Origin of the sequence: Novosphingobium rhizosphaerae, from assembly GCF_050920675.1 — a bacterium.
GTDB lineage: Bacteria > Pseudomonadota > Alphaproteobacteria > Sphingomonadales > Sphingomonadaceae > Novosphingobium > Novosphingobium rhizosphaerae.
Map to the genome: position 1 here is coordinate 632501 of NZ_CP137861.1, position 115343 is coordinate 747843.

The 115343-nt window shown below is 66.9% G+C and carries 94 protein-coding genes, 2 tRNA genes and 2 pseudogenes (2 of these 98 running past the window's edge); 48 read left to right on the plus strand and 50 right to left on the minus strand.

What is annotated here, in order from left to right; all coding sequences use genetic code 11:
* A protein-coding gene (locus R9J51_RS02940) for a surface lipoprotein assembly modifier (RefSeq protein ID WP_179505827.1) crosses the window boundary here: on the plus strand, window positions 1–1283 show its 3' portion. The gene continues 19 nt to the left of window position 1, outside the view; 1283 of the gene's 1302 nt are visible here — the last part of the coding sequence; its start codon lies off the left edge, out of view; it ends in the stop codon at window positions 1281–1283.
* 3 nt (window positions 1284–1286) lie between these two features.
* On the opposite strand, the gene R9J51_RS02945 is transcribed toward R9J51_RS02940, so the two are convergent.
* Both R9J51_RS02945 and R9J51_RS02950 read right to left on the minus strand, forming a co-directional pair.
* Window positions 1287–1868 (minus strand): YqgE/AlgH family protein, encoded by a 582-nt coding sequence (locus R9J51_RS02945; protein ID WP_246866048.1) that lies wholly within the window; start codon window positions 1866–1868, stop codon window positions 1287–1289.
* A gap of 11 nt (window positions 1869–1879) precedes the next feature.
* Window positions 1880–4672 (minus strand): [protein-PII] uridylyltransferase, encoded by a 2793-nt coding sequence (locus R9J51_RS02950; RefSeq protein WP_179505828.1) that lies wholly within the window; start codon window positions 4670–4672, stop codon window positions 1880–1882.
* 344 nt (window positions 4673–5016) lie between these two features.
* Between R9J51_RS02950 and lgt the strand changes: the two genes are divergently transcribed.
* The 6 genes from lgt to R9J51_RS02980 all read left to right on the plus strand — a co-directional run bounded on the left by lgt (window position 5017) and on the right by R9J51_RS02980 (window position 10548).
* Window positions 5017–5853, plus strand: a complete 837-nt coding sequence (gene lgt / locus R9J51_RS02955) for a prolipoprotein diacylglyceryl transferase (RefSeq protein WP_168555599.1) — start codon at window positions 5017–5019, stop codon at window positions 5851–5853.
* 20 nt (window positions 5854–5873) lie between these two features.
* Complete coding sequence (locus tag R9J51_RS02960; protein ID WP_179505829.1) at window positions 5874–6941, plus strand: SAM-dependent methyltransferase; 1068 nt, start codon at window positions 5874–5876, stop codon at window positions 6939–6941.
* Window positions 6942–7178: 237 nt separating this feature from the next.
* Window positions 7179–7772, plus strand: coding sequence for a ubiquinol-cytochrome c reductase iron-sulfur subunit (petA, locus tag R9J51_RS02965; protein ID WP_168555601.1), 594 nt, complete (start codon window positions 7179–7181; stop codon window positions 7770–7772).
* An 11-nt stretch (window positions 7773–7783) separates the two neighbouring features.
* Window positions 7784–9058: a cytochrome b gene (locus R9J51_RS02970; RefSeq protein ID WP_168555602.1), complete on the plus strand. Its 1275-nt coding sequence runs from the start codon at window positions 7784–7786 to the stop codon at window positions 9056–9058.
* A 30-nt stretch (window positions 9059–9088) separates the two neighbouring features.
* Entirely contained in the window at window positions 9089–9907 is an 819-nt protein-coding gene (locus R9J51_RS02975) for a cytochrome c1 (RefSeq protein WP_168555603.1), read from the plus strand.
* 104 nt (window positions 9908–10011) lie between these two features.
* Window positions 10012–10548 (plus strand): adenine phosphoribosyltransferase, encoded by a 537-nt coding sequence (locus tag R9J51_RS02980; protein WP_179505830.1) that lies wholly within the window; start codon window positions 10012–10014, stop codon window positions 10546–10548.
* A 121-nt stretch (window positions 10549–10669) separates the two neighbouring features.
* On the opposite strand, the gene R9J51_RS02985 is transcribed toward R9J51_RS02980, so the two are convergent.
* Window positions 10670–12790, minus strand: a complete 2121-nt coding sequence (locus R9J51_RS02985) for an acetate--CoA ligase family protein (RefSeq protein WP_179505831.1) — start codon at window positions 12788–12790, stop codon at window positions 10670–10672.
* A 165-nt stretch (window positions 12791–12955) separates the two neighbouring features.
* On the opposite strand from R9J51_RS02985, the gene R9J51_RS02990 reads away from it, so the two are divergent.
* A tRNA-Gly gene (locus R9J51_RS02990) sits at window positions 12956–13029 on the plus strand.
* 135 nt (window positions 13030–13164) lie between these two features.
* Here the strand turns inward: R9J51_RS02990 and R9J51_RS02995 are convergent.
* From R9J51_RS02995 to R9J51_RS03020, 6 genes are read right to left on the minus strand one after another with little or no spacing between them, the layout of a single operon-like run.
* A complete protein-coding gene (locus R9J51_RS02995) occupies window positions 13165–14340 on the minus strand; it encodes a VWA domain-containing protein (protein ID WP_179505832.1) in 1176 nt (391 codons plus the stop codon).
* Entirely contained in the window at window positions 14337–16553 is a 2217-nt protein-coding gene (locus tag R9J51_RS03000) for a DUF5682 family protein (RefSeq protein WP_179505833.1), read from the minus strand. The genes R9J51_RS02995 and R9J51_RS03000 overlap by 4 nt, the downstream gene beginning before the upstream one ends.
* 4 nt (window positions 16554–16557) lie before the next feature.
* A complete protein-coding gene (locus R9J51_RS03005) occupies window positions 16558–17637 on the minus strand; it encodes an ATP-binding protein (RefSeq protein ID WP_168555609.1) in 1080 nt (359 codons plus the stop codon).
* Window positions 17634–19037 carry a DUF5691 domain-containing protein gene (locus tag R9J51_RS03010; protein ID WP_179505834.1) on the minus strand — a complete coding sequence of 468 codons (1404 nt, stop codon included), beginning with the start codon at window positions 19035–19037 and terminating at the stop codon, window positions 17634–17636. The genes R9J51_RS03005 and R9J51_RS03010 overlap by 4 nt, the downstream gene beginning before the upstream one ends.
* Entirely contained in the window at window positions 19030–19275 is a 246-nt protein-coding gene (locus R9J51_RS03015; RefSeq protein ID WP_432787800.1) for a hypothetical protein, read from the minus strand. The genes R9J51_RS03010 and R9J51_RS03015 overlap by 8 nt, the downstream gene beginning before the upstream one ends.
* Window positions 19272–20507: an SWIM zinc finger family protein gene (locus R9J51_RS03020; protein WP_432787801.1), complete on the minus strand. Its 1236-nt coding sequence runs from the start codon at window positions 20505–20507 to the stop codon at window positions 19272–19274. The genes R9J51_RS03015 and R9J51_RS03020 overlap by 4 nt, the downstream gene beginning before the upstream one ends.
* A gap of 465 nt (window positions 20508–20972) precedes the next feature.
* Between R9J51_RS03020 and R9J51_RS03025 the strand changes: the two genes are divergently transcribed.
* Window positions 20973–22934 (plus strand): AAA family ATPase, encoded by a 1962-nt coding sequence (locus R9J51_RS03025; protein WP_179505836.1) that lies wholly within the window; start codon window positions 20973–20975, stop codon window positions 22932–22934.
* 210 nt (window positions 22935–23144) lie between these two features.
* On the opposite strand, the gene R9J51_RS03030 is transcribed toward R9J51_RS03025, so the two are convergent.
* Together R9J51_RS03030 and mutM are read right to left on the minus strand one after the other, a co-directional pair.
* Window positions 23145–24929: a diguanylate cyclase gene (locus tag R9J51_RS03030; RefSeq protein ID WP_179505837.1), complete on the minus strand. Its 1785-nt coding sequence runs from the start codon at window positions 24927–24929 to the stop codon at window positions 23145–23147.
* A 133-nt stretch (window positions 24930–25062) separates the two neighbouring features.
* Window positions 25063–25875, minus strand: coding sequence for a bifunctional DNA-formamidopyrimidine glycosylase/DNA-(apurinic or apyrimidinic site) lyase (gene mutM, locus R9J51_RS03035; protein ID WP_179505838.1), 813 nt, complete (start codon window positions 25873–25875; stop codon window positions 25063–25065).
* Window positions 25876–25935: 60 nt separating this feature from the next.
* Between mutM and R9J51_RS03040 the strand changes: the two genes are divergently transcribed.
* From R9J51_RS03040 to R9J51_RS03050, 3 genes are read left to right on the plus strand one after another with little or no spacing between them, the layout of a single operon-like run.
* The gene (locus tag R9J51_RS03040) at window positions 25936–26673 is read left to right on the plus strand and encodes a class I SAM-dependent methyltransferase (protein WP_168555613.1); all 738 of its coding nucleotides are present in this window, start codon (window positions 25936–25938) and stop codon (window positions 26671–26673) included.
* 13 nt (window positions 26674–26686) lie between these two features.
* Window positions 26687–28291: a 2-polyprenylphenol 6-hydroxylase gene (gene ubiB / locus R9J51_RS03045; RefSeq protein WP_179505839.1), complete on the plus strand. Its 1605-nt coding sequence runs from the start codon at window positions 26687–26689 to the stop codon at window positions 28289–28291.
* On the plus strand, window positions 28288–29412 hold the full coding sequence (locus tag R9J51_RS03050; protein WP_349237484.1) for an acyltransferase family protein: 1125 nt from the start codon (window positions 28288–28290) through the stop codon (window positions 29410–29412). Before ubiB ends, R9J51_RS03050 begins: the two co-directional genes overlap by 4 nt.
* A 144-nt stretch (window positions 29413–29556) precedes the next feature.
* Here R9J51_RS03050 and R9J51_RS03055 read toward each other — a convergent pair whose 3' ends face one another.
* Both R9J51_RS03055 and R9J51_RS03060 read right to left on the minus strand, forming a co-directional pair.
* Window positions 29557–29859: a hypothetical protein gene (locus R9J51_RS03055; RefSeq protein WP_432787802.1), complete on the minus strand. Its 303-nt coding sequence runs from the start codon at window positions 29857–29859 to the stop codon at window positions 29557–29559.
* A gap of 107 nt (window positions 29860–29966) precedes the next feature.
* Window positions 29967–30383 (minus strand): hypothetical protein, encoded by a 417-nt coding sequence (locus R9J51_RS03060; RefSeq protein ID WP_169475755.1) that lies wholly within the window; start codon window positions 30381–30383, stop codon window positions 29967–29969.
* Window positions 30384–30534: 151 nt separating this feature from the next.
* On the opposite strand from R9J51_RS03060, the gene coaBC reads away from it, so the two are divergent.
* The 5 genes from coaBC to R9J51_RS03085 all read left to right on the plus strand — a co-directional run bounded on the left by coaBC (window position 30535) and on the right by R9J51_RS03085 (window position 36037).
* Window positions 30535–31791, plus strand: a complete 1257-nt coding sequence (coaBC, locus tag R9J51_RS03065; protein ID WP_179505840.1) for a bifunctional phosphopantothenoylcysteine decarboxylase/phosphopantothenate--cysteine ligase CoaBC — start codon at window positions 30535–30537, stop codon at window positions 31789–31791.
* A complete protein-coding gene (gene dut / locus R9J51_RS03070) occupies window positions 31788–32267 on the plus strand; it encodes a dUTP diphosphatase (RefSeq protein ID WP_179505841.1) in 480 nt (159 codons plus the stop codon). The genes coaBC and dut overlap by 4 nt, the downstream gene beginning before the upstream one ends.
* Before the next feature lie 9 nt (window positions 32268–32276).
* Complete coding sequence (locus R9J51_RS03075) at window positions 32277–33410, plus strand: aminotransferase class I/II-fold pyridoxal phosphate-dependent enzyme (protein ID WP_179505842.1); 1134 nt, start codon at window positions 32277–32279, stop codon at window positions 33408–33410.
* Between the two features lie 147 nt (window positions 33411–33557).
* Window positions 33558–34862, plus strand: a complete 1305-nt coding sequence (locus tag R9J51_RS03080; protein WP_179505843.1) for an ammonium transporter — start codon at window positions 33558–33560, stop codon at window positions 34860–34862.
* Window positions 34863–34948: 86 nt separating this feature from the next.
* Window positions 34949–36037 (plus strand): helix-turn-helix transcriptional regulator, encoded by a 1089-nt coding sequence (locus R9J51_RS03085; RefSeq protein WP_179505844.1) that lies wholly within the window; start codon window positions 34949–34951, stop codon window positions 36035–36037.
* A 468-nt stretch (window positions 36038–36505) separates the two neighbouring features.
* On the opposite strand, the gene rpsI is transcribed toward R9J51_RS03085, so the two are convergent.
* From rpsI to R9J51_RS03100, 3 genes are all read right to left on the minus strand, one after another.
* Window positions 36506–37051 (minus strand): 30S ribosomal protein S9, encoded by a 546-nt coding sequence (rpsI, locus tag R9J51_RS03090; protein WP_179505845.1) that lies wholly within the window; start codon window positions 37049–37051, stop codon window positions 36506–36508.
* Between the two features lie 2 nt (window positions 37052–37053).
* Window positions 37054–37533, minus strand: coding sequence for a 50S ribosomal protein L13 (gene rplM / locus R9J51_RS03095; RefSeq protein WP_168555623.1), 480 nt, complete (start codon window positions 37531–37533; stop codon window positions 37054–37056).
* Between the two features lie 149 nt (window positions 37534–37682).
* Window positions 37683–38732 (minus strand): COX15/CtaA family protein, encoded by a 1050-nt coding sequence (locus tag R9J51_RS03100; protein ID WP_179505846.1) that lies wholly within the window; start codon window positions 38730–38732, stop codon window positions 37683–37685.
* A 120-nt stretch (window positions 38733–38852) separates the two neighbouring features.
* Between R9J51_RS03100 and R9J51_RS03105 the strand changes: the two genes are divergently transcribed.
* Together R9J51_RS03105 and thiS are read left to right on the plus strand one after the other, a co-directional pair.
* Entirely contained in the window at window positions 38853–39227 is a 375-nt protein-coding gene (locus R9J51_RS03105) for a MerC domain-containing protein (protein ID WP_168555625.1), read from the plus strand.
* A 40-nt stretch (window positions 39228–39267) separates the two neighbouring features.
* A pseudogene (thiS, locus tag R9J51_RS03110) lies at window positions 39268–40277 on the plus strand (sulfur carrier protein ThiS).
* 4 nt (window positions 40278–40281) lie between these two features.
* Here thiS and R9J51_RS03115 read toward each other — a convergent pair.
* The 7 genes from R9J51_RS03115 to R9J51_RS03145 all read right to left on the minus strand — a co-directional run bounded on the left by R9J51_RS03115 (window position 40282) and on the right by R9J51_RS03145 (window position 45395).
* Complete coding sequence (locus tag R9J51_RS03115; RefSeq protein ID WP_168555627.1) at window positions 40282–40902, minus strand: MarC family protein; 621 nt, start codon at window positions 40900–40902, stop codon at window positions 40282–40284.
* A gap of 1 nt (window position 40903) precedes the next feature.
* Entirely contained in the window at window positions 40904–41668 is a 765-nt protein-coding gene (locus tag R9J51_RS03120; RefSeq protein ID WP_179505847.1) for a hypothetical protein, read from the minus strand.
* A 63-nt stretch (window positions 41669–41731) separates the two neighbouring features.
* On the minus strand, window positions 41732–42625 hold the full coding sequence (folD, locus tag R9J51_RS03125) for a bifunctional methylenetetrahydrofolate dehydrogenase/methenyltetrahydrofolate cyclohydrolase FolD (RefSeq protein WP_179505848.1): 894 nt from the start codon (window positions 42623–42625) through the stop codon (window positions 41732–41734).
* 4 nt (window positions 42626–42629) lie between these two features.
* Window positions 42630–42923, minus strand: coding sequence for a YggT family protein (locus R9J51_RS03130; RefSeq protein WP_168555630.1), 294 nt, complete (start codon window positions 42921–42923; stop codon window positions 42630–42632).
* A 140-nt stretch (window positions 42924–43063) separates the two neighbouring features.
* Window positions 43064–43672: a hypothetical protein gene (locus R9J51_RS03135; RefSeq protein WP_179505849.1), complete on the minus strand. Its 609-nt coding sequence runs from the start codon at window positions 43670–43672 to the stop codon at window positions 43064–43066.
* Between the two features lie 56 nt (window positions 43673–43728).
* Complete coding sequence (gene argB, locus R9J51_RS03140; protein WP_168555632.1) at window positions 43729–44643, minus strand: acetylglutamate kinase; 915 nt, start codon at window positions 44641–44643, stop codon at window positions 43729–43731.
* A gap of 50 nt (window positions 44644–44693) precedes the next feature.
* Window positions 44694–45395, minus strand: coding sequence for a queuosine precursor transporter (locus R9J51_RS03145; RefSeq protein WP_246866050.1), 702 nt, complete (start codon window positions 45393–45395; stop codon window positions 44694–44696).
* Between the two features lie 102 nt (window positions 45396–45497).
* On the opposite strand from R9J51_RS03145, the gene R9J51_RS03150 reads away from it, so the two are divergent.
* On the plus strand, window positions 45498–46760 hold the full coding sequence (locus R9J51_RS03150; protein ID WP_168555633.1) for a NupC/NupG family nucleoside CNT transporter: 1263 nt from the start codon (window positions 45498–45500) through the stop codon (window positions 46758–46760).
* 106 nt (window positions 46761–46866) lie between these two features.
* Here the strand turns inward: R9J51_RS03150 and mutS are convergent, their stop codons facing one another.
* Window positions 46867–49443, minus strand: coding sequence for a DNA mismatch repair protein MutS (mutS, locus tag R9J51_RS03155; protein ID WP_179506640.1), 2577 nt, complete (start codon window positions 49441–49443; stop codon window positions 46867–46869).
* A 193-nt stretch (window positions 49444–49636) separates the two neighbouring features.
* On the opposite strand from mutS, the gene R9J51_RS03160 reads away from it, so the two are divergent.
* Both R9J51_RS03160 and R9J51_RS03165 read left to right on the plus strand, forming a co-directional pair.
* Window positions 49637–51265, plus strand: coding sequence for a hypothetical protein (locus R9J51_RS03160; RefSeq protein ID WP_179505850.1), 1629 nt, complete (start codon window positions 49637–49639; stop codon window positions 51263–51265).
* 88 nt (window positions 51266–51353) lie between these two features.
* Window positions 51354–53618 (plus strand): NADP-dependent malic enzyme, encoded by a 2265-nt coding sequence (locus R9J51_RS03165; RefSeq protein WP_168555635.1) that lies wholly within the window; start codon window positions 51354–51356, stop codon window positions 53616–53618.
* Window positions 53619–53844: 226 nt separating this feature from the next.
* Here R9J51_RS03165 and R9J51_RS03170 read toward each other — a convergent pair whose 3' ends face one another.
* Complete coding sequence (locus tag R9J51_RS03170; RefSeq protein WP_168555636.1) at window positions 53845–54432, minus strand: TMEM165/GDT1 family protein; 588 nt, start codon at window positions 54430–54432, stop codon at window positions 53845–53847.
* 212 nt (window positions 54433–54644) lie between these two features.
* Window positions 54645–54827 carry a DUF1289 domain-containing protein gene (locus R9J51_RS03175; RefSeq protein ID WP_169475745.1) on the minus strand — a complete coding sequence of 61 codons (183 nt, stop codon included), beginning with the start codon at window positions 54825–54827 and terminating at the stop codon, window positions 54645–54647.
* A 312-nt stretch (window positions 54828–55139) separates the two neighbouring features.
* Between R9J51_RS03175 and R9J51_RS03180 the strand changes: the two genes are divergently transcribed.
* The 5 genes from R9J51_RS03180 to R9J51_RS03200 all read left to right on the plus strand — a co-directional run bounded on the left by R9J51_RS03180 (window position 55140) and on the right by R9J51_RS03200 (window position 60481).
* Window positions 55140–56732 (plus strand): DEAD/DEAH box helicase, encoded by a 1593-nt coding sequence (locus R9J51_RS03180; RefSeq protein ID WP_179505851.1) that lies wholly within the window; start codon window positions 55140–55142, stop codon window positions 56730–56732.
* 172 nt (window positions 56733–56904) lie between these two features.
* Window positions 56905–58410 (plus strand): sensor histidine kinase, encoded by a 1506-nt coding sequence (locus R9J51_RS03185; protein WP_169475743.1) that lies wholly within the window; start codon window positions 56905–56907, stop codon window positions 58408–58410.
* Window positions 58403–58849 (plus strand): response regulator, encoded by a 447-nt coding sequence (locus tag R9J51_RS03190; protein WP_169475742.1) that lies wholly within the window; start codon window positions 58403–58405, stop codon window positions 58847–58849. The genes R9J51_RS03185 and R9J51_RS03190 overlap by 8 nt, the downstream gene beginning before the upstream one ends.
* The gene (locus R9J51_RS03195) at window positions 58846–59961 is read left to right on the plus strand and encodes a sensor histidine kinase (protein ID WP_168555641.1); all 1116 of its coding nucleotides are present in this window, start codon (window positions 58846–58848) and stop codon (window positions 59959–59961) included. Before R9J51_RS03190 ends, R9J51_RS03195 begins: the two co-directional genes overlap by 4 nt.
* Window positions 59962–60043: 82 nt before the next feature.
* On the plus strand, window positions 60044–60481 hold the full coding sequence (locus tag R9J51_RS03200; RefSeq protein WP_169475740.1) for a hypothetical protein: 438 nt from the start codon (window positions 60044–60046) through the stop codon (window positions 60479–60481).
* On the opposite strand, the gene R9J51_RS03205 is transcribed toward R9J51_RS03200, so the two are convergent.
* Both R9J51_RS03205 and R9J51_RS03210 read right to left on the minus strand, forming a co-directional pair.
* A complete protein-coding gene (locus R9J51_RS03205; RefSeq protein ID WP_169475739.1) occupies window positions 60475–60999 on the minus strand; it encodes an MmcB family DNA repair protein in 525 nt (174 codons plus the stop codon). The genes R9J51_RS03200 and R9J51_RS03205 overlap by 7 nt on opposite strands.
* A 45-nt stretch (window positions 61000–61044) precedes the next feature.
* On the minus strand, window positions 61045–61515 hold the full coding sequence (locus tag R9J51_RS03210) for a hypothetical protein (protein ID WP_432787806.1): 471 nt from the start codon (window positions 61513–61515) through the stop codon (window positions 61045–61047).
* A 123-nt stretch (window positions 61516–61638) separates the two neighbouring features.
* Between R9J51_RS03210 and R9J51_RS03215 the strand changes: the two genes are divergently transcribed.
* The 3 genes from R9J51_RS03215 (at window position 61639) to lldD (ending at window position 71709) form a co-directional block, all read left to right on the plus strand.
* Window positions 61639–61715 (plus strand) — tRNA-Arg (locus R9J51_RS03215).
* A 380-nt stretch (window positions 61716–62095) separates the two neighbouring features.
* A complete protein-coding gene (locus R9J51_RS03220) occupies window positions 62096–70423 on the plus strand; it encodes a hypothetical protein (protein ID WP_179504176.1) in 8328 nt (2775 codons plus the stop codon).
* A gap of 155 nt (window positions 70424–70578) precedes the next feature.
* Window positions 70579–71709, plus strand: a complete 1131-nt coding sequence (gene lldD, locus R9J51_RS03225; RefSeq protein WP_169475738.1) for an FMN-dependent L-lactate dehydrogenase LldD — start codon at window positions 70579–70581, stop codon at window positions 71707–71709.
* 9 nt (window positions 71710–71718) lie between these two features.
* Here lldD and R9J51_RS03230 read toward each other — a convergent pair whose 3' ends face one another.
* Window positions 71719–72657, minus strand: a complete 939-nt coding sequence (locus R9J51_RS03230) for a helix-turn-helix domain-containing protein (RefSeq protein ID WP_218847433.1) — start codon at window positions 72655–72657, stop codon at window positions 71719–71721.
* Between the two features lie 441 nt (window positions 72658–73098).
* Here R9J51_RS03230 and R9J51_RS03235 point away from each other — a divergent pair, with 441 nt between their 5' ends.
* The 4 genes from R9J51_RS03235 to R9J51_RS03250 all read left to right on the plus strand — a co-directional run bounded on the left by R9J51_RS03235 (window position 73099) and on the right by R9J51_RS03250 (window position 78806).
* The gene (locus R9J51_RS03235; RefSeq protein WP_168555646.1) at window positions 73099–74133 is read left to right on the plus strand and encodes a quinone-dependent dihydroorotate dehydrogenase; all 1035 of its coding nucleotides are present in this window, start codon (window positions 73099–73101) and stop codon (window positions 74131–74133) included.
* 11 nt (window positions 74134–74144) lie between these two features.
* Window positions 74145–75926, plus strand: coding sequence for a gamma-glutamyltransferase (ggt, locus tag R9J51_RS03240; protein WP_246866052.1), 1782 nt, complete (start codon window positions 74145–74147; stop codon window positions 75924–75926).
* 177 nt (window positions 75927–76103) lie between these two features.
* On the plus strand, window positions 76104–77903 hold the full coding sequence (locus tag R9J51_RS03245; protein ID WP_168556070.1) for an AMP-binding protein: 1800 nt from the start codon (window positions 76104–76106) through the stop codon (window positions 77901–77903).
* Window positions 77904–77924: 21 nt separating this feature from the next.
* Window positions 77925–78806, plus strand: coding sequence for an EamA family transporter (locus R9J51_RS03250; RefSeq protein ID WP_179505853.1), 882 nt, complete (start codon window positions 77925–77927; stop codon window positions 78804–78806).
* Here the strand turns inward: R9J51_RS03250 and R9J51_RS03255 are convergent.
* Entirely contained in the window at window positions 78803–79333 is a 531-nt protein-coding gene (locus tag R9J51_RS03255; RefSeq protein ID WP_168555648.1) for a hypothetical protein, read from the minus strand. The genes R9J51_RS03250 and R9J51_RS03255 overlap by 4 nt on opposite strands.
* A 162-nt stretch (window positions 79334–79495) precedes the next feature.
* Window positions 79496–80209: a tRNA (guanine(46)-N(7))-methyltransferase TrmB gene (trmB, locus tag R9J51_RS03260; protein WP_179505854.1), complete on the minus strand. Its 714-nt coding sequence runs from the start codon at window positions 80207–80209 to the stop codon at window positions 79496–79498.
* A 100-nt stretch (window positions 80210–80309) separates the two neighbouring features.
* On the opposite strand from trmB, the gene R9J51_RS03265 reads away from it, so the two are divergent.
* Entirely contained in the window at window positions 80310–81608 is a 1299-nt protein-coding gene (locus R9J51_RS03265) for an NAD(P)/FAD-dependent oxidoreductase (RefSeq protein ID WP_179505855.1), read from the plus strand.
* 223 nt (window positions 81609–81831) lie between these two features.
* Here R9J51_RS03265 and R9J51_RS03270 read toward each other — a convergent pair whose 3' ends face one another.
* The 5 genes from R9J51_RS03270 to lptB form a co-directional block, all read right to left on the minus strand.
* On the minus strand, window positions 81832–82245 hold the full coding sequence (locus R9J51_RS03270; protein WP_179505856.1) for a hypothetical protein: 414 nt from the start codon (window positions 82243–82245) through the stop codon (window positions 81832–81834).
* 199 nt (window positions 82246–82444) lie between these two features.
* A complete protein-coding gene (ctrA, locus tag R9J51_RS03275; RefSeq protein ID WP_110764144.1) occupies window positions 82445–83146 on the minus strand; it encodes a response regulator transcription factor CtrA in 702 nt (233 codons plus the stop codon).
* Between the two features lie 318 nt (window positions 83147–83464).
* A complete protein-coding gene (locus R9J51_RS03280; protein ID WP_221240686.1) occupies window positions 83465–84622 on the minus strand; it encodes a TPR domain-containing protein in 1158 nt (385 codons plus the stop codon).
* A gap of 71 nt (window positions 84623–84693) precedes the next feature.
* A complete protein-coding gene (rpoN, locus tag R9J51_RS03285) occupies window positions 84694–86211 on the minus strand; it encodes an RNA polymerase factor sigma-54 (protein ID WP_179505857.1) in 1518 nt (505 codons plus the stop codon).
* A gap of 52 nt (window positions 86212–86263) precedes the next feature.
* Entirely contained in the window at window positions 86264–87052 is a 789-nt protein-coding gene (gene lptB / locus R9J51_RS03290; RefSeq protein WP_168555692.1) for an LPS export ABC transporter ATP-binding protein, read from the minus strand.
* A 246-nt stretch (window positions 87053–87298) separates the two neighbouring features.
* On the opposite strand from lptB, the gene R9J51_RS03295 reads away from it, so the two are divergent.
* Window positions 87299–87694, plus strand: coding sequence for a hypothetical protein (locus R9J51_RS03295; RefSeq protein WP_168555693.1), 396 nt, complete (start codon window positions 87299–87301; stop codon window positions 87692–87694).
* A gap of 85 nt (window positions 87695–87779) precedes the next feature.
* A complete protein-coding gene (locus R9J51_RS03300; RefSeq protein WP_179505858.1) occupies window positions 87780–89126 on the plus strand; it encodes a TldD/PmbA family protein in 1347 nt (448 codons plus the stop codon).
* A gap of 7 nt (window positions 89127–89133) precedes the next feature.
* Here R9J51_RS03300 and R9J51_RS03305 read toward each other — a convergent pair whose 3' ends face one another.
* Window positions 89134–89547, minus strand: coding sequence for a group II truncated hemoglobin (locus R9J51_RS03305; protein WP_179505859.1), 414 nt, complete (start codon window positions 89545–89547; stop codon window positions 89134–89136).
* Between the two features lie 71 nt (window positions 89548–89618).
* Window positions 89619–91226 (minus strand): cisplatin damage response ATP-dependent DNA ligase, encoded by a 1608-nt coding sequence (locus R9J51_RS03310; protein ID WP_179505860.1) that lies wholly within the window; start codon window positions 91224–91226, stop codon window positions 89619–89621.
* Window positions 91227–91320: 94 nt separating this feature from the next.
* On the opposite strand from R9J51_RS03310, the gene R9J51_RS03315 reads away from it, so the two are divergent.
* Window positions 91321–91665 carry a hypothetical protein gene (locus tag R9J51_RS03315; protein WP_179505861.1) on the plus strand — a complete coding sequence of 115 codons (345 nt, stop codon included), beginning with the start codon at window positions 91321–91323 and terminating at the stop codon, window positions 91663–91665.
* A gap of 30 nt (window positions 91666–91695) precedes the next feature.
* Here the strand turns inward: R9J51_RS03315 and R9J51_RS03320 are convergent, their stop codons facing one another.
* From R9J51_RS03320 to R9J51_RS03350, 7 genes are all read right to left on the minus strand, one after another.
* On the minus strand, window positions 91696–92703 hold the full coding sequence (locus R9J51_RS03320) for a ligase-associated DNA damage response exonuclease (RefSeq protein ID WP_179505862.1): 1008 nt from the start codon (window positions 92701–92703) through the stop codon (window positions 91696–91698).
* A gap of 196 nt (window positions 92704–92899) precedes the next feature.
* Entirely contained in the window at window positions 92900–94852 is a 1953-nt protein-coding gene (ftsH, locus tag R9J51_RS03325) for an ATP-dependent zinc metalloprotease FtsH (RefSeq protein ID WP_168555699.1), read from the minus strand.
* A 112-nt stretch (window positions 94853–94964) separates the two neighbouring features.
* A complete protein-coding gene (gene tilS / locus R9J51_RS03330; RefSeq protein ID WP_179506643.1) occupies window positions 94965–95942 on the minus strand; it encodes a tRNA lysidine(34) synthetase TilS in 978 nt (325 codons plus the stop codon).
* Window positions 95938–96993: a tetratricopeptide repeat protein gene (locus R9J51_RS03335; RefSeq protein ID WP_179505863.1), complete on the minus strand. Its 1056-nt coding sequence runs from the start codon at window positions 96991–96993 to the stop codon at window positions 95938–95940. Before R9J51_RS03335 ends, tilS begins: the two co-directional genes overlap by 5 nt.
* 197 nt (window positions 96994–97190) lie before the next feature.
* Window positions 97191–98204, minus strand: a complete 1014-nt coding sequence (locus R9J51_RS03340) for a helix-turn-helix domain-containing protein (protein ID WP_179505864.1) — start codon at window positions 98202–98204, stop codon at window positions 97191–97193.
* 139 nt (window positions 98205–98343) lie between these two features.
* Entirely contained in the window at window positions 98344–100617 is a 2274-nt protein-coding gene (gene ptsP, locus R9J51_RS03345; RefSeq protein ID WP_179505865.1) for a phosphoenolpyruvate--protein phosphotransferase, read from the minus strand.
* Window positions 100618–100840: 223 nt separating this feature from the next.
* Complete coding sequence (locus tag R9J51_RS03350) at window positions 100841–100999, minus strand: YdcH family protein (protein WP_168555703.1); 159 nt, start codon at window positions 100997–100999, stop codon at window positions 100841–100843.
* A gap of 353 nt (window positions 101000–101352) precedes the next feature.
* Between R9J51_RS03350 and R9J51_RS03355 the strand changes: the two genes are divergently transcribed.
* The 6 genes and pseudogenes from R9J51_RS03355 to R9J51_RS03380 all read left to right on the plus strand — a co-directional run bounded on the left by R9J51_RS03355 (window position 101353) and on the right by R9J51_RS03380 (window position 106306).
* The gene (locus R9J51_RS03355) at window positions 101353–101550 is read left to right on the plus strand and encodes a DUF465 domain-containing protein (RefSeq protein ID WP_168556075.1); all 198 of its coding nucleotides are present in this window, start codon (window positions 101353–101355) and stop codon (window positions 101548–101550) included.
* A gap of 185 nt (window positions 101551–101735) precedes the next feature.
* A pseudogene (locus R9J51_RS03360) lies at window positions 101736–102194 on the plus strand (DUF1465 family protein); the annotation flags it as partial.
* Window positions 102195–102221: 27 nt separating this feature from the next.
* Window positions 102222–103142, plus strand: a complete 921-nt coding sequence (locus R9J51_RS03365; protein ID WP_218843728.1) for an MBL fold metallo-hydrolase — start codon at window positions 102222–102224, stop codon at window positions 103140–103142.
* The gene (locus R9J51_RS03370) at window positions 103124–103786 is read left to right on the plus strand and encodes a DUF4230 domain-containing protein (RefSeq protein WP_179505867.1); all 663 of its coding nucleotides are present in this window, start codon (window positions 103124–103126) and stop codon (window positions 103784–103786) included. Before R9J51_RS03365 ends, R9J51_RS03370 begins: the two co-directional genes overlap by 19 nt.
* A 232-nt stretch (window positions 103787–104018) precedes the next feature.
* The gene (gene nadA / locus R9J51_RS03375; RefSeq protein WP_169475722.1) at window positions 104019–105005 is read left to right on the plus strand and encodes a quinolinate synthase NadA; all 987 of its coding nucleotides are present in this window, start codon (window positions 104019–104021) and stop codon (window positions 105003–105005) included.
* A gap of 179 nt (window positions 105006–105184) precedes the next feature.
* On the plus strand, window positions 105185–106306 hold the full coding sequence (locus R9J51_RS03380) for an alkene reductase (RefSeq protein WP_168555707.1): 1122 nt from the start codon (window positions 105185–105187) through the stop codon (window positions 106304–106306).
* 136 nt (window positions 106307–106442) lie between these two features.
* Here R9J51_RS03380 and R9J51_RS03385 read toward each other — a convergent pair whose 3' ends face one another.
* Together R9J51_RS03385 and lipB are read right to left on the minus strand one after the other, a co-directional pair.
* Window positions 106443–106742 (minus strand): hypothetical protein, encoded by a 300-nt coding sequence (locus R9J51_RS03385; RefSeq protein WP_179505868.1) that lies wholly within the window; start codon window positions 106740–106742, stop codon window positions 106443–106445.
* Entirely contained in the window at window positions 106739–107428 is a 690-nt protein-coding gene (gene lipB / locus R9J51_RS03390; RefSeq protein ID WP_179505869.1) for a lipoyl(octanoyl) transferase LipB, read from the minus strand. The genes R9J51_RS03385 and lipB overlap by 4 nt, the downstream gene beginning before the upstream one ends.
* Before the next feature lie 120 nt (window positions 107429–107548).
* On the opposite strand from lipB, the gene R9J51_RS03395 reads away from it, so the two are divergent.
* Window positions 107549–108376, plus strand: coding sequence for a hypothetical protein (locus R9J51_RS03395; RefSeq protein ID WP_168555710.1), 828 nt, complete (start codon window positions 107549–107551; stop codon window positions 108374–108376).
* A gap of 199 nt (window positions 108377–108575) precedes the next feature.
* Here R9J51_RS03395 and R9J51_RS03400 read toward each other — a convergent pair whose 3' ends face one another.
* From R9J51_RS03400 to R9J51_RS03410, 3 genes are all read right to left on the minus strand, one after another.
* Window positions 108576–109202 carry a class I SAM-dependent methyltransferase gene (locus R9J51_RS03400; RefSeq protein ID WP_168555711.1) on the minus strand — a complete coding sequence of 209 codons (627 nt, stop codon included), beginning with the start codon at window positions 109200–109202 and terminating at the stop codon, window positions 108576–108578.
* Between the two features lie 135 nt (window positions 109203–109337).
* Window positions 109338–110288, minus strand: coding sequence for a 2-hydroxyacid dehydrogenase (locus tag R9J51_RS03405; RefSeq protein ID WP_179505870.1), 951 nt, complete (start codon window positions 110286–110288; stop codon window positions 109338–109340).
* 53 nt (window positions 110289–110341) lie between these two features.
* Window positions 110342–110896 (minus strand): DUF2141 domain-containing protein, encoded by a 555-nt coding sequence (locus R9J51_RS03410; protein WP_349237487.1) that lies wholly within the window; start codon window positions 110894–110896, stop codon window positions 110342–110344.
* Window positions 110897–111173: 277 nt separating this feature from the next.
* Between R9J51_RS03410 and rpe the strand changes: the two genes are divergently transcribed.
* The 3 genes in view from rpe to purH are tightly spaced (at most 11 nt apart) and all read left to right on the plus strand, a layout consistent with a single transcriptional unit that may run on beyond the window.
* Complete coding sequence (rpe, locus tag R9J51_RS03415) at window positions 111174–111836, plus strand: ribulose-phosphate 3-epimerase (protein ID WP_179505871.1); 663 nt, start codon at window positions 111174–111176, stop codon at window positions 111834–111836.
* Window positions 111837–111840: 4 nt separating this feature from the next.
* Entirely contained in the window at window positions 111841–113823 is a 1983-nt protein-coding gene (locus R9J51_RS03420) for a heparinase II/III family protein (RefSeq protein WP_432787808.1), read from the plus strand.
* Between the two features lie 11 nt (window positions 113824–113834).
* Window positions 113835–115343 carry the 5' portion of a bifunctional phosphoribosylaminoimidazolecarboxamide formyltransferase/IMP cyclohydrolase gene (purH, locus tag R9J51_RS03425; RefSeq protein ID WP_179505873.1) on the plus strand. The gene runs 81 nt beyond the window's last position, so only the first 1509 of its 1590 coding nucleotides appear in the window; the start codon lies at window positions 113835–113837; the stop codon falls past the right edge of the window.

Here is a 115343-nt window from a genome sequence, read left to right on the forward strand (position 1 = left end):
TCTTGGCGGCCCTGGTTTGTCCAGTCGTGGCCGAGGCCGACACCATTTCGCTATCGGCGCCGCAGTTGTTCGAACTGGCGGACCAGGCCCGTGACCGTGGTGACTATACCATGGCTGAAACCGCCTATCGTGCGCTGGCGGGCAATCCCGACATCGACGTGCGGAACGAAGCCCGCTTTCGCCTGGCACTGATGCTGGCGGATCGTGAGCACAAGCTGAAGGACGCAGCGCTCATGCTGCGCCGCATTCTCGACGAGCGGCCCAAGGCGCAGCGCGTGCGCCTGGAATTGGCCCGCGTGCAGGCGATGATGGGTGACCTTGGCGCCGCCCGGCGGGAAATGCGCGCGGCCCAGGCCGGCGGCCTGCCGCCCGACGTGGAGCGCATGGTGCGTTTCTATGCGGCGGCGCTCAAGGCGCGCAAACCGTTCGGCGGCAGCCTGGACGTGGCCCTCGCCCCAGACAGCAATATCAATCGCGCCACGCGATCCAACACGCTGGGCACCGTGATCGGCGATTTCACGCTGGACCAGGATGCCAAGGCCAAATCGGGCCTGGGCCTGGCGCTGCGCGGACAGACCTATTTCCGCGCGCCACTGGAAAATGACGTCAACCTGCTGGTGCGGGCCAATGGCTCGGCCGATCTTTACCGCGATTCACGATTCGATGACATCCTGGTGGGAATTCAGGCTGGCCCCGAATACGTGCTGGGCGCCGACCGGCTGACTCTGGCCGCTGGGCCGACCTGGCGCTGGTATGGCCTCGATCCCTACAGCACGTCGCTGGGGGTGAGCGCCGATTTCCTGCATCCCATGGGCAAGACCATGCAAGGCCGTGCCGGGCTGGGCGTGACGCATACGGCCAACCGCCGCAACGCGCTGCAGACCGGGGATGTGTTTTCCCTTTCTGCCGGGCTGGACCGCGCCCTCTCCGCGCGCCTGGGCGGCGGGATCCAGGCCTTCGTCAATCGCACCAAGGCGAACGATCCCGGCTGGTCCGACGTGACCGGCGGCGGCGCGCTCTATGCCTTTCGCGAGATCGGCCGGACAACGGTGGTGATCAGCGCCAGTTACAGCCATCTGGAGGCCGATGCCCGGCTTTTCCTCTATCCCCGGCGCCGGGTGGACGACCGCTTTTCGATCGTCGGCAATGCCACCTGGCGCGCGCTGCAATGGCAAGGCCTGGCCCCGATCACCCGGCTGCGCTGGGAGCGCAACCGATCGACCGTGGGCATCTACGACTATCGCCGCGTGGCCGCCGAAGTGGGCGTGACCGCGGCGTTCTGACTGTCAGGCGTGGCCGGTATCAGCGGCCAGGTGCGCCGGATCGATGCCGGCCGCGCGCCAGGTGGCGGACCAGCGCTGTTCGCGCGGCGTGTCGAACAGGATCGCTGGCGAACCTTCGGCCGCGTGCCAGCCGTGATGATGCAGTTCTTCCTCAAGCTGCCCCGGTCCCCAGCCGGCATAGCCCAAAGCAATCAGCCAGCGCGAAGGCCCGCGCCCTTCGGCAATGGCGCGCAGCACGTCCATCGAGGCTGAAAGCGTGCACAGCGGGTTGACCGTAACCGAGCCTTCCCCGCCCCAATCGGGCGTGTGCAGCACGAAACCGCGCCCGGTCTCCACCGGGCCGCCGTGCAGCACGGGAACATCGGGCGAATCGCCGGGATCGATGCCGACATCCTCGAGCAGGGCATGGAACGTGATACCCGCGCGCACTTCGCCCAAGCCGATGCCCAGCGCGCCATTGGCATCGTGGAGGCAGAGCGCGATCACGGCATGATCGAAGCGCGGGTCCATCATGCCCGGCAGCGCGAGGAGCAGGCGCCCGGCAAGATACTGCGGGGCATGGTCGGAATAGGAGGCAGCGGTCATGGGGGGCAGATTCAAGCCGCGGCCGCCGTGGCCGAAGGGTCCGCCACCGATCCGCTGCTGCCGGTTGGCCCACGGTCCTCCGCCGCATCGAGCAGCCGCTTTTCCAGATTGCGCAAGCGCGTTTCGCTGGTGACCTTTTCGCCCAGGATGTCGGTGACATAGAACGTGTCGACCGCGCGCTCGCCATAGGTGGCGATGTGGGCAGAGTGGACCACCAGCCGCGAATCGAACAGCGCGTGGGCCAGCCGGCCCAGCAGAGCAGGGCGATCGCGCGCGCCCACTTCCACCACGGTGAAACGGTTCGAGGCCTTGTTGTCGTAGATGACGATGGGCTGCACGTCGAACGCCTCGGCCCGTGGGCGCGCCAGCGGGCGCGCGGCCAATTGCGGCATCAGCTTGACCCGGTTGGACAGCGCATCGGCAATGCTGGCTTTCAGCCGCTCGATATGGCGCGCTTCGTTCAAGGGGCGGCCCAGCGGGTCCTGGACCAGGAAATTGTCCACCGCCAGGCCATTGCGCGTGGTGTGGATGCGCGCGTCGATGATGTTGCCCCCGGCCAGGTGAATCGCCCCGGCCAGGCGATAGAACAGCCCGGCATGGTCGGCCGCCAGCACGGTGACGAGCGTGGCACCGCGCGCCGAATAGTAGTGCGCTTCCACCGACAGTGGCTCGCCCAGGGCGGCATCCATCTGTTGCAGGTTGAGCGCGATGATGTCTTCGGGCTCGGCAATCCAATAGGCATCGCTGAGCTGGCGGCCCACCGTGCCGATCAGCGCGGCGCGCTCCTTGAGCAGTTCGCCCACCGCCTTCTTCTTGGCGGCGATACGTTCGGGGCGGCCGTGCTGCTTGTGGCCCAGGCGCAGCATTTCCTCGGTCTGGATGAACAGGTCGCCCAGCAACTGGCGCTTCCACGAATTCCAGATGCCCGGCCCCACTGCGCGGATATCGACGATGGTCAGGATCAGCAAAAGGCGCAGCCGCTCGGCGCTCTGCACTTGCGCGGCAAAATCGGCGATCGTCTTGTAATCGGCCAGGTCGCGCTTGAACGCGGTGGCGCTCATCAGCAGGTGCCAGCGCACCAGCCACGAAACCAGCTCGGTCTCTGCCGCGGAAAGTCCCAGCCGCGGGCACAGCTTGCGCGCCACTTCGGCGCCCAGGATCGAATGATCGCCGCGCCGGCCCTTGGCAATATCGTGCAGCAGGGTGGCGACATAGAGCACGCGGCGCGAAGCGACCTTCTGCACCACGTTGCTGGCCAGCGGATGCGGCTCGCGCTCCTCGCCCTTTTCGATGCGGGCGAGCAGGCCGATGGCGCGGATGGTGTGCTCGTCCACCGTATAGTGGTGGTACATGTCGAACTGCATCTGCGCCACGACGCGGCCGAAATCGGGAATGAAGCGGCCGAAAACGCCGGCCTCGTTCATCCAGCGCAGCACGGTTTCCGGGTCATGCCGGCTGGTCAGCAATTCCAGGAACAGCGCGTTGGCGCGCGGATCCTTGCGCACGCTGCCATCGATCAACCCGGCATCGCGCCGCGCCAGGCGCATGGCTTCGGGGTGGATTTCCAGTCCGTGCTTGTCGGCCACCACGAAGATTTCCAGCAGGCGCGCGGGATCCTGGGCAAAGAAATCGTCGCCCGGCACCGAAACCTTGTCTGCCACCAGGGGAAAGCCCGAAACCGTGCGCTTGCGGCGCTGGCGCAGCGCAGCAAAGAAGCCCGGCTTGGTCCGCGCGAACTGTTCATCCAGCTGCGCCATGAACACGCCCGTCAGCGAGCCCACCTGCTTGGCCTGGAGGAAGAAGAACTGCATGAACCGTTCGACCGAGCTTTTGCCCGGCCGATCGGCAAAGGCCATGCGCGCGGCCACTTCGCGTTGCAGGTCGAAGGTCAGGCGATCTTCGGCCCGGCGCGTGATCATGTGAAGGTGGCAACGCACCGCCCAGAAGAAGTTCTCGGCGCGGTGGAACGCGCGGTACTCCGCCGCCGTCAGCAGGCCGACATCGACGAGTTCGGACGGATCGCGCACTTTGTGCACATACTTGCCGATCCAGTAGAGCGTGTGCAGGTCGCGCAGGCCGCCCTTGCCCTCTTTCACGTTGGGTTCCACCACATAGCGGCTGTCACCCAGCCGCTTGTGCCGCTCGTTGCGCTCGGCCAGCTTCTCGGCGACGAACTGCCGCTCGGTGCCGGCGCCCACTTCGGCCCAGAACCGGCGCGAGCATTCCTCGTAGACCGCGCGATCACCCCAGACATAGCGACCTTCGAGCAGCGCGGTGCGAATCGTCAAGTCGCCCTTGGCCATGCGCACCGTCTCGTCCAGCGAGCGGCTGGAGTGGCCGACCTTGAGCCCCAAGTCCCACAGGAAATAGAGCATTGCCTCGATCACCTGCTCGCACCACGCAGTGGGCTTGTTGGGCGTGACAAAGGCGATGTCCACGTCGGAATGCGGCGCCATCTCGCCGCGGCCATAGCCGCCCACGGCCAGCACGGCGATGCGCTCGCCGGTGGTGCGGTTGCTGGCGCGATAGACATGGCCGATCACGTAATCGTGGATCACGCGCACCAGCTGGTCCACCAGGAACGCCTGGCCTTGCGCGCATTCATAGCCGGCCGACGGCTTGCCGCGCAGGCGGCGGGCCAGCTCATCGCGACCATGGGCCAGCGCCGCGCGCAAATGCTCCACCACCGTAGGGCGCGCGCGTGACGGATCGCCGCCGGCATCGACGACGGCACGGGTCACGGCTTCGGCAAGGGTGCGGCGGTCGATTATGGCGCGCTGGTGGGCGATGCGGGGCAAGGTCATGACCCTGCAATAAACGAGGTGGCGTTAAGGGGAAACAGCGCAGACATCGAAGTTTTCACGATAAGCCCGATCGAACATGCGCCCCTTGGGACAGGAACCGGTATCGGCGAAAGCCGCATGCCGGGTTAAAGTTCCCGCTCCATGACACGGCATGGCGCAAAAACGCCTGTGCGCTTTGGGGGTTTGCCAACCACTTGGCCCCTGTGCCAGAAGGCGCGCGATCCCGGCCTTGCCTTGGCCATCCGGCCGTGCCTGGCCCACTCTGCCACGGAGCTTCGCGCTTGTTCGTTTCCCCGGCCCCTGTCCTTTCGGTCCTTTCTGCCGCCGCGGCTGCATCCACGCGCATGCCTCTGCACTGGGACCAGCTGGGCCTGTCGCCCATCGCCTGGGATTTCGGCTTCTTTGCGCTGCGCTGGTATTCGCTGGCCTATCTGGCCGGCATTCTCATCGGCTATTGGCACCTGTCGCGCATGATCCGCCAGCCCGGCGCACCCATGGCGCAACGCCATGCCGATGACCTGTTCTTCTATGCCACGCTGGGCATCATCCTGGGCGGGCGCCTGGGCTACGCCACGTTCTATGCCCCGGAATTGTGGTCCCACCCTTCGGAACTGGTGAAGCTGTGGCAGGGGGGGATGAGCTTCCATGGCGGGCTGATCGGCACCGTGCTGGCCATCGCCTTCGTGTGCTGGCGCAACCGCCTCAGCTTCATCCGGGTGTGCGACTATATTGCCCCATGCGCGCCGATCGGGCTGTTCTTCGGGCGCTGCGCCAATTTCGTGAATGGCGAACTGTGGGGCCGCGTGACCACGGCCGACGTTCCCTGGGCCATGGTGTTTCCCGGCGCCGGGCCCAATCCGCGCCATCCCAGCCAGCTTTACGAAGCCCTGCTGGAAGGCGTGATCCTGGCCACGGTGCTGATCACGCTGTTCTGGAAAACCCGCGCGCGCTGGCGGCCGGGCCTGCTGATGGGCACCTTTGCCACCGGCTATGCCCTCTCGCGCTTCATCGTCGAATTCTATCGCGAACCCGATGCCCAGCTCGAAGACTTTGCCCTGCGCACCGGGCTTTCGATGGGCCAGTGGCTGACCCTGCCAATGCTGGCGATCGGCCTGACTTTGCTGGTCCGCGCCCTGGCCCGGCCGCAACTGGGTACCGTGCCACCGCCGCCGGCGGACTGAGCGCAAGCGGCAGACCCACGATGCCCGGCGAATCGCGGCCCCCTGAAACGCTCAAGCAGGTCTTTGCCCGGCTGATCCGGGCGGCCGGCCCGATCAGCGTGGCCCACTTCATGGCCGAATCCAACGCCCGCTATTACGCGGCGCGCGACCCGCTGGGAACGGCGGGCGATTTCATCACCGCGCCGGAAGTGAGCCAGATGTTTGGCGAGATGATCGGCCTGTGGCTGGCCGATATCTGGATTCGCGCCGGCCGTCCCACCCCGGTTGCCTATGTCGAAGCGGGCCCCGGGCGCGGCACGCTGGCGCAGGACGCGTTGCGCGCGGCCGCACGCCAGGGCCTGGTGCCCGATGTGCACTTCGTGGAAACCAGCCCCACGCTGCGCGCCGTGCAACGCGCGCGCTTTCCGCAGGCCACCTGGCACGACGATTTTTCCACCCTGCCCCAAGACCGCCCGCTCATGGTGGTGGGCAACGAATTCCTCGATGCCCTGCCGGTGCGGCAACTGGTGCGCATGGCCGATGGCTGGCGCGAACGGATGATCGGCTGGGACGCGGCGAAAGACCGCCTGCTGCCCGTGGCCGGCGATCGCCCGATGGACGCCGCCGTACCGGCAGAACGCGCCGCGGCCCGCGAAGGCACGATCATCGAAACCTGCCCCGCCGCGGCTGCCGTGACCGGGGACGTGGCGCTGCGCCTCGCGGCCCAGGGAGGCGTGGCGCTATGGATCGATTACGGCCATGCCCAGCCCCGCGACGGCAGCACGCTCCAGGCGGTGCGGGCCCATGCCAAGGTCGATCCCTTTGCCGATCCGGGCGAGGCGGACCTCACCGCCCTGGTCGATTTCGCCGCACTGGTGCCAGCCGTCGCCAGCGCTGGCGCAAGGTGCGATGGCGTGGTCACGCAAGGCGAATTCCTCAGGTGTCTCGGGATCGAGGCGCGCGCGGCCGGGCTTGCCCGCCACGCCCCCGACCAGGCTGCCGTCCTGGCGCGCGCCCTGCATCGGCTGGTTCATCCCGATGAAATGGGCAACTTGTTCAAGGCCATGGTCTTTTCCGCAGTGCACTGGCCAAAGGGCGCTGCGTTCTAAACGCTTTGTCGATTGCATTGCGGCAGCGCAAAACGTCCGCATTTGCCCCAATAAAATGCTTGTTGGCAAAGCCGCAATTCTGTGGCTATCACGCTTTATAACTGTTTGGGCCTGGCACGTGCATATCACGGCGGCCCAGCGCGCATGATACCCGGCGATGTTCGCCGCCGCGCGCAAGGAGGGGGAAATACCGTGCCCGGCCGTTCCAGGCGGGGTGGCAGCAGGCAGGGATTATCAATGGCTGATGAGGCAATTGTGAACGCAAGCGGCACAGATTCGCCCGCCGTCCACGACGGTGCGGGCGTCGATGAAGGCGTGCGTCGGCGCGATTTCATCAATATCGCGGCAGTGAGTTTTGCCGGAGTGGGTGGACTGGCGGTGCTGGTGCCGCTGGTTTCGCAGATGGCGCCGTCGGCCGACGTGCTCGCCGAAAGCTCTACCGAGATCGACATCTCGCAAATCGCGCCCGGCCAGGCGATCAAGGCGGTGTTCCGCAAGCAGCCGGTCTTCGTGCGCAACCTGACGCCGGTCGAAATCGGCGAGGCCGACAAGGTGCCAACCTCGAGCCTGCGCGATCCGCAGACGCTGGAAGAGCGCACCAAGGCGGGCAAGAAGAACTGGCTGATCACCATGGGCGTGTGCACCCACCTGGGCTGCGTGCCGCTGGGCGCCGGCGAAGGTGAAGTGAAGGGCGAGTTCGGCGGGTATTTCTGCCCGTGCCACGGCTCGGTCTATGATACCGCCGCGCGCATCCGCAAGGGCCCGGCGCCCAAGAACCTGGAAGTGCCGCCTTATGAATTCACGTCCGACACTGTCGTGAAGATCGGCTGAGGATAGACACGATGAGCTTTCCCTGGGCGAAAGAATACAAGCCAAGCCACCCGCTGATGCAGTGGCTGGACGAGAAGCTGCCGCTGCCGCGCTTCGTCTACAACGCCGTCGGCGCCGGTTATCCGGTGCCACGCAATCTCAACTATTTCTGGAACTTCGGCATTCTTGCCGGGGTCTGCCTGATGTTGCAGATCGTCACCGGCGTGGTCCTGGCGATGCACTATGCCGCCAATTCGGGCGTGGCGTTCGACAGCGTCGAACACATCATGCGCGACGTGAACTGGGGCTGGATGCTGCGCTATGCGCATGCCAACGGCGCCTCGGCGTTCTTCGTGGTGGTCTATATCCACATTTTCCGCGGGTTCTTCTTCTCCTCGTACAAGGCCCCGCGCGAGATGATCTGGCTTTTGGGCGTGACCATCTTCCTGTTGATGATGGCCACGGCGTTCATGGGCTACGTGCTCCCCTGGGGGCAGATGAGCTTCTGGGGCGCCAAGGTCATCACCGGCCTGTTCTCGGCCATTCCCGTGGTCGGCGAACCGCTGCAACAGTGGCTGCTGGGCGGCTTTGCGCCCGATAACGCCGCGCTCAACCGCTTCTTCAGCTTGCACTTCCTGCTGCCCTTCGTGATCCTGGGCGTGGTGATCCTGCACATCTGGGCGCTGCATATCCCCGGCTCTTCCAACCCCACCGGCGTGGAAGTGAAGACCGAATCCGACACGGTGCCCTTCCACCCCTATTACACGGCGAAGGATGGCTTCGGGCTGGGGGTCTTCGCGATCCTCTATTGCACCATGCTGTTCTTCCTCCCCAACGCGCTGGGTCACCCGGACAACTACATCCAAGCCAACCCGCTTTCCACGCCCGCGCATATCGTGCCCGAATGGTATTTCTGGCCGTTCTACGCGATCCTGCGCGCCTTCACCGCCGATTTCCTGTTCATCCCGGCCAAGCTGATGGGCGTGCTGGCGATGTTCTCGGCGATCCTGGTGTGGTTCTTCCTGCCCTGGCTGGATACCTCGCCGGTGCGTTCGGGCCACTATCGCCCGCTGTTCCGCAAGTTCTTCTACCTGCTCGTCATCGACGTGCTGGTGCTGGGCTATTGCGGTGGCTCGCCGGCCGAAACCAAGTACGTGCTGATCTCGCAGATCGCCGCCACGTACTATTTCCTCCACTTCCTCGTGATCCTGCCGATCGTCGCCTCGATCGAGAAGCCGGCCCCGCTGCCGTTCTCGATCACCGAAGCGGTGCTGGGCAAGGATGACCAGACCGCCCCGGCCGCCTGAGCCAGCGAAGCGCAAAAGAGAGAGAACCCCATGGTCCGTCTTTTTGGTCCTCTTGTCGGCCTCTTCTTCGCCGTCGCGCTGCTCTGGTCGTTCGGCGTTGGCGCGATCCAGGCGATCCGCGAGCCCGAACCCACCACGGCGGTGCAGGAATTCCACCTTGCCCCCAAGGAGCCGGAACCCGGCTTCTCGTTCAATGGCCCGTTCGGCAAGTTCAACCAGGCGCAGTTGCAGCGCGGCTTCCAGGTCTACAAGGAAGTCTGCTCCAACTGCCACTCGCTGCACTTCGTCGCGTTCCGCGATCTGGCCGCGCTGGGCTATACCGAAGCGGAAGTGAAAGCGATCGCCAAGGAATGGGGCACCAAGGCCAAGGTCCAGGATCCCAAGACCGGTGACGAAACCGAGCGCGACAACGTGCCCGCCGATCACTTCCCCAAGGTCTATTACGCCGGCACCGGCAACCCGCCAGATCTGTCGCTGGTCACCAAGGCCCGACACGAAGGCCCGGAATACGTCTATTCGCTGCTGACCGGCTATCAGGAACAGCCTGCAGAGCTGCTCAAGAAGTATCCTGATGCCAAGACACCCGATGGCCTCTATTACAACCCCTACTTCGCCAACCTGAATATCGCCATGCCGGCACCCCTGGCCGACGATCAGGTGACCTATGGCGACGGGACCAAGGCCACCAAGGAACAGATGGCTGCCGACGTGGCCGCCTTCCTGACCTGGACCGCCGAACCCAAGATGGAAAAGCGCAAGCAGACCGGCTGGGCCGTGCTGGGTTTCCTCCTCGCCGCAACCGCGCTGGCTTACCTTGCCAAGCGGAACGTGTGGTCGAAGGTCCACTAAGAACCGCCCCTGTGCGAAAACGAAAAGGCCACCGGAAACGGTGGCCTTTTTCATGGGTTGACGGCACAGCGCCGCCACGCCCCTCCCCTCCGCGAAAGCATGTCATGACGCCCGACGATCTCAAGGCCCTGGTCCGCGCCGTGCCCGATTTCCCACAGCCCGGCATCCTGTTCCGTGACGTGACCACGCTGATTGCGCATGGGCCTGGCTTTGCCGCGACAATCGATCATCTGGCGCGGCGGGTGCAGGACAGCGGTGCGGGCCTGATCGCCGGAATGGAAGCGCGCGGCTTCATCTTCGGCGCAGCGGCCGCCGCCCATGCGAGCCTGGGCTTCGTGCCCGTGCGCAAGCCGGGCAAACTGCCCGTCGCCACGCTCGGCGTGGACTATGACCTGGAATATGGCACCGACCGGCTGGAAATAGACCCCACGGCAATCGCGCCGGGGACGCGGGTGGCCATCGTCGACGATCTGATCGCCACCGGCGGCACGGCGCTCGCCGCCACCCACCTGTTGCGCCAGGCCGGCGCGATCGTGACCCACGCCTTTTTCGTCATCGACCTGTGCGATCTGCCCGGCGCGCGGCGCCTGCGCGAGGCGGGCGTGACCGTTGATGCCCTGATGGATTTTCCGGGTCACTGACCACGGCCGGCGGGAGGGGCTTTCAGGCGATCTCCCTCTCCACTTGCGCGGGAGGGCACCGCAAACTCCCCCTCCCGTTCGCGGGAGGGGGTCGGGGGGGCCTGTTACACCCCCACCCTCATCAATCCACCAGCATCAGCGCATCCAGCGCCACCACGCCCTCGCCCTTGGGATGCAGGATCACCGGGTTGAGGTCGATCTCGCGAATCGAAGGCTCCGCCCGCAGGACCTGGCCCACCTTGACGATCAGCGCGGCCAGCGCCGGCACATCGAGCACGGGCGACCCGCGATAGCCGGCCAGCAGTGCCGCACTCTTCAGTTGCATGAGTTCGGCTTCCACCGCCTCTTGCGTCAGGTCTGCGGTCAGCAGGCGCACATCCTGCAGGATCTCGGCGGTCACCCCACCAAACCCGGCCAGCACCACCGGCCCCCATTCAGGATCGTTCTTGGCGCCCACGATCATTTCCAGACCACGCTTGCCCATCGCCTCGATCAGCACGCCGTCCAGCTTGATCGTGGCATCATAGGCCGCCACGTTGGCGAACATGCGGGTCCAGGCTTCGTGGACGGCCGCATCGTCGGCCAGGTTCAGGATCACCCCGCCGGCATCGCTCTTGTGGCCCAGCGCGGCCGCCTGCGCCTTCATCGCCACTGGATAGCCCACGGCCTGCGCGGCTGCCACGGCATCATCGGCACTGGCGGCAAACTGCCCCTTGGGAAAGGCCACGCCGGCCGGGGCCAGCAGTTGCTTGGCCTTGTATTCGGGAATCACGCCGGTCACATCGGCAAGGCCGGGCACTGCCAGCGCCGGGGCATCGGTGACCGAAAGATCGCGGGCAGACCAGTGCGTGAGGCGGGTGATCGCCCGCAGCGCGCGTTCGGTGGTGGGGAACCAGGGAATGCCGGCTGCACGCAGGGCGGCAATGCGCTCCGCCGGAACGTCTGCGCCTTCGTCCAGCCCGGCAAAGATCAGCGGCTTGGTCAGCGTCTTGCCTTCCACTGCGGCCAGGATCGCGGGGAACTTGATCGCGCAAGTGATCGCCTCGGCCTGGATGATGCCGGCCAGCACCGTGCCCACCCGGTCATCGGCCAGCAGCGCATCGAGCGTGCGGGTATAGATCGCCGGTTCAGACAGGCCCTGCGCCGTGATGTCGAGCGGGTTGGACACCGGCACGAAAGGCGGCAGGGCGGCCCGCAACGCGGGTGAATCCTCGTCATGCAGCGCCGCCAGCGCCAGGCCGAGTTCTTCGGCCAGATCGAGCGTCAATGCCTTGAACGCACCGGATTCGCCCAACACGGCGGCCGCACCGGAAGGCGCGATCGGGCAACGCGCGGCAATCTCGGCAATGTCGCCAAGTTCCTCCAGCGTTTCGGCAAAGATCACCCCGGCGCGGGCCACCATCGCGCGCATCAGCTTGTAATCGCCCGCCATCGCGCCGGTGTGCGTCGCCGCCGATTCGCGTGCCGCGCTCGATTTGCCCGGATGCAGCAGCACCACCGGCTTGCCAGCGGCCCGCGCACGGCGCGCCGCCGCCAGGAAGCGCTGCGGCTTGCGGAACTGCTCCACGATCATGGCAATGGCGTGGGTGTCCGGATCGTCGACCAGCCAACCGACAAAGTCTTCAACCCCGCTGGCCGCTTCGTTGCCGGTGGAAACCGAATAGGAAACCCCGCATTCGCGCGCCAGCAGCATGGTGCCCAGCACCGCCGCCATGGCCCCGGATTGCGAAACGATGCCCACCGCGCGCTTGCCTGCGGGCGGCACGGCGTTGGTTTCCACGAAAGTCAGCGGAATGCGATCGACATAGTTGACCAGGCCCAGGCAGTTCGGCCCTTCCACCACCATGCCCGCTTCGGCAGCCAACCGCGCGATCTCGCGCTGTTCGGCCAGCCCTTCCTCGCCTCCCTCGGCAAAGCCGGCCGAAAAGATCACCACGCCTCCAGCTTTGCGCGCGGCCAGGCTGCGCACGGCATCAAGCACACCCACGCGCGGAATGGCCAGCACGGCCACGTCCACGCCTTCGGGCAGCGCGTCGACGCTGGGATAGCATTTGCGCCCGCCGATCTCTTCGCGCTTGGGATTTACCGGATAGATCGCCCCAGCATAGCCATTGCGCTCCAGGTTGCTGAGCAGCGTCGCGCCGAGCGCTCCGGGCTTGTCCGATGCACCGACCACGGCCACCGATTGCGGGCGCAGGAAACGGGCGATCGCCTGATGCGACAGAACGGGTTCAACAGCCATGACATCCTCCGAATTTCGCTATGACATATAACAATCAGCGAAACGCGGCAAGCGGCGAGTGACCAGCATGCCCCAATGGCCTGCCTCCCCTGGCATCCACCACAAACATGACGACAATGGTTGACGAGACACGATCGCCCATGGCAAGCGCTTTGGCCTAAGCGGGCGGGTATAGCTTAGTGGTAAAGCCCTAGCCTTCCAAGCTAGTTATGCGGGTTCGATTCCCGCTACCCGCTCCAATTCTCGGTCTCGAGACATCCCTAACAGCTTTACAAGCCGCTGAAATCTAAGGCATTTTTTAGGCCATCCGGCTCGGGAAGTCTCGCCTCATGCCATGGCTCGGGTTCGTGAATGCCGGTCGATCCGGGCATGCCTTATCCGTCAGGCCTGATCAGCCTGATATCCCGATCGGCCGCCCAGCTATGGATATCCTCGCGGCGCAGCGCGGTGCCCATGAGATCGGGGAACTCATCGGGGGTGCAGGCGAAGACCGGAATGTCCAGCGCGGCAACTTTTGCGGATAGCGCGGGATCATAGGAAGGGCGTCCGCTGTCAGTGAGTGCCAGCAGCACGATGACATTGACGCCCGAAAGCACCAGGCGCGCCAGCCGGTCGAGCAAGGCCGCCGCATCGCCGCCTTCATAGAGGTCGGTAATCAAAACGAGATGCGACTTGGCCGGACGCTCGATGCGCTCTTCGCAATAGGCCACCGCGCGGTTGATATCGGTGCCCCCGCCCAGTTGGACGCCGAACAGCACTTCAACCGGGTCAGCCAGTTCTTCAGTCAGATCGACGATAGCGGTATCGAAGCAGACGAGCTTGGTCGCCACCACGGGGAGCGACGCCATGACTGCAGCAAAGATCGAGGCATAGACCACCGACGTCGCCATCGAGCCCGACTGGTCGACACAGAGCACGACTTCATCAAGGTCGGCAATACGGCGCTGCTGGCGCAGAAAGCCGACCATCCTTTCGGGGACGATTGTGCCATGCTCGGCTTGATAATGCCGCAGATTGGCGCGGATCGTGCGCGGCCAGTCAATATCGGCAAAGCGCGGGCGATTGGTGCGGCGCGACCGATCAAGCGCGCCGCGGATCGCATCACCCGTGCGCCGTTCCAACCGCTCCATCAATTCCGCCACGACTTTGGCAATGACAATGCGCGCGGTTTCCTTGGTCTTTTCCGGCATCACCGAGCGCAGCGCGACGAGATCGGCGACAAGGCTGACATCGGCCTCCACGGTGGCGAGGAATTCCGGTTCGAGCAGCATCTGGCGCAGGCCCTTGCGCTCGAAGGCGTCTTTCTGGATGACCTGAACCACCGGCGTGGGGAAGAACTCGCGAATGTCGCCCAGCCAGCGGGCAACGCGTGGGGCCGATGCACCGAGGCCTCCGCTGCCTTTCTTCCCGCCATCCTCCCCATCGCCATAAAGCGCGGAAAGCGCCTGCGCCATGCGCAGGTCGGATGCCGAGAGGGCCGATCGCTCGCTCTCGCTTTCCTCGACGCCCAAGGCCAGAGTCCAGCGGCGGATACGTTCGTCTTGGCTCATGCGGGTGCTCCCGCCTGCAAGAGAGCAAGAACGCGTGCCTCGTGCGCGGGCCAAAGCGTAGCGGCAGCAGGCAGCAGGCGATAGCGGCGCCCACCTCCCACATCGTCACGCCCCAGCGCGGCATCGGCCAGCCGCCGCCGCTCTGCCTTGTCGAGCCGCGAGAAGACGCGGCGCAACAGCGGCAGGCTCGCCACAAATGCTTCTTCCTCCAGCGCGCTGATCCAGGCATCGACAGCATCGCGCAGCGGGTCATCGTGGATCAGTCGCTGGCCCATGCCGTCAAAGAAACCTTCAAAGAAGCCCGCCGCCTCGGCCACTGGCGTGCCGGGAGAGAGCATCCGCGAAAGCAAGGTGGCAGCCTCGTCGGCGGGAAGCCGATCCGCTTCAAAAAGCAGTCTTGCGGCAGCGCCGGACACCAGCCTTGTCGCCTGCTGATCGGCAATGACGGCCGCAAGCGCGGTATACCAGCTTTCCGCAACATCGCCGCCAAGCTCTGCCAGCGTGATAGCTCCATCGGCGGCAAGGATCGCCTCGCGCAGCGCCGCGGCCGCCTCGGCGTCAAGATTGCGCGCGGCATAGGCCAGCGCCAGCGATGCCTGCACCACGATGCGCGGCATCAGTGCGGCCAGATGTTCAACCGTGCCCGCGCGCGCCTCGCCATAGCGCAGGACATCGGCCATGGGTGGCAGCGCGGCCAGCAGGCCCGGGCAATCGCTGGTCAGCGCTGCCTTTTCTTCCATCAGCGCGATGCCTGCATCCGTGGCGCGTGGCAGATCGGCAATCATCGCGTCGCGAACCAGCCGCGCCAGCATGCCGAGATTGCCCTCGTCACGCATGGTTTCGAGCAGGCGATTGGCGGCCGCCTCGGCGATGGTCGAGCCATGGACAAGGTTCTCGACCAGCCGCACCGCATATTCGGGCTCCCAGCGCAAAAGCCAGTTCTCGCGGAACGTCCCGCGGCTACGCCCGGCGTCGGTCAGTCGCCCCCAGGGAATGCCCAGCGCCGTCAGGCGGTGGAGCAAGGCGGATCGGGCAAGGCCGCTTTCGCTGCGCAAGTCGAGCGTCAGAGCGCGTTCGAGCGCCTCGGGCTTGAGCCGCGTCGCCTTTTGCTGGCGAGCAAGATCTTCGAGCAATGGGGCAAGCGGGGTGCCACTGGGGATCACGCCAACGCCCGAACCGACCAGCAACTGAGCGGCAATGTCGTCCCACACCGCACGTTCGCCATGGCAAAGGCAGGCAATCGTGGCCTCGCGCATTTCCTCGAACCCCGGCGTGGGCCGGCCGCGCATTGCGGCCAGCGCAGTGCCAAGCCGCTGCGCTTCGATCAAGGCGGCAGTCGAAACGAAATGCCCCCTCTCGCGCAAGGTATGGGCGATCTTGGCGAGCCAGACCGCATTGCTATCCGCCGCGCCGCCGCTGTGCCACACATGCGCGCACCAGCCAGGCGCTGCCACACCAGCGCCATAGCCACTGGCATAGGCAAGACGCGGCGTGGTCCAAGGCGCCCACGTGGCTTTGATCTTCACCTTGGCGCGGCCCTTGAGCAGAGCGCGGTCGGCCGCAAGACTGTGCTTTTCTGCCAGAGCAGGCACATGCCAGGCGCCGCAAACCACCGCCACCGGACCAGGGCTGTCCTTGGCGACGCGGGCAATCTCGATCCGCATATGCGCCTCGCGCGCAGCCTCGTAGGCCGGGAGCGGGCCGGATTCGCGTCGAAGCGCAGTCATGGCATCGGCAACGGCGGCAAAGACCGGGCCGGGAGAAGGGTTCTGCTCGATGACATCGGCCCACCATGATTCGCCATCATCATAGCCAGCAGCCTGTGCCAGCGAGCCGATTGGATCTTGGGCGATAGGGTTGGGCGGTATCTCTGGTGCGGCATTGTCCTCCTCGGCCAGGCGGTCGGCGGCGGGGAGGTCGATAAAGAGCAAATCGGCGCCATGGGCCAGCGACCAGCGGGCCGCCTGGAACTCGGGCGAATATTCGGCGAATGGGAAGAAGCTCGCGCGGGAGGGATCGTCCTGCGCATAGGTCAGCAGCGCGACCGGTGTTTCCAGCGCCGGATCGGCCAGCATCGAAAGCAGGTGCGTGGCGTCGGCCGGCCCCTCGATCAGCACCGCGCAGGGGCGTAGATCATCCAGCGCCTCGACCAGCCGCCGGGCCGAGCCCGGGCCATGGTGGCGGATGCCGAAATAGGAGACCGGCGCGACCACAGGCTCACAGCATCTCGGTCAGCGAGGCATAATAGCCTTCAAAGCCGCGTCGCTTCTTGAGCACGGTTTCGAGATATTCGCCCAGCACCGCGCGGTCCTGCACCGGGTCTTTCACCACCGCACCGATCATGTTGCTGGCCAGTGTTTCCGGCGTCAGCCTGCCATCGTTGAAGAAGGTTGCCTGACTGATGCCGCCCACCATCACGCCGATAGCTTCGGCCGTGGAAAGCCCGCCTGATGGCACTTTGAGCGCGACTTTGCCGTCTTCGGTCGAGCCTGCGCGCAGTTCGCGGAAGATCGCCACCACCCGGGCCACTTCCTCGGCCACATTTTTCGGCTCGGGCAGATCGAGGCTCTGCGCCATTTCGCCCACGCGCTTGACGATGATCGCCACTTCTTGCTGCGCGTTATCGGGCAAGGGCAGGACGACGACATTGAACCGCCGTTTAAGCGCCGAGGACAGCTCGTTCACCCCCTTGTCGCGGTTGTTGGCAGTGGCAATGACGTTGAAGCCGCGCGCAGCATAGACGGTGTCGTTCAGCTCGGGGATCGGCATCATCTTTTCCGAAAGCACGGTGATGAGCGTGTCCTGCACATCACTGCCCATGCGGGTCAGTTCCTCGAACCGGCAGAGCTTGCCGCGCTCCATCGCGCGCAGTAGCGGGGTGGGCACCAGCGCCTCGCGGCTGGGACCGTGGGCGAGCAACTGTGCATAGTTCCAGCCATAGCGAACCTGGTTTTCATCGGTGCCCGAGGTGCACTGGATCACCATCGTCGAATCGCCGGTGATCGCCGCAGCAAGATGTTCGGAAACCCATGACTTGGCGGTGCCGGGCACGCCGAGCAGCAACAGCGCGCGATCGGTGGCAAGAGTGGCGACAGCGGTTTCGATCAAGCGCTTGTCACCGACATATTTGGGGGAAATGACGACGCCATCCGCCGCCTTGCCGCCCATCAGATAAGTGACGACCGCCTGGGGCGAGAGCGCCCAGCCGGCCGGGCGGCGGCCAAGATCGCCTGCTGCCAGCGCGGCCAGTTCGGCGGCGTGGGCCTGTTCGGCGGGCATCCGCAGCATCTCGCTCATGGATTGCTTCCTTCGTCGTTGAGCGCGGCGTTGAGCCGCAACAAATCAAGCCTTGGGTCCGATGCGATCAGCCCCGCATCCGTCAGCCGGCCCAGCGCCTCCGACGCTGCGGCGCGGGCGGACAGCAAGCCGAGCGCGGCCAATTCAGGCGCATGGTCGGCAGGCTTGGCATCCTCCTTGACCAGCGATGCCAGCAGCGCCTTGCCCGCAGCGGTGCGGATCGTGCCGGCGATCTCACCATCGCCTCCGGCCAAAGGCAGCGCGCGAAGGAAATTGCCCTCTTTTGCTTCCAGCATGCGCAGCGCCACTTGCTGTCGCCACGTTGCGGACATGCGGGGCAGCAGCGGAATAAACGCCAGGATGTCGCTGCCTGGCTGCGACGCCAGCGCTTCGGCAACAAGGACGACCACCTCATCGGCAGCGCTGCGCTCCGCCATTGCCGCAAGGGCATGGTCGGCATGGGTGTCCTCGCCCCAAGGCCAGGCTGCGATCAGTTCTTCCGGGCTCAACGCGAGGGCTTGCGCCATGGCCGTCAGCGTCAGCGCCTCCATCAGCGCGCCGCGGCGGTTACGCTGCGCGGGGGTCTTCAATTCCTGCGGGACGATCCGCAGCGATTTGCGCAGCCATCCGGTGGTTTTCGTGGAGAAGAACCCGGCGATCTCGCGGGCATCCTCGTCCACCGCACCGCCCTTTCCCAGCCGGGCCAGCAAGGCCATCGCCCGCGCCTTGACGCGCGGCGCGCGATCGCTGGCCAAGGTTTCGAGCAGCGGGACGTCGGTGGCCGACAGCCCGGTCAGCAGGTCGAGAAAGAGCAGCCGCCGGTCTGGCGTCTCGCTGGCAATCTTGGCGGCGAGCAACGCCGATGCGCGCGCCGGATCGCGCCGCCGCAATTCGGCAAAGGCAACCCGCCTTGCGGCCGGACCGAAACGATCCCAGTTTTCCGGAGAGATTTCGTCCGTATCGGCGCAAGCGGCAGCCTGCGCCACCCAATCCTGCCACGCCGCATAAGTGGCGGGAAGATCGTGCTCATTGGCGCCCGGCAACCAATCGGCCGGATGCATGGTCCAACCGCGCCGGTCGAGCAGGGCCAGCAGGGCGCGGCGCTGATCCGCATCGCGCAGCGCGGCCAAGATGCGCCGGCAGCGCGGACGCAATGCTTCGGGCAGCGGCGGCTTGGCAAGGCGCGGAAGGTCGCCCAGCACCTGCAGATCACCCGCCGGTTCGGCCACGGCCATCGTGCCCAGCAATTGGCCGGTCAGCGCCAGCAGGCGCAGTTCCGCCTCGCCCGCATCATGGCCCAGCCCGCCGCGCCAGCCAGCGGGCGCTGCATGTGCAGCGCTGCCGCCCATCGTCCAACGGGTGATGACCGGGGCCAGTCCATCCAACAGCGCTTCAGCCACCGATCCGCCCCCAAGGCGTGCGCGCGGCCAGCAGGTCGAGCCGGTTGCCCGACCACAACCCGACGCTGCGCGTCAATTCGGTGCCTGTCGCCAGCCCCGTCACCTCGCCGCCCAGCGGCAGTGCCCCGTGGCTGCCGCGCCACCATATCGCACCAGAGCGGTCAAAGCCGATCCGGCCAGCGGGCAGCAGCACGGGCCAGGCCACAGCCCAAGGTTCGTCGAGCCATGGTGTGGTCAACGCCTGCTCCAGCGGCTCGTCGTGCTCCGGCCATGCCCGCAGCGCCTCGCCCGCCGCCTCACGCCCCAGCAGCACCGCCCGCAATGGCGCGCGCGCTGGATAGAAGGCCATTTCACCCACGAATTGTTCCCCGGGTACAAAGACTGATCCCCGCCGTCCTGCGCTGGCCGGGAAGAAATCGAGCAGCATGGCAAAGCGCGGCTGATCCGGGCCAAGGTTGAGCAGCCATGTCGTCTGCGAAACCAGCCCGTCCCGCCGCGTCCGCACCTGCTCGCCCAGCACTTCCCAAACGCCCGCCACACGGATCGTCCGGGATCAGCGAGCAGGGCCTCGCGGTTTTCCGTTGTTGCCACCGCGCGGCGCAGTTCGGGCGCGCGCGGCTCGGCACGATAGGCACGCGCCAGCAGCACCAGGCGCCCCAGTTCCACGGTGGCAGCGCGGATGCGATCAGCAGCGGGTTGTTCAAGCAGCCGCGCGGGCAGTTCGTCGATGTGGCCAGCCAGCGCCGCCGCCTTGCCATCGACCAGCCGCGCCGCGATCCGGCGACAGCGCGCCGTGACATCGCCGACAAAGCCGCCGAGGCCAAGCCGCAACTGGTCACCAATCCACTGTTCAAGCGCGTCGAGCGCATCGAGGATCGCGCGCTCGGTATCTTCGGCGCGTTTGGCACTGGCTGCCGCGCGCCGCGCTGCTGCCTTCTCGTCCGTGGCCGGTTCGGGCGCTTCGCTCAGCGCTGCCGCAAGGCTCTTTTCCTCGCCGCTTTCCGCCTTGACCACGGGCCTCGCCGCCGCCCCCGTCCGCCGCCTGCCCAGCCAGTCGCTGACCCAGTCCGGCGTTTCGGCGGCGGGAAAGGGCGCAATCGCCTCGACATTGATCCACAGCAGCGCCAGCGCATGTTTGCAAGGGAACTTGCGCGAAGGGCAGGTACACTTGCTGCCCATATCGCGCAGATCGGCCATGACCCGATAGGGATTCGCGCCCGACCCGGCGCATTCGCCCCAGATCAGCGTGGCATCATGGCTGGCGCCAAGGCCGGACCATTTTGTGGGTTTGGTCAGCCCGGCGGCGGCCTTGAGCGATGCCTGATCGCTTGCAAGTTGCTCAACCGCCTTCAGATCGCCCCCCACACGCCCTCCAACTTCGCCGTGAAAGCCATGGTAGATTGCGGTTGTTAAATAACAATTGTGTTTCGATGTCGGGCCGCAGTTTAAGAATGGCCGGACCCGAAGCACCCCGGGGGCCCAGCTTGCAAATGGCCGTCATTGCAGATGACAAAGTTTTGACAGGTGTGGATCAGCGGGGAAATGCCGTATGCTCACGCTCAGGCAGCGAATTTCATTGCCCAGCCCGCCGCTTGCATATTTTTTAAATATAACCACGCTTACAAGCGTGAGCATAAATTGCGAATTGCACAAATCCCTGGCCGGCTTTTGAACAAATGCTTGTCGCCGGGGTGCCGCATGTTTTATGGTCCACTGGCAGACGGCGTCTATTGCCCGTCTTCTCGGAGAAAGACCGTGTTGGAACACTATAGCCTTGTGGGCGCTGCGCCCGTGCTGTTCCAGCCCTTCTCGTAAGCGTCGCGTGGCGCTGCGATAGGGCGGTGGAACCGCCTGTCGCGCCCTTTCAAGCCTTCTTGAAAATGGACCTGATCGACCGCGCCTTGTCGCGTGGCCAGGCCGCACGTGAGATGCTTTATGGACGAGTTTTCGATCGTCCGCAGCCTGGCGCTGCGGATTGGCCAGGATATTCCGGCCAAGGGCGCACTGGCGCTCGCTTTGGGTGAATGGGCAGGGCCAAACCTGCCGTGGTTGCTGGATAAAACGGCACAGGAAGATCCCGCGTGGGCTGAAATCTGCCCCAAGCTGGCTGTATCCCAGCGGCAGGGCGTGCCAGCCCATGTCCTGGTGCTAGGCGCAAGGTTGGCCCGGCTGCTCGGTTTTTCGCCCTTCGATGCACAACTGATGGCCGTGATGATCGCGGCAGAACGGCTGCCCCGGTTCCGCGAACTGGTGCGTATCGCCGCGCGGTGTGGGCATGATCTGCCATCATTGCTGGGTGAACTGGCCGGCGCAGACAGCGCCATGGCCGAAGGAGCCGTACGCCAAAGCCCGGTCCTGCGTCTTGGCTTGATCGGCTTTGAGCTGGGACATCAAGGGCATTTGCAGGTGGACCTGCGCTGGCCGCTGGAGCGTTTGCTCAACCGTGCGCCGGCGGCCGATGGCGATCTGCTTTCTTTGCTGGTTGGCGCGCGCCAAGACGCGCGGCTGACGTTGGAGGATTTCAGCCACGTGGGTGACGCCGACATGCTGCGCCGCTTGCTGGCCGGGGCGCTGACGCATCGTGCGGCAGGCATCAACATCCTGATCCACGGCCCGCCAGGCACAGGAAAGACCGAAATGGCGCTGGCCCTTGCCGCTGCCGTAGGCGCCCCGCTGCACGCGATTGGCGAAGCTGACGACGACGGGGATGAGCCGACCCGCTGGGAACGCGTCCGCGCCCTGCAACTGGCGCAGCGTGCCCTGTCTGGCCAACCCCGCCCGGCGATCCTGCTGTTCGACGAGATGGAGGACCTGATCGGCGACACCCAGCGCAGCGAGGGTGACTGGATGAACCGGCGCGAAGGCAGCAAGGTTTTCATCAACCGCATGCTGGAAACCAACCCGCTGCCGGTGATCTGGACCACCAATGCGCTGGGCAATGTGGACGATGCCATCCTGCGCCGCATGAGCTTTGTGCTGCGCATGGCGCACCCGCCCCGCAGCGCGGCCTTGCGCATGGCGGACCGCATCGCGCGCGAGGAAGGCGTTGTCCGTGGCGGCGCCATCACGGCGCTGATCGATGCCGCACCCGAGGCGGCCAGCGTGTTGCGGGTGTCGGCGCGGGTGGCGCGTTTGGCAGGAGAACAGGATGGTGGTGCCAAGGCGGCTGGATCGCTGGTGCGCGCACTGCGTGATGAGCCTCTGCCAGTGGGGCACGAGGACGCGCTCGACCTTGACCTGTTCGAGACCGATCGTCCGCTGGCCAGCTTGCTGGAGGCAGTCTCAGCGGGCGGGGCCAGCGATGTCTCGTTGCTGCTCTCCGGGCCGCCCGGCACGGGCAAGACCGCGCTGGCGCATCACTTCGCCCGTGCGCTGGATCGTCCCCTCCTGGTCAAACGCGCTTCGGATCTGCTGTCCAAATGGGTCGGCGGCACCGAACGCGCCATTGCCGATGCCTTTGAGGAAGCGCGTCGCCGCGATGGTGTCCTGTTGTTCGACGAGGCGGACTCCCTCTTGTTCGATCGCCGGCACGCGCGCACCAGTTGGGAGATTGGCCAGGTCAATGAATTGCTGACCTGGCTCGACCGGCATCCGCTGCCGGTCGTGGCCGCCACGAACCACCCCGACAATCTGGACCCGGCAACACTTCGGCGCTTTGTTTTCAAACTGAAGTTGAAGCCGCTGGGCCCCGAACGGCTGATACGGGCCTTTCGCCAGCGCTTCGGCATGGAGCCGCCAGAAGGCATCGCCGCCCTTAGCAACCTGACGCCGGGGGATTTTGCCGTGGTGGCGCGCCAGCTTCGCCACGCCCCGGCGCACGATGCCGCCGACATCCTCGCCCGTCTGCGCGACGAAAGCGCAGCCAAGGGAGGCGGCAGCGTGCGCATGGGTTTTTAACGCCGCGTCCGGCCGGGGATTGCACCTCGGCCGGACGGTGCGCCTGCTCGATGCAGCATCCCATCAACACCGAGAGCGCGAGTTGAACCGGTTTTGGAGCGATCCGGGTCACCACTCCGGCGCCACGCTCGGAAGCAAGATTGATCCGCCACTCGGCGCCATCGAGCTATTGCATTCCGCTCCTGAAAACCGAACCTCGCGCCGCTACCCTCACGCCGCCAGCGCTTGCGGGTCGATCATCACGCGGTTGCGGCCTTCGCGCTTGGCGGCGTAGAGCGCGGCGTCGGCCGCCTTGAGCAGGGCGGTGCCTTCGCGGTCCATGCCTGGGGCCCAACTGGCCAGACCGAACGACATCGTCACCGAGCCCAGCGCCCGCTCGCCCTGACGCACGGTCAACAGGCTGACCGCCACGCGCACTTCTTCCACGCGGGCGCGCAGGACCGAAACTTCGGTGGCCGGCGCGATCACCACGAACTCCTCTCCGCCAAAGCGGCAGACCACGTCGCCATCGCGGAACCGGCGGCGCAATTCGCCGGCCACGGTTTGCAGCACCTGGTCGCCGGCATCATGGCCGAATTCGTCGTTGAAGCGCTTGAAGTGGTCGATATCGCACATCACCACGGTCAGTGGCGCGCTCGACCGCGAGGCGCGGGCCATTTCCAGGGCCAGCGTCTCTTCCAGATAGCGACGGTTGAACAGGCCGGTCAGCGGATCGCGGATGGTCTGTTCGCGCAGGCCGCGCTGCAGGCGGTGGTTGACCAATGCCGAGGCGATGTTTTCGCTCAGCACGGCCAGGCGAAACCGGCTTTCGGTGCCGATCGTGCCCATGAGATAGAGCACGCCGATCACTTCACCACCGGCGAGCAGAGGCTCGCAATGGTAGTGATCGGATTGCTGGCCCACGTGGGGGCAAACGATGTCCGAGCCCGGCTCGTCCACGTAATGGCTTTGCCCGCGGCGCAGGGCCCAGCATTCCTCTGGCGCAAAGCCGGCTTGCCCGAATGCCTGCCCGGCCTCCACCCCGCCCCAGGTGGCCGTGGGAATCAGCAGGTTGCGCGAATTGTTGTGCACGAACAGCACGCCGGGAATATGCGGCAGCACACGCGGCACGAAGACGCGGATGATCGCCGCCAATTCCTCGTCGGTGCGGGCGGCCTGCATGCGGTGCGCCATGCCGCCCAGAATCTCGATCACTTCGCCCCGTTCGCGCAGGGTTTCAGCGTTGTGGCTCAGCGCCGCGTTGGCGGCCTTGAGATTTTCGCCAGCCTCGGCTTGGCTGGCCACCGCGCGTTGCAGTTCGTCGGCCATGGCGTTGTAGCCGCCGGCCAGGCGCGTGAACTCGCTCGATCCCATTTCCCCGGTAATGCGCGCCTCGCGGTGGCCCGCGCCGAGTTCGCCCATCACCGCCAGCATTTCCCCCACGGGCCGCCGGATGCGCAGGATCAGCGAGCGCGCAACCAGCGCCAGCATCATGAGGGTAAGCGGCGTGCCCAGCACGACCAGCCAGCGAATCGTGCGCAGCAGGCTTTCCACCTCGGCCATGCGATCGGCAGCAAGCGCTCGCTCGTCGAGCAGCAGGTCGTTCACCTTGGCTTCTACCAGTTGCATCATGGCCAGCCCGCGGCCGCTGGCCGTAGAATCCAAAGCTCGATCGAACGCGCCGCTGCGAGCCAGGCGATAGACCGTTGCCAGCGTATCGGCGCGTGCGTTGACCAGCACCTGCAACTGGCGCGCCCGCTCGTGCTGCTCGAAATTGTCGGTGGTCAGCGCCACCAGGTCGGCCGCATCGCGGCGCGCCGTGTCGATCGCTGGCAGCACGGCGCTGGCGAATTCGGGATTGTGGGTGAGCGTATAGCCGCGTTGGCCGGATTCTGCGGCGCGCAGGCTGGCCAGCGCATGGTTGGCCGTACGCAGCACGCGCGACGAATGATCCACCCACCGCAGGTTGTCATGCATCTGCAGCGTCACGGCCAGCAGCGCGCCAGCCAGAATCATGATCAACCCGGCCAGCGCGGCGCAAAGCAGCGAAATGCGATGAGAAAGCGACCCGACCAATAGAACCTACCCGTGCGACCCCGATCGCCTGCTTAACAGATTAGGCGCTAAAGAGAAATCGCTCTGTGCGGGTTCACTTTTGACATACCGGGCAGAAAAACGTGGAGCGCCCGCCCTGCACCACGCGCGCCACCGGCCGGCCGCAGGCGCAGGGATCGCCCTCGCGGCCGTAGACCCGCCAGTCCTTGGCGAAATAGCCCAGCTCGCCATCGGGCCGGGCATAGTCGCGCAAGGTGGAACCGCCCGCGGCAATCGATTCTTCCAGCACGGCGCGAATCTCGGGCACCAGCCGCTTGAGCGCGGCCAGCGAAACGGTGCCGGCTTCCCGCTCGGGATGGATGCGCGCGCGGTGCAGCGCTTCGCACACATAGATGTTGCCAAGGCCCGCCACGATCCGCTGGTCGAGCAGCATGAGCTTGATCGCGGCGATGCGGCCGGCAAAGGCGCGCGCCAGGTGCTGCGCCGTGAGCCCCGGCCCCAGCGGTTCGGGCCCGAGCGCGGCGAACGGCGGCCAGGCATCGAGCGCATCGTCGTCAACCAGATCGACCGAACCGAAGCGGCGCGCATCGTTGAGCGCCAGCACATGCCCGTTGCCGGTTTCCAGCACGAGGTGATCGTGCTTGGCGATCTCTTCGGGATCGATTCGCCAGCGGCCCGACATGCCCAGGTGAAACACCATGGTTCGGGCACGGTCGGTGTGGATCAGGCCATACTTGGCGCGGCGCGACAGGCCCGTCACGTGTGCACCGGTCAGCGCCTGGCCCAGGTCTGGCGGGAACGGGCGGCGCAAGTCGGCGCGGCGCACGGCCACGCGGGTGATCGTCTGGCCCTCGAGTATGCTCGCCAGGCCGCGAACGGTGGTTTCAACCTCTGGTAGTTCGGGCATCGTGCCGCTCTGCTATCATGCTTTGCGCCTGCGGCAATTCCTCTTTAAAGGCCCTGAACCATGACCAGCCCGGAAAGCGTGTCCTTCGGTTACGAGGACGTCACCCCTGAGGAAAAGACTGCCCGCGTCGGCGCGGTGTTTTCCAGCGTCGCCAAAAAGTACGACGTGATGAACGACGCGATGTCGGTGGGCATGCACCGCCTGTGGAAGGATCGCTTCGTCGCCCGCGTCAAGCCGCGCGAAGGCGAGCAGATTCTCGACATGGCCGGCGGCACCGGCGACATCGCGTTCCGCATGGCGCGCGAAGGCGCGTCGATCACGGTGAGCGACATCAATCAGGACATGCTGGACGTGGGCATCGAGCGCGCCATCGAGCGCGGCATCGATGGCCTGGTCTGGTCGCGCCAGAATGCCGAGGAGCTTTCTTTCGGCGATCGCTTCTTTGATGCCTACACCATCGCCTTTGGCATCCGCAACGTGACCCGGATCGACGCGGCCCTGGCCGAGGCGCACCGCGTGCTCAAGTTCGGGGGGCGGTTCTTCTGCCTGGAATTCTCGACCACGCAATGGCCCGGCTTTGCCGAAGTCTATGATGCCTATTCGCACAAGCTGGTGCCCAAGATCGGCCAGGCGATTGCCGGTGACGCCGAATCCTATCGCTACCTGATCGAATCGATCCGCCGCTTTCCCAAGATGGACGAATTCGAAGGCATGATCAAAGCCGCCGGTTTCCGCCACACCAAGGTGGAGCCGATCCTGGGTGGCCTGGTGGCGATCCACTCCGGCTGGAAGGTCTGAGAGTACACATTCGTTGACCCGTCCTGCCACCCATATTCGCCGCCTGCTGGGCTGGGGCCGCATTCTGGCGCGCCATGGCGCGCTGCGCCTGCTGGAAGAAAGCCCGCAGACCCCGGCGCCCGTGCGCCGGCTGTGCCGCATCGCCCGCTTCGGCACGCGCCAGCCCGCCGTGCCCGATTATGCCGGCGCGTTTCGCGCGATCGGCCCGGCCGCGATCAAGCTGGGGCAGACACTGGCCACCCGGCCCGATCTGGTGGGCGAGGAAGCGGCGCGCAATCTGCTGGCGCTGCAGGACAAGCTGCCCCCGGTCGATTTCGCGCTGATCCGCCGCGAAATCGAAACCAGCTTCGAACGGCCGCTCGAAAGCCTGTTCGCCCGCTTCGATGAAGAGCCGGTGGGCGCCGCCTCCATCGCGCAAGTGCACCAGGCCTGGACGGCCGACGGGCGCAAGGTGGCGGTCAAAGTGCTGCGCCCCGGCGTGCGGGAAAAGCTGGCGCGCGATATCGAGACCTATGAATGGGCCGCCGCGCACCTGGAAGCGCTGGGCGGGGAAGCCGGGCGCCTGCGCCCACGCCTGGTCATCGCCAATTTCAAGCGCTGGACCGCGCGCGAGGTGGACTTGCGCCGCGAAGCCGCCAGCGCTTCGGAACTGGCCGATGCCATGCACGCCTTTCCGCGCTATCGCGTGCCCGGTATCGATTGGGACCGCACCAACGGCCGGGTGATGACGCTCGACTGGGTCGATGGCGTCAAGATCAGCAACCTGGACGCGATCGACGCGGCAGGCCACGATCGCAAGGAAATGGCCAGCCGGCTGGTGCTGGCCTTCCTGACCCAGGCGATCAGCGGCGGCTATTTCCATGCCGACATGCACCAGGGCAACTTGTTCGTGGAAGCCGATGGCACGATCACCGCGATCGATTTCGGCATCATGGGCAGGATCGACCGCCAGGCGCGGCAATGGCTGGCCGAAATCCTCTATGGCCTGACCACGGGCGACTACAAGCGCGTGGCCGAGATCCATTTCGAGGCGCAATACGTGCCGAGCTATCACTCGGTGGATGAATTCGCCACGGCCCTGCGCGCAGTGGGCGAGCCGATGCGCGGCCGCCCGGTGAAAGACCTGTCGGTCGGGCAGATGCTCGACGGGCTGTTTGCCATCACCCGCGATTTCGACATGCAGACCCAGCCGCACCTGCTGCTGCTGCAAAAGACCATGGTGATGGTCGAAGGGATCGCCCAACAGCTCGATCCCGACATCAACATGTGGGAAACCGCCGCGCCCTTCGTGCGCAACTGGATCCGCGACGAGCTGGGCCCCGAAGCCGCGATTGCCGAGCGGCTGCAAGAAGACACCGCCACGCTGCTGCGCGTGCCCGCGCTGATCCGCCGGATCGAGGAACGCTTTCCGCCCAAGGGCGGCGCACCTGAAGCCCCGCCGCTGCCGCATGTCGACCTGATGTGGGAGCGCAAGCGGCGTGACGACGATCCGCGTGGCACAAGCTGGACCGGGCTGCTGCTCGCGGCCGTGCTGGGCGGCGCTGCGGTGCTGGGGCTCCAGGCCTGGGGCCATCATGACGGGCCCCCGCCCGAATCCGAATGGCATCGCCATCCGTGAACGCGCCCGCCCGTCCCGCTCCTTTACCCGGCCTGCGGCTGGCCAAGCGCCATTTCAACGCGCTTGACCTGTCGCGGGTCATCGCCGCGTTCTTCGTGCTGTTCTGGCATTACCAGCACTTCTTCGTGCCGCCGGTGGGCTATGGTTTCCAGGTCGATCGCGCAGCGGTGATCCCGCTCTATCGGCCGCTGCGCTGGCTGTTCGACTATGGACACATGGCGGTGCAATACTTCTGGGCCGTCTCGGGCTTTGTCTTTGCCCATGTCTATTTTGCCGACAGCACGGCGATGCGCCGGTTCTGGCTGGCCCGGGTGGCGCGGCTCTGGCCGCTGCACCTGCTGACGCTGGTGATCGTGGCGGGCCTGCAGGCGGCCTATACCCGCATCAACGGCACCGCGTTCATCTATCACGAGCAGGACTGGAAGCATTTCCTCCTGTCGATTCCCTTGGCGCACTATTGGGGCTGGCAGCACAACCAGTCGTTCAACGGGCCAAGCTGGTCGCTCTCCACCGAAATCCTGGCCTATGCGGCGTTCTGGGTCTTGCTGCCGGCCATGCGCCGCGCGCCACTGCTGGTGTCGCTGCCGGTGGCGGTCGGCGTGCTGCGCCTGTTCTTCCTGGGCTGGCCGAACGAGCCGGTGCTGACCTGCATCGGCTATTTCTTCCTGGGCGTGGCAATCTATGCCGCCGCGTTGAAAGGCTGGCTGCCGCTGCCCGTGCTGGCCGGCGGCGCACTGGCTTGCGCGGTGGCAGGCTGGGTCGCGGCCACGCGCTATCACGCCGAAGACGCCACGATCCTGGCCGGCACGTTTGCCGTGCTCTTCGCCACCCTGACAGTAGACGTGGCCGACAAGACCGATGCCCTCGCGTTCGGGCGGCAGTGGGGAGAAGCGTCCTACGGCATCTATCTCTGGCATTTTCCGATGCAGGTGGCGCTGGTCCTGCTGATCGACGCCACGCTGGGCAGCCGGGCCATTGCGCGCGAGCCGGCGTTCCTCATCTTCTTCCTGGCCGCCGCGGTCGCCGCCGGCTTTGCCTCCCACCGCTGGATCGAACGCCCTGCCCAGCGCGCGATCCTGCGCTTTGCCGGCCGCTGGGGTAGCAGGGGCGCGCAGGCCTAACGGCTCAGCACTTGCCTGCGGGGGCTTAGAAAGGCTCAGCCCGAACGGGGAATAGGGCTGAAAGCGCCGTTTCTCCTCCGATTGTCCCACCCCCGTTCGCCCTGAGCTTGTCGAAGGGCGTGGGCGCTGCGGTTTGCCAGCAGCCTACCCCGCCAAGTCCCCCACGCGGTGGTGCGGCAGGATGCGCCAGGCAGCCGCCAGCACGATCACGTGCAGCGCTTCGACTACCATGGGTTGCGCCCAGCCGGGATAGGCACCGGCCAGCGCCAGGTCCAGTGCGCGGCCGGCTAGCGCCACGCCGAACAAAAGGCCCGGCACCAAAAGCAGATCGCCGTTGCGGCGCCAGGCGCCAATCATCATGCACAGCGCGGCAACGCCAAAGAACGCGGTGAAATCGGCACGAATGGTGGCCCAGCCCGCCGCGCCCGGCGCCCCCACGCCCAGCATCGCGGCACCGGCCGGGGCGTGAACAGGAACGCGGCGGCCATCATCAGGTCGAACAGGCCAAGCAGGAAAACCAGCGCCGTGAGGATCAGGCGGATCGGCACCGCGGATCAGGCCAGGTTCGCGCGGTGGGGCGTGGCGGGCGCGGCTGCTTCATCCTCGTTCGCCTGGCGAAAGGCGCGGCGCGCGGCCAACAGCAAGGCGATGTGCGCCACGTCCAGCGCCATGGGCAGCAACCATTCGGGATAGGGGCCAAAAGCGACGAAATTGACCAGCCGTTCCACCAGCGCGCCGATGAAGATGAAGGTCGGCACCAGCAGCAGATCGCCATTGCGCCACAGGACGCCCGCAATCATCGCCAGCGCCGCGACGCTGAAGAACGACGTGCAATGCGCGCGGATGATCGAAAGCCCGTGCGCCGCGCGCGCGAGTTCGGCGCTGTCGTGCGGCGTCACGAGGAACGAGCCGACAATGATCAGATCCACGAGCCCGGCCATCAGCACGAGCGCGGCCAACACCACACGCATCGAGTCTCTCCATCGACCTTGTTCTATTTGTCGCAAGTCTGACAAACTTTCGGACAGCTTGCAAAGAAATTGAACGACGCAATTCCGCCGTTTTGAACCATCGCCGGCGGGAAAACTTGCGCCGCATCGGCCAAGGCGGCACAAGCCGCCCATGCTACAAAAGCGCATCCTGTTGATCGTGGGCGGCGGCATCGCCGCCTACAAGGCCTGCGAACTCGTCCGCCTGATCCGCAAGGGCGGCGGCGATGTCACCTGCGTGCTGACCGAGGGCGGCGCCCATTTCGTAACCGCGATGACGCTCGCCGCGCTCAGCGAAAATCCCGTGCACACAACGCTGTGGGATCTGAAGAACGAAGTGGAAATGGGCCATATCCAGCTGTCCCGCCAGGCAGACCTGGTGGTGGTGTGCCCGGCCACGGCTGACCTGATGGCGCGCATGGCCGCCGGCATCGCCGATGACCTGGCCACCACCTTGCTGCTCGCAACCGACAAGCCGGTCATGGCCGTGCCGGCGATGAACGTGCGCATGTGGCAGCATGCCGCCACCGTGCGCAACGTTGCCACCTTGCGCGCGTCGGGCGTCACCGTGCTGGAACCCGATGAAGGCGCGATGGCCTGCGGCGAATTCGGCCCCGGCCGCCTGCCCGAACCTGCGGCGGTGTGGACAGCGATCGAGGCCGCGCTGGCGCCGCGGCAGCCCCTGCCGGCCGCTGCAGCCCTGCCGCTTGCGGGCCGCCATGTGCTGGTCACGGCCGGCCCCACGCACGAACCGATCGATCCGGTGCGCTATATCGCCAACCGGTCGAGCGGCCGGCAGGGCTTTGCCATTGCCGAGGCTGCCGCCCGCGCCGGCGCGCGGGTGACGCTGGTGGCCGGCCCCGTCGCCCTGCCCACGCCACCGCGTGTTGTTCGGGTGAACGTGGAAACCGCACGCGAGATGGCCGCAGCCGTAGAGGCGGCGCTGCCGGCCGACGTGGCGGTGATGGTCGCCGCCGTGGCCGACTGGCGCACGGCCGATGCCGGCCCGCACAAGCTGAAGAAGGACGGCAGCGGCACGCCGCCCCCGCTCGCCCTGGTCGAAAATCCCGATATCCTGGCCAATCTGTGCCGCAATCCGCGGCGCCCTGCACTCGTCGTGGGCTTTGCCGCGGAAACCGATGACGTCATCGCCCATGCCGTGGCAAAGCGGGCGCGCAAGGGGGCGGATTGGATCGTGGCCAACGACGTTTCCGGCGATGTCATGGGCGGGGCCACCAACGCTGTCCACATCGTTGCCGCCGACGGCGTGGACAGCCTGCCCGAAATGCCCAAGGAACACGTGGCCGAGGCGCTTGTCGCGCGCATCGCGCAAACGCTTTCGCCCATGGCACCTGCCCCATCAACCCCGCCAACGGAATTCCCAGCATGACCGCCCATTCCCATTCTGCCCCGGTGCCTATCCTGTTCAAGCGCTTGCCCCATGGCGAAGGGCTGCCCCTGCCCGCCTATGCCACCGATGGCGCCGCCGGCATGGACGTGGTGGCCGCGCAGGATCTCGACCTGGCGCCGGGCGCGCGCCATGCCGTGGCCACCGGTTTGGCGCTCGCCATTCCGCCGGGCTTCGAAATCCAGGTGCGGCCGCGTTCGGGTCTGGCGCTCAAGCACGGCATTTCCGTGCCCAATGCCCCTGGTACGATCGACAGCGACTATCGCGGCGAATTGAAGATCATCCTGATCAACCACGGCAGCGAAAGCTTTTCGATCCGTCGCGGCGATCGCGTGGCGCAGCTGGTGCTGGCGCCGGTGGTGCACGGCACCTGGCTCGAGGTTGACGAACTCGACGATACCGCGCGGGGCCAGGGTGGCTTCGGCTCGACCGGCGGCGTCGTCGCGCTGGGCAGCTGAGCGGCGAGGATGGCTCTGCCTGACTTCCGTCTGGAGGCGTATTTCTCGAAGTGGGAATTCGCCGCCCGGCATCACCTGACGGCGTCCGACGCGCAGAGCATGACCTTGCGCGAACTGCTCGCCATGGCCGATCCTGCCGATGCCGCCGCGTTCGATGCGCAATGGCTGGGCTATACCCAGACTTTCGGCGCCCCGGCTTTGCGCGCCGAGATTGCCAGCACCTATGACGCGATGATCCCCGATAACGTGCTGTGCTTTGCCGGCGCGGAAGAAGGGATCTACGTCGCCTACCACGTGCTGCTGGGCAAGGACGATCACGCCATCGTGATCACGCCCAATTACCAGGCGGCCGAAACCGTGCCGCTCTCGCTCTGTGCGGTCACCGGCGTGCCGCTCGATCCCGAAAACGGCTGGCGGCTCGATCTCGATCGCGTGGCTGCGGCGATCCAGCCCAATACCAAGCTGGTCTCGATCAACTTTCCCCACAATCCCACCGGCTCCATCCCCGATCGCGCCACGCTCGATGGATTGGTGAACTTGTGCCGGCGCCATGGCATCTGGATCTTCAGCGACGAGGTCTATCGCCTGCTCGGCCCCGATCCGGCACGGCACCTGCCACAAGTGGCCGATATCTATGAGCGCGGCCTATCGCTCAATGTGCTGTCCAAGGCCTATGGCCTGCCCGGCCTGCGCATCGGCTGGATCGCTTGCCAGGACGCGGGCGTGCTTTCGCGCATGGAGCGGATGAAGCACTACCTGTCGATCTGCAATTCCGCGCCCAGCGAGGCGCTGGGGATCATCGCCCTGCGCGCCGCCGATCGCATCATCGGGCGCAACAATGCTCTCGTGCGCGCCAATCTCGACGTGCTCGATGCATTCTTTGCCGATTATCCGCACTTGTTCGAATGGACACGATCGGACGGTGGCTGCGTGGGCTATCCGCGCTGGCTTGGGCCGGGCACGGTGGATGCCTTCTGCGAAGACCTGGTCGACAAGGCCGGGGTGCTGTTGCTGCCCTCGGGCATCTATCATTCCGATCTGGGCCCCGTGCCCGCCGATCGGTTCCGCATCGGTTTTGGCCGCAGCGACGTGCCGGAAAGCATCGCTGCCTTGCGCGCCTATCTGGAACAACGAACGTTCTGATCTGGTGCTTGTTAGACACCATTTGTTGCGCGTGATGCACCACTAACGCTTGCCTTTCCCGCCTGGCCTGCCCTAGGGGCCTGCCCCAGGGATCAGGGTGTGGCGGCCGCCTTCTTGCGTGGGCGCCGCACAACGGGAGAGAATGTCATGCGCGCTCGTGCCGCGTGGCCGCTGGCGCTTGCCGGCTTGGCCGCACCAACCATCGTCCACGCCGCCGCCGGCCCGGTCCCGGGGACGAACGGCGCCGACACGGTGTGGATCATGGTTTCCTCGGCGCTCGTGCTGCTGATGTGCATGCCGGGCCTCGGCCTGTTCTACGGCGGCCTGGTGCGCACCAGGAACTTCCTTTCGGTGCTGGTCCAGGTGGGCGCGATCGCGGCTGTCGCCTCGCTGCTGTGGCTGGTCTGCGGCTATGCCCTGGCGTTCGGCCCGGTGGGTAGCGGCCTGGTGGGTGGTCTCGGACCGGTCATGCTCGGCCATCTGGCACCCCTGCGTGCCGGCCTTGCCATTCCCGAAAACACATTTGCGCTGTTCCAGATGTGCTTTGCCGCAATCACGCCCGCGCTGATGGTCGGCGCCTGGGTGGATCGTGCAAGGTTTTCGTGGGTCCTGGCATTCTGCGCGGCCTGGGGCCTTATGGTCTATGCCCCCGCGGCGCACTGGATCTGGGGCGGCGGCTGGCTTGCCACGCGGCTCGGCACGCTGGATTTTGCCGGCGGCATCGTGGTGCACACCACCGCCGGGGTTTCCGCGCTGGTCGTGGCGATCCTGCTGGGCGCGCGGCAGGGTTTTCCCAAGACGCTGATGCTGCCCCACGCGCCCGCACTGACCATGGCTGGCGCGGCGCTGCTGTGGGTGGGCTGGTTCGGCTTCAACGGCGGGTCGGCACTGGCCGGCAATGCCGGGGCCACGGCGGCCATTCTCAACACCCATATCGCCGCCTGCGCCGCGGCGATGGCCTGGCTGCTGATCGAGCGGCTGACGGTGGGCAAGCCCACCAGCGTGGGCTTTGCCACCGGCGCGGTGGGCGGCCTTGCCACGGTGACGCCCGCGGCGGGAATGATCGCGCCGGGCGCAGCGCTGCTGTTCGGCCTGGCCGCAGCCTGCGTGTGCTATCCCATGATCCTGCTGGTCAAGCACCGCTGCAAGGTGGACGATTCGCTCGATGTCTTTGCCGTCCACGGCGTGGGTGGCATGATCGGCTCGCTGCTGCTGGCGCCATTTTTGGCCCCGAGCCTTGGCGGCGCCGGCTATGCCCCCGGCATGGACATGGGGCGCCAGATCCTCGCCCAGGCGCTCGGCGTGGGCGTGGTGGCGCTGTGGTCGGCGCTGGCCACGCTGGTGCTGGCGCTTGGCCTTGCCCGGATCTGGCCGATGCGGGTGAACGAGGATGACGAGCGCGAAGGACTCGACCTTGCATCCCACGGCGAGCGTGCGTGGGAATTTGACTGAATCGCGTCAACACGGCGCCACATCCGCTTGTTCGTCCGCGACAAAGTGCGATAGCATTGGCGTGGGGAACAGGTGGGCAGGCGGGCATGTTCGATGCGGGACTGATAGGCGACATCTATGAGGCGGCCGCCGTGCCCGAGCGCTGGGCTGGGGTATTGCAGACCCTGGCGGACCAGGCGGGCGCGCGCGGCAGCAACCTGATCCGCTTTGGCCCGCAAGGCCTGGCGATGACTTCCACCGAAAGCGTGCAGGCGCTCACCGTGGAATTCGATCGGCTGGGTTACAATGCGCAGAACACCCGGGTGAGCCGGTTGCTGGCGCGCGGCGACCACCCCGGCTTTCTCACCGACAGCGACGTGCACAGCGCCGACGAGCTCGTGTCCTTGCCGATCTACAGCGAATTCCTCGTTCCCCATGGCATGGATGCAGGCGCAGCCACCGTGATCCAGGGTGCGGGAGAAGATGGCCTGATCCTGGCCCTGGAAGGGTTTGCCGGCCACGAGGCGTCGCGCCAGGCGGCGCGCCGGCTCGACGCCTTGCGCCCGCACCTTGCCCGCGCCTTGGCCTTGAGCGCGCAATTGCGCATGCAGCGGGTAGAAGCGGCGGTGAACGCGCTGGACCTGGTCAGCGTGGCCGCCGGCGTGATCGACCCAGCCGGCCGGATCGAGGCAATGAACCCGCGCTTTGCCGCGGCGATGGACAGCCTGCTGGCGCAGCGCGCAGGCGTGCTGCACGCAGTGCATCCCGGCTGCGATGCGCAGTTGCGGGTGGCGCTGGCGCGGTTGCGCGAACGCCGCGCGGGCTGCTCGCTGCCGCTGCGCGACGCCCAGGGTGCGGCGCGCCACGCCCTGCACCTCGTGCCCATGCACGGCCTTGCCCGTGATGCGTTCGACAGCGCCGGCGCGGTGGTGATCCTGGCGGGGGCCGGCAACCCCAGCGTGCCCGGCGCCGATCTGATCCGCGCGCTGTTCGATCTGACCCCGGCAGAAGCACGCGTGGCCCGCGCCGTGGCCCAGGGCCTGTCACCGACGGAAATCGCCAGCCGCCACACCGCCTCGCCAGCCACCGTGCGCACCCAGCTCAAGCATGTCTTTGCCAAGACCGGGGTGACCCGGCAGACCGAACTGGCCGTGCTGCTGGCCTCGCTGGCCGGCCCGCTCGATCCGGCGGCCTAGGCGGCGTGGACAAATTCCGCAACGCCACGGCTGGAGGCAAAAACCGCCAGTTCAAGGAGGCGAGGAAGCGCAATATCGGGAATATTGTGCGACGAGCCGACGCAGAAATGGCGGTTTTTGGTCCAGCCCCGCAGGGTTGTCCTTTAAAAGGCCCTGGCAGCGTTGCTCGGCCTTACAAGAGGCCCACTCTTGCTTCGTCCTCGCGCCTCCCCAGGGCCTTTTAAAGGACAACCGTGGCGTTGCGGAATTTGTCCACGCCGCCTAGGGCATGACGACGTTTCATCGAAACACCCTCATGCCCTAGATTTTTGTGTTCGCGCGATTTTTTGACAAAACCCGGTCCCCACTTTTTGTCATCGCGCTCTACGCGCAAACAAAAAGGGCCGGCCCGAAGGCCAGCCCTTGATGCGTTCGTTGCCGAAGCGGACTGAAAGATCAGCGCTTCGAGAACTGCCAGCCGAAACGCGATTAGCGCTTCGAGAACTGGAAGCTGCGGCGAGCCTTGGCGCGGCCGTACTTCTTGCGTTCCACAACGCGCGAGTCGCGGGTCAGGAAGCCGGCGGCCTTGACGGCGCCACGCAGCGCGGGTTCGAAGCGGGTCAGCGCCTGGGCGATGCCGTGCTTCACGGCGCCGGCCTGGCCCGACAGACCGCCGCCCTTGACGGTGGCGATGATGTCGTACTGGCCTTCGCGGCCGGCCACCTGGAACGGCTGGTTGATCACCAGGCGCAGGGTCGGACGGGCAAAGTACACTTCCTGATCACGGCCGTTGACCACGATCTTGCCGCTGCCGGGCTTGAGCCACACGCGGGCCACGGCGTCCTTGCGGCGGCCGGTAGCATAGGCGCGGCCGAACGAATCGACTTCGCGATCGCGCAGCGGCATGGTCGGGGCAGCAGGCGCAACCGGCGCGTCGCCTTCGGCGGCGGGTTCGGCAGCAGCGGCGGCAACAGGAGCGGCAGACGTCAGGTTCTTGAGGTCGGCCAGGCTCGAGACGGTGTCGTTATCGGCCATGATCAGGCACCCACCTTGTTCTTGCGGTTCATCGAGGCGACGTCGAGCGCCACCGGCTGGGTGCCACCATGCGGGTGTTCGGTACCGGCATAGAGGTGCAGCGCGCGCATCTGCGCACGGCCGAGCGGACCACGGGGGATCATGCGCTCAACGGCCTTTTCCAGCACGCGTTCGGGGAAGCGACCACCCAGGACCTTGTCCGCGGTGACTTCCTTGATGCCGCCGGCATAGCCGGTGTGCTTGTAATAGGTTTTGGCCTTGAGCTTGTTGCCCGTGAGGCGCACCTTGTCGGCGTTGATCACGACAACGTGATCGCCGCAATCGACGTGGGGGGTGAAGCTGGGCTTGTGCTTGCCGCGCAGATGGTTGGCGATGATGACGGCGAGACGGCCGACCACCAGGCCTTCGGCATCGATAAGATGCCAGTTCTTTTCCACCTCGGCCGGCTTGATCGACCGGGTGACCTTGCTGAGAGCCTTCATGGCTGTTCGGTTCCCTGGATGTTGGGTTACCCGCGCCTCGCACCAGACCTGGTACAAACGGGTGAAGAACCGCGCCTTTGTTGCAAACAGCCTCAGGAGTCAAGCAAACCGCGCCTTTGCGGAGAGGTAAAATAATACCTTCTCGGTTTTCAGGCCGATTTGCCGCCCCGTCCCAGGCCATGCGCACCCCAGACCGTGCACACCAGCAGCAACGCACCGCACAACTGGTGGAGCACGGCGAGCCACAGCGAAACCCCGCTATAGACCGTGGCAATGCCCAGCAGGACTTGCGTGCCAAAAGCGATGTGGATCGCAACCGAGGCGGGCCGTTGTCCCGCCCGGCGCAGCTTGCGCGCCATCACCACCAGCACGGCCACCACAGCCCAGGCCCACCAGCGGTGCAGGAAGTGCACGAGATAGGGATCGCTGGTCAGCGTGGCCAGGGCGCCCCGCGCCCATTCCACGCCATCGGGAAAGAACTTGCCCTGCATCAGCGGCCAGGCGTCCCACGAAAACCACCCTGCCCCGGCCACCACGCCGGCGCGCAGGCCCGCCAGGAACGCGCCATAGACCAGTTGCAGCGCCAGCATCCCCAGCGCCAGCGCGCCAAGGCCGGTCAGCCGCGCCCGGCCTCGGCCAGCGGCCAGGGCGCGCAAGTCCAACAATGTCCAGACGATCCCGGCCAGGGTGAACAGCGCCACGGCCAGGTGCGTGGCCAGGCGATAATGGCTGACTTTCACATCATGCACGATGCCAGACTTGACCATCCACCAGCCCACCGCGCCTTGCAACGCGCCCAGCGCCAGGAGCGCCAGCAGGCGCGGCTTGTAGCCGGCAGGGATCTGCCCACGCACCCAGAACCAGGCCAGCGGCGCGGCAAAGGCCAGGCCGATGGTGCGCGCCAGCAGGCGGTGCACCCATTCCCAGAAGAAGATGAACTTGTAGGTCGCCAGCGTCATCCCGGCCGGGCCATTGACCAGGATATACTGCGGCGTCTGGCGATAGGCGTCGAACTGCGCCTGCCACTGCGCGTGGGTGAGCGGCGGCAAGGCGCCCGAAACCACGTTCCACTCGGTGATCGACACGCCCGATTCGGTCAGCCGGGTAATGCCGCCGACCACCACGATCGCCACGATCATGGCGGCCACCACGATAAGCCAGCGGACCAGGAGCAGCGGTGCAGGTTTGGAAGCCGTCATGCGCGCGACTTCTGCGTCTGCGCGCGCGGGCGCGCAAGTGGCATTTGGGGGAAGCCGGTTTTGCAGCCCGGCCGCGCAAAAGCCTTGAACGATGATACAACGTTACATATATGGGCGGCCATGAACCAGGCCTTCCTTGCCTTGCGCAGCCGACTCGACCGTTTCGGCGTGCTCCTTTCCGGCCTGTGCATGATCCATTGCCTGGCCGGGCTGTTCCTGGTCGGCGTCCTGGGTCTGGGCGGCGGGGTGCTGCTCAATCCTGAAATCCACCATGTTGGCCTGGTCCTGGCCATCGTGATCAGTGCGGCAACGATCGGCATGGGCGCATTGCGCCATGGCCACCGCCTGCCCCTTGCCCTGGGCGTGGCCGGCCTTTCGCTGATGACCGCTGCCGTGCTGGTTGGCCATGGGGCGGCCGAATCCGTGCTGACCATCGGCGGCGTGCTGCTCGTGGCCACGGCCCATGTCGTCAACATGCGGCGTAACGCCTGCTGAAGCCTTGCACCATGCAATGCGGCCGTTAAAGCACGCTACCATGGCCACGAACCCGCAAAGCTCGACCCTGTCGCTCACGCTCAATGGTGAACCGCGCCGTGTTGCCCCGGCAGCATTGCCGATCTGGTGCGCCAACTCGAACTCGATCCGGCCAAGGTCGCGGTGGAACGCAACGGCGATATCGTGCCGCGTTCCACGCTCGCCCAGGTCCCGCTCGCCGATGGCGACGTGCTGGAAATCGTCCATTTCGTCGGCGGCGGCGAAGTCGATGCCCCGGTTGCCCAAGACACCTGGACGGTTGCCGGCCGCACGTTCCGCTCACGCCTGATCGTGGGCACCGGCAAGTACAAGGATTTCGCCCAGAACGCCGCTGCCCTGGCCGCTTCCGGCGCGGAAATCGTGACGGTGGCGGTGCGCCGCGTCAATGTGTCGGACCCGAAGGCGCCGATGCTGACCGACTATATCGACCCTAGGAAGGTCACCTACCTGCCCAACACGGCCGGGTGCTTCACCGCCGAAGACGCCATCCGCACCTTGCGCCTGGCGCGCGAGGCCGGCGGTTGGGATCTGGTCAAGCTGGAAGTGCTGGGCGAGGCGCGCACGCTCTATCCGGACATGCGCGAAACCCTGCGCGCCACCGAAGTGCTGGCCAAGGAAGGTTTCCTGCCGATGGTCTATTGCGCCGACGATCCGATCGCCGCGCGCCAGCTGGAAGAAGCGGGCGCGGTGGCGATCATGCCCTTGGGCGCGCCGATCGGTTCGGGCCTGGGCATCCAGAACAAGGTGATGATCCGCCTGATCGTGGAAGGGGCCAAGGTGCCCGTGCTGGTCGATGCCGGGGTGGGCACGGCGAGCGATGCGGCCGTGGCCATGGAACTGGGCTGCGACGGCGTGCTGATGAACACCGCCATTGCCGAAGCGAAGGACCCGATCCGCATGGCCCGCGCGATGAAGGCCGCCGTCGAGGCCGGGCGTGATGCCTATCTCGCCGGGCGCATGGCCACGCGCCGCTATGCCGACCCCTCCAGCCCGCTGGCCGGCCTGATCTGACGCGTCAGAACTGGGTGCGCAGGCCGTCGATCACGAATTGCGCGGCCAGCGCAGCCAGCAGCACGCCCAGCAGGCGGGTGACCACCGCTTCCACCTGTTCGCCCAGCACGCGGATGATCGGGCGCGCGGCAACCAGGGCAACGAAGCTCAGCACCATGACCACGCCCAGCGCAGCGAGGACCACGGCGGTTTCCTCGGTGCCATGGGCGCGCGCGGTAAGCAGCATGATCGAGGCGATCGAGCCTGGCCCGGCCAGCATCGGCATGGCCATCGGGAAAACCGAAACGTCTTCCACGTGGGGCTGGGCGTTGCGCACCTTTTCAGCGCGTTCCTCGCGCCGCTCGGTGCGCTTTTCGAACACCATGTCGAGCGCGATGAGGAACAGCATGATGCCCCCGGCAATGCGGAAGCTGGCCAGTTCGATATGCAGCGCGCCCAGCAGGTCTTCGCCAAACAGGGCAAAGACCACCAGGATGCCGGTGGCGATGAGACAGGCGCGCAGTGCCATCTGCGCCGCCTGACGCGCAGTGGCATGGGTGGTGAGCCCGGCATAGATCGGCGCGCAGCCGGGCGGATCGATCACCAGGAACAGCGTGGTGAAGGCGGACAGGAACAGTTGCAGCATGTCAGCCCCCTTGGCCCGGATGCGGCGGCGCGTCGAGATGGACAATCTCGGCCATGGCGCCGTCCTTCCACTGCCATGCGCGGAAACGGCGGCTGCCATCGGGCAGCACCGTGCTGCGCCAGGCCAGGGTGCCGTCATTGGATTGGCCCAAGCGGCTGTCTGACCCGGTGGGCGCGTCGTCGGCCGGCACCGGGCCGGCCAGCGGACGCTGGACGATCGGCGCATTCTTGGCGGGCTTGGGTTCGGCACGGCCCTCCCCGCCATCCGGCCCTGGCCGGGCCGGGCAATCGGCCACCACGCCAACCAGGAATTCGGGCGCTTCGGGCAGATCGGCTGCCATGCCTTCCAGCGTCAGGCGCCATTGGTACTGGCCCTTCTTGGGATGGCGCTGCCACACCGTGGCGTACCAGCCGCCACCGCCCGGCGTTGCCGTCCAGCGGCCGCGGGTCAGGCCATAGCTGCCATCACAGGCGATCCAGGCGGCATCGGGCTGGTGCGGGTGGAGCGGTGGGCCTTCCTTGCGGCGCAACAGCGGCTCGGCCGCCTGGCGCGGCGGCACCACCACCTCGGCCCCTTCGGCCATGCTGGCCGCCAAGCCTTCGTGCGGGCCCTTGGCGCGCATGGCCTGGGCCATGGCGATATCGGCACCGATCAACGCGCTGGGATTGGCGATCACGCGCACCCGCCCGCCGGCCGGCTGGGCCAGGACGGGGCAAGGGAAGCACAGGGCAAGCGCAAGAACGGCGCCAGAAGCACGAAGCAGCATGGCGCCGGTTCTATCGGATGGCGGCGTGCGGGCCAAGCAAGCACTTGACCCTGAAATGTTACGTCAGATCGCGCCTTCGGCCAGGTCGATTCCGGCGTTGCGATAGGCCGCGACCAGCGTGTTGCGCAGCAGCACGGCAATGGTCATCGGGCCAACGCCGCCGGGCACCGGAGTGATCGCCCCGGCAATGGCACTAGCTTCGTCATAGGCGACATCGCCGACCAGCCGCGTCTTGCCTTCCTGCGCGGCCGGAACACGGTTGATGCCCACGTCGATCACGGTGGCGCCGGGCTTGATCCAATCGCCCTTGATCATTTCCGGCCGGCCCACGGCGGCCACCACGATATCGGCGCGGCGCACCACGTCGGGCAGGTTCTTGGTCTTGCTGTGCGCGATCGTGACCGTGCAGCTTTGCGCCAACAGGAGGGCGGCCATCGGCTTTCCCACGATGTTGGAGCGGCCAACGACCACAGCATCGAGGCCAGCGAGATCGCCCAGCTTGTCCTGCAGCAGCATCAGGCAGCCGAGCGGCGTGCAGGGCACGAAACCCGCCTGCCCCACGGCAAGGCGCCCGGCGTTGGTGACGTGGAAGCCGTCCACGTCCTTGTCCGGGTTGATCGTGGCGATCACCGTCTGCTCGTCGAGATGGCGCGGCAGCGGCAATTGCACCAGGATGCCATCGACGGCGGGATCGGCGTTGAGCTGTTCGACCAGCGCCAGCAGCGTGGCTTCGTCGGTATCGGCAGGCAGCTTGTGTTCAAAGCTCGCCATGCCGGCTTCCACCGTGCTCTTGCCCTTGGATCGGACATAGACCTGGCTGGCCGGGTCTTCCCCCACCAGTACCACGGCGAGGCCCGCGCGGCGCCCGGCCTGCGCTTCGAATGCGGCAGCAAGAGTGGCGATGCGCGCGCGCAAGCCGGCCGCAAAGGCCTTTCCATCGATCACGTCAGCAGTCATGAAATCAATACCCCGAAGCAGCCAGGCCGTTGAGCAGGATGGACAGCAGCCGCAGCAGCACGATCAGCACCATCGGCGAGAAATCGATGCCGCCGGTGTTGGGCATGAAGCGGCGGATCGGCGACAGCAGCGGATCGAGAATGGCATTGAGCGCCCGCCAGATCGCAACCACCGCGTTATTGCTGGTGTTGATCACGTTGAAGCTGATCAGCAGGCTCATCACGAACTGCACGATCACGACCATGCTGACAACGCTGATCAGGTAATCGATCATCTGGACAAGGGTATAGAGCAGCACGGACAGTTCCTCTCGCGGCGGCGGTGCTGCGCTTTAGCCCAGGCTTGGGGCTTAGGGCAATCGGGTCAACGCCGCTTCCTTGCGCAAGATTTCGGTCACCGGCCAGCCGGCGCGGATCACCGCGCCAGTCACGGCGTCAGTCACGGGGCTAGGGTGGTGCTCTCGATATGCCAGCGCAGCTGTTCCGCGCTTGCGCCGGGCACGTCGTTCACGCGGCGCAGCACGACTTCCCCGTTCAGGCGGCGCGCGCCGTCGATGATGGTGACGGGCGCGGTGTAATAGATGGAGCCGGCCGCGCCTTCGGAATCGCCGGGCTGGATCGTCACGCGCGGCTGCACCAGATGGCTCCAGCGTGCGGCAAAGGCCCTGGGATCCAGCCCGCTGGCCTTGCCATGATCACCCCAGAACGCCCGAACCGAGGCCCAGTCGCGCGCCTCCACGGCCGTTCCCCAGGCGGCCAGAACCTTGCCGGGATCGCGCCGGGCATTGAGCGCGGCGGCATAGGCGGGGTTGGGCGTTGCCGTCGTCGCGTCCGCCGCGGGGGCGGGCGCGGGCTTGGACGCAGCATCGGGGGCGCTGTCTTCGCTCGGCAAATCGGACGGCGCGACGATCCAGGGCGGCGGCGTCATTTCCGCGCTGTCGAGCGGGGTGGCCGAAGCCCGCGGCGCAGGATCGGGCCGCCGATCACACCCCGCGACATTGATGGCAACGGCAGAGGCGAGCGCGGTGGCGAGGCAGAAGCGGATCATGCCGCTAACCACGCGTGACCGCGCCTTTCGTTCCATTGCGCCAGCAAGCCCGGCGCTTAGCGGTGGATCAGCGTGCCCGCGCCGCGCGCGGTGAAGATTTCCAGCAGCATGGCGTGCGGCACCCGGCCATCAAGCACGACGGCCGCCTCGCACCCGGCTTCCACCGCGTGGACGCAGGTTTCCAGCTTGGGAATCATGCCGCCGCTGATCGTGCCATCGGCGGTCAGCCCGGCGATGTCCTGCGGCGTCAGGTCGGTGAGCAGGCGCTTGTCCTTGTCGAGCACGCCGGGCACGTCGGTCAGCAGGAACAGGCGCGAGGCGCCGAGCTTGGCCGCGATCGCGCCGGCCATGGTATCGGCGTTGATATTGTAGGTATGCCCATCCTTGCCCACGCCGATCGGCGCTATCACCGGGATGAAACCAGCGGCGCTGGCGGTGTGGATGATCGTGGGGTCGATCTCGGTCGGTTCGCCCACGAAGCCCAGGTCCACCACGCGCTCGATGTTGCTTTCCGGGTCCTTGGTGGTGCGTTCCACCTTGGTGGCCGTCACCAGCCCCGCGTCCTTGCCCGAGATGCCGATAGCCTTGCCCCCGGCCGCCGCGATCCAGCTCACCAGTTCCTTGTTGATCTTGCCCGACAGGACCATCTCGGCCACTTCGGCCGTGGCCGCGTCGGTCACGCGCAGGCCATCGACGAAGCGCGATTCCACGCCCAGCTTTTTCAGCATGGCGCCGATCTGCGGCCCACCGCCGTGCACCACCACCGGGTTCACGCCCACGGCCTTCAAGAGCACGATGTCCTGCGCAAAATCGTGCGCGGCATCGGGATCGCCCATGGCATGGCCGCCATACTTGACCACGAAAGTCTTGCCGGCATAGCGCTGGAGATAGGGCAGCGCCTCGGTCAGCGTTTCCGCCTTGGCGAGCATGCTGGTGCGATAGGAGTCGGTCTGATCGATGTTCGTGGCCATGATGGCGGCGCCTTAGACCCCTTGCCGCGAATTTGAAGTGAATAATTGCTTCAGGCGCGATCCAGCTTGCGCCCCAGCCGCACCGCCAGCCAGATCAAGGGCGGCACCATCAGGGTGGACAGCAGCAGCTTGGCACCCAGTTGCCCGGTCATCAGCGCACCGATCGGCAGGGGGTGCCCATCGGCGCCATGTTCGCCCCAGAACGAAAGCGTGATGAACAGCACGGTATCGGCCACCTGGCTGAGCAGGCTGGCCAGCCACGCGCGCAGCATCAGGCGCTGGCCCTGCCCGCCGCCGATGCGGGCAAAGACATGGACGTTGAGGGTTTGCGACACACCATAGGAAATGAGGCCGGCGAGTTGCATCCGCGCGCCCTGGCCCAGCACCGTGGCAAAGGCTTCCTGCCCCTGCCAGAACGGCGCGGGCGGCACGGCATGGATCACCAGGGTCAGCAGCACCATCGACACGACAAGCGGGATGAACCCCAGCCGCACCAGCATGTTGGCGGCTTTCTGCCCATAGAGTTCGGCCGTGGTGCTCGACAGCACGACCAGCAGCAGGAAGCAGAAAATGCCCGATTCGACGGCAAGATCGCCCAGGATCGGCCAGTGCCCGAGACTGGCGATCTTGGCCCCCAGGACCCCGGCAAGCACGACCAGGCCGCCATAGAGCAGGGAGAAAACAAACAGAGCGCGGGGCAGGGAGACGGTTTGCGGCGCGGACGACAGCGCGGATGGGAGCATCTTTTCCATCGTCTGCCTCTATCCTGATTTTGACGCGGCGCCAAATATGGTTAGGAACGAAACTGTCTAGCACTTCCTAATTCCCCCAATAGCGGAGTTGGCCTCCCCGCCATGCGCATCCTTTCCAGTCTTGGCGGCATGGCGCTGCTGTTTGCCATCGCGTTCCTGCTATCGTCCAACCGCCGCGCAATCCGCTGGCGGGTGGTGCTGCCGGCCTTTGCGCTTCAGGCCGGGCTGGCCGCGCTGGTGCTGAGTTTCCCGCCGGGCAAGGCAGCCCTGCAGGGCGCGGCCCATGCGGTGGAACAGCTTCTCTCCTACTCGCGCGCCGGGGTGGAATTCGTGTTCGGCAACCTTGCCAATCCCGACATGGGCGGCAAGAGCGTTGCCATCGCCGTGCTGCCGCCGATCGTGTTCTTTGCCGCGTTGATTTCCATCCTCTATTACCTGGGCATCATGCCGCTGGTGATCCGCTGGATCGGTGGCGCGCTGGAAAAGGTCACCGGGATCAGCCGGGTGGAATCGCTGTGCGCGGCCGCCAACATCTTTGTCGGACAAAGCGAATCACCCTTGGTGATCCGCCCCTATCTCGCTGCGTTGACCCCCAGCCAGATCTTCACGGTGATGAGCGTGGGCATGGCGGGCGTGGCCGGCACGATCCTGGCCGCCTATGCCGGGCTGGGCGTGCGGGTGGATTACCTGGTGGCGGCCGCGTTCATGTCGGCCCCCGGTGGCGTGTTCATGGGCAAACTGATCATGCCCGATGCGCCGCCACTGCACGATGGCGGCCATGGCGATACCGCGCTGACCAACCCGCACATCAAGCCTTCGCTGGAAGAAGCACCGGAAGAACAGCGCCCCGCCAACCTGATCATGGCCGCCGCCCAAGGCGCGCAGACCGGCGTCAAGCTGGCCGTGGCGGTGGGCGCAATGCTGCTCGCCTTCGTGGCGCTGATCGCGCTGGCCAATGGCATGCTGGGCTGGGCCGGCGGTTTTTTCGGCCATCCCGGGCTGACCTTCCAGCAGATCCTGGCGCCGATCTTTGCGCCGGTGTTCCTGCTCCTGGGCGCGCCCAACTGGGCCGAGGCGATGCAGGCGGGCGGCCTGTTCGGCACCAAGATCGTGCTCAACGAATTCGTCGGCTTCATCGATCTGCAAGAGGCCAAGGGCCTGTCCGACCACACCATCGCGATCGTCACTTTCGCGCTGTGCGGCTTTGCCAATTTCTCGTCGATCGCCATCCAGATGGCGGTGACCGGTGGCCTTGCGCCCAACCAGCGCCCGGTGATCGCGCGCCTCGGCATCAAGGCCCTGTGCGCTGGCGCGCTGTCCAATCTGATGAGCGCGGCGTTGGCGGGGCTGTTCCTGTCCTTGTGAGCGGCTGGCGCCCCTGCCCTTCGACAAGCTCAGCGGACGGAAATGGAGAAATTCTCTCCTGAAATCCCGTTCGGGCTGAGCCTGACGAAGCCCACGGCGCAATACCTCAGCTATTGGCCTCGCGCTTCAATTCATAAAGCAGGTCCAGCGCGGCGCGGGGGGACAGCGCATCGATGTCGAGCGCGTTGAGCTTTTCGCGCAGGGCATCCACCTTGTCCTCGGCCGCTTCGATCGCGGCGGCAAACAGCGGCAGGTCGTCCAGCCCGGCAGCCAGCCCGCCGGTGGCGGCACGGCCCTTTTCCAGCTTGTCGAGTACGCCGCGCGCGCGCTTCACCACGGCTTCGGGCACGCCGGCCAGGCGGGCGACGGCCAGGCCATAGGACTTGTCGGCCGGGCCCTGCGCCAATTCGTGCAGCAGGACCAGATCGCCCTTCCATTCGCGCGCCCGCACATGGTGCAGCGAGAGCGCGGGGCAGGTTTCGGCCAGGCGCTGCATCTCGTGGTAATGGGTGGCGAACAGGCAGCGGCTGCGGTTCACTTCGTGCACCGCTTCGGCCACGGCCCAGGCCAGGGCCAGGCCATCGTAAGTGGACGTGCCGCGCCCCACTTCATCGAGGATCACGAAACTGCGCGGCCCGGCCTGTTGCAGGATCGCGGCGGTTTCGACCATTTCCACCATGAAGGTGGAGCGGCCACGCGCCAGGTTGTCGCTCGCGCCGACGCGGCTGAACAGCCGGTCGACCAGGCCCACCGTGGCGCTTTGCGCCGGCACATAACTGCCCGCCTGGGCCAGCAGCACGATCAGCGCGTTCTGCCGCAGGAACGTGGACTTGCCGCCCATGTTGGGCCCACCCACCAGCCACAGCCGGTCGGTTTCGCCAAGCTGGCAATCGTTGGCCACGAACCGCTCACCCGCCTTGGCCAGCGCGGCTTCCACCACGGGGTGACGGCCACCCTCGATCGCCAGCACTGGTGCTTCGACCACCTGGGGCAAGCACCAGCCGCCTTCGCTCGCGCGCTCGGCGTGGCTGGCGGCCACGTCGATCCGGGCGAGCGCGGCGGCGGTGGCGGCAATGCCTTCGCGCGCGGCCACGGCATGGGCGATCAGGTCTTCGAAATGGGCTTCCTCGGCCGCCAGGGCATGCCCGCCCGCTTCGGCAATGCGGCTGGCTTCCTCGTGCAGCGCAAGGGCATTGAAGCGCACCGCGCCGGCCATCGTCTGGCGGTGGGTAAAGCCCGAATCCGGTGCCATCAGCCGGTCGGCATGGCGGGCCGGTACTTCGATGAAATAGCCCAGCACGCCGTTGTGGCGGATCTTGAGCGCGGCGATGCCGGTCTCGTCGCGGTATTTGGCTTCCAACGCCGCGATCGCGCGGCGCGAATTGCCCGCCGCCAGGCGCAGTTCGTCAAGGCCGGCGTCATAGCCTTCGGCAATGAACCCGCCCTGGCTGCGCTCGGTGGGCGGCGTGGGCACCAGGGCGCGGGCAAACAGGTCCACCAAGGCGCCGTGGCCGGCCAGGTGTGGCAGCAGGGCTCGCACCAGTGCCGGGCAATCGGCGCGCTGGGCCAGGGCATCGTGCAGATGCCGCGCCTGCGCCAGGCCATCGCGCAACTGGCCCAGATCGCGCGGGCTCCCCCGTCCGGCGACCACGCGGCCCAGCGCGCGGCCCAGGTCGGGCACGGTGCGCAAGGCGCCGCGCACGTCGGCGCGCAGGATCGGATCATCGCCCAGCCACTGCACGGTTTCCAGGCGGGCGCGGATCTGCGCCAGATCGAGCAGCGGGGCGCCCAGGTCTTCGGCCAGCAAGCGCGCGCCCGCGCCGGTAACGCAGCGGTCCACCGCATCGGCCAGGCTGCCCTTGCGCGTGCCCGACGATGAAACCAGCACTTCCAGGCTGGCGCGCGTCGCCTCGTCCATGGCCATGTGCGCGTCGGCCCCGCGCGCTACTGGCGGCAGCAGCAGCGGGAGGCGCCCACGGCCGACATGGTCGAGATAGGCGACCAGGCCAGCGGCGGCGGCCAGCATAGCGCGGCCGAACACCCCAAAGCCATCGAGCGTGGCCACGCCGTGCAGCTCTTTCAGCCGCGCTTCGCCCGTTGCGCTGTCGAACGTGCGGCCGTGGCGGGGCACGGCGTCGAGTGGCGCCTCGGCCCAATCCTCTGGCGCCACGATTTCGCGCGCGCCCAGCCGCGCCAGCGCTGCGCCCAACCGGTCGGGCGGGCATTCCTCCAGCTCCATCCGCCCGGTGGAAATGTCGCACGAGGCCAGGCCCACCGTGTCGCGCAGCGGGCAAACCGCCGCCAGTACGTTGGATTCGCGCGGATTGAGCAGCGCTTCCTCGGTAAGCGTTCCGGCGGTGACGAAGCGCACGATATCGCGCGCCACCAGCGTCTTGGACCCGCCGCGCTTTTTCGCCTCTTCCGGGCTTTCGACCTGTTCGGCAATCGCCACGCGGCAGCCGGCGCGGATCAGGCGGGCGAGATAGCTTTCCGCCGAATGCACCGGCACGCCGCACATCGGGATCGGCGCGCCGCCATGCTCGCCCCGGCTGGTGAGGGCAATGTCGAGGATCTGGGCAGCCTGGCGGGCATCGTCGAAGAACAGTTCGAAGAAATCGCCCATGCGATAGAACAGCAGGCAATCGGGGGCCTGGTCCTTGAGCGCAAGATATTGCGCCATCATCGGGGTGGGGGCAGAGGCGGGGGTGGGGGACATCGCCCCACTGGCTAGCCCAGGCGGCGCACATTCTCAAACCCACGTGCGCGCCTTATGAACAGGTGCAGGCCCGCGCGCCCTTGCGCCATGGCTCCCCATTGCCGGGGCGGCATGATAAGGGCATGGCCCCGGCCATGCTGACGCAGTGCAAAGAGACCTGATGCAAGTTCCTCCCAAGCGGACCTGGTTCAACCTAGACTGGCGCGTGGATGGCCTGCCCTGGCTATCGATTCCCGCGATCGTGCTGGGCACGCTGCTGATCTGCGCGCCGTTCCTGCTGGTGGATGTGCCACCGCTGATCGACGTGCCCGGCCACATGGGTGCCGCCGCGATCGAGGCCGCCGGGCCCGACAGCCCGCTGGGCAAGTACCTGGGCTTCAAGTGGGTGTTCACCCTCAACATCGGCGGCGACGTGCTGATGAAAGTGCTGGGCGCGCCGTTCGGTGTGCTGGCGGCCGGGTGGTGGAGCACCGTGATCGCCACCGCCCTGTTCGCCGGCGGATGCCTGGCCACGGTGCGCGTGGTCAATGCGCGCGGCGGGCATGGTGCGCCTTGGGCACTGATGTGGGTGTTCAGCTTTCCGCTGCTGACCGGCTTCCTCAACTATATCCTGGGCACGGGCCTGTCGCTCTGTGCCTTTGCCGCGGCGGTGGCCCTGGAAAGCCGCCCGCGCGACCGTGCCGGGCTGCTGGTGGTGGCGCAGCCGCTGGCCATGCTGTGCCACGCCATCGGCGGTTTGCTGCTGGCCGTGCTGGTTGGCGCCAATGCCTTTGGCCGCGAGGTGGACAACCTGCCCAAGGGCTGGTGGCGCCCGTCGCGCTGGCGCAGCGTGATTGCCACCCACGATTGGAAAGCGGCCGCCATGCGGCTGGTCGTGCTGTGCTGGCCGTTGCTCGCCACGGTGCTGACGATCGTGTTGTGGAAGCTGTTCTCGCCCTCCCCGGCGCGCAGCCTCAACACCTGGCGGTGGGACCAGAAGGGCATGTGGCTGGGCATCACCCTGCGCGACCAGTCCTTCACGCTCGATGCGATCACCACGGGCGCGGCCTATCTCCTCCTGCTGGGCGGAGCGTTCCTGGGCGGGCGGTGGAACTGGCAGCGCGGGTTGCCAGGCCTTTGCGTGCTGATCCTCTACGTGGTCATCCCCAGCGACATCAACGGCAGCGCGTTTGTCGACGTACGCCTGCTGCCGCCGGCGATGATGCTGCTGCTCGGCCTGCAGGACTGGAGCGGCGCACGCCCGCGCGTGGCGCGCCTGGTGGCCTATAGCGGGCTGATCCTGCTGGGCCTGCGCACGGTGGTGACAGCCGCCAGCTTCGTCGATTACGCCGACGATTATCGCCAGCAGCTTTCTGCGCTCGAGCATATCGAGCCCGGCAGCCGCGTGCTGACTTTCGTGGAGCATTCGTGCCTGGAGGAATCCTGGCGCAACACCCGGCGCGACCACCTCGCCAGCCTGGCCAGCGTCTATCGCCAGGCCTGGGTGAACGACAACTGGGCCGTGCCCGGCCTGCACATGGTGGTGCCGCGATTCCGCCCGGCCCGCAACTTTGCGGCCGATCCTTCGGAATTCGTGTGGTCGCGCGGCTGCGCCGGCGGGCGGTTGCGCTCGATCGACTCGGCGCTGCGCTTTGCCCCGGTGGAGCGCGTGGACTATGTCTGGCTGATCGACACCGGGCTGCCGCGCAATCCCGACCCGCGCCTGCGCCTGGTGTGGCAACAGGGGCGCAGCCTGCTGTTCGCCGTGCGGCCCCTGGGCTTTCCCACCTGGCAACCCCGCGATTTATGAGGGTTCATTTCTAAGGCGCTCAAGCCTTCCCTCCCGCATTCGAATGTGCAAGGGGCTATGGAGTTTCTAGTCTGCCGGGAGTGCGCCAATGTCCGAGGAAAGCAACGTCCGTTTCACCGAACGCGAGGCGCTTTTCTATCACAACACCATCCGGCCCGGGAAAATCGAGATCATCGCCTCGAAGCCCATGGCCACGCAGCGCGACTTGAGCCTGGCCTATTCGCCGGGCGTCGCGGTGCCGGTGCTGGCGATCGCGGAAAACCCCGCCACGGCCTATGACTATACCGCCAAGGGCAACCTGGTGGCGGTGATTTCCAACGGGACGGCCATCCTGGGCCTGGGCAACCTGGGCGCGCTGGCCTCCAAGCCGGTGATGGAAGGCAAGGCGGTGCTGTTCAAGCGCTTTGCCGATGTCGACTCGATCGACATCGAGCTGGCCACCGAAGATCCCGAAGCCTTCATCGAGGCGGTCGCCCTGATGGAGCCCAGCTTTGGCGGCATCAACCTGGAAGACATCAAGGCCCCGGAATGCTTCATCATCGAGCAGGCCCTGCGCGAGCGCTTGAAGATTCCGGTGATGCACGATGACCAGCACGGCACCGCGATCATCACCGCGGCCGGCCTGCTCAATGCCTGCCACCTGACTGGCCGCGCGATGTCGGAAGTGAAGGTGGTGGTCAATGGCGCAGGCGCCGCGGCGATCGCCTGCACCGAACTGATCAAGGCCATGGGCGTGCGCCACGACAACGTGATCATGTGCGATCGTTCCGGCACGATCTATCGCGGCCGCACCGACAGCATGGACCAGTGGAAGAGCGCGCACGCGGTCGATACCCCGGCGCGCAGCCTGGAAGAGGCGCTCGATGGCGCCGACATCTTCCTGGGCCTTTCCGCGGCCGACGCGCTCAAGCCCGAATGGGTCAAGAAGATGGCGCCGCAGCCGATCATCTTCGCCATGGCCAACCCCGATCCCGAGATCAATCCCAACGCGGCCAAGGCCGTGCGTCCGGACTGCGTGATCGCCACCGGCCGCTCGGACTATCCCAACCAGGTCAACAACGTCCTGGGCTTCCCCTATATCTTCCGTGGCGCGCTCGATGTGCAGGCTATGGCGATCAACGAGGAAATGAAGATCGCGGCCGCCACCGCGATTGCCGAACTCGCGCGCGAGCCGGTGCCCGAAGAAGTGGCCGCCGCCTATGGCAAGAACCACCAGTTCGGCCTGGACTACATCATTCCCGCGCCGTTCGATCCGCGCCTGATGGAAGTGGTGTCTTCGGCCGTGGCCAAGGCCGCGATGGATTCGGGCGTGGCGCGCAAGCCGATCGAGGATTTCGAAACCTATCGCGAAACCCTCAAGGCCCGCCTCAACCCCACCACGTCGGTGCTCACCAACGTCTATGCCAGCGTGAAGCAGAACCCCAAGCGGGTCGTCTTTGCCGAAGCGGAGCAGGAAGTGGTGCTGCGCGCCGCGATCCAGTACCGCGATTTCGGCTATGGCACGCCGGTGCTGGTCGGCCGCACCCAGGGCGTGCTCGACAAGCTGTCGGAACTGGGCGTGTCCAACCCGTCGAGCTTCGAGATCCACAACTCGAACGTGTCGCCTCTGGTGGAAGACATGGTCGCCTACCTCTATCCGCGCCTGCAGCGCCGCGGCTATCTGGAACGCGACGTGCGCCGCATGGTCAACAACGATCGCAACGTGTTCGCCTCGCTGCTGCTGGCGCTGGGCCATGCCGATGCGATGATCACCGGCACCACGCGCCCGTTTGCCCAGACGATGAAGGAAATCCGCCGCGTCCTGGGGCCCAAGCCCGGTCACCTGCCGTTCGGCGTGCACCTGCTGGTGGGCAAGAACCAGACCGTGTTCCTGGCCGATACCACGGTCAACGAACGCCCCAACGCGGAAGAACTGGCCGACATCGCCATCGAAACCGCCGCGGTTGCGCGCCGCATGGGCCACGAACCGCGCGTCGCGTTCCTGTCCTATTCCACGTTCGGCAATCCCTATGGCAAGTGGCTTGATGCGCTGCGTGATGCCGTCGCCATTCTCGACGAGCGCAAGCCCGGGTTCGAATACGAAGGCGAAATGGCGCCCGATGCCGCACTCAACCCGCGCATCATGCAGACCTATCCGTTCTGCCGCCTGTCGGGACCGGCCAACGTGCTGATCATGCCGGGCCTGCAATCGGCCAATATCTCGGCCAAGCTGCTGCGCGAACTGGGCGGCAACGCCATGATCGGGCCGATGCTGCTCAACATGGAAAAGCCGGTGCAGATCGCCCCGATGACCGCGACTGCGCCCGACCTGCTCACGCTGGCCGTGCTCGCTGCGGCGGGCATCACTGCCTAGAGCATTTTCAAGGCAGGTGGGATCACCTGCCGACTCGGAAAATGCGGCAAATCAAACGGTAGAGCGCCGGCTTTGACGCAGTCAAAGTCGATCGCGCTCTAAGCGGGCAACACCCCGCGGATTTGCAGCCAGCTTGTGCGCCAGGACGGGCACAAGCTGGCTGCCGTTGCCGGAGCGGCCAAGCACGACCGCCCCGGCATAATCCGCCCAGGAATGGGCCCTGCCCTCACACCAGCCCGGCAGTCTGCGCCAGCAGCCATGCGCCGATGGCGATGAACAGCGCGGCGGCCACCAGGCGCACCAGGCTCATCGGCACGCGGGCGATCAGCGCGTTGCCCAGGAACACGGCCGGCACGTTGGCCAGCATCATGCCCAGCGTGGTGCCCGCAGTCACCGCCACGGCATCGTGGAAGCGGGCGCCCAGCGCGATCGTGGCAACCTGGGTCTTGTCACCCATTTCCACCAGGAAGAACGCAACCAGCGTGGTGAGGAATGCGCCGAAACGCGCAGGCCGGGTGCTGGCATCGTCTTCGTCCAGCTTGTCGGGCACCAGGGTCCACAGGCCCATGGCGATAAAGCCGGCGGCAATGGCATAGCGGAACCACAATCCATCCAAGAGGTCGGCGGCGACCATGCCGACCAGCGCGGCCAGGAAATGGTTGACCATCGTGGCTGCCAGGATGCCCAGCACGATCGGCATCGGCTTTTTGAAGCGGGTGGCCAGAACAATGGCAAGAAGCTGCGTCTTGTCGCCGATTTCCGCCAGCGCGACGACAGCGGTGGAGGTCGTGAACGCCTCGAACAAGGGTGCCATGGTGATATGATCCGGGGCCAGGCGAAACCAAGACAAACGACAACGCGCAAATCCGCCCGGCCGAGCGATTCGCGTGCTGTCATTTGGTCTTGCCCGCAGCAGGCCTATCTGGCCTGCCTCTGCCCGCGCCATGGCCTCTCGACCAAGCATGTTGACGCTGGGCGCCGCACGGCTTGTGCGGTGGCTACTCCCCAAGTGACGTGCGGCGGCCGTTACGGCGCCTTGCCGCTGCTGGCAAGGCGTTTTTCACAACGTGCCAGGATCGCACGCTTTTCCGCCGGCTCGGCGTGATACCATGCGGTGATTTCGGTGATCGTGCGCGCGCATCCCCGGCATAGCGCGCTGGCCGGATCGATCGCGCAGACGCCGGTGCATGGGCTGGGTGGCGCTTCCATCGCATGGCCATAGGCCTGGCAGGCCCGGCGCGCAATTTCCTTGCGCAGCGCAGCATTTGCCCCTAAGGCCGTGCCCAGCAGGTGCGATGCGCCCGCTGCCCATGCCCTTAGGGGCCATGTGCGCAGCAGGTGACAGAGGCCCGGGCAAGCGTGAGATCGACCGTTTCGGAAACGATCCGCCCCGGCCGCGCGCATCGTGCCCCACCCGCCTCCCTTTATCGCGCAAGGGGTCGCATGTTCGACCCTTGCCGCACGCGGCCCGTCGCCCACTGGCGATCGGCCGTGGGAGGCTTTGAAAAGCACTGGAACTCCATGTCCTATTTTTCCGACCTTGGCCTGGCCGAGCCGATTCTTCGCGCGCTTGAGACCAAGGGCTACAACGATCCAACCCCAATTCAGCAGCAATCCATTCCGGCCCTGCTGGAAGGGCGCGATCTGCTGGGCATTGCCCAGACCGGCACCGGCAAGACCGCCGCGTTCTCGCTGCCTTCGCTGCACCGCCTGGCCGCCGATCCCCAGCCGCGCAAGCCGGCGTCGTGCCGCATGCTCGTGCTGTCGCCCACGCGCGAACTGGCCGCGCAGATTGCCGACAACATGAAGGGCTATGCCAAGAACCTCAAGCTGTCGGTCGATTGCGTGTTCGGTGGCATCCCCATCAGCAAGCAGGCCCGCCGCCTGGTGCCGGGTGTCGACGTGCTGGTGGCCACCCCTGGCCGCTTGCTCGACCTGATCGACAACCGCGCGCTGACCTTGGGCCGGGTGGAAATCTTCGTGCTGGACGAAGCCGACCAGATGATGGACCTGGGCTTCATCCACGCACTCAAGCGGGTGGCCAACCTGCTGCCGGCCAAGCGCCAGAGCCTGTTCTTTTCCGCCACCATGCCCAAGTCGATCGAAGACCTGGGCAAGCAGTTCATCAAGAACCCGGTGCGCGTCGAAGTGGCCCCGCAATCGACCACGGTCGAACGCGTCGAACAGTTCGTCAGCTTCCTCAACCAGCCCGAAAAGCAGGCGCTGCTGTCGCTGACCGTGCGCCGCCTGCTCGCTGAAAAGCAGCTCGATCGCGGCATCGTGTTCACCCGCACCAAGCACGGTGCCGATCGCGTGGCCCGCAACCTGGCCGCCGCCGGCATCGATGCGCGCGCCATCCATGGCAACAAGAGCCAGGCCCAGCGCACCGCTGCGCTGGAGGCATTCCGCCAGGGCTCGTGCCCGATCCTGGTGGCGACCGACATCGCCGCGCGCGGCATCGACGTTTCGGGGGTGAGCCACGTGTTCAACTTCGAACTGCCCAACGTGCCCGAACAATATGTCCACCGCATCGGCCGCACCGCGCGCGCCGGGGCCGATGGCGTGGCGATCAGCTTCTGCGCGCCCGACGAAAAGCCCTACCTGCGTGATATCGAACGCCTCACCAAGGTGAAGCCCGCTGTCATGCCGCTGCCGGAAAACTTCCTGGCCGATGCCGCACGCCTACCCGCGCCCAGCCGCCGCCCGGCGGATGAAGAACACGAAGCACGCCGTGACCATGGCCGGGGTCGCCCCGGTGCCGGTCGTGGTGAAGGCGGCCGCAGCGATGGCGGTCGTCGCGATGGTGGCCGTGGTGACGGCGCACGCCGCGATGGCGGGCGCAGCCAGCCGGCCCGCGGCGATGCCCCGCGCCGTGACGGCACGGCCGCGCCGCGCCCCGAACGCCGCCCTGACGAGCGCGTGGCGGCCGATCGCAACGGCCAGGACCGTCGCCGCGAGGCGCCGCGCAGCGATGGCGCCAAGCGCGTCGATGCGCCCCGCGCCGACAATGCCCGGCACGAAGCCACCGGCGAAGCGGCCGCCAAGCGCCGCTTCCGCCCGCGTGGCCCCGCCACCACCGGCCAGCACCGCAACAAGGTGCGCCGCGTGGTCTGATCGCTTGGGTCATGCGGCCTGAACAAGGGCCCTGAACATGGGGGCGCGCGCCAATCGGCACGCGCCCCTTTTCATTGGCAGCTGGCGGCGCGGGAACCAAGCGAACCCGGCTGCATTCTGGCCACGGGCGCGCGACGCCATTTTTCGATCGGGCCGCGCGGGAAGGGTTTCCATGCAATCGACCAAGCTGACCGCGTTGGGCCGCGATGCCCGGGTCAATCGCTTCATTCTCACGCTGCTTTCGATCGGATTTGCCGCTTTGCTCGCCGGCCTTGGCGCGGCGCTGTGGACGCAGCAGCGCAACACCGACAGCGAGCGCTGGGTGGCCCATACGCTGGAAGTGCAGGCGCGCATCGGCGCCTTTGCCAGCAAGGCCGAACGCATGGAAACCGCGCGGCGCGGACGCCTGCTGAGCGACGATCCCGCCTTCAATGGCCTGTTCGACCAGGCGCTGGCCAGCGCCGTGGCCGATCTTGACGTGCTGCAGAAAAAGACCCTCGACAATGCCACGCAGGCCGCCAACATTCGCGTGATGCGCCAGTTGCTGACCGACTATGTCGTGGCAGAACGGGCCGAGCGTGGCCGGGGCCGGAAAGCGCAGATCGCGCTGCGCCAAGACTTCTTCAACGATCCCGTGGTCGTGCACATCCGGCAGATCCGCAAGGCGGCCGATGCCATGGCCGACGAAGAGCGCAACCTGTTGCGCCAGCGCGAAGCGACGCAGACGCAGAACCTGCGCACGTTCAACCTGGTCCTGGCGGCAATCTGCCTGCTGATCCTGGCCGTGGCCAGCGCCACGATCCTGCTGGTGCGGCGCACGCTGCGCGAATTGCGGGCCTCGCGCCTCGAACTGAGCGCGCTCAACCTCGATCTTGAGCGCCTGGTCGATTCACGCACCACCGAATTGCAGCGCGCCAATGCCGAAATCCAGCGCTTTGCCTATATCGTGAGCCACGATCTGCGCTCCCCGCTGGTCAATGTCATGGGCTTCACCGCCGAACTCGAAGCGGCCACGAAAGTGATTGCCCGCTCGCTCGACGATCCGGCACAGCCCGGCGCGACGACGCCTTCCAAGGAAGACGTGCGCCGAGCCGTTGCCGAAGACCTGCCCGAGGCGATCGGCTTCATCCGCAGTTCCACCCAGAAGATGGACCGGCTGATCAACGCCATCCTGCGCCTCTCGCGCGAAGGGCGACGCACCCTGGCGCCCGAGGCGCTGGACCTCAACGTGGTGGTGCGCTCCATCGCCGATTCCATCCAGCACCGGTTGATGGAAACCGGCACGGCCCTGACCATCGCGCCACTGCCCACCGTGACGAGCGACCGCACCGCGGTGGAACAGATCCTGTCCAACCTCATGGAAAACGCGCTCAAGTACCTGCAGCCTGGCCGTCCGGGTGAAATCCACATCAGCGGCAAGGCTGTGCGCGGGCGCGCCATCATCGAAGTGACCGACAACGGGCGCGGCATCGATCCGCGCGATCACGAGCGCATCTTCGACCTTTTCCGGCGCTCTGGCGTGCAGGACCAGCCAGGCGAAGGCATTGGCCTTGCGCATGTTCGCGCGCTTGCCTATCGCCTGGGCGGTGTGATCGAGGTGGTATCGGAACTGGGCCAAGGGGCTACATTCCGTGTCAATCTTCCGATCGAATGGAAAGGCGCGGAAAGCAATGGATAACCAACGTCCGGTCAACATCGTGATGATCGAAGACGACGAGGGCCATGCCCGTCTGATCGAGAAGAATATCCGCCGGGCAGGTATTTCCAACACGATCCACCATTTCGTCGATGGCACTTCGGCGCTCGCGTTCCTGCTGGACGGCGAACACGGCCCCAGCCACAACGGCCCCGCGCTGGTGCTGCTCGATCTCAACCTGCCCGACATGAGCGGGATCGATATCCTTGCCCGGATCAAGAGCGATGCAGGCCCGCTGCGCCGCACGCCGGTGGTTGTGCTAACCACCACCGACGACAAGGTGGAAATCCAGCGCTGCTACGACCTGGGCTGCAACGTCTACATCACCAAACCGGTCAATTATGAAAGCTTTGCCGATGCGATCCGGCAGCTTGGCCTGTTCCTCTCGGTTATCCAGATACCGAGTGCGGAGGAGGTTTGACCCAACAGGCCCCGCGCATTCTCTACATCGACGACGACGAGGGGCTAAGGCGTCTCGTGGCGCGTGTGCTGGCGCGCAAGGGTTATGACGTCACCACCGCAGCCAGCGGGGATGAAGGCGTTGCGCTGACCACGCGCGAACGGTTCGATCTGGTTGCCGTCGATCACTACATGCCCGGCCGGGATGGCCTGTCCACGCTGGAAGCCTTGCGCGCGCTGCCCGATTGCCCGCCTGTGGTCTATGTCACCGGGTCGGAGGAAAGCCGCATTGCCGTGGCCGCGCTCAAGGCCGGGGCGCAAGACTATGTGGTCAAGGCTGTGGGCGAGGATTTCTTCGACCTTCTCGCCCAGAGTTTCGAGCAAGTGCTGGAAGCGGCCGCCCTGCGCGGCGCGCGCGATCGCGCCGAACAGGATTTGCGCGCCAGCAATGCCCGGCTGGAAACGCTGCTGCGCGAAGTGAACCACCGCGTGGCCAACAACCTGCAGATGGTCATGGCGTTCGTTTCGATGCAGGCGCGCAGCGTGGACAACGAGGCCGCGCGCGACGCGCTGCACCGCGCCCACCAACGCATTGCCACGATCGCCCAGGTCAACCGCCGCCTCTATACCACCAACGACGTGGAATTCGTGGCGATCGACGAATATCTCGCGGCCCTGGCGTCCGACATGGGCGATGCCTGGTCCGCCCAGCGGCCGCGCACGGTAACCGTGCACGCCGATCCGGTGCGGCTCAAGACCGATCTGGCCGTGACCATCGGCCTGGCGACCAACGAACTGGTCGGCAATGCCTGCAAATACGCCTATCCGGCCGATGAGGAAGGCGAAGTGCGCGTTACCCTGCACGTGGCGCCCGCCGAAGACGATGCCGCGCCGCACCTGACGCTGTGCGTGGAAGACGACGGCCAGGGCATGCCCGCCGACGGCGCTGTCCAGGGCACCGGCCTTGGCACGCGGCTGATCGACGCGCTCACGCGGTCGCGCGGGGCAAAGCTGGTGCACGGCGCGGCCCATCAAGGCAAAGCGCGACCGGGCACCCGTGCCTGCCTGACGCTGAAACTGGCCAGCGACGACTTGTGCCTTGCCGAGACACAGCCGCTGGATTTCGATATCTAGCGCTTGCCGGCAGGTCTATTCGTGATACTCATGCTATTACGAATAAACTCCCTATCATTTCTGACGCCGAAAGAGGCCGGTAATGGGCAAAAAGCGCAAGCGTCAGGCGGAAAAAGCCGCCGATGAAGGTTTTGCCGGAGCAGTAATGGCCCTGCTGGGCCAGGCCATGGGGGATTCGGCCGTGGCCCGCTGCACCCTGTCGATCGACAAGATCGCCGGCCTGGCGCGCCTCGCCACCAGCGCCGCCGATGGCCGTACGGCCACGCGGGACATCATCGGCCCCGGCCTCACTCTGCCCGAACCGGTTGCCGATGCGCCCGAAGCGCCCGCGGCATTGGCCGGGCGTGGCGCGGCGGCGCGAGCGGCGCGCGATGCGTCCATCGTCGCCCTGGCGGCCCGCGGCCTGACCCAGACCGAGACGGCGCGCGTGCTTTCGGTATCCCAGGCGCTGGTGTCCAAAGTGCTGCGCGCGTCAGCACAGGATCGTCAACCCAGGGCCGCTGGGCGCGCGGATCAGTAATCGATCGCCCAGGTGGCGCAGGCCGGATCAGCGGCCACCACCTGGCGGCGCAGCGCGGCGCGCGCCAGCCGCTCCACCTCCACCTTGCGACGCGCGGCCGCCAGCGGCAGGCTCGGCGCGGGCCGCAGGATTTCCGCGTCATAACCATCGGCCACGATGATCCCGCAGGCTTCGGGCAGAAAAGCCGGGTCGTTAAGCACGCCGCGATCCAGGTGCGGCGCCAGCCCCCAATAGAACCGATCGCAATGATCCAGGTATTCCGGCCACTTGGCATCGCCCAGCAGATCGGCGCGGCTGACCTTGATTTCCACGATCACCACCCGCCCCTTGCCATCGATGCCCATCAGATCGGCGCGGCGGCCATTGCGCAGCGGCATTTCCGCCAGGCACCAGATATCGTTGCGGGCAAACAGCCGGGCAATCCCGCGCGCAACCGCAGCGGCATCGGCCAGCGCCGGCACGGCCGCCGCATCAACAGGTGGCACGGGCGAGGAAGGGGCGAGAATCGAATCGGGCATGGCGCCAGATTAGGAACATAATGCGAACAGGTAAAGCCGTGCCGCCTATCGCTGCGGCTTGAGATTGAGCGGCGGGATCAATTCGAGCAGCGCGGCGCGGGCAGTGTCGAATTCCTGCCACAGCACTTGCGCGGCGCGGCGCAGCCCATCGGGCGGCGTCCGTCCCTGCGCGGCCAGCAGCGCGCGCAGCCCGGGTTGCAGGATCGCGGCCAGATCCTCGATCCCCTGGCGCGCGCGCTCGGCCCGCCATCCACCGGTGGAGCGCATGATCGCCGGGAAGTTTCGCACATCGGGGCGCAGCGGTTCGGGTCCGCGCCCGGCAAGCATGGCCACGGCGCGGGCCGCTTCGTGCAGCGCGATCCACACCGTGTCGAGCGGCGAAGTGCCCGCCGCCCGCGCCCGCGCGACCAGGCGATCGGCACCCAGCACGTCGGGCGCGCCGACCGGCAGCGCCTGGCCCGGCGCGGCATGGCCTGTCGCCGCCTGGCGGAACGACTGGAAGGGGGGCTGTTCCATGCGGAAAGGCTAGGGTGCGACTGTTAACGGATTCCTAATTTTGTGCCGTGTGTTTGCCCCGCCCGCCAGCGCTGCAAAAAGCGCTGGCAAGCCCCGCCCCGCGCTGCTAGGGCGCCTCCTCACGCACCCGTAGCTCAGCTGGATAGAGTACTGCCCTCCGAAGGCAGGGGTCACAGGTTCGAATCCTGTCGGGTGCGCCATTTCCCCCTTTCATCGGCAAGACAAGGGCTTGGGCCAAGTGCCCGGGCTGTGGCGTCATGCGCAGGCGCGCGCCCTGCGACTGCACCCCGCGTATTTGTGCTTAAGCTGATCCGAAAACAAATTCACCGTTAACACGGCATGTCGGCACGCGAATGAAGTTCAGCGGACCGAATCCAGCAGTATTGGTGAATATACTTAGCAGTCATCGTAATTGATCCCATATTGTGCCGATTCGATCAATTTTGCATAAAGCCGCCGAACCTCGTGAAAAATTGCGCTGCCCGGCATCCCGCCTGGCGGCCCGGTATACCTGGCGGCCTTTTTTGCGCGAGCGGGGACGGTGCGCCATGTTCTTTTCAACGCCCTGAGGTGTCAAGAAATGGCGAACATCAACGTCACCGTGTCGACCTACAATGCCAACAAGCCCTATGTCTCGGCCGACACCTACACGCTGGCCGATACCGGTGCCAATATCGCCGCCCTGAGCGCGGCCGATTTTGGCGATCTGGCCACCAACGGCATTGCCAAGATCAACGCGACGGACAACGTCCTCTCGCTTACCGTGGCGCAGTACCAGGCGCTGGGCGATGTCACGTTGGCGGCTGGCGACGTGATCACGCTGGCCGATACCGGCGCCCACATCGCCGCGCTGTCTGCCACCGACATTGCCAGCCTGGCCGACGCCGGGATCGACAAGATCGACGCCTCCGACAATGCCCTGTCGCTGACCGTGGCGCAGTACCAGTCGCTGGGCACCGTGGCGCTCACCAGCAGCGACACCGTCACGCTGACCGGTACGGGCACCACGCTGTCTGCGCTTTCGGCCACCGACATCGCCGCGCTGGCCGCCGCCGGGGTGGACCAGCTCGACGCGAGCAACAATATCCTGTCGCTGACTCTCGCCCAATACCAGGCGCTTGGCACGGTGACCGTGGCTGCCAACGACGTGCTCACCCTGTCGGGAACGGGGGCCAGCATCGGCGCGCTGAGCGTGGCGCAGATCGCGGGCCTCGCCGCTTCGGGCTTTGACAAGATCAACGCCACCGACAACGTCCTGACGCTGAGCGTGGCGCAATACCAGGCGCTCGGCACGGTGCAGCTGGTCGCCGGCGACGTGATCACGCTGGGCGACACCGGCGCCAACATCGCCGCCCTGTCCAGTTCTGCCTTTGCCGCGCTGGCCGATGCCGGGATCGACAAGATCGACGCCACCGACAACGTGCTGCACCTGACCGTGGCCCAGTTCGAAGGCTTGGGCACGGTGGAACTGACCGGTGGCGATCTCGTCACCCTCGCCGATAGCGGCGCCAATATCGCGGCGCTTTCCGCGGCAACGCTGGCAACCCTGGCCAGCGCCGGGGTGGATGCGATCGACGCCACCGACGATGCGCTGAGCCTGAGCGTGGCGCAGGCACGGGCGCTGGGCAGCGTCAGCCTCACCGGTGCCGACGCGCTCACCCTGGCCGACACCGGCGCCAACCTTGCCGCGCTGACCCCGGCGGAACTGGCCCAGCTCGCCAGCGCCGGGTTCGACACGATCGACGCCACCGACGGCGCCCTTACCTTGTCCCTGGACCAGATCGCGGCACTGGGTACCATGGCCCTGACGCCGGCCAACACGGTCATCGCCGCAGCGACCATGGCAGAAATCGCCGCGCTCTCGGCGTCCGACATTGGCGCGCTCGGCCAAGCCGGGGTGGACCTGCTTGGGCCCAGCGATGGCCAGCCGGCGCTTTCCGTGGCGCAGGCGCAGGCCGTTGTCGACGCCGGGCTGTGGTTCACCAACCACACCGCCGTGCTCACCGACAGCTCGGCCGCGATCGAGGCGCTGGGCGGCACCGCGCTCGAAGACTTCTACCTGCGCGGCATCACCCAGATCGACGCCCTCGACAATGTCCTGGCGCTGAGCGTGGAACAGATCCTGGCGGTGGACAATGCCGGTACCGACCTGACCGGGGCCGACGTCGTCACCCTGGCCGACGCGGGCACCGCCCTCGCCGCGCTGTCGGCCGCGACGATCGATGCACTGGCCCAATTGGGCGTGGACAAGTTCGACGCTGCCGACAATGTCCTCGCGCTCACCGTGGCGCAGGTCCAGGCGCTCGACACCATTGCCCTCACCGCGGCCGACACCATTACCCTGGCCGATACCGGCGCCCACATCGCCGCACTCAGCGCTGCCGACATCGCCGCGCTGGCCGGGCTGGGCGTCGATACGATCCATGCCACGGGCGGCACGCTGTCGCTCACCGTGGCCCAGGCGCAAGCGCTTGGTGCAGTCAGCCTGACCGCTGCCGATACCGTGACCCTGGACGATACGGCCGCCCATATCGAAGCGCTCACCGCCAACCAGATCGCCGCGCTCGCCACCGCCGGGATCGATACGCTTTCGGCCACCGGCGGCGCGCTCGCGCTTACCGTGGCGGAAGCCCAGGCCCTGGGCTCGATCGCGCTGGCTCCGGCCACCACCGTCACGCTGGCCGATACCGGCGCCCATATCGCCGCGCTGTCGGCCACGGCGCTCGCCGCGCTGGTCACCGCCGGGATCGACGCGGTGGACGCCAGCGACGATGCGCTCGCGCTCACGGTGGCCCAGGCGGAAGCCCTGGTCAGCGTGCCCATTTCGGGCAGCGACACCATCACCCTGGCCGACAGCGGCGCCCATATCGCTGCGCTGACCACGGCCGATTTTGCCGCACTGGCTGCCCGCGGCTTCACCACGATCGACGCCACCGACGATGCGCTCACACTCTCGCTCGAACAGGCGCAAGGGCTTGGCGGGCTGGCGCTGACCGCCGGTGACCTGGTCACGGTAGAGGCCAGTGGCGCACAATTTGCCGCGCTCACGGCGCAGGATTTCACCGACTTGGCGGCACTTGGCGTCGATGCGCTGTCCACCAGCGATCACGTTCTCTCGCTGACCGTGGCACAATTCCAGGCGCTCGGTGGCCTTGCCCTCGCCGCTGCCGACACGGTGACTCTGACCGATACCGGTGCCAACATCGCCGCGCTGAGCGCTGCCGACATTGCCGCCCTGGCCGGGCTGGGCATCGATGCCGTCCATGCCACGGGCGGCGCCCTGCCGCTCACCGTGCTGCAGGCGCAAGCGCTTGGTTCCGTGAGCGTGACGGCGGCAGATACCGTGATCCTGGCCGATACCGCCGCGCATATCGAGGCGCTCACTGCCCACGAGATCACCGCGCTCGCCACCGCCGGGATCAATACGATCGACAGCGACAGCAACGCGCTTTCGCTTTCTGCCGCGCAGGCCCAGGCGCTGGGCACCATCGGCCTTATCGCCGACGACGTGGTGACTCTGGACGATGCCGGCGCTGATATCGCCGCGCTTTCTGCAGCGACTCTGGCCGCGCTCGCTGCCGCCGGGATCGACGCGGTGAATGCCAGCGACGACGCGCTGCATCTTTCCGTGGCACAGGCCGATGCCCTGGCCGGCGTGGCCCTTACCGCCGGCGACACCGTCACCCTTGCCGACACCAGCGCCCATATCGCCGCCCTCGACACTGCTGCCCTTGCTGCATTGGCCGGACGCGGGATCGACGCGATCGACGCCAGCGACGACGAACTTGCCCTTTCGCTCGCCCAGGTGCAGGCGCTTGGCAGCATGGCCCTGACCGCCGGCGATACGGTCACCGTGGTGGCCACCGGCGCAGAGTTTGCCGCGCTGACCGCGCAGGACTTTACCGATCTGGCCGCACTGGGCGTCGATGCGCTGTCCACCAGCGACCATGTTCTCTCGCTTACGGTGGCACAGGCCCAGGCGCTCGGTGGCTTGTCGCTGGCGCCGTCCGACACCATCACGCTGACCGATGCCGCTGCCACGATCGAAGCGCTGTCTGCCAGCGACCTGGCCGATCTTGTCGCAATGGGCGTGGACGCGGTTGCGGCCACCAGCGGCGTTCTGGAACTGAGTGCGGCGCAGGCCCTGGCCTTGACCGGCGCCACCCTTGCGCAGGGCGGCATCGTGATCGACAGCGCCGCCGCGCTGGAAAATCTCGATACGACGCAATGGGCCGCCCTGGCAGCGCTCGGCACGACCGCGGTGGACGTGACGGGCAACGCCATCACGCTCGATGTCGCCAAAGTGCTCGCCATGGGCACGCTCGGCTTTGGCAGCGACGTGCTGACCGTGGCCGACAGTGGCGCCGCCCTGGCAGCGCTCACGCCCAGCCAGCTGGCCGCAATCGCCGACAAGGGCAACGTGGTGCTCGACGCCACCGACGATGTGCTGGTGCTCGATCATGCGCAGTTCGTGGCCAGCCAACTGCTGGCCTTCGCCAACGGCGATGCCGTCTCGATCGCCGATAGTGCGCAAGCCCTGCATGCGCTCTCGGCCGAGGATATCAGCCTGATCGCGGCGCGGGGAGTGATCAGCATTGCTGCCACCGATGGGCCACTGGTCTGGTCGCTGGAGCAGGTTCTGGCCCTGGGCAACACCCATATCGCCGATGGCACGGTGGCGATCGTCCGCCTCACGCCAGCCGAACTCGCCGATCTCTCGGCCCAGGATTTATCCCAGCTGGCCGACTACGGGATCGATACCCTCACCACCAGTGACGCAGCGCCGGTCCTGACGGTGGCGCAGTTCCAGGCGTTGGGCACGGTCACGCTCCTGGCGCAAGACAGCGTCACGCTGGCCGATACCGGCGCCCATCTCGCCGCGCTCGCCGCCAACGACATTGCTGACCTCAAGGTGGCCGGGATCGACGTCCTGCTTGCCACCGATGGTACCCTCGCGCTCAACCTGGCACAGATCGAGGCGCTCGATGGCGTGGCGGTCGATGGCAGCACCACGTTCATCCTGGCCGATACCGGCGCCACGATCGGCGGTCTGTCCACGGCGGATCTCGACACGCTCAACGCCATCGGTGTCAACCGCATCGACGCCACCAACAACACGCTGACGCTGCAGGTCGACCAGTTCTTTGCGCTGGGCAACCTGGCCCTGGCCGCCGACGACACGGTGACCGTGCAGGGCAGCGCGGAGCAGATCGGCGCGCTGAGCACCAGCGACATCGCCGCGATGATCGACGAGGGCGTGGCACGGCTGAGCGTGACGGACGGGGCCGTGACCTTCAGCCTCGCCCAGTTCAACGCCGTGGCGGACCTGATCCTGGCTGCGCCCGATGGCATCATCCTGGCCGACAGTGGCGAAGTGCTCTCCGCGCTGAGCGCGCAGGCCTGGCTCGACAGTGTTGCCAGCGGCGTGGTTTCGGTCGACGTCACGCAGGGCGTGCTGGTCCTGACGCTCGACACGTTCGGCGCGATCGACGACGGCGCCACGTTGACGGCCGACAGCGATGTGATCCTGTCGGTTTCCGCGCAAGACATGGCATCGCTCGGCACCGTCGACCTCGCCTATCTCGCCACCCATGGCATCGACGCGCTGGCCGGCGCGGGCGGCGTCCTTTCGCTCGATCTTGCGCAGCTCAACGCACTTGGCGGGATTGCGCTGACCCCCGCCGATACGGTTTCGCTCGTGCTCACCCCCGTGCAGTTGGCAGACTTGGCGCCTGCCGACCTGCAGGCGCTTGCCAGCCTGGGTGTCGACGTGCTCGACCTGGGCAACCAGAGCGCCACGATCACGCTCGATCAGGCAGACGCTCTGGGCAGCCTCACCATCGCGGCCGCGGACCTCGCGGTGGAAGAAGCGGCCGACCTCATTGCCAATCGCACCCCTGCCCAGCTTGCCGACCTGGTCGATCTGGGCGTCACCCATATCGATGCCTTCGACGGCACGCTGTGGCTGGACGTGGACCAGTGGGCCACCCTGCACGCGGCTGGCGTCACGCTGGCCGATGCTGACGGGGTCGTGCTGCTCGATTCGGCTGAAGCCCTGGCCGCGCTATCCGTGGCGCAGATCGCTGCGCTGGGCAGCGAAGGCTTTACCGCGATCGAGGCCAGCGATGCCCAGCTGACGCTGTCGCTGGAACAGGCGCAGGCCCTGGGTGACGTGGTGCTGGGCGATGGCCAGCCGGTGGTCGTGGCGGCCAGTGGCGCGGCGCTCGGCGCCCTTTCGGCCGCTGACCTGGCAGGCCTCGTCGCAAGCGGCGTGGATCGCATCGATGCCACCGACGATGCGCTGGCGCTGAACCTGGCGCAACTGGCCGCGCTGGACACCGCGGCGCTGACGGCAAACGATACGGTGACGCTGGAGGCCACGGGCACCGCGCTGGCGGCGCTATCGACCTCGAACCTTGCCGACCTGGTTGCGCGCGGCATTGACCTCATCGCCCTGTCGAACGGGGCGGCAACGCTATCGCTGGGCCAGTTGCTTGCGCTCGACGGGGTGCATTTTGCCGCCGAGACCACTGTCACGCTCGCGGCCGATAGCGCCACGATCGCCGGCATGTCCGACAACGATATCGCCCTGCTACGCGACATGGGCCTGACCGGCATCGCCGTGACCGACCACGACCTGAGCCTGTCGGTGCTCAAGGCCGATGAATTGTCCGGCTTGGCCTGGGATGCGCAGGCACGCCTCACGCTGGTCGACAGCGGTGCCGTCATCACCGATTACCTGGCCGAATACCCGGCAGATTTCCATTCGCTGCCGATCGTGCGTCTCGATGCCACCGACAATTCCTTCACGCTGTCGCTGGCCCAGCTTGCCGCGATCGAGGGCATCGCCGTCGGCGCCGACGATTATATCGAGATCGCCGATACCGGTGCCCACCTTGCCGCCCTGACCAGCGCCGAGATCGACGCGCTGGCCGCGCGCAAAGTGGTGCTGATCGACGCCACCGACGGCGCCCTGACGCTATCTCTCGATACCTGGGCAAGCTTTCGCGAAAACGTGATCGGCTTCACGCAAGGCAGCCATGTGGTCGTGGCAGACAGCGGCGCGGCGCTGGCCCAGTTCGGCAACGATGCCCTGGCCGCGCTGGGTGACAGCGGCGTCACTCGCTTCGATGCAAGCGACGATGTGCTGGTCCTGTCCTATGACCAGTTCCTGTTGCTCGATGAAGTGGCCCTTACCGCGCAGGACACGGTGAAGGTGTGGTTCAACGGCGATACCCTGGCCACGCTTACCACCGACGATATCGCCACGCTGGTCGCCGCCGGGGTGGACATGGTCACCGCGCTGGCCCCGTCGCTGACCGTCGACCTGGCCACGCTGGCCAATCTGGCCGTGGAAGGCCTGGCGCTCGATCCCGAAATCGTCGCGCGCCTGGCAGTCGTCGCCGACGAGATCGCTGACGCCTCGCCCGAGGAACTGGCGTTCCTGGCCGAAGCAGGGATCGATGTGGTGCACGTATCGGGCGCCCTGGCGCTTTCGGTCGCCCAGTTCGCCGCGCTCGGCGCGGTGGAAATCGAAGCCGGGGACGGCCTGAGCCTGACCGACGAAGGCGCGGTCATCGCGGCCCTTGCACCCGAAGCGCTGGCCGCCCTGGCCAGTGGCGGGGTGGGCATGATCGATGCCACCGATGGCGTTGTCCATCTCACGCTCGATCAACTCGATGTCATGGGATCGATCTATGTCGCGGGCAACGATCTGGCCGTGGTCGATCTCACCGCGCAGCAGGCGGCCGATCTCAACAATGAAACCCGCGCGCTGCTGGGGCTGCATGGCATCGACGCCATTGCCGTCACCCAGGGCACGCTGTCGCTCGGCCTGGCCGATCTGGCGCGCTACAACGAATTCCCCTTCGTGGGCGGCAATGTGGTGCTGGCCGAAAGCGGTGCCACGCTGGGCGGCCTTTCGACATACGACTTTGCCGATCTGGCCGAGCGCGGCATCACCGCGCTCGATGCCACCGACGACGCCCTGGTGCTGTCGCTGGCCCAGTTCGTGGCGCTGGGCGCGATCACGCTGACCAGCGCCGATGACGTGACGATCATCGCCACGGCGGCCGATCTGGCCGCGCTATCGCCGTCGGTCTATGCCGCGATGAGCGCATCGGGCGTGGACAATGTGGAAGTGTCGGGCGGGGCCCTGCAATTGAGCGCGGCCCAGGCGGCCGAACTCGGCAATGTCCAGCTTTCGAGCAGCGCGCCGATCACGCTGGTCGATACCGGGGCGGCGATCGCCGCGCTCAGTGCCGATACCATCGGCGGCCTCGCCGGCTCGGGCATCACGGCGATCGACGCCACCACCGGGATCACGATCAACGCCGTCAAGTACGAGGCGCTGGGCGGGATCAGCTTTGCCCTGTCCGACGTGGTGACCGTGGCCTCCAACCACAGCTTCACCATGGCCGCCGATGTCGACAACGTGACGCTCAGCGGCAGCAAGAACCTGCTGGTGACCGGCAACAGTGGCGCCAACGTCATTACCGGCAACGCCGGCCGCAACACCCTGGACGGCGGGGCGGGCAACGATCGCCTGATCGGCGGCGCCGGGCGCGACGTGCTGACCGGCGGCGCGGGGGCCGACAAGTTCATCTTCCGCGATGGCGATTTCGGCGGCAACACCGCTTCCACCGCCGATCGGATCACCGATTTCTCGCATGGATCGAGGGATCTGGTGTCGTTGATCGGGGTGGACGCCAACAGCAACACGGTGGGCGACGATGCCTTTGCATGGATCGGCACCAGCACGTTCCACCACGTGGCCGGCGAACTGCGCTTCACCCAGGTTTCGGGCAACACCTATGTTCAGGGCGATACCAATGGCGATGGGGTGTCGGACTTCTGGATCCGGCTCGATGGGCTGGTCAATCTTCAGGCGTCCGATTTCCAGCTTTGACGCGGGAAACAGGGGGCGCAACGAAGGGGGAGGCTATATGCCTCCCCCTTTTTTGATTGCATTCGATCAAAAGCGATCATGATCGCTTGATGCCCTCTCCCTTTTCGTTCCCGGCCGTGATAGGCCCGGCGCAACGACGAGCGATGGATGGCCAGATGATCATTTCCGCACCCACCGATTTCCGGGCCGCGGCGCAGCGGCGCCTGCCGCCTTTCCTGTTCCACTATATCGATGGTGGATCGGGCGCGGAAACCACGCTGCGCCGGAACGAGGCCGATCTCCAGGCGCTGTCCGTCCGCCAGAACGTGCTGCGCGACGTGGCCGGGCTGTCCACCGCAACCACGCTGTTTGGCGAAGACATGGCCCTGCCGGTAGTGCTGGCGCCGGTGGGCCTTACCGGCATGTATGCGCGGCGCGGCGAAGTGCAGGCCGCGCGCGCCGCGGCCGCCCATGGCGTGCCGTTCACGCTTTCCACCGTGTCGGTCTGTCCGCTGGAAGAAGTGCAGGCGCAGTGCCCCCGGCCGATCTGGTTCCAGCTCTATGTGCTCAAAGACCGCGGCTTCATGCGCGCCGTGCTGGAACGCGCCAAGGCGGCCGGCATCAAGACGCTGGTGTTCACGGTCGATATGCCGCTGCCCGGCTCGCGCTATCGCGATGCGCATTCGGGCATGTCGGGCGCGCGGGCGCCCTTGCGCCGCATGGTCCAGGCCATGACCCATCCGGCCTGGGCCTGGGACGTGGGCCTGCGTGGGCGACCGCACGACCTGGGCAATATCTCGCGCTACATGGGCAAACCCATGGCGCTGGGCGATTACATCGGCTGGCTGGGCGCCAATTTCGATCCGGCCATCGGGTGGAAGGACCTGGAATGGATTCGCGCCTTCTGGGACGGGCCGATGGTGGTGAAGGGCATTCTCGAACCCGATGATGCGCGCGATGCGGTGCGCTTTGGCGCCGATGGCCTCGTCGTGTCCAACCATGGCGGCCGCCAGTTGGACGGCACGCTGTCATCGGTGGCGGCCCTGCCGCGCATTGCCGACGCGGTGAAAGGCGATTTGCGCATCCTGGCCGATTCAGGCGTGCGCACCGGGCTCGACGTGGTGCGCATGATCGCCAGCGGTGCCGACGCGGTGATGCTGGGCCGCGCGTTCATCTATGCCCTGGCCGCGCGGGGTGAAGCCGGCGTCGGCCAGTTGCTCGACCTGATCGGACGCGACATGCGCGTGACCATGGCACTTACCGGCGCGCGCACCCTGGCCGATCTGGGGGCCCACACCCTGGCGTGAGCCAGGCGGTCAGCCGCCCCAGTCCCTGATCCGCCGGCGCAGCGGCGGATCGAGCGTGCCCAGGTTGCGCATCGCCAGCATCGCCGAAAGCACCGACAGGTGTGCCCCGGCCAGCCGCGCCGGCGTATGCCCGGTGAACAGCCGCACTTCGCGGATCATGTGGGACTGGTCATAGAAATGGTCGGCCACGGCCGCTGCCCGCTGCGGCGTGATCGCCGGATCGCTGAGCAGGGCCGCCGCGCGCAGGGCACGATATTGGCGGGCAAGCTGCTTGGGCGGCAATCCGAAATAGCGATCGACCAGGCGTTGCAACTGGCGCGGCGAATAGAACGCACCGCCATAGAGATCATCCAGCACCGGTGACATCGTGCGGCCCAGCCAGGCCAGCACTGCTTCGACCAGGCGCACATGCGCATCGGGCAAGGCGTGCAGCCGCGCGCGCAGCACCGGCGCGCTGCGCGCCACCATCTCGGCCAGCGTCAGTGGCTGCACGCCGTGGGCCTGGGCCAAGTCTTCGCCCAGGCGGCGTACCGGGCTGCCCAGCAAGCTGCCGGCCTCGCGCAGGCGGTTGCCGTGCTCGGCCGCCGAGAGGCCGCCGGTCAACGCCGCCCAGCCAAGCGGGGACAACGACGCGCCGAACAGATGCCAGGGCCCGGCCATCTCGATCCGCGCCGCTGCCGAAAGTGGGGTCAGCAGGCTGGCCCGGCAACTGGCGTCCGCCGCGCCACCCACGGTGTGCAACGTGCCCGCGCCACGCAGGAAAAAGACCAGCACGCCAGGGCCGGCCGGCTGCGCGGCGACCAGATGGGCAGCGTGGGACCGCATCTCGAAAAACATGGTCACGTAGCGGGCCAGGTCTGGCGGCGCGGGTTGATAGGCCATGTCGAACCGGGCCCCGTCAAACCCGGCCATGTCGCCCGGTTGCGGGATGGACCAGCCCCCATTCATGCCTGACCGGTCCCGTGCCGATCTGGCGCGGAGCGATCCTGCACAGGCCCATTTTGCACCAAGTCGTGCTGTGATCTTTTGCGAAGCCCCATCGGCAGCAGCGATCACCCAGGCCACTGTCATGTCAAGGCAAAGTGGCCGATACTTCGAGAATGGATGAAAAAACGGCGACCCAGCCCAAGGGCCAAGCCGCCGTGAAGTGGAGAACTCGATACATCGCTGCACCGAGCCCTTCGGGTCGCAATGCGGAACTAGGCGATAGGCTGATTCCCGGATTGTATGGATTCGACAAAATCGGTGGCATCCGCGCCACAGCGGAAAGGTTTTCGCAGCGCAGCGCGACATTAATCCACTTGGACGGCGTTTTGCGACTTGGCGACGCGCCCCCGGGCCGCAATAGGGAAAGCCCTTGCCCCGATCGCTCCCAACGCATGGCCCGGTATGCTCTATCGTCTTGCACGTCCTTTGCTTTTTCGTTTGCCGGCCGAAACCGCCCACACCCTGACGCTGCGCGCGCTGGCGCTCTCGCCGCTGGGCGGCCGCGCCGCGCCGGAACCGGCCCTGGCCCAGCGCGTGGCCGGCATCGTGTTCCCCAATCCCGTGGGCCTGGCGCCCGGTTTCGACAAGAACGCCCAAGTGCCCGACGCGCTGTTCGGCCTGGGTTTCGGATCGGTCGAAATCGGAACGGTTACCCCGCGCCCGCAGGCCGGCAACGCGCGCCCGCGCCTGTTCCGCCTGATCGAGGACGAGGCGGTGATCAACCGCATGGGCTTCAACAACGATGGCGCCGAAGTGGTGGGCCGCCGGCTGACCCAGCGCCTGGGCCGCCCCGGCATTCTGGGTGTCAACATCGGCGCCAACAAGGATTCGCCCGATCGCGTGGCCGATTACGCGGAAATGACGCGGATCACGGCGCCCCTGGCCACCTATCTCACCGTCAACATCAGTTCGCCCAACACGCCGGGGCTGCGCGCCTTGCAGGATGAAAGTGCGCTGGGCGACCTGCTCGATGCCGTGATCGCTGCCCGCGGCCCACACAAGACACCGATCTTTCTCAAGCTGGCGCCCGATCTGCAAACCTCGGACATCGATGCGATCTGTCGGATCGCGCTCGACAAGCGGCTCGATGCGCTGATCGTGACCAACACCACGATCACCCGCCCGGCCGGCCTGCGCTCGCCATTGGCGGCCGAAACCGGCGGGCTTTCGGGCAAGCCGCTGGCGCCCATGGCGCTCGACATGCTGCGCGCCTTCCGCAGCGCCACCGGCGGGGCCATCCCGCTGATCGGCGTGGGCGGCATTGCCAGCGCCGAAGACGCCTGGCAGCGCATCTGCGCCGGTGCCAGCCTGATCCAGCTCTATAGCGCCATGGTCTTCCACGGGCCCAAGCTCGCGCAGAATATCGTCACCGGTCTCGCCCGCCGCGTGCGTGCCGCCGGCATGACAAGCATTGCAGAGGCCGTCGGGACGCAATAGCGAACAAGGTCATGAACCTGCGTCGCCTCCCCCCGTTTGCCACTGCCTCGCTGGCGGTCCTTTCCACCCTTGGCCTTGGCGCCTGCCAGACCATGCCGGGCGCGGCCTCCGCGCCGGCATCGGTGCCGCCGCAAGCGTCGGCCCTGGCGCCTGGCCGTCTCGATGGGGCGGATGTGGGCCGGCAGGGCCTGGTTTCCGCCGCCGATGCGCGCGCGGCCGATGCCGGGGCGCAGATGCTGCGCCAGGGTGGTTCGGCCACCGATGCCGCGCTCGCGACGATGCTGGCGCTGACCGTGGTGGAACCGCAAAGCTCGGGCATTGGCGGCGGCGGCTTCCTGGTGATGGCCGATGCCGCCGGCCAGGTGGATACGGTCGATGGCCGCGAAAAGGCGCCTGCCGCCGCCACCCCGCAGTGGTTCTTCAAGGATGGCCAGCCCATGGCCTTTCCCCAGGCGCGGCCTGGCGGGCGCAGCGTGGGCGTGCCCGGCTCGCTGCGGCTTGCCGCCTTGGCGCACGCCGAACACGGCAAGCTCGCATGGCGCATGCTGTTTGCCCCGGCGATCAAGCTGGCGCGCGATGGCTTTGCCATCACCCCGCGCCTCTATCGCGCCTTGTCCGACAGCCCCGAGATCGCCGGCCTCGATCCTGCCGGCCGCGCGCTGTTCTACGGCGCCGATGGCCGGCCGTTGCCGGTCGGCACGGTGGTGCGCAATCCGGCCCTCGCCGATACGCTCGAAGCCCTGGCCGCCCGTGGCGCAGACTGGTTCTACAGCGGCGCCAATGCTCAGGCCATCGCCACCAAGGTCGGCACGGCCCCGGTCAACCCGGCGCCTTTGACCACGGCAGACCTTGCCGCGTTCAAGGCCGTTCCACGCCCGGCTGTATGCGGCAAGTATCGCCAGTATCGCATCTGCTCGATGGGGCCGCCCTCTTCGGGCGCCACCACCGTACTGGCCACGCTGGGCCAGCTCGAACGGTTCGATCTGACCGCGCTGGGCCCCGATAGCCCGGTGGCCTGGCATCTCCTCGCCGAAAGCGAGCGCCTTGCCTATGCCGACCGCGACCAGTACCTGGCCGATCCCGATTTCGTCAGCGTGCCGGTGGCCGGCCTCACCGATCCGGCCTATCTGGCCCAGCGTTCGCAGCTGATTTCGGCACAGACCGCCCTGCCCCGCGTCACCGCCGGGGTGCCAGCCGGCGTCAAGACTGCGCTCGCCCCGGCGCGCGCGCAGCCCGAATTCGGCACGTCGCATTTCGTCACGGTGGATCGCTGGGGCAATGTCGCCAGCTACACGTCCACGGTGGAAAGCGCGTTCGGTTCCGGGTTGATGGCCAATGGCTATTTCCTCAACAACGAACTGACCGATTTCAACCTCGATCCCATGCACGATGGCCAGCCCACGGCCAATCGCGTGGAAGGTGGCAAGCGACCGCGCAGCTCGATGTCGCCCACGGTGGTCTATGGCCCGGACGGGCAGGTGCGGCTGGTGGTGGGCGCCGCTGGCGGGGCCACGATCCCCGCCCAGGTGATCCGCGCGCTGATCGGCGTGCTCGATTGGCATCTGACCGCGCAACAGGCCCTCGCCCTGCCCGTGCTGTTCGCACCGGGCGAGCGGGTTTGCGTGGAACAGGGCAGCCGCCTGGAAACGATGATCCCCACGCTTGTCGCCATGGGCCACGCCCAGGCCCAGGCCTGCAAGATGCCGCTCAAGGCCAACGCGATCGAGCGCGTCGGCAACCGCTGGCTGGGCGCCGCCGATCCGCGCAGCGAAGGCGCCGCGATCGCCCAATGATCGTGCCAACCCGGCTGCCCCATGGCAGCCGGGTGACATCCACCAAAGCACGCTTGCCGTAGCGGAACACGCAGCCTAGCTATCCGTTTTGGGAACTGGCCCCGGTGTGGGCCAGGTGGGAGAGTTCGCGTGTCCGTGCCTGAAATCCAAGCCGCCAGCCTGCAAGCCGCAAGCCTGGTGGCGCAGCTGGGTGAAACGCCCAACCTGGTCAGCCTGTTCCTGGCCCGCGCCGCGCAACATGGCGATGCCCCGTTCCTATCGGCCAAGCGCCAGGGTGCGTGGGTTGCGCAGTCGTGGCGCGAAGTGGCCGATCAGGTGTGCCTGCTGGCGCAAGCCTTGCGCGCGCTGGGCCTCAATCCCGGCGACCGGGTCATGCTGGTGTCGGAAAACCGGCCCGAATGGTGCATGGCCGATATCGCGATCATGGCTGCGGGCCTGGTGACCGTGCCCACCTACACCACCAACACCCAGCGCGATCACTTGCACATCCTGGAAAATTCCGGCGCGCGGGCGATCATCGTGTCGAATGCCAAGCTGGCCCAGCCGCTGCTGGCCGCCGCGCTCACTGCGCCTTGCGCCGAACACGTGATCGCGATCGAGCCGCTGCGCCAGCAGCAATCGGGCACGCTGCACTTCCACGAATGGGACAGCCTGGTGCAGGGCGATGCCGCCGCTGCGCGTGCCGCAGTGACGCAGCGCCTGGCCACGATCGGGCGGCAGGACCTGGCGTGCATCATCTATACCAGCGGCACCGGCGGCGCCCCGCGCGGCGTGCGCCAGCACCACGGTGCGATCCTTGCCAACGTCGCTGGCGCCGCGCAGATCCTGGCCGAGGATTTCCACCTGGGCGACGACCAGTTCCTTTCGTTCCTGCCGCTGAGCCACGCTTACGAGCACACCGGCGGGCAATGGCTGCCGATCGGGGTGGGCGCGCGCATCGCCTATGCCGAGGGGCTGGAAAAGCTGGCCGCCAATATCGAGGAAGTGCGCCCCACGATCATGGTGGTGGTGCCGCGCCTGTTCGAAGTGCTGCGCGCACGGATCATCAAGCAGGTCGAAAAGCAGGGCCGCCTGGCCAGCTGGCTGATGGACCGAGCGCTTGCCATTGCCAGCCACCGCCAGGAAACCGGGCACATGCGCCTGATCGATCGTCCGCTCAATCTGCTGATCGAGCGCACCTTGCGCCCCAAGGTGCGCGCGCGGTTCGGCGGACGGATGAAAGCGCTGGTTTCGGGCGGCGCGCCGCTCAACCCAGAAGTGGGCCTGTTCTTCGAAGCCATGGGGCTGACCATGCTGCAAGGCTATGGCCAGACCGAAGCCGGCCCGGTGATCGCCTGCAACCGCCCGGCCGCCGGCATCCGCATGGATACCGTCGGCCCGCCGCTGTGCGGTGTGGACGTCCGCATCGCCCCCGATGGTGAAATCCTCGTGCGTGGCGAGCTGGTCATGCACGGCTATTGGCACAACGATGCCGAAACCGCGCGCGCCATCCAGGATGGCTGGCTGCACACCGGCGATATCGGCCATATCGACGCGCAGGGCCGCATCAAGATCACCGACCGCAAGAAAGACATGATCGTCAACGACAAGGGCGACAATGTCTCTCCGCAAAAGATCGAGGGCATGCTCACGCTGCAGCCCGAAATCGCCCAGGCCATGGTTTCAGGCGACAAGCGGCCCTATGTCGTCGGCCTCATCGTGCCCGACGCGGAATGGGCAATGCAGTGGTCGGTGGAAAACGACGCACCGCACGACCTGGCGCGGCTGGCGGACCTGCCTGCCTTCCGCAGCGCCGTGCGCGAGGCGGTGGACCGCGTGAACCGCGATCTTTCCGTCATCGAAAAGGTGCGCCAGTTCACCTTGGCCGATGAACCCTTTGCCATTGCCAACGAGGAACTCACGCCCTCGCTCAAGATCCGCCGCCACAAGATCCGCGAACGCTACGGCCCCCGGCTCGACGCCCTCTACAAGGCTTGATCGACGCGCTAAGGCAGGCGGATGCCCCGCTCTGCCCAGCACACCACCCTGATCGGCGTCTGCGCCACGCTCGCCGCGCAAGTCTCGGGCAATCTGGGCGCCGGCTTTGCCAAGCAACTCTTTCCGCTGGTGGGTGCCGGCGGCACCACGCTGCTGCGGGTTAGCCTGGCGGCGCTGGTGCTGCTGGCATGGCGGCGGCCCTGGCGGCGGCCGGTGCCGCGCGCGCTCTGGGCCGGTCTTGCCGGCTATGGCGCGATCCTGGGCGTCATGAATTTCCTCATTTACCAGGCCTTTTCCCATATCCCCATCGGCATTGCCGTGGGCATCGAAGTGATGGGGCCCCTGGCCATCGTGCTCGCCGCCTCGCGCCATCCGCGCGATTTCGTGTGGCTGGCCTGTGCGGCGGGTGGGCTGGCACTGCTGATGCCCTGGCCCAGCCTGGCCCCACACGAGGCACTCGATCCGCGCGGGGTGCTGCTTGCGGCTGCCGCCGCGGCATGCTGGGCCAGCTATATCCTGCTTGGGCGGCGCGTGGCGGCCAGCCTGGGCAGCGATGCGGTGGCCTGGGGCATGGCCGTGGCCGCGATGATCGTGGTGCCGCCACTCGGCATCGCGGTGGGTGGGGCAAAGCTCTTCGCGCCCCACGTGCTCGGCATGGGCCTGGCCATTGCCGTCCTGTCCAGCGCGTTGCCTTATGGTCTTGAAATCGGGGCGATGCGGCGCCTGCCCGCGCACGTCTTCGGCATGCTGCTCAGCGCCGCGCCAGCGATCGCCGCGCTAACCGGCTGGGTGCTGCTGGGTGAGCGGCTCACCCCCGGCCAATGGCTGGCGATTGCCCTGATCGTCACGGCGCTGGCCGGCACCGCCGCCTTTGCCGCGCCGCGCCGGCCCGAAGCGGCCTAGGCCGCCTCTTCCAGCGGCACGAATTCGGGAAAGAAAGTCGGCGCGCGAGTGGACCAGCCCGGTGCCGTGGCAGCCGCTTCGCTGATCGATTGCAGCAGGTCCTTGCGCCGCAACGGGCGGATCTGCGGCAGCGCCGCCGCGCCGCAGAACGCCGCGGGCAGCCAGGGGCGCACGTCGGCGCTCAGCAGCCGCTCGTAAAGGAAACGATAGGCCGAAAACCCATCGAGCCGATCCTGCCCCAGATCGAACGCGGAAAGCCGGATCAACGCGCCCATGAAGCGCTCGATGCCGTCGGCCGCCGGCCCCTCGGGCAGCATCGTGCGCAGCAGTTTGAGATCTTGATAGACCACGTATTGCGTGCGGATCGCGGCCGTCTCTGCCGGGGTGCGCGCCCAGATCTGGAACGCGTCGCGCCGGCCCAGGCCGATATCCAGGCTGCGCCGGATATAGCGCTGGGTCGCTGCGGGAAAACTGGCGAATTCACGCAGTTCGTTCAGCAGCTGGGTGGCAGTCTGGCTGTGGGACATGGCGCACTCCGATGCGGCCGGCCCGTCCGTTCAAAATCTGGCCCGCCGATGGCCAAAAGCTACGCCCCGATAGTTAGCGCGCCATTAATCGTCCCATGCGCACGGCTCCCGCCGCGCCGTTATGGTAAACTGCACCAAGGCGCGGCAGGGTGCCCGGCCTTCTCAGCTACGGCGATAGCGGAAGTACCAGATCTCGTGCCCCTGCGCCCGCGCCTTGGCGGCATAGCGGGTTTCGGGCCAGCCGGCGGGCCGCTGCTGGAAATCCTGCGGCCCCTGCGCCAGCCACTGGAACTGGTCGGTGTGGCGGCGCATCACCATCAGCGCGTGGCGCAGGTAGATCGGGTGATCGGTGCCAAAGCGGAATTCCCCGCCGGGCTTCAGCTTGCGGGCGAACAGGTCCACCGGCCCGTCGTTCATCATCCGCCGCTTGGCATGGCGTGCCTTGGGCCAGGGATCGGGATGGAGCAGGTAGAGGAACGACAGCGTGCCATCGGGCACCCGCTCCAGCACTTCCAGTGCATCGCCGTGGTAGATGCGCACATTGCCCAGCGGCGGGTGGGCGCCATTGTCGCCGTCCACATGGGTCAGCGCCTGGGCCACGCCATTGAGAAACGGTTCGGCGCCGATAAAGCCGTGATCAGGCAAGAGATCGGCACGATAGGCCATGTGTTCGCCGCCGCCAAAGCCGATCTCGAAATGCAGCGGGCAATCGTGGCCAAACAGGGCCTTGGCGGTAACCGGCCCTTCTGTCGGCACCGCGATCCGCGGCAACAGGGTATCGACCAGGGCTTGCTGCCCCTGGCGCAGGGGCTTGCCCTTGGCGCGGCCGTAGAGTCGGTTGAGCGTGGTCGGATCGCCGGGTTTGTGTGCCGTCATGGGGCGCAGCCGATGGCAGGGGCGCGGGGCCTGGTCAATGCCTGCGGTAAAAACCGCACGGTTTTGCTTGATCTGTGATCGATCTTTGCAAAGATCGGCCATGGTCACCGATCCCACCATTGCCCGCCCGCATACCTACTATTCCGCCAGTCTGGCCAACGACGTGGCTTGGCCGGTGCTGCAAGGTGATCACAGCGCGGACGTAGTCGTCATTGGCGGTGGCTTCACCGGCGTGAACACCGCGCTGGAACTGGCCGAGCGGGGCTTTTCGGTGGTGCTGGTGGAAGCCAACCGCGTCGGCTGGGGCCAGAGCGGGCGCAACGGTGGCCAGGTCACCGGCAGCCTGTCGGGCGAAGGCGAACTGCGCAGGCAGTGGAAACGCCGCCTGGGCGCGGAACTCGATGACTTCATCTGGTGGCTGCGCTGGCACGGCCAGGACGTGATCGCCGCGCGCGTCGCCCGCCACGGCATCGACTGCGACCTCAAGCACGGCCACATCCACGCCGCGATGAAGCCGTCGCACATGGCCGAACTGGAAGACACCTTTGCGCAAGGCTGCGCGCGCGGCATGGGCGACGATGTCGTGCTGCTCGATGCCGCCGGCATGCGCGATCACCTGGAAAGCCCGCTCTATTGCGGGGGCCTGCTCAACAGCCGCAACATGCACCTCCACCCCCTCAAGCTGTGCCTGGGGGAAGCGCAGGCAGCCGAGCGGCTGGGCGTGCGGATCTTCGAGGGCTCCCCGGTCCTCGATGTGGTCCACGGCCCGCGCCCGCAAGTGGTCACGGCCCAGGGCCGCGTCACCGCCAACCAGGTGATGATCGCGGGTGACGTCACTCACAAGCTGGAGCGCAAGCGGCTGTCGGGCATGATCTTTCCGGCGGTGGGCGGCATCGTCACCACCGAACCGCTGGGCGAAGCGGCGCACGCGATCAACCCGCACGACCTGGCCGTCTACGATTGCCGCTTCGTGCTCGATTACTATCGCCTCACCGCCGACGGGCGCCTGCTGTTCGGCGGCGGCGCCAACTACTCGGGCCGCGAATCGCGCTCCTTTGCCGAGGAACTGCGCCCGGCGATCGAGGCCACGTTCCCGCGCCTCAAGGGCGTGAAGATCGACCACGCCTGGTCCTGCGCCATGGGCATCGTGATCAACCGCGCCCCGCAACTGGGCAAGCTGACCGACAACGTGTGGTACGCGCAGGGCTATTCCGGCCACGGCGTCGCCACCAGCCACGTCGTGGCCGAAGTCATGGCCGAAGCCATCGCCGGCACCATGGAACGCTTCGACGTGTTCGCCGCGCTCAAGCCCGTGCGCCTGCCCCTGGGCGACCTGCTGGGCAACCCGCTGCTCATGCTCGGCATGCGCTGGTATCTGCTGCTGGAGAAGTTCCGCTAGGCGTTTGGACGGGGCGCGTGGCAAGTTCCACCCCTATCAGCCCATTCCCTCGTCATTCCCGCGCAGGCGGGAATCCAGCGACCGCTGCGCAAGAAGGGCAACCGCCCGGTTTTGGCGCCACCTCACATCTAGATTCCCGCGTGCGCGGGAATGACGGAGTGGGTGGCGTCCAAGGCAACTCATCGCCGAAACGGAACGCGCGAATTATCGGCATCGGCAGAACTTACCAGACGAGTGCGACAGGTTCCGCCCCAGCTTCAGCAGCCTCAAATGCCTTAAGTAAGTCGTTGGCACAATAAGCGCGCCATCCTAACCCTGCACCATACTTTAAATCCGTTGGATCAGCTTTACCCCGTGCTTCGTCTCTAGCTATTTGATCGAGTGGATCTCCGGGGGCAGCTAGTTGCGCATTAATCACAACGCAATATCGACGCGTGAGCAACAGAAGATTTTTCGCATCGGAAGCTTGAATCAGTAGATGGTCTGAAGCCTTGTCAAGATCAGTTTTCAAACGATCAATTGTCTCGGCTTCGAATGCAGAGGCCATGACTTTCATTTCCATCAAGACGCTCTCGAAGGCTGACCCAGACTTGTCTCCTCCCGAAAAGGATCCGCAGTAAATGTTGATTCCACCCATGACTGCCACCCTTCAACATCATTGAAGAAGTAATGCTCCCACACCCGCTTTCCACCAAAATAAGAGCTATCCGCGCCAGCACAGCGGTGCCCCATCAGTTATACGCCATCTCCCCCACCAATGTTACACGTGAAACACCAAACGAAAACGGCCCGTCGTGGGAACGGGCCGCTTCGGGATTGTTTGCTGGGGTAGAGTGTCAGGCCGCTTCGATGGCCGACATGTCGTCGGGATCGCGCAGCACATAGCCGCGGCCCCAGACGGTTTCGATGTAGTTCTCGCCGCCGCAGGCGTGGGCCAGTTTCTTGCGCAGCTTGCAGATGAACACGTCGATGATCTTGAGTTCCGGCTCGTCCATCCCGCCATAGAGATGGTTGAGGAACATTTCCTTGGTCAGCGTGGTGCCCTTGCGCAGCGAGAGCAGTTCCAGCATCGCGTATTCCTTGCCGGTCAGGTGCACGCGCGCGGCGTCCACTTCCACCGTCTTGGCATCGAGATTGACCGAAAGCTTGCCGGTGCGGATGACCGACTGCGAATGGCCCTTGGACCGGCGCACCACGGCGTGGATGCGGGCGATCAGCTCTTCGCGGTGGAAGGGCTTGGTCACATAATCGTCGGCACCGAAGCCGAACGAGCGGACCTTGGAGTCCATTTCCGAAATGCCCGAAAGGATCAGCACCGGCGTCTGCACTTTGGCAACGCGCAGCTTCTTGAGCACGTCGTACCCGTGCATGTCGGGCAGGTTCAGGTCGAGCAGGATGATATCGTAGTCATACAGCTTGCCGAGATCGAGGCCTTCCTCCCCCAGGTCGGTGGAGTAGACATTGAACCCTTCGGCCGTCAGCATCAATTCGATGGCCTTGGCCGTTGCCGGCTCGTCCTCGATCAGCAGCACGCGCATGGATCAGCCCCTTCTTGCCATTCCCCTGGCACCAGCCTCTGCGAATTGAGGCGCGTGCCCGTCATTAACCATAGGACCAATGAACATGAAAGGTTAATTTAACGTAAGCACAGGTCCCGTGTCGGTCGGCATTAACCAGCAGGCATGGCGGGCAACGCCGAATTATTCGCTCTTGCGCAAACGGCGTACCTTAATGCCCCCCAAGGCCATCGGCGATACTGTCTGCTTTGCCCAATCGTAAGTCCACAGGGTTAACGATTTTTTCCAATACCCATCGGGAAAAACGCCCATTCCGGAGTAGATCGGCGCTAAAATCGCTCAATCCGTCACGATTCCCAGGCGCGCCGCGGCATCGCGCAGCTTTTGCGCGTTGGCCGGCTGCCCGCGGAACGCGGCCAGGCCCTTGTCCAGCGCCTTGACCGCATCGTCACGCCGCCCCTGCTGCACGCGGCTGCGAATCAACAGGATCCAGCCATCGACATTGGCCGGATTGCGCGCCAGCCGGGCTTCCAGGCCATCCACCATGCCGCGCGCCATGGCATCGCGCGCACCGCTGCCGGCGGGCGTGCCCGACACGATCTTGAGTTCGGCATTGGCGGGCCCGGGCAGTGCACCCTTCTTGTGGTCCTTCGCGCCGTCCTTTGCCCCGCCCTTGGTCTTGTCGGGCTTGGGCAGGCGCGCTTGGGAATCGGCAATCGCCAGGCGCTTTTCCACTTCGATATGGTGGCGCTTGCCCACCGAGCGGATCACGCTGCGGATATCGCTGGCATAGGGCGCATCGGGCGGCGTCTCGCTCAACTGGGCAAACCAGGCGCGCAGCGCGCGGCGGTGCTGCCCGGCCAGGTCGAGCGAGAGCGCCTTGAAATAACGCGCGCGGGCATTCTTGGGATCGCGCGCCAAGGCGTGGTCGAAAGCCAGGCGCGCGGCGCGCGGCATCTTGCCTTCGCGGCGCGAGGCCATGACCAGCGCCTCGCCCAGGAACGAAAAGGTTTCGGCATGATCGGCATCGAGCCAGGTGGCCCGGCGCAGCGCGCGCGCCGCATCCTTGTAACGTTCGTTCTGGAAATAGGCCCAACCCAGCATGCGCCAGCCCTGCACGTCTTCTGGATCGTCCTTCAGCCGCTGTTCCATCCGCGCGATGGTATCGTCCACCACCGGCGATGGTTCGGGGCTGGGGGTGGGATCGGGCGTGGCATCGGCTGTGCTGGCGGCCGGCGTGCCGGTCGGCGCCGTGCTGGCATCGGGCACGGGCACGGGCATGCCGCTATCCAGCACCACCGGCACCACTTCGGGGCGCGGTGGCCCGGCCTCGGCCGCCACCAGTTCGGCCGGGCGCTCCAGGCGATAGATGCCGATGCCGCCGCCCACGATCGCCGCCACCGTCAGAACCCCGATCGCCACGCCACGCCACACCGGCGGTTGCGGCCCGCCGGCAGGAGGAGTCTCGTCGGTCTGGTTCATCGTGTCGTCCCTCATGCCGGGGTTCCCCGGCCCTTTCCGCGCCGCCGCATTATCTTGGGCATGCCCCCCCGGTCAACGCAAGCCGGTCAACGAACCCCGGCCAGGGCTTTTTGGCGGCGCCGCTGCACCGAGCTGCCCAGGCCGATCGCCTCGCGATACTTGGCCACGGTGCGCCGCGCCAGATCGAACCCGCGCGCCTTGAGCAGATCGACCAGGGCATCGTCGGACAAAATCGCCTTGGGGTCCTCGCCGTCGATCAGCTGGCGAATCGCGGCTTTCACCGCTTCGGCCGAAACCCCTTCGCCATCGGTCCCCGCCACGCCGGAGGTGAAGAAATACTTCAATTCGAACGTGCCGCGCCGGCAATGCAGGTACTTGTTCGACGTCACGCGGCTGATCGTGCTTTCGTGCATCTGCACCGCCTCGGCCACGGTGCGTAGTGTCAGCGGGCGCAAGTGCGAGACGCCGTGGCGGAAGAAGCCGTCCTGCTGCTTCACGATCTCGGCCGCCACTTTGAGGATGGTCTTCTGCCGCTGGTCCAGCGCTTTCACCAGCCAGTTGGCATCGGCCAGCTTTTCGCCCAGCCAGGCCCGCGCCGCCTTGCCCACGCAAGAGCGGCGCATTTCGACGTAATAGCTGCGATTGATCAGCACCCGTGGCAGCGTGGCGGGATTGAGGCTGATCGCCCAGCCGCCGTCGGGCGCCGGGCCGATGAGAATGTCGGGGCTGATCGCCTCGGCCGGGCCGCTGCCGAAACGCAGGCCCGGCTTGGGATCGTAGCCGCGCAATTCGGCCAGCATGTCGGCAAAGTCTTCCTCGTCCACCCCGCACAGGCGGCGCAGGCGGGCCAGTTCGCCACGGCCCAGCAGTTCCAGGTTGTCGAGCAGGCGGGCCATGATCGGATCATAGCGATCCGCCTCGCGCGCCTGCAGCGCCAGGCATTCGCCCAGGCTGCGCGCGCCAACGCCGGTGGGATCGAGCGACTGGACCAGCGCCAGCGCCTGTTCGACCAGCGCCAGGGGCACGCCCAGCGCCTCGGCCACTTCGGGCAGGCTCATGCGCAGATAGCCGGTCTCGTCCAACTGGTCGATCAGCCAGCGCGCCACGAACAGCGCCCTGGCGTCCGACGTGGTCACCCCGATCTGGCCATGCAGATGCTCCGCCAGCGAGGCTGCCCCGCTCGCGCGCTCGTCGATATCCGGGCCTTCGCCACCGCCGCCGGTCTCGGCGCCGATGCTGCCTTCGCCCAGGCCCGGCGACGGGCTTGCAAGGCCGCCGTCACCGGTGTCGCGATCAAGATCGAGCGCAGCGGTGTCGATATCGAGCGGGCGATCTTCCGCCGCGCGACCTTCGCCCACCAGCTGGTCCACCGGGCTCGATTCCAGATGGGTGCGGCGCCCCTCTTCGGGCATGCCGTCCTCGCCGCCGGGCAGCGCCGGCGCTGTATCGCCGATTTCCAGGAGCGGGTTGGCATCCAGCGCTTCGCCGATGAACGTCTCGACCTCGAGATTCGACAGCGCCAGCAGCTTGATCGCTTGCTGCAACTGCGGCGTCATCACCAGCGATTGCGACTGGCGGATATCGAGGCGAGGACCAAGGGCCATGGCCGGCCGTGTTAGGCGCGTATGGTAAAGGGAATGCGAAAGGCGCCACGCCTCACAGCGTAAAGCCCTCGCCCAGATAGAGCCGGCGCACGTTGGGATCGGCCACCAGCGCCTCGGGGCTGCCGGCAAACAGCACCTGCCCGCCATAGATGATGCAGGCGCGATCGACGATATCGAGCGTTTCGCGCACGTTGTGGTCGGTGATCAGCACGCCGATGCCGCGCTTCTTCAAGTCCTTCACCAGATCGCGGATATCGCTGATCGAGAGCGGGTCGATCCCGGCAAAGGGTTCGTCGAGCAGGATGATCGAAGGCCGTGCCGCCAGCGCGCGGGCGATTTCACAGCGCCGCCGCTCACCGCCCGAAAGCGCCATGGCCGGGCTCGTGCGCAGCCGGGTCAGGCTGAATTCGTCGAGCAAGCGGTCCAGTTCGGCCACGCGGGTGGCCTTGTCCGGCTCCACCAGTTCCAGCACGGTGGCGATGTTCTGTTCCACCGTCATGCCGCGAAAGATCGAGGTTTCCTGCGGCAGATAGCCCAGCCCCAGCACCGAGCGGCGGTACATCGGCAGCTTGGTGATATCCACGCCATCGAGCAGGATGCGGCCCGAATCCGGCCGTACCAGCCCCATGATCGAATAAAAGCAGGTGGTCTTGCCCGCGCCGTTGGGGCCGAGCAGGCCCAGCACTTCGCCCTTGCCCACCGACAGCGAGATATCGGTCAGGACCGCCCGCTTGTCATAGGACTTGGCGATGGACACCACCTCTAGCCCGCCCTGCGGAATGGGCACGGCGGCGGAACCAGGCGCCGATGCAGGCGCGAGCGCAGAGGAAGAGCCAGTCATGCCCCACCCATAGCCGGGTCCGGCGCCGGGGCAAAGCCCAAGCCGTTGTCCTTGGCAAGGTTCGTGCATGGGATGGGCCGTCCGGCACATCGGCGCCCGCGCCTATCCGGGCCTTTCCTTATGGCCAATCCCTATCGCTTCGGCCCTTTTCCCCAGGTGGGACAGCGCGGCGTGCAGGGCCCTTGCGCCGGGGCGAGGGCCATGGTGTTATGCAATCCACACCATTGGCGCATGAGAGGGGCCATCATGGGCACAACCGGGTCTTTCATCCCCGCGCGCACATCGGAAAGCGAGCGCGCCATCAGGATCGAAGCGGCGCACAAGCGCATCAGCAACGCCGTGGCCTATGGGCTGATGGTCTATACCGCTTTGCAGATCTTCCTGACGATGCGGGCGCTGGAAGAGGCCGACAACACGCTGCTGCCGATGCTGGCGCTGGTGGCATTGGTCGGCGCGATCATCCCGCTCTACCGCCGCATGGAAAAGAAATGGGACGCAACGGCCCTGCGCCTGGTCGATGATCCGGCCGCCCTGGCCCAGGCGCTGACGCGTGCCCGGTTGACGATCTGGGCCGTGTCGATCGGCCTGCCGCTGCTGGTTACCGTGGTGATCGAAGGCCTCTTGGCCCTGATAGCAGGTTGATGGGCGGCTGATTGCCGCCGCCTCCCCCAACGGCTAGGAGCAGCGCAGCCCGGCCATAGGCGGCCGGCCAAGCTGGAGTACGCCGATGTTGACCCCCGCCCAGGCCCAGGAGCGTTGCCAGGCCTTGATCGACCGTGCCGCCCGCGCCGGGGCGCAGGCAGGCGATGCGGTGTACCTTGCCAGCGGGTCGGAAAGCGTGAGCGTGCGCCTGGGCGCGCTGGAAGACGTGGAACGCTCCGAATCCGAACATATCGGCCTGCGCGTGTTCGTCGATGGCGCCTCGGCCTCGATCGGTTCAACCGACCTTGGCGATGCCGCGCTCGATGAACTGGCCGCGCGCGCCGTGGCCATGGCCCGCGCCGCACCGGCCGATCGCTTTGCCGGCCTCGCCGACGAGACCCTGCTGGCACGCGGCCCCTTCCCCGATCTGGAACTGGACGATCCGGCCGAACCGGCGCCGGCCGATTTGCGCCGCCTGGCGCAGGAAGCCGAAGACGCCGCCCGCGCCGTGCCCGGCGTGACCAACAGCGAGGGCGGCAGCGCCAGCAGCGGGCGCGGCGTGGTGGCGCTCGCCACCAGCCACGGCTTTGCCGGTGCCTATGCCGCCAGCAGCCATTCGGTCTCGGCCAGCGTGATCGCGGGTGAAGGCGGCGCCTTGCAGCGTGACTATGCCTGGGCCAGCACGCGCTTTGTCGAAGACTTGCGTGCCGCCGCCGACATCGGTCGCGAAGCGGGCGAGCGTGCCGTCGCGCGGCTGGGCCCCGGCCGCGTGAAAAGCGGCGCGGTGCCGGTGGTGTTCGATCCGCGCGTGGGCGGTTCGCTGGTCGGCCATCTGCTCGGCGCCATCTCGGGTTCGGCGATTGCCCGCCGCGCCAGCTTCCTCCTGGGCAAGGATGGCGCGCAGATCTTTGATACGGGCGTGACGATCACCGACGATCCGCTGCGCCGGCGCGGCTTGCGCTCTCGCCCGTTCGATGGCGAAGGCCTGCCCACCGCCCCGCGCAAGCTGGTCGATGCCGGCTGCCTCACCGGCTGGCTGATGGACAGCGCCGCCGCCCGCCAGTTGGGCGCCGCGCCCACCGGCCACGCCTCGCGCGGGGGATCGGGCGCGCCGCATGTGACGGCGGGCAACCTGGTGATCGAACCGGGCAAAGTGACCCGCGCGCAGTTGATCGCCGATATCGCCGATGGCGTCTATGTCACAGAGCTGATCGGCCACGGCGTCAATGGCGTGACCGGCGATTACAGCCGGGGCGCGGCCGGGTTCCGCATCGTCAACGGCGAAATCGCCGGCCCGATCGCGGAATTCACCGTCGCCGGCAACCTGCTCGACATGTTCGCCGCGCTGGTCCCGGCCGACGACCTCAAGATCGAACGCGGCATCGACGTGCCCACCCTGCGCATCGACGGCATGAGCGTGGCGGGGGACTGAAGGCGCGCTACCCGCGCGCCCCATCGCGCGCCATGCCCAGCGCCATGCGCTCCAGCACGTCGCCCATCGCCTGCGCCAGCTCGGCATCGGCCGGCGCCACATCGGCAATCGCGCGACGCATCGCCTGCGCCCATTGACCGGCCGTTTCCTGGTCGATCGGAAAGGGGCTGTGCAGCGACATCATGCACTTGCCCGGATTGGCCTGCCACCAATCGCGCGGGCCGCCGCACCAGCCGGCCAGGAAGCTGGGCAGCGCGGCGCGCATCGGCGCCAGGTCGGCCGCGTGCATCGCGCGCAAGGCGGCATAGGCCGGATCGCTTTCCATCAGGTCATAGAACCGGTCGGTGATGCGGCGCAGGGCGGCATGGCCACCGATGCGTTCGAACGGGGTAGCAAGCGTGGCATCGGCAGAGGCTGCCATGATGGGCCTTTCGCGCAAGGGATGGGATGCTTGTCCCTATCGCCGCGCGCGGGCAGCCGCGTTGACCGGTATCAATCCGCCACCAGGCCGCGCAAGGTATCCAGGCGGTCCGCCTCGTGCGCGGGCTTGTCGGCGCGGATACGATGGATGCGCGGGAAACGCATGGCCAGGCCAGACTTGTGCCGTTTGCTGGCATGGACCGAATCGAACGCCACTTCCAGCACCAGGCTGCGATCCACCTCGCGCACCGGGCCAAAGCGGTTGACGGTGTGTTGCCGCACGAAGCGATCCAGCCATTTGAGTTCCTCGTCGGTGAACCCGAAATAGGCCTTGCCCACCGGCAGCAGGTCTGCCCCGGCATCGGGGTCGCCGTCCCAGCAACCAAAGGTGAAATCGGAATAGAACGACGATCGCTTGCCACTGCCCCGCTGCGCATACATCAGCACGCAGTCGATCAGCAGCGGATCGCGCTTCCACTTGTACCACAGACCGGTGCGGCGCCCCGCCACATAGGGCGCATCGCGGCGCTTGAGCATCACCCCCTCGATCGCGTCGTCGCGCGCGCGGGCGCGAATTTCGCCAAGCTCTTCGAGGGTTTCTGCCGCGATCACCGGCGAAATGTCGAACCGCGCGGGGTCCAGCCGGGGCATCAGGTCTTCCAGCGCCGCGCGCCGCGCTTCCCAGCCCAGCGGGCGCAAGTCTTCGCCCTCCAGCAGCAACACGTCATAGAGCCGCACGAACGCGGGATATTCGGCCAGCATCGCCTTGCTCACGCTCTTGCGCCCGAGCCTTTGCTGCAACGCGTTGAAACTGGCCGCCCCGCCCGCTTCGCCGCCTTGATGGCTGCCACGCACCAGCAATTCGCCGTCGAGCACCGCTGGCACGCGCAACGCATCGGTCATTTCGGGAAAACTGGCGGAGATATCGTCGCCCCCGCGCGAATAGAGCCGAGACTGCCCGCCGTCCTGGCCGGGCACATGCACCAGTTGCACGCGAATGCCGTCCCATTTCCATTCGGCGGCAAAGGCGCTCAGGTCCACAACCGTCTCTTCCAGTGGCTGGGCCAGCATGAACGGGCGGAACAGCGGCAAGCTTTGCGCGTCGGGCGGCGGCGCGCCATCGGCGGCCCAGGCAAACAGGTCGGCATAGGGCGGCGCCTGGCCGTGCCACAGCTCCTCCACCGCCTCCACATCCACGCCAAAGGCTTGGGCAAACGCCACTTTGGCCAGCCGCGCGGACAGGCCGATGCGCATCGCCCCGGTCGCCAGCTTGAGCAGGGCATAGCGCCCATTGGTATCGAGCCGGTCGAGCAGCCCGGCCAGCCGCTCCGCCGCCGTGGCGCGGGTCGCGCCGGCCAACGTTTCCACCACCTCGGTCACGCTGGGCGGGGGTGGCTGGGGCGCATGCGGTTCTGGCCAAAGCAGGCTGGCCGTTTCCGCCGTATCGCCCACATAATCGCGCGACAGGCGCCACAGCACTTCGTCCACCCGCGCGTCGAGCAGGCCGCGCACGGTGCCGGCCTTCACCGCCGGAAAATCCAGCCCATCGGTCAATGCTGCCAGCGCCCAGCCGCGATCGGGATCGGGCATGGTGCGCAGGTAGTCGGCCAGCAATGCCAGCTTGCCGTTGCGCGATCGGGTATAGACCAGGCCATCGACGAGGGCGGCAAAGCGTTCCATGTCAGGCCCTCCCCCGCTTGGAAGTTAAGCCGAATTCATTGGCCGCACCGCCGCGCGCGGTGGTATGGCCAGGGCTCACAGCCAGGAAACGCATATGACCCAGCGTCTTGCCACCATTGCCCTGCTTTCGCTGCCCGCCGCCCTGATGGCCGCGGCGCCCGCCCATGCGGCCGAACCCACCGTGCCGGCGAGCCAGTCCACGCCCGCCACCGCACCCACCACTGGCGCCCGCTTCACGCTCGATACGCCGATCGCCACCCTGGTGGCCGATGCGCAGGCCAAGGCAGTGATCGACAAGGATCTGCCTGGCCTTGCCAGCCATCCGCAGTTCGAGAGCTTCAAGAGCATGAGCCTCAAGGACCTGTCGGGCTTTGCCCCCGACAAGCTCACGCCCGAAGTGCTGGGCAAGGTGCAGACGGACCTCGCCGCCCTGCATTGAGGCACGGAGCGGATCCATCATCTGCGCCGCTCAATCATCTTCATCCTCATACCCCACCAGCGCCAGGGCACGTGCCGGGCGCTGGTGGAGCGCACACCAGCGCAGCAGGGCTTCTTCCCGCCCGTGGGTGATCCAGGTTTCGGCAGGGTTCACCTGGGTGATCGTCGCGGTCAGTTCATCCCAATCGGCGTGGTCGGAAATCACCAGCGGCAATTCCACGTTGCGCTGACGCGCGCGCTGCCGCACCCGCATCCAGCCCGATGCCATCGCGGTGATCGGATCGGGCAGGCGCCGGCTCCAGCGGTCGTTGAGCGCCGATGGCGGGCAGACCACGATGTGCCCCATCACGTCGGCCTTGGCCACGCCGGCGACCGGGCGCAGGTCACCCAGGTCGATGCCCCATTCGCGATAGAGGCCGCACATCCGCTCCATCGCCCCGTGCAGAAAGATCGGCGCATCGTGCCCCGCACGGCGCAGTTCGGCAATCAGGCGCTGCGCCTTGCCCAGGGCATAGGCGCCCACCAGCACGCAACGCTGCGGATGGGCTGCCAGGGCTTCACGCAGGCGGGCGATTTCCTCGTCGATCGGCGGATGGCGAAACACCGGCAGGCCAAACGTCGCTTCGGTGATGAACACGTCGCAGGGCACCACTTCGAACGGCGCGCAAGTGGGATCGGGCCGGCGCTTGTAATCGCCTGTCACCACCACGCGTTGGCCATCGCGCTCAAGCAGGATCTGGGCTGAACCCAGCACGTGCCCGGCGGGCACGAACGTGGCCCGGATACCGCCGTCCAGGTCTATGCTGCCGCCATAGTCCACCACGCGCCCACCTTCGGGCATCACGCCATAGCGCAAGCCCATGATCGCCAGCGTGGCCGCCGTGGCCGCGGTCTGCCCGTGCCCGCCGCGCGCATGGTCGGCATGCCCGTGCGTCACTAGCGCCCGGGCCACGGCATGCGCCGGATCGATCCAGGCATCAGCCGGGGGCAGATAGATGCCCTGCGGCTCGGGGCGAATCCAGGCAAGGTCAAGGGCCATGTGCGGTGACAATGGACCGCAGGCCCCTTGGGTTCCAGATGGGCGTTGGGCCAGATGGGCGCAAAAAACCTCCCCATCATCGATGGGGAGGGGAACCGCCGCGAAGCGGTGGTGGAGGGGCAGCAGCAGCGCAAGGCGTCGCCCCTCCGTCAGGCCTGCGGCCTGCCACCTCCCCGCGCGCGGGGAGGATCGAGGATCAAGCCCCCTGCGGCTGCAGCCCGCCGTTGCTGCCACCGCCGACGAAACGGCGGCCAGCGCGCGGCACCGTGGCGCCGGGTGCGGCGATCGGCCGGGCCGGGCCGGAGAAGCTTTCGGGCCGTTCCAGCTGGCCGCCGTCCATCAGCGTCTTGATCTCGTCACCGGTCAGCGTTTCGTATTCCAGCAGGGCCTGGGCCAACAGGTGCAGCTTGTCTTCGTTGGCACGCAGGATTTCCACGGCGCGGGCATAGCCCTGGTCCACCAGCGCGCGGATTTCGCTGTCGATCAGCTTGTTGGTGTCTTCCGAGGCCATGAGCCGGGCCGAACCGCCCATGCCCAGATAGCCTTCCTGCTGGTCTTCATACTGCAGCGGCCCCAGCTTTTCCGACATGCCCCACTTGGTCACCATCGAACGCGCCAGGCCCGTGGCATACTGGATGTCGCCCGAGGCGCCCGACGAGACCTTGTCGTGCCCGAAGATGATTTCCTCGGCCACGCGCCCGCCCATCGAAACCGAGAGGTTCGCGTGCATCTTGTCGCGGTGATAGGAATAGCTGTCGCGTTCGGGCAGGCGCATGACCATGCCCAGCGCGCGGCCGCGCGGGATGATCGTGGCCTTGTGGATCGGATCGGAAGCCGGCTCGAACACCGAGACGATCGCATGGCCGGCCTCGTGATAGGCGGTCATCTTCTTTTCGTCCTCGGTCATGACCATGGAGCGGCGTTCCGCGCCCATCATCACCTTGTCCTTGGCGTCTTCGAATTCCTGCATGGCCACCAGGCGCTTGTTGCGGCGCGCGGCGAGCAGGGCAGCTTCGTTGACCAGGTTGGCCAGGTCCGCGCCCGAAAAGCCGGGGGTGCCGCGCGCGATCACGCGCGGGTTCACGTCGGGCGCCAGCGGCACTTTCTTCATGTGCACGCCCAGGATCTTTTCGCGGCCCTCGATATCGGGCACCGGCACCACGACCTGGCGGTCGAAGCGGCCGGGACGCAGCAGCGCGGGATCGAGCACGTCGGGCCGGTTGGTGGCGGCGATGATGATGATGCCTTCGTTGGCCTCGAACCCATCCATTTCCACCAGCAGCTGGTTCAGCGTCTGCTCGCGCTCGTCGTTGGAATTGCCCAGGCCATGGCCACGATGGCGGCCCACGGCGTCGATTTCGTCGATGAAGACGATGCACGGCGCGTTCTTCTTGGCCTGTTCGAACATGTCGCGCACGCGGCTGGCGCCTACGCCCACGAACATTTCGACGAAGTCCGAACCCGAAATGGTGAAGAACGGCACGCCCGCTTCGCCGGCAATCGCGCGGGCCAGCAGGGTCTTGCCGGTGCCGGGCGAGCCGACCAGCAGCGCGCCCTTGGGAATCTGCCCACCCAGCTTGGAAAAGCGGCTGGGATCGCGCAGGAATTCAACGATTTCCTGCAGTTCCTCGCGCGCTTCGTCGATGCCGGCGACGTCGTCAAACGTCACGCGGCCCGAACGCTCGGTCAGGAGCTTGGCCTTGGACTTGCCAAAGCCCATGGCGCCCGAACCGCCACCCTTCTGCACCTGGCGCAGGGCGAAGAACGCCACGCCCAGGATCAGCAGGAACGGCAGCGACTGCGCCAGCACCCACACGAGCATGTTGGGCTCTTCCTGCGCCTTGCCGGTGTAGGGCACGTTGTTGTCCTGCAACAGCTTGGGCAGCAGTTCCTTGTCCCCATCCACGGGCGTGGTGGTAAAGGTCTGGTCGTTCTTCAGCGTGCCGGAAATCTTGTCGGCGCCGATCTGCACGTCGCGCACCTGGCCTTCGGCCACCCGGGCGCGGAAATCGGAATAGCCGATCTGCGTTCCCGAAGCATCGCTGCGTGCCCCGAACATCGAGACCACGAGCAGCAGGGCGAGGAAGATACCCCCCCACACCAGAAGGCTCTTCATCCAGGGATTTCCCTGCGGCTGGTCATCGTTCATCGGTCACGCAATCCTTTCACTGGGGAAGGTAGGTGCGATCCGCTGAATGGCAAGTTGCCGAATCGCGCGTGACCCGCCCAAGGCTGCAATAACGGCACGAAAGCGGTGTTTTTCACCCTGCCCGATGGGGTGCGGCGCGCGAAAAATGCCAGATCGCCCCCCGGCCTTCGCCGCGCAGCCCGGCCAGTGTCGCCACCTGCCCTTGCGCCAGGGCGCCATGCCAGCGTGCCAGCTCTGCCCCGCGCGGGGCATTTGCTCCGGCATCGAGCGCCACCAGCACCTGCTCCAGCAGGCGCAGGGCCAGGGCCTGGGGCAGATCGGCCGACACCGCCAGCATGCCCCCTCGCCCGTCATCCGCGCTCTGCCAGCCTTGCACGAAAAGCTGCCGCGCCGCCCAGTCCAGCGCGGCATCGGCTTCGCCCAGATGCTGCGCGCTGGCGGCCCAGCCGGCCGGGTCGAGCCAATCGGCACCGGCCAGCCCGGCGCGCACGCGCACCCGTTCAAAGCGGTCGTCGCGGTTGGACGGATCATCGGCCGCCACCACCCCGGCGCGTGCCACCACCGCGGCAAGGTCTGCCCGGCGCCAGCCCAGCAAGGGCCGCCATAGCGGCAGGCCCCGGCTTCCCGGCACGATGGCCTGTGTGCGCATGCCGGCCAGGCCCCGCACCCCCGCCCCGCGGTTGAGGCGCATGGCCAGGGTTTCGGCCTGGTCGTCCAGGTGGTGCGCCGTGGCGAGGCCTGCCAGGCCCTGCGCGCCCGCCCAACCGGCCAGCGCGGCATAGCGCGCGGTGCGGGCACGGGCCTGGATGGCGCTGCCGCCACCCAGGTCGATCTTCAGCGTGGCATGGGGCACCCTCAATCGCGCGCAGAGCGCGGCCACCTCCTGCGCCTCGGCCGCAGCCGCGGCCCGCAGGCCATGGTCCACCGTGGCCACGGCAATGCGTTCGGGGCAGTGTGCTGCGGCGAGCAGCAGCAGCGCGCAGCTGTCCGGCCCGCCCGAAACCGCCAGCCCTACGCGCGCCGCATCATCCAGCCCCAGCGCGGCCCAATCGCGGGTGAAGCGGATCAGGTCTTCGGGCGCAGGCTCAATCGCACTTCACCCCTTTGATCGCGGTGTCGTACTGGCTTTTCAGGCGGCCGGCGATCTGGTCGGGATAGGCATCACGCAGTTCGGCAAAGGCGCCGCAGGCGCGCTTGGTGTCGTTGATGCGGGTCATCGCCACGCCCAGGTAGAGCAGGCTGTCGGGCGCGCGATCGCCCTTCTTGTCGCCCAGGTAGTTCTGCAGGAACCACTGCGCCGCCGTGCCCGGCTTGCCATCTTCCAGATAGGCCCGACCCAGCAGGTTGCGCGCCAGGCTGATCTGCTTGGCCTTGGGATAAGTGGTGACGAACTTGGTCAGCTGCACCTGCGCTTCGGGATAGAACTTGGCGTCATAGAGGCGAAAGCCATACGTGTATTCGTCGGCCTGCTTGTCGCCGGTCGACGGCTTTTCGATCGCCGCGACGGCCGCGACGCGATCGGGCGAAGGCTTGGCCGGGGTCGGCGCCGGGGTGGATGCAACGGTCGGCGTAACGGTCGGCGCCCTGGTCGAAGCGTCACCCGGGGGCACCGGGCGCGTGGCGGGTGCGGCGCTCGCCCCGGTCGGTCCGCCAGGGAAGCCCGAATTGGCGGTGGGCGCGGGTGCTCCAGCCGGCGGCACTGCGGCGGTTTCCAGTGCCGCAACGCGGCTGTCCAGCTTGCTCAGGTGGTTCTGGTTTTCCTCGCTCGCGGCGGTCACCTGGCGCAGCTGCGCTTCCACCGCATCCAGGCGCGAGAGCACGTCGGTCAGCGGGGTGGTCGCCACGCTGGGCGGCGGCGGCGTGGCCGAAGGCGGAGTGGCCGTGATTTCCGGGCCGAACGTGCGGCCGGCGCCATCGGGAAAGACCTTGCGCTGCAAGGCGCGGATTTCCGCTTCCAGCCGGCGCAGGCGCGCCTCGGTGGTTTCACCCGGATTGCCCACGGACTGGGCATGGGCGGCCTGCGGCAGCACCGGCATGCCGGCCAGGGCCAGGCCCATGGCGGCAAACAGCGCGGCCCCGGGCACCAGCCCCTGGCGCGCCTGGCGCAATGTGGGGCTGGCCGTGCGGAACTTGGTCTTCATGGTAACTCCCGTCTCGATCATCTGCCGCCCCCGACAGCATCCGCCCCCGGCGCATGCTTTACCAATGCTGCGTGAATGTGCTGGATGGGCAGGCACGCAGCCTGCCGCCCACGATGTTTTGCGAAGGGCCACAAGGTGCCGCACCGCGCGCGACAAGTCGAGCCTCGATGCGATTCCGGCCGATCGGTTGGTACCGATCAATTCGTTGCGGGCGCTGCCGTTTCGGGCGCCGCATTGGCCACGGCCGGCTGGGCGGCAGCGTCACCGCCAGCATCGGCGCTCACCGGGGCGGTCGTTGCCGTGCGCCGCCGCACCAGGCGATGTGCCGGGCCAGCGTCCGCACCGGCGGCAACGGCCTGGCCGGCCGGCGCTGGCGCGGCAGCTGCCGCGCGGTCGGCCCGGGCCCACAGCGCCGGTCCGCTGACCGCCACATCCTTGACGATGCCCTGCTTGTCGGCAATGCGCGGCACGGCCTGGCCGCCGATGGTGATCGTCAGGGCATCGGGACGCCCGGTCCACAGCTTGGGATCGGTGACGCCATCGGGCACGGTATAGGTTTCGCCCTTGGCCATCAGCTTCTGCACCAGTTGCTTGCCGCTGCCATCGTAGAACTTGACCCAGATGCGGTCTTCCTGCGCGGTGAACACCACCGGGCCGTTGGGCCGGGCGGCGGGCGCCGGGGCGCTGGGCTGCGCGGCCGGCTTGGCCGCCACTGGCTTGGGCTCTTCCGGGCCGACCAGCGCGGGCAATTCGGCCGAGGGCCAGTAATAGCTGCGCCAGAACACCAGCCCCAGCCCCAGCACCGCCACCACCAGCAGGCCCGCCAGCCAGCTGACCAGGCGCGAAGGCGTCTTGGCCGGATCGCCGGCTTCGAACTGGTGGATCACGCGGGTTTCGGGCGCGGGCGCGCGGGCGCTCAATTCGGTGCGCACGGCCTGGGCGATCGCAGCTTCGTCCAGCCCCACCGCCTTGGCATAGCTGCGAGCAAAACCCAGGGCATAAGGGCGGCCGGGCAGGCTGTCATAGTCGCCCGCTTCGAGCGCTTCGACATGACGCGCCGTGATGCGCGTGCGCGCGGCAATATCCTTGAGCGAAAGCCCCTGCGCTTCGCGTGCGGCGCGCAAGGTGGCGCCCACGCGATCTGGCACGCCAGCCGGGGCGGCTGCGTCTGGCTGGGGGGAATGGAAATCTGACCCGATCGAGTCGGCCAAGGCGCGGCTCCCGTCTTTCTATGCTTGTTTTGCAACCCGGTGGCTTGATGAAAAGCCGCTAGAAGGGGATCGTTGCAATTGCGCGAAAGTCAACCGTTTTGCGGCGCGCAACCGGCGAAAACGGCCATGCGAACCCGGTTCAATCGCAATCGATGCCCTGTGCACAGGCCCACTGGGCCAGAACGCTGCGCATGTCGGCTTGCGGCGCGCGCAACCAGCCGTCCATCGCACTGCGAATCTCGCCCAGATCCACCTTGCGGATCAGTTCCTTGACCGGGCCCACCGCCGCCGGCGTGATCGACAGGCGGGTGATGCCCAGCCCCAGCAGCGCCAGCGCTTCCAGCCGCCGCCCGCCCATTTCCCCACACACGGTCAACGCCGTGCCGAACGGCGCCACATCGCGCACCACCCGCGCCAGGAAGCGCAGGATCGCAGGGCTGAGCCAGTCATAGCGTTCGGCCAGCTTGGGATGGGCGCGATCGGCGGCAAACAGGAACTGCGTCAGGTCGTTCGTGCCGATCGACAGGAACGACAGGCGCGGTGCCAGGATATCGAGGCATTCGGCCAGCGCCGGCACTTCCAGCATCGCGCCATAGCGGATCGCTTCGGGCAGCAGCTTCTTCTGCTTGCGCAGGAACGCCACCTGGCTTTCGAACACCGCCTTGGCTGCATCGAATTCCCACGGCTCGGTCACCATCGGGAACATTACGTTGAGCGTGCGCCCGGCGGCCGCCTCGATCAGTGCGCGCGCCTGCACTTTGAGCAGCCCATCGCGCTCCAGCGCCACGCGCAACGCGCGCCAGCCCATGGCCGGGTTTTCCTCGGTCTCGCCCTCGTTGTGGCGCAGATAGGGCAGGACCTTGTCCCCGCCGATATCCACCGTGCGGAACACCACCGGGCGATCCCCCGCCGCTTCCAGCACATCGCGATAGAGCCTGGTCTGCCGCTCGCGCTGGGGCATAGTGGCCGAAACCAGGAACTGGAATTCGGTGCGGAACAGGCCGATGCCGTCGGCCCCGGTCAGCGGCAGCATCGGCATGTCGTCGCGCAGGCCGGCGTTGATCATCACCGTGATGCGTTGCCCGTCGCGCGTGACCGGCTCCACATCGCGCATCGTGGCGTAATGGGCCTGGCGCTCGCGGTTCTTGGCAAAGCGCGCTTCGAACGCTTCGACCAGGCTGGGCGCCGGGCGCACATCGATCACGCCCTGGTCGCCATCCACCAGCAGGATATCGCCATCGCGCACTTTGCCGCGCAGCGCGCGCACGCGGCCCACCACCGGAATGCCCATGGCCCGCGCCACGATCACCACGTGCGCGGTCAGCGAGCCTTCCTCCAGGATCACGCCCTTCAGCCGGCGCCGGTCGTATTCCAGCAGTTCCGCCGGGCCCAGGTTGCGCGCGATCAGGATCGCGTCACCTTTCAGCCCCATGCTCGCGGCCGTGCCCAGCTGGCCCGAGACGATCCGCAGCAGGCGGTTCGACAGGTCTTCCAGGTCGTGCATGCGGTCGGCCAGCAAGGGATCGTCGATCTGGCGCATGCGCATGCGGGTGCGCTGCTGCACGCGCTCGATCGCGGCTTCTGCCGTCAGGCCGGAATCGATCGCCTCGTTGATGCGGCGGCTCCAGCCTTCGTCGTAGGCGAACATGCGATAGGTCTCGAGCACTTCCTCGTGCTCTCCGCCCACGCCGAATTCGGCCTGGCTGGCCATGCGGTCGATCTGCTCGCGCATCTTGTCGAACGCGCGATAGACCCGCTGGCGCTCCGCCTCGGTATCTTCGGCCACGACATGCTCGATCGTCACGCGCGGCTGGTGGAACACCGCCTGGCCCACCGCCAGGCCTTTCACCAGGGTCTGGCCCTTGAGACGATCGGGCCCGGTCAGGTGGTCGGGCACGCCGGCCACGTCCTCGTCGTCGATCAGCTCGGCATTGGCGATCAGTTCGGCCAGGACCATGGCGACGGTCTGCAGCGCCTCGATCTCCACCTCTTCATAGCGGCGCGGATCGACATGTTGCACCGCCACCACGCCCACCGCGCGCTGGCGGCGCACGATCGGCACGCCGGCAAACGAGTGAAAGCGCTCTTCGCCCGTTTCGGGGCGGAATGCGAAGTCGGGATGAGACGCCGCCTCGGCCAGGTTCAGCGTCTCTATATTCTGGGCGATCGTGCCCACCAGCCCCTCGCCCACCGCCATGCGGGTGACGTGCACGGCAGCCTGTTCCAGCCCGCGCGTGGCGAACAGTTCCAGCATGCCTTCGCGCAGCAGGTAGATCGAGCAGACTTCGCTGTTGAGGTTCTCGCCGATCACGTCGACGATGCGGTTCAGCTTGGCCTGCGCGCCGGAGCGCGAGGCCATGACCTCGTGCAGCGAGGTGAGGATCGCGCGGGCAGAGGCAACGGCAGTCAACATCTGCAAAGGCCTAGCGCAGCCCATCGGGTTTGCAAACGGGGCCTGCTGCCATTGCGGAAATATTCGTATGCAACTCTGCTGCGGCGGCGCACGCTGCGTCGGCCACGTCCCGGCCCGGTCAAAGTATCATGCCTACGCAAAAGGCCGGCCCCGTGGTGGGAGCCGGCCTTCATCAATCCAGGTGCATATTCGCTTGGTTCTGGATGGTTCTGGCGCGGTGGGATCAGTGAAGCAGCGCCAGTTCTTCCTTGATGCGCAACTTGCGCCGCTTGAGCTGCATGAGCAGGGCCACATCGGGGGCTGGCCGAGCCATTTCCTCGGAAATCCGGCGTTCCAGGCCGGCGTGCTTTGTCTGCAAGGCGGTGATGTGCGTCGTTTCCATGCGTTGACCTCCTGAAGGGCGCGGGCCGGGATAGGCCGCCACCCGGTCAAAACCCGTGCGGGAGACATTCCCACGCGGTCGGCCCCGATGTCTTCGGCTCCGATGCTTCTGTTCTGCGAGTCGTCAACAGTCGGTGCGTTGTCATGGTCCCACATTCGCCGTATCTTGCAAGGGGAAGCACGCCGGGTCGCACCGGCATCGCGTTCATGTGTAGGCGGCGGTGACGAAATGTGCACCATGCACGCCCAATGGGATTTTCACGCCCAAGGCCGGCAGTGGCAGGCCGACGGTTGGGAGGGATGTTGCAGCTTGGGCGTGGGTGCGCGTTGCAATTGGGTTCGGGAGTGGTGGGTGTGACCGAAGAGGAAATGCGCAAGCGACTGGAGGCCCTGCGCCTCGAGCATCGCGATCTTGACGTGGCGATCGATGCGCTCACGCTCAACGGCGCGGTAGACCAGTTGCAGGTGGCCCGGTTGAAAAAGCGCAAATTGCTGCTGCGCGATCAGATTTCCATGCTGGAAGACTATCTCATACCCGATATTATTGCGTGAAATCAAACACTTGATTGGTCACGCGCCAGGCGCGCACGGCGGCGGCAAAGCGTTCCGTATCGAGACAGCGGCAAAGCGGTTGGGCACCGGGCCGGCCGGGGCATTGAGTGCGCCGGGCGATCGGTCTTATGCGGCGGATAGACACACTGCGTTTTCTACGAACGCCTCTCTTCCAGATCGCCACCATGCCGCTTACCCCCAGTGCCAATCCGCGCATCGTCGAGGCGCTTTACGAGCAGGCGCTGGCCCTGGCCGATCGCGCGCGCGCGGAATTCCAACTGCTGCGCCTGCAACCCGCCAACGATGGCGGCAGCCATCCCGGCAGCGAAGACCTGATGCGGGTGCAGGCCAGTTGCGAAGCGCTGCGCACCACCACCCGGATCATGCATTGCCTGGCCTGGCTGCTCAACCATCGCGCCTGGTTCGCGGGCGAACTGACCGCGTTGCAACTGCGCCGCCATGGCCGCCTGATCGCGCATTTCCCCGCCAGCGACCCGGCCAGCGTGGCGCACCTGCCGGGCGCCGCCCAGGATGTGGTGCGCGAAAGCGAGCGGCTCTATCAACGCATCCACCGGCTTGAGCAGGCCTGGCAGGAACCGGCCGGGCTTGCAGCATCGCCCGACCCCCTGCCCCTGGCGCTGGCCCGCCTGCGCGAAAGGCTGGGCCTGGCCTTGGCCAGTTCTTCCCTTCCGGATCGTTCCACGTGGAACACGGGTGCGGCCCAGCAGCTGGAGCCGCTGGTGCGGCGCGTGCTGGCGCCAAACCCGTCGCCCTATACCTTTACCGGCACGCAGACCTACCTCGTCGGCGCCGGGCGGGACGTGGCGGTGATCGATCCGGGCCCCGATGGCACCGGCGTGGCCGGGCATGCCGATACCAACGGCGAAGGCCATGTCGCCGCGATCCTGGCGGCGGTGGGCACCGCCCGCGTCGCCGCGATCGTATGCACCCACACCCACCGTGACCACAGCCCCGCGTCGCGCCCCCTGGCTGCGCTCACCGGCGCACCGATCATCGGCTGTGCGCCGCTGGCAATCGAAGACAATGGCCCGCGCGCCGATGCCGCGTTCGACCCGGATTACGCCCCGGCCCGCATCCTGGCCGATGGCGAGGAACTGCACGGCGATGGCTGGACGCTGCAGGCGGTGGCCACGCCGGGCCACACCAGCAACCACTTGTGCCTGTCGCTCAAGCAAAGCGGCGCGCTGTTCACCGGCGATCACGTGATGGGCTGGTCCACCAGCGTGGTCTCGCCACCCGATGGCGACATGGCCGCCTACATGGCGTCGTTGCAGAAGCTCTACGATCGGCCGCAGGACCGCATCTATTATCCCGCCCATGGCGATCCGATTCCCAATCCCCACCAGTTCGTGCGCGGGATGCTGGGCCATCGCCGCCAGCGCGAGCGGCAGATCCTGCGCGTGCTGGAAAGCGGCACGCACGATATTCCGGCCATGGTGGCGCAGATGTACAAGGGGTTGGACCCGCGCCTGACCGGCGCGGCCGGCCGCTCTGTGCTGGCGCATCTGCTCGATCTGGAACGCCAGGGCCGGGTCGTTCGTTCGGGGGAACAATGGACGATACCAAGCTGACCTCGCCGCCCGCTGCGACACGCCCCGCTTCGCCTGCCCGGCGCAGCGCCCTGCCCTGGCTTTTGTTCGTGGCCGCCCTGGCCCTGGCCGGCCTGTTTGCATGGCTCTTGTGGAAACCGCAGGACATCGGCAGCCCGCTTGCCACCAGCCTCGTGGCATTCCAACGGCAAAACAGCCTGACTGTGTTCAGCGCTGAAATGGCCCCGGTGGTGTCCAGCGACGACAGCCGCCTGTTCGGCCTGGTGCAGTCCAAGCAAGTGGCGGTGATTCCTGCCCGCGTCGATTACACGGTCGATCTTTCGCAGATGAACACCGACCGCATGGCGTGGGACGCTGCCAGCCAGACACTGTCGGTGCGCCTGCCGCCCTTGCGCCTGAGCCGCCCCAACCTGGATGAAGCCCGCGCGCAATATTTGCGCGAAGGCGTGTGGATCAGCCGCGCCGCGCAGGACAAGCTGACGCGTGACAACACCCGCCTGGCCGAACAGCTGGCCACCCAGCAAGCCGCCAATCCCGTGCTGATGGCCTTGGCGCGCAATGCCGCCAAGGACGCCGTGCGCCAGAACCTGGCAATTCCGCTGCAAGTGGCCGGCTATGGCAAAGTCACCGTCAACGTGACGATCGACGGTGACACCGGGCGCTGACACGGCCCGCTGAAAAGGCCCCTCCACCACCGTTGTGCGGCGGTCCCCCTCCCCGCCTCCGGCAGGGAGGATCACAACAAGATCATCCCCAACCCGCGATGGGGCGGTGGCAGGCCGCAGACCTGACTGGGGGGCATTTCCCAATCCCCGCTTGGCATCGGGCCTCCGCGCCCCTAAGTCGCCCACCAAGGAAGCCGGGCATGCCGTGTTGGCCCGGCAGCAGGAGCGACCCATGACGGCCCAGCCCACCAACTTGTCCGGCCTTGATCTGCGCGCCGAAATCGACCGCCTGCGCATCGAGCGCAAGGCCGTGATCCTGGCGCACTATTACCAGCGCCCCGAAATCCAGGACCTGGCCGATTTCGTCGGCGATTCGCTGGAGCTTTCGCGCAAGGCCGCGGCCACCGATGCCGAAGTGATCGCCTTTTGCGGCGTGAAGTTCATGGCCGAAACCGCCAAGATCCTCAGCCCCGAAAAGATCGTGGTGCTGCCTGACCTCGACGCCGGGTGCAGCCTTGAGGATTCCTGCCCGCCCGACAAGTTTGCCGCGTTCCGTGCGCAGCATCCCGATCACATCGCGCTTACCTACATCAATTGCTCGACCGAGGTGAAAGCCCTGTCGGACGTGATCGTGACGTCATCGAGCGCCGAGACGATCCTCGCCAAGATTCCGCCCGAACAGAAGATCATCTTCGGGCCCGACCGGCACCTGGGCGGCTATCTCAACCGCAAGTTCGGGCGCGACATGCTGCTGTGGCCGGGCGTGTGCATCGTGCACGAAGCCTTCAGCGAAACCGAGCTGCTCAAGCTCAAGGCACAGCACCCCGATGCGCCGATCGCCGCCCACCCCGAATGCCCTGCGCACATCGTCGATCATGCCGACTATGTCGGCTCCACCAGCGGCATTCTCAATTATGCCAAGGCGATGGAGGGTGACACCCTGATCGTGGCGACCGAGCCGCACATCATCCACCAGATGGAACTGGCGATGCCGGGCAAGACCTTCATCGGTGCGCCGGGTGCAGACGGCAACTGCAACTGCAATATCTGCCCCTACATGGCGCTCAACACGCTGGAAAAGCTCTACCTTGCCTTGCGTGACCTGAGCCCGCGGATCGAGATCGAGGAAGGCCTGCGGCTGGAGGCCAAGAAAAGCCTGGATGCCATGCTGGCCATGGCCAGCGCCACGGTGGGCCAGGGCGATCTCGGGCGCCCCTGATCTTTCTGTAATTCACCTGTCCCAAAAGCCCGGGAGCCAATCGGCCACCCGGGCTTTTTCTTTGCGCGTTCCAAGCAAAATCTGGAGGCCCATCCGCCGTGCCCCCTTGCGCCCTGGCACAGTCATGGGCAAACTACGTTGCAAAGAACAACTCAATTTCCTTACAGCAAGAGGCGTGCATGACCCAGTCTTCCAGCCAGCCCCATCACGAAGCGCTTTTCCAGCCGATCGCGCTGGGCGCCATTTCCGCGCCCAATCGCATTCTCATGGCGCCGCTCACCCGCGGCCGTGCGGGCCGTGATGCAGTGCCCACGCCGATCATGGCCACGTACTATCGCCAGCGCGCCAGCGCCGGCCTGCTCATTTCCGAAGCCACCGGGATCAGCCAGGAAGGGCTGGGCTGGCCCTATGCACCTGGCCTGTGGACCGATGCCCAGGTGGAAGGCTGGAAGCCGGTGACCGACGCCGTGCACGAGGCTGGCGGCCGCATCGTCGCGCAGCTCTGGCACATGGGCCGCGTCGTCCATCCCGATTTCAACGATGGCCAGCCGCCGGTTTCGGCCTCGGCCACGCGCGTGCCCGGCCACGTCCACACCTTCGAAGGCCGCAAGGACGCGGTGGAAGCACGCCCGCTGCGCCTCGACGAGATTCCGCGCCTGCTCGATGACTATGCCCGTGCCGCCGAAAACGCGAAGAAAGCCGGTTTCGACGGTGTGCAGCTGCATGGCGCCAATGGCTACCTGATCGACCAGTTCCTGCGCGATTCGTCCAATTTCCGCACCGACGAATATGGCGGCAGCCCCGAAAACCGCGTGCGCCTGCTGCGCGAAGTGATGGAGCGGCTGATCGCGGTGTGGGGCGCCGATCGCGTCGCCGTGCGCCTTTCGCCCAACGGCGATTCGCAAGGGGTGGATGACAGCAACCCGGCGGCCGTGTTCACCCTCGCGGCGCAGGAACTGGAAAAGCTCAAGCCCGCGTTCATCGAACTGCGCCAGCCTGGCCCCGATGGCACCTTCGGCGCCACCGACGTACCGCAGCAGGACGGCCTGTTCCGCCAGCACTTTACCGGCCCGCTGGTGCTCAACAGCGATTACACGCCCGAAAGCGCCGCCGCCGATGTCGCATCCGGCCGGGCCGACGCGATCAGCTTTGGCCGCCCGTTCATTTCCAACCCCGACCTGGTCGAACGCATCGCCAAGGACGCCCCCCTGGCACCCAACAAGAACGTGCCCGAATCGTGGTACTTCCCGGTGCCCGAAGGCTATGCGGACTATCCCACCCTGGCCGAAGAAACCGTCTGACAAACTCCCGCCCCTCCGTCAGCCCTGCGGGCTGCCACCTCCCCGCCAAGCGGGGAGGATCTTCCCGATCCTCCCCATGCAAATGGGGAGGGGGAGCGCCGCGAAGCGGTGGTGGAGGGGAAAATCCCGCCTTGGCTTACTGCGCTGCCGGTGCGGCAACAGGCGCAGCCGGCGTGTCCGCAGCCGGTGCCGTCGCGTCCTCGCTCGCGGCGGCTTCCGGCGCGGCGGCGCTGGCCTTGGCCTTGGGCGGCGGCTGCAAGGGCGGCGTGCCGGTGGCACCATCCAGGTCGATCATCGCGTCGCTGACGCTGCCCGGCAGCACTTCGCCGCCAGCCGCCTTGGCCGCGCCCTTCTCCGGCTCGGCGCCTTTCTGGCAGGCGCCCAATGCAAGCAGCAGGGCAAGAGCAGGCACGATCTTCATGGCCCCGATCTTCATGACTTCGTCTCCACCACGGGCGGGCAGGCCAGGTCGAGCTTGGCCAGGAACGTCGGCAGCCGCGCCAGCAGCGCCTCGTCCCACTGCGCGCTGCTCACTTCGCGGCCCAGGTCTTTCAGGCTGGTGACGCCGAATTCCTCGATCCCGCACGGCACGATGCCGCCAAAGTGCGAAAGATCGGGCGACAGATTCACCGAAAACCCATGCATCGTCACCCAGCGGCGGATGCGCACGCCGATCGCGCCGATCTTGGCTTCGCGCCCATCGGCCCCGGCGCACCAGATGCCGATGCGCCCTTCCGCGCGCCAGGCGGTGACGCCGAAATCGCCCAGGGTATCGATCACCCAGCCTTCCACGGCGTGGACGAACCCGCGCACGTCGCGCGCGCGCTTGCGCAAGTCGAGCAGGACATAGCCGATGCGTTGGCCCGGCCCATGATAGGTATAGCGCCCGCCGCGCCCGGCCTCGACCACTTCGAAACGCGGATCGAGCAGTTCGGCGCGATCCGCGCTGGTGCCGGCGGTATAGACCGGGGGGTGTTCGAGCAGCCACAGCATGTCGCCCGCCGTGCCATCGGCAATCGCGGCATTGCGCGCGGCCATGGCCTCCAGCGCGGGCCGATAGGGCACCGGGGCGGTTTCACGGACGATCTCGATCGGATCGGGCACGATATCGGGCATAGGCATGATGCGCTCCGACTTGGCCCCGACAGGCGCCTAAAGCAAGGGGGCACAAGGCTGTAAGACACGTGCGCAGGCGCGCAGGCTTTGCTAGGGCATGGGCAAAGCAAGGCTTGAGGAATTCCCGTGAGCAAACCGTTGATCGCCCCGTTGGACAGCATGGCCGCCTGGCAGGGCGCCACCCGCATCGTTTCGGCCAATGCCGATGTGCTGCTGGCGATCGCGGGCGTGTTCTTCCTGCTGCCGATGCTGGCCTGGGCCGTGTTCGTGGCGCCGCCGGCCGTCACGCCTGAAATGACGCAACAGCAGCTCGCCCAGGTGATGCAGGACTATTACACCCGCAACCTGCCCTACCTGCTGCCGCTGACCCTGCTGCAGATCACCGGGTTCATCACCATGCTGGTGGGCATTCTCGATCGCACCCGCCCCACCGTTGGCCAGGCGCTGCGCAATTGCGCCGCGCGCGTGCCGGCCTATTTCCTGGCCCAGGTGCTGGTCGGCCTGTTCGCCGTGCTGCTGATGACCGTGGTCAGCGGCGTCCTCATGGCGCTGCGCGTGCCAGCGGCCGTGGCGGCCGGCGCCGGGATCGCAGCGGTGGTCTATCCCATGCTGCGCACGATCATGGTCGGCCCGGTGCTGGGCGTTGGGCGCACCCACAATCCCGTCATGGCCATCCGCGCCAGCCTTGCGCTCACGCGTGGCAACACGGCCCGCATCCTGGCCTTCCTCGGCCTCGCCCTGGTGGTGTTCCTGGTGGCGATGAGCGTCGTTATGATGCTGGTCGGCCTGATCACCGCGCAACTGCTGGGCGCCGACAGCGAAACCGCCCGCCTCGTCAACGAAGCGGTTTCCGCACTGCTCTATTCGGTGGGCTACACCTATTTCGTGGCGATGCTGGCGGCCGTCCACGGCCAACTGACCAAGGACCTGCCTCGTCCGTTCGAGCAGCTGTAAGAGTCCGTTTTGAAAATGCGCCAAGGCGCATTTTCGTTGCGGCACCGGCCCTCTCCCCCACCCGACCTCCCATAGGGTACTATCGTTGGGAGGTCGGGTGGGGGCGTGGGCCGGTGCCGCAAATCCGGCAAAGCCGGATTTGCAAACAGTCTCTAAAAAACGAAACGCGCCCGTTCCATTACCGAACGGGCGCTGGCGCTCAGTCTTTCCAGCCGCAGGAAATGACGCAGGGCGGCACGTTGATCGGCTCGAAATCCTTGTCGATGCGGCGGAAATAGCGGCTCATCAACGCCCGCGCGCGGGCGGTGTACTGATAGACCAGGAACGCGCCACCGGGGCGCAGCACGGCTTTCGTGGCGGCCATGATCGCCGGCCCCACGCCTTCGGGCAGCGTGGTGAACGGCAGGCCCGACAGCACGTAGTCGGCATGGTCGAAGCCGTGCTGGCGCACGATGCTTTCCACGTCGGCCGCCGATCCGTGCACCGCGATGAAGCGGCTGTCACCGATGGTGCGGGCCAGGTAGTTGATGAAATCGGGATTGGTGTCGATCACGATCAGCCGCGCATCGCGGCGCAGGCGATCGAGCACTGGCTGGCAGAACGTGCCCACGCCCGGGCCATATTCCACGAACAGGTCGCAGCGTTCCCAATCCACCTTGGACAGCACGCGCGCGATCGTGCGGCGCGAGGACGGCACGATCGCGCCGACCATCACCGGGTGCTTGAGAAAGCCCTTGAAGAAAATGCCCGCCGGACCGAACATCCGTTCCGCCTTGCGCCGAACCCGCTGATGCAAAGGGGCACGCGCCGCCTGGGTCGAATTCATTGTGGACAGGCATCCCTATCTTCGTGAGTGAACCGCGCAAGTTGCAAATCCGCGGCACTATTGCAAGCGTTCGACGCGCCGGACAGTGCCTTGCGATGAACCGTTATCGAACACACGCGTTCCGCAACAAACCGATCAGCCCTGCAAATGCCGCGTTTCCGGCACCGGCGTGAGCGCGCGGCCGGTGTCGAACCAGGATGCCAGATTGTCGATCATCAACTGCCCCATGGCCGTGCGCGTGGCGACGGAGCCCGAGCCGACGTGCGGCAGCAGCACCGCGTTGTCCTGCGCCAGTAGGGCTGCGGGCACATGCGGCTCACGGGCAAAGACGTCGAGCCCGGCAGCCAGGATCGTCCCGTCCTGAAGCGCGGCGATCAGCGCGGTTTCGTCCACCACGGTGCCGCGCGACACGTTGATCAGCACGCCTTGCGGGCCCAGAGCGGCCAGCACTTGCGCATCGACCAGCCCCACCGTGGCCGGCCCACCGGGCACCACCACCACGAGCACGTCCACCGCCTGTGCCAGAGCCACGGGCGTGGGATACCAGGGATAGGCCACCCCCTCCTGCCGGCTGCGGCCATGATAGGCGATATCGACGCCAAAGCCTTCCAGCCGCCGCGCCACGGCCTTGCCGATCGCGCCCAGGCCCAGGATGCCCACCCGCCGCCCGCGCAGCGTGGGCGAAAGCGGAAAGGCGCCCTTTTCCCACAGGCCGGCGCGCAAGTGGCGCTCTGCCTGGGGCAAGCGGCGGATCGTGGCCAGGAGCAGGCCCAGCGTGAGATCGGCGACTTCCTCGTCCAGCACGCCGCCGGTGTTGGTCACCACCACGCCGCGCGCCACGGCAGCATCGATATCGATGTTGTCATAGCCCACGCCGAAATTGGCAATGATCTCAAGCGCGGGCAGGCGATCCATCACCTCGGCCCCAAGGCGCCCGAACAGGGTGTTGGTGGCCAGCGCGCGGATCGATCCGGCCGCGCTTTGGTCCAGCCCCTCCCACAGGCGGTGAACGGCAAAGGCCTGTTCCAGGGGTTCCATAGTAAAGGGCGGGAACGGCGCGGCGGCCAGGACGGCAGGCTTGGTCATGCCCGGCAGGATAGCCAGCCGTCCAACAAAGTCAGCCCCTTATCGGGGCAACGTCAGGGATAGCGCAGGCGGATGCGGGTGGACAGGTTGGTGCGTGGCACGGCCAGCCGCACCGAACGAAACTCCAGCAGGCTTTCGATCGAACCCGGATTGCCCGAAAAGCCGAAACCCTCTGCCGGCAGGCCCATCGGCCCGATGCGGTTGAGCGCGCCGGAATTGTCCTCGTCGTGATAGACCGCCAGGGCATAGATGCCCGGCTGGGGCAGGAACAGGCACAGCTTCGTCTTTTCCGCGCGCGCCGGCACGCGGCCGACATAGAGCGAGCCGCCGTCGATCAGGAACTTGCGCTGGTCATCGGGATAGACCGTCAAGGCGATCACCCCGCGATCGGAGCGCACCTTGTCGATCGTGACATTGAGCCAGGTGTCGCTGGGCGGGCCGACACAACCAAGCGGGGGCAGGCGCACATCGTGACTGGCCGCCAGCGCGGGTGCCGGCGCCAGGACCAGCGCCAGGATGGCAGCGAACCGTTGCAGGGTGGAGTTCAGCCTTTTCACATCCTTGTCGATGGCAAGCCCGGCCGCCGATGGCAAGAGGCTGCGGCACACCCACGCGCATGGCCATGCATTTGCCGCGCGGGCGTGGCCTTGTTGCCAAGCCGATTTGCCACGCAAACGGAGCCAGTTGGCACCAATCAGCCCCGAAACCGGACAAAGCCTGCGCCACAAACGGCAAACTTTGCTTGTGGCGCCGATTCGGCGCGGTTAAGCGCCATCAGGCGCCCGCTTGGCGAATTCGCCGGGCCGGGCTATCTCTTCCCCGCCGGGGTCATCCACCTGCCCCATCGGGGCGCTGCCTAATGTGTTGTGATCGGATCTGATGTCGATGCCAGTGCCGTTGATTTCCCCCTCGATCCTTTCCGCCGATTTTTCCCGGCTGGGCGAGGAAGTGCGCGCGATCGATGCCGCCGGTGCCGACTGGATCCATGTGGACGTGATGGACGGCCATTTCGTGCCCAACATCACCATCGGCCCTGCCGTGGTGAAGGCGCTGCGCCCGCACACCGCCAAGCCGTTTGATGTGCACCTGATGATCAGCCCGGTGGACCTCTACCTTGAGGCATTCGCCAACGCCGGTGCCGACATCATCACCGTCCATCCCGAAGCCGGCCCACACATCCACCGCACGGTCCAGGCGATCAAGGCCCTGGGCAAGAAGGCGGGCATTGCGCTCAATCCGGCAACGCCGGCCAAGATGCTCGATTACCTGATCGACGATATCGACCTGGTCCTGGTGATGAGCGTCAACCCCGGCTTTGGCGGGCAGAGCTTCATTGCCAGCCAGTTGCGCAAGATCGAGGCGGTGCGCAAGATGATCGACAAGACCGGCCGCCATATCCACCTGGAAGTGGATGGCGGCGTGGATACGACCACCGCCCGCCAGTGCGTGGCCGCCGGGGCCGATGCGCTGGTGGCCGGAACCGCCACGTTCAAGGGCGGCCCCGATCACTATGCCGCCAATATCGCGGCGCTCAAAAGGATCGACTGACCCCGTGGGCGAACCCGGCTTCTCCATCGCACGCGGCCAGGCTGCCAAGGCCCCAGCCCGTTCTGCGGACGAAGCCCGTTCTGCCGACCAGGCCCGTTCCGCAGACGAGGACAGCCCCGCCCTGCCCCTGGGGCTGGACCGCGAGCCGCTGCGGCGTGACGCACCCGCGGCGCCATCGCCTTCCTTGCCCCCGCTGCCGCGCCCGATGCCCACCGACGAAGACACGCCGCCGCGCCCCGAAGTGGTGGAGCCCGGCCGCGCCCTGGCCCTGGCCGATTTCTCGCCCCCGGCGGTAAGCGCGGGCGAACGCTTCATGCGCTTTGCCTATCGCCTGGGCCTGCCGGCCGGCGCGCTCCAGCCGTTTCGCAAGCGGGCACGCCCGCGCCTGACCGCCACCGTCAGCAATCCGCTGCCCGGTGACGTGCCAGCGGGCAAGGCCCTGCGCGCCGGGCATTTCCTGGTGCACGGCATGAAGCAGGCGATTGCCGACACCGAGTTCACCGGCCCGCGCCTGCCCCCGCCGTTCGAACGCATGGTCCATGGCTTTGCCTGGCTGCCCGATCTCGAAGCGAGCGGGCCGCGCGCGCAATGCACGCCCGTGGCCGAACGCGTGCTGGGCATGTGGCTCAACGCCAATCCCCAGCCCAATGCCAGCCCCGCCTGGGACGTGGGCCACACCGGCCATCGCCTGCTCACCTGGCTGATCCACGCGCCGCTGCTGCTTTCGGGCAACGACAAGAAGTTTCGCAGCCGCGTGCTGCATGCCATGGCCGAAACCGCGCGCTGGCTCGATCGCCACGTGACGCGGGCGGATGACAAGCTGGGCGAAGTGGCCGGCTGGGCGGCGATCACTGCGGCCGGACTGCTGATGGCCGATGGCGGGCCCCGCCGCCTGTTCGGCGAAGCCGGGCTGATCCGCGCACTGGGCGACATGGTCGGCGACGATGGCGGCGTCTTGTCGCGCAGTCCGCTGGGCCAGATCGAGGCGATCACTATCCTGGTGCGCCTCAAGGCCTGCTACGCCGCCGTGCGCCGCGATCCGCCCCAGCAGATCGAGACGATCCTATCGTTGCTGGTGCCGCCGCTGCTGGCGCTGCTCCACGGCGATGGTGCGCTGGGCAGCTGGCAAGGTGCGGGTGCCGTGCCGGCCGAGCAGATCGCCACGCTGGTCAAGGCCAGCGGCGTGCGCACCCGGCCTTTGCGCGATGCGCGGCAATGGGGATACCAGCGCATCACGGCGGCCAAGTCGGTCCTGCTGCTCGATGCCGCGCCGCCGCCGATCGCCCGCCACGCGCGCGATGGCTGCGCCTCTACCCTGGCGTTCGAATTCAGCCACGGCGCCGAACGCCTGATCGTCAATTGCGGAGGCGCGGCCTTTGCCGGCGGGCTGATCCCGCTGCGCCTGGCCCAGGGCCTGCGCGCCACGGCAGCCCATTCCACGCTGACGATCGACGATTTCAATTCCACCGCCGTCTTGATCAACGGCAAGCTGGGCAGCGGCGTTTCCGAAGTGGAAGTGGACCGCCGCACGCTTCAGGCCGATGGCAGCTATGCCGCGACCGGCCCTGGCCCGGCCGGCCAGTCCGCCACGCGGATCGAGGCGAGCCAAAACGGCTATGTCAGCCGCTATGGCCTGCTCCACCAGCGCATCCTGATCCTGCGCGACGATGGCACCGAGCTGCGCGGCGAAGACCTGCTCGTGCCCCAGGGCAAGAAAGGCAAGCGCGGCATGATCGGCGTGGCCTTGCGCTTCCACCTTGGCCCGCATATCGAGCTGGCGCAGGGCCAGGACGGCCTTGGCGTCACCCTCGCGCTGCCCGACGGCGGCCTGTGGCAGTTCCGTTCGGGGCGGGAGCCGGTGACGATCGAGGAATCGCTCTGGGCCGATGGGCTGGGCCGTCCGCTGGGCACGCGCCAGCTTGTCATCACGGCCAAGATCCCGCGCAGCGGAGAAAGTTTCTCCTGGCTGCTCAAGAAGATGAGATAGGAATTTTCAACGTGAGCGATGTGACGATCCGGCGGGCGCTGCTTTCGGTGTCCGACAAGACCGGCCTTGTTGAGCTGGGCCAGGCGCTGGCCGCGCGCAACGTGGAACTGGTTTCCACCGGCGGCACGGCCAAGGCCCTGCGCGAGGCCGGCCTGGCGGTGAAGGACATTTCCGAACTGACCGGCTTTCCCGAAATGATGGATGGCCGCGTCAAGACGCTGCACCCCAAGGTCCACGGCGGCCTGCTGGCCGTGCGCGACAACGCCGAGCATGCCGCCTCGATGGCCGAGCACGCCATCGGCGCGATCGACCTGGTCGTGGTCAACCTCTATCCCTTCGAAGCAACTGTGGCCAAGGGCGCAGAGCGCGAGGAAGTGATCGAGAACATCGACATCGGCGGCCCGTCGATGGTGCGTTCCGCCGCCAAGAACCACGATTACGTCACGATCCTGACCGATCCGGCCGACTATGCCACGGTGATTGCGGAGCTGGAGCAGACCGGTGGCAAGACCACCCTGCCCTTCCGCCGCGCCATGGCGGCCAAGGCCTATGCCACCACGGCCGCCTATGATTCGGCCATTGCCACCTGGTTTGCCACTGTGGACCAGCAGCAGCATTTCCCCCAGACGCTGGCCGCCGCGCACAGCCTGGTGACCACGCTGCGCTATGGCGAGAACCCGCACCAGTCCGCCGCGCTCTATGTGCCGCGCCGCCCGGCTGTGGTTGGCCTGCCCCAGGCCGAGCAGCTCCAGGGCAAGGAACTGTCGTATAATAATTATAACGACGCCAATGCCGCGCTGGAGCTCATTGCCGAATTCGCTGCTGACAAGCCGACCGTAGTAATCGTCAAGCACGCCAATCCGTGCGGCGTGGCCAGCGCTGATACCCTGCTCGATGCCTGGCACGCTGCCTTGGCCTGTGACAGCGTTTCGGCCTTTGGCGGTATCGTGGCGGTCAACCAGCCGCTCGATGGCCCCACCGCCAACGCGATCTGCGAGATCTTCACCGAAGTGGTCGTGGCCCCTGGCGCCGACCAGGCTGCCCGCGATGCCTTTGCCCGCAAGAAGAACCTGCGCCTGCTGCTGGTGAACGAACTTCCGCAAGCGCACCGCGCCGGCCTTGTCACCGTGCCGATCGCCGGTGGTCTCTTGGTGCAGGACCGCGACAACGGCCGCATCACGGCCGACGATCTCAAGGTCGTCACGCAGCGTGAACCCACGCCACAGGAACTGAAGGACGCACTGTTTGCCTGGACCGTGGCGAAGCACGTCAAATCCAACGCGATCGTCTATGCCAAGGATGGCGTGACGGCCGGCATCGGTGCAGGCCAGATGAACCGCCGCGACAGCAGCCGCATCGCCGCCGCCAAGGCCCAGGAAGCCGCCCAGACCCACGGCTGGAGCGAAGCGCGCACGGTCGGCTCTGCCGTCGCTTCCGACGCGTTCTTCCCCTTTGCCGATGGCCTGCTGGCCGCGGTGGAAGCCGGCGCGACGATGGTGATCCAGCCCGGCGGATCGATC

Excerpts from the sequence above, each read along its gene's own strand:
- R9J51_RS02980 (WP_179505830.1), top strand. The coding sequence starts at position 10,012 with ATGACGCCCGACGATCTCAAGGCCCTGGTCCGCGCCGTGCCCGATTTC.
- R9J51_RS03100 (WP_179505846.1), bottom strand. The coding sequence starts at position 38,732 with ATGACGGCTTCCAAACCTGCACCGCTGCTCCTGGTCCGCTGGCTTATC.
- R9J51_RS03255 (WP_168555648.1), bottom strand. The coding sequence starts at position 79,333 with ATGTCCCACAGCCAGACTGCCACCCAGCTGCTGAACGAACTGCGTGAA.
- R9J51_RS03305 (WP_179505859.1), bottom strand. The coding sequence starts at position 89,547 with ATGGCAGCCTCTGCCGATGCCACGCTTGCTACCCCGTTCGAACGCATC.
- R9J51_RS03120 (WP_179505847.1), bottom strand. The coding sequence starts at position 41,668 with ATGCTGCTTCGTGCTTCTGGCGCCGTTCTTGCGCTTGCCCTGTGCTTC.
- R9J51_RS03170 (WP_168555636.1), bottom strand. The coding sequence starts at position 54,432 with ATGGCACCCTTGTTCGAGGCGTTCACGACCTCCACCGCTGTCGTCGCG.
- R9J51_RS03370 (WP_179505867.1), top strand. The coding sequence starts at position 103,124 with ATGGACGATACCAAGCTGACCTCGCCGCCCGCTGCGACACGCCCCGCT.
- R9J51_RS02960 (WP_179505829.1), top strand. The coding sequence starts at position 5,874 with ATGCCCGGCGAATCGCGGCCCCCTGAAACGCTCAAGCAGGTCTTTGCC.
- R9J51_RS03350 (WP_168555703.1), bottom strand. The coding sequence starts at position 100,999 with ATGGAAACGACGCACATCACCGCCTTGCAGACAAAGCACGCCGGCCTG.
- R9J51_RS03200 (WP_169475740.1), top strand. The coding sequence starts at position 60,044 with ATGGGCAAAAAGCGCAAGCGTCAGGCGGAAAAAGCCGCCGATGAAGGT.
- ggt (WP_246866052.1), top strand. The coding sequence starts at position 74,145 with ATGAACCTGCGTCGCCTCCCCCCGTTTGCCACTGCCTCGCTGGCGGTC.
- R9J51_RS03145 (WP_246866050.1), bottom strand. The coding sequence starts at position 45,395 with ATGGAAAAGATGCTCCCATCCGCGCTGTCGTCCGCGCCGCAAACCGTC.
- lptB (WP_168555692.1), bottom strand. The coding sequence starts at position 87,052 with ATGACTGGCTCTTCCTCTGCGCTCGCGCCTGCATCGGCGCCTGGTTCC.
- rpe (WP_179505871.1), top strand. The coding sequence starts at position 111,174 with ATGCCAGTGCCGTTGATTTCCCCCTCGATCCTTTCCGCCGATTTTTCC.
- lgt (WP_168555599.1), top strand. The coding sequence starts at position 5,017 with ATGCCTCTGCACTGGGACCAGCTGGGCCTGTCGCCCATCGCCTGGGAT.
- R9J51_RS03205 (WP_169475739.1), bottom strand. The coding sequence starts at position 60,999 with ATGCCCGATTCGATTCTCGCCCCTTCCTCGCCCGTGCCACCTGTTGAT.
- R9J51_RS03315 (WP_179505861.1), top strand. The coding sequence starts at position 91,321 with ATGACCCAGCGTCTTGCCACCATTGCCCTGCTTTCGCTGCCCGCCGCC.
- R9J51_RS03025 (WP_179505836.1), top strand. The coding sequence starts at position 20,973 with ATGGACGAGTTTTCGATCGTCCGCAGCCTGGCGCTGCGGATTGGCCAG.
- R9J51_RS03040 (WP_168555613.1), top strand. The coding sequence starts at position 25,936 with ATGACCAGCCCGGAAAGCGTGTCCTTCGGTTACGAGGACGTCACCCCT.
- R9J51_RS02945 (WP_246866048.1), bottom strand. The coding sequence starts at position 1,868 with ATGACCGCTGCCTCCTATTCCGACCATGCCCCGCAGTATCTTGCCGGG.
- R9J51_RS03295 (WP_168555693.1), top strand. The coding sequence starts at position 87,299 with ATGGGCACAACCGGGTCTTTCATCCCCGCGCGCACATCGGAAAGCGAG.
- argB (WP_168555632.1), bottom strand. The coding sequence starts at position 44,643 with ATGGCCACGAACATCGATCAGACCGACTCCTATCGCACCAGCATGCTC.
- rplM (WP_168555623.1), bottom strand. The coding sequence starts at position 37,533 with ATGAAGGCTCTCAGCAAGGTCACCCGGTCGATCAAGCCGGCCGAGGTG.
- R9J51_RS03300 (WP_179505858.1), top strand. The coding sequence starts at position 87,780 with ATGTTGACCCCCGCCCAGGCCCAGGAGCGTTGCCAGGCCTTGATCGAC.
- lipB (WP_179505869.1), bottom strand. The coding sequence starts at position 107,428 with ATGCCTATGCCCGATATCGTGCCCGATCCGATCGAGATCGTCCGTGAA.
- R9J51_RS03030 (WP_179505837.1), bottom strand. The coding sequence starts at position 24,929 with ATGATTCTGGCTGGCGCGCTGCTGGCCGTGACGCTGCAGATGCATGAC.
- nadA (WP_169475722.1), top strand. The coding sequence starts at position 104,019 with ATGACGGCCCAGCCCACCAACTTGTCCGGCCTTGATCTGCGCGCCGAA.
- R9J51_RS03210 (WP_432787806.1), bottom strand. The coding sequence starts at position 61,515 with ATGGAACAGCCCCCCTTCCAGTCGTTCCGCCAGGCGGCGACAGGCCAT.
- R9J51_RS03075 (WP_179505842.1), top strand. The coding sequence starts at position 32,277 with ATGGCTCTGCCTGACTTCCGTCTGGAGGCGTATTTCTCGAAGTGGGAA.
- R9J51_RS03055 (WP_432787802.1), bottom strand. The coding sequence starts at position 29,859 with ATGCTGGGCGTGGGGGCGCCGGGCGCGGCGGGCTGGGCCACCATTCGT.
- R9J51_RS03385 (WP_179505868.1), bottom strand. The coding sequence starts at position 106,742 with ATGAAGATCGGGGCCATGAAGATCGTGCCTGCTCTTGCCCTGCTGCTT.
- R9J51_RS02975 (WP_168555603.1), top strand. The coding sequence starts at position 9,089 with ATGGTCCGTCTTTTTGGTCCTCTTGTCGGCCTCTTCTTCGCCGTCGCG.
- R9J51_RS03005 (WP_168555609.1), bottom strand. The coding sequence starts at position 17,637 with ATGAGCGAGATGCTGCGGATGCCCGCCGAACAGGCCCACGCCGCCGAA.
- ftsH (WP_168555699.1), bottom strand. The coding sequence starts at position 94,852 with ATGAACGATGACCAGCCGCAGGGAAATCCCTGGATGAAGAGCCTTCTG.
- R9J51_RS03185 (WP_169475743.1), top strand. The coding sequence starts at position 56,905 with ATGCAATCGACCAAGCTGACCGCGTTGGGCCGCGATGCCCGGGTCAAT.
- rpsI (WP_179505845.1), bottom strand. The coding sequence starts at position 37,051 with ATGGCCGATAACGACACCGTCTCGAGCCTGGCCGACCTCAAGAACCTG.
- lldD (WP_169475738.1), top strand. The coding sequence starts at position 70,579 with ATGATCATTTCCGCACCCACCGATTTCCGGGCCGCGGCGCAGCGGCGC.
- ptsP (WP_179505865.1), bottom strand. The coding sequence starts at position 100,617 with ATGTTGACTGCCGTTGCCTCTGCCCGCGCGATCCTCACCTCGCTGCAC.
- R9J51_RS03085 (WP_179505844.1), top strand. The coding sequence starts at position 34,949 with ATGTTCGATGCGGGACTGATAGGCGACATCTATGAGGCGGCCGCCGTG.
- R9J51_RS03115 (WP_168555627.1), bottom strand. The coding sequence starts at position 40,902 with ATGCTGCAACTGTTCCTGTCCGCCTTCACCACGCTGTTCCTGGTGATC.
- R9J51_RS03080 (WP_179505843.1), top strand. The coding sequence starts at position 33,558 with ATGCGCGCTCGTGCCGCGTGGCCGCTGGCGCTTGCCGGCTTGGCCGCA.
- coaBC (WP_179505840.1), top strand. The coding sequence starts at position 30,535 with ATGCTACAAAAGCGCATCCTGTTGATCGTGGGCGGCGGCATCGCCGCC.
- R9J51_RS03310 (WP_179505860.1), bottom strand. The coding sequence starts at position 91,226 with ATGGAACGCTTTGCCGCCCTCGTCGATGGCCTGGTCTATACCCGATCG.
- R9J51_RS03150 (WP_168555633.1), top strand. The coding sequence starts at position 45,498 with ATGCGCATCCTTTCCAGTCTTGGCGGCATGGCGCTGCTGTTTGCCATC.
- R9J51_RS02950 (WP_179505828.1), bottom strand. The coding sequence starts at position 4,672 with ATGACCTTGCCCCGCATCGCCCACCAGCGCGCCATAATCGACCGCCGC.
- dut (WP_179505841.1), top strand. The coding sequence starts at position 31,788 with ATGACCGCCCATTCCCATTCTGCCCCGGTGCCTATCCTGTTCAAGCGC.
- R9J51_RS03105 (WP_168555625.1), top strand. The coding sequence starts at position 38,853 with ATGAACCAGGCCTTCCTTGCCTTGCGCAGCCGACTCGACCGTTTCGGC.
- ctrA (WP_110764144.1), bottom strand. The coding sequence starts at position 83,146 with ATGCGCGTGCTGCTGATCGAGGACGAGCCGGCAACGGCCAAGGCCATC.
- R9J51_RS03405 (WP_179505870.1), bottom strand. The coding sequence starts at position 110,288 with ATGACCAAGCCTGCCGTCCTGGCCGCCGCGCCGTTCCCGCCCTTTACT.
- R9J51_RS03135 (WP_179505849.1), bottom strand. The coding sequence starts at position 43,672 with ATGATCCGCTTCTGCCTCGCCACCGCGCTCGCCTCTGCCGTTGCCATC.
- R9J51_RS03175 (WP_169475745.1), bottom strand. The coding sequence starts at position 54,827 with ATGGAAGCGCCACCCAGCCCATGCACCGGCGTCTGCGCGATCGATCCG.
- R9J51_RS03165 (WP_168555635.1), top strand. The coding sequence starts at position 51,354 with ATGTCCGAGGAAAGCAACGTCCGTTTCACCGAACGCGAGGCGCTTTTC.
- rpoN (WP_179505857.1), bottom strand. The coding sequence starts at position 86,211 with ATGGCCCTTGGTCCTCGCCTCGATATCCGCCAGTCGCAATCGCTGGTG.
- R9J51_RS03250 (WP_179505853.1), top strand. The coding sequence starts at position 77,925 with ATGCCCCGCTCTGCCCAGCACACCACCCTGATCGGCGTCTGCGCCACG.
- R9J51_RS03220 (WP_179504176.1), top strand. The coding sequence starts at position 62,096 with ATGGCGAACATCAACGTCACCGTGTCGACCTACAATGCCAACAAGCCC.
- R9J51_RS03280 (WP_221240686.1), bottom strand. The coding sequence starts at position 84,622 with ATGAGGGACGACACGATGAACCAGACCGACGAGACTCCTCCTGCCGGC.
- R9J51_RS03235 (WP_168555646.1), top strand. The coding sequence starts at position 73,099 with ATGCTCTATCGTCTTGCACGTCCTTTGCTTTTTCGTTTGCCGGCCGAA.
- mutS (WP_179506640.1), bottom strand. The coding sequence starts at position 49,443 with ATGATGGCGCAATATCTTGCGCTCAAGGACCAGGCCCCCGATTGCCTG.
- mutM (WP_179505838.1), bottom strand. The coding sequence starts at position 25,875 with ATGCCCGAACTACCAGAGGTTGAAACCACCGTTCGCGGCCTGGCGAGC.
- R9J51_RS03265 (WP_179505855.1), top strand. The coding sequence starts at position 80,310 with ATGGTCACCGATCCCACCATTGCCCGCCCGCATACCTACTATTCCGCC.
- R9J51_RS03380 (WP_168555707.1), top strand. The coding sequence starts at position 105,185 with ATGACCCAGTCTTCCAGCCAGCCCCATCACGAAGCGCTTTTCCAGCCG.
- petA (WP_168555601.1), top strand. The coding sequence starts at position 7,179 with ATGGCTGATGAGGCAATTGTGAACGCAAGCGGCACAGATTCGCCCGCC.
- R9J51_RS02970 (WP_168555602.1), top strand. The coding sequence starts at position 7,784 with ATGAGCTTTCCCTGGGCGAAAGAATACAAGCCAAGCCACCCGCTGATG.
- R9J51_RS02985 (WP_179505831.1), bottom strand. The coding sequence starts at position 12,790 with ATGGCTGTTGAACCCGTTCTGTCGCATCAGGCGATCGCCCGTTTCCTG.
- R9J51_RS03320 (WP_179505862.1), bottom strand. The coding sequence starts at position 92,703 with ATGGCCCTTGACCTTGCCTGGATTCGCCCCGAGCCGCAGGGCATCTAT.
- R9J51_RS03190 (WP_169475742.1), top strand. The coding sequence starts at position 58,403 with ATGGATAACCAACGTCCGGTCAACATCGTGATGATCGAAGACGACGAG.
- R9J51_RS03335 (WP_179505863.1), bottom strand. The coding sequence starts at position 96,993 with ATGAAGACCAAGTTCCGCACGGCCAGCCCCACATTGCGCCAGGCGCGC.
- R9J51_RS02995 (WP_179505832.1), bottom strand. The coding sequence starts at position 14,340 with ATGAGCCAAGACGAACGTATCCGCCGCTGGACTCTGGCCTTGGGCGTC.
- R9J51_RS03160 (WP_179505850.1), top strand. The coding sequence starts at position 49,637 with ATGCAAGTTCCTCCCAAGCGGACCTGGTTCAACCTAGACTGGCGCGTG.
- R9J51_RS03270 (WP_179505856.1), bottom strand. The coding sequence starts at position 82,245 with ATGGGTGGAATCAACATTTACTGCGGATCCTTTTCGGGAGGAGACAAG.
- R9J51_RS03230 (WP_218847433.1), bottom strand. The coding sequence starts at position 72,657 with ATGAATGGGGGCTGGTCCATCCCGCAACCGGGCGACATGGCCGGGTTT.
- R9J51_RS03400 (WP_168555711.1), bottom strand. The coding sequence starts at position 109,202 with ATGAATTCGACCCAGGCGGCGCGTGCCCCTTTGCATCAGCGGGTTCGG.
- R9J51_RS03180 (WP_179505851.1), top strand. The coding sequence starts at position 55,140 with ATGTCCTATTTTTCCGACCTTGGCCTGGCCGAGCCGATTCTTCGCGCG.
- R9J51_RS03060 (WP_169475755.1), bottom strand. The coding sequence starts at position 30,383 with ATGCGTGTGGTGTTGGCCGCGCTCGTGCTGATGGCCGGGCTCGTGGAT.
- trmB (WP_179505854.1), bottom strand. The coding sequence starts at position 80,209 with ATGACGGCACACAAACCCGGCGATCCGACCACGCTCAACCGACTCTAC.
- folD (WP_179505848.1), bottom strand. The coding sequence starts at position 42,625 with ATGACTGCTGACGTGATCGATGGAAAGGCCTTTGCGGCCGGCTTGCGC.